The following is a 115343-nucleotide window of genomic DNA, read 5'->3' as shown; positions in this document are numbered from 1 at the left end:
ACGATCCGGCCGGCTCGCGTGGCCCGTGGCCGAAGGGGTGCGCGGCCGGGGGCGCTCGCCCTGCGGTCCGAACATCACCAGGTACTCGACCGGGCCGCCGGCTCCGGCGTTCGCCACCCCGTGCGGGGTGCGTGTGTCGAACTCGGTCACGTCGCCGGCGACCAGGACCAGGTCGTGGTCGCCGAGCGCGAGCCACAGTCGCCCGTACAGGACGCACAGCCACTCGTAGCCGTCGTGGGAGACCTGCCGGGGCCGCGCGGGCGGGTCCTCCAGGGCGGGCAGGACGTGCTTGTGGGCGTGCAGGCCGCCGACATAACGGGTCAACGGCAGTACCGCTTTGTCGTCCCCGAAGCTCAGCGTTACCGCGGCTCGCGGGGCGGGCGCCGTGCCGGCCAACTCGTCCAAGGAAACCCCGTACTCCTTCGACAGCTGTAGCAGCACCTCCAGGGTAGGGTGGCGCCGGCCGGTCTCCATCCGCGACAGCGTGCTCGGCGAGATGCCGGTCGCGCCGGCGACACCGGCGAGCGTCGCGCCGTGCCGCTCGCGCGCGGCACGCAGCCGCGGGCCCATCGCGGCCAGTGTGCCGTCCACGTCGTCGACTGCCACGTCTCGCGCCTTCCTGCCCTGGGCTCCTCCACCCTGCTGTCCTGCAAGTTTGCCAGCATGGCAAGGTGGATCGCGTCGGGCAGCGGCCGCGGCGCATGATCGACGGGTAGCCGCGTCAGCCCGCGAACCGAGGAGAAGCCCATGCAGCCCGAGCCGACCACCGGACTCCGCCACCGCACCGTCGAGGTCCCGGCCGGGCGCCTGCACCTGGTCGAGCAGGGCACCGGGCCCCTGGTCCTGCTCGTGCACGGATTCCCCGAGTCCTGGTACTCCTGGCGCCGCCAGCTCCCGGCTCTCGCCGCGGCCGGCTACCGGGCGGTGGCGATCGACGTGCGCGGCTACGGCCGTTCCTCCAAGCCCGCGGCGACCGAGGCCTACCGGATGCTCGACCTGGTGGAGGACAACGTGGCGGTCGTGCGCGCCCTCGGCGAGGAGCGCGCGGTGGTCGTCGGCCATGACTGGGGGTCCAACATCGCCGCCGTCTCCGCGCTGCTCCACCCGGAGATCTTCCGCGCCGTCGGACTGCTGAGCGTTCCCTATGCGCCGCCCGGCGGCCCCCGTCCCACCGACATCTTCGGCCGGATCGGCGGCCCGGAGCAGGAGTTCTACGTCTCCTACTTCCAGAAGCCGGGCCGCGCCGAGGCGGAGATCGAGCCCGACGTCCGCGGCTGGCTCGCGGGCTTCTTCGCCGCCCTGTCCGGCGACACCCTGCCCGCCCCCGACCAGGCCGACCCGCATTTCGTCGCCCATGGCGGCCAACTGCGCGACCGATTCCCCGCCGGTCCGCTCCCGGTCTGGCTGAGCGAGGACGACCTCGACGTCTACGCGGCGGAGTTCGAGCGCACCGGCCTGACCGGCGCGCTCAACCGCTACCGCAACATGGACCGCGACTGGGAAGACCTCGCATCGCACCGCGGAGTGCCCATCAAGCAGCCCTCCCTGTTCATCGGCGGTGCCCTGGACGCCTCCACCACCTGGATGTCCGACGCCATCGAGGCCTACCCCACCACGCTCCCCGGCCTGTCGGCCTCCCACATCCTGGAGGCATGTGGCCACTGGATCCAGCAGGAACGCCCCGACGAGGTCAACGGCCTGCTGATCGACTGGCTCGCCATGCTCGCGGACTGATGCAGGGGCGCCGGACCGGTTGCCGCAATGCGCCGGCGGCCGCCGAATGGCCATGTCCTCCGGCCCGGCCGGCCACGGAGAGCGATCGGCGATGCGAGCCGCTCCGGTCCCTATCCCGCGCCGAACGCGAGGGCCGTGACCGTCGTGCCGTCGCAGACATAGGTACGAGATCCCGCGGTCGTCGACGTCCAGGGTGCGGGGGAGGGGGCGCCACCCTGGTACGGGCGGCTCCAGATCCGGCCGCCGTCGGCCCGCGCGTAGGCGTAGAGCCCTGGGTGCGCGCCGCCCGCGACGCCGAGCAGCACAAGGTCCGCCCGCGCGTCGAGAACCATGGCCAGCCCCTTGCCCAGATCCGCGGTGACCCAGCGGCGCTCGCCCGTGCGCAGGTCGTACTCCGTGAGCGGGCCGTGCCCTGCGCTGATGTCGATGCCCGGCGGCGCCGCGGTGGTGAAGAGGGTGTCGTCGAACGGCGTCAGCCGCTGTCCGGTCGTCGGGTGCCCACGCCACAGCACCGTGCCGGAGTTCGCGTCGAGAACCGCGAACGGGCCCTTGTTCAGGCTCTGTTGGAGCAGGACCTTCTTGCCGTCGGGACTGAGCTGCGTCGACGCCGCGAGGGTCTCGCCCTGAACGGCGTCGGCGGAGGCGAGGCCGCTCGGCACCCGCCACAGCGGGCGGCCGTCGGACAGGCGCAAGGCGGTCAGTTCGGCGGTGTCGCGACGCAGCGCCACCGCGACGCGGTCGCCCGGGGTGCTGCCGATGCCGAAGACGTCCGCGGGAAAGCGCCACAGGTCCTTGCCGGATCGCGCGTCAAGGGCCTGTACCGTGCAGCCCCCACCGCTGGTGCGGGTCACGCACAGGAGCACCCCGCCGCGCGGGTACACCGTGGTGCGCGGGGCGGGGCGGTGCCACCGCTGCCGGCCTGTCTCGTCCACGGCGTACAGGTCACCGGTCAGGACCGACGTGACGTACGCCCATCCCGCCTCACCCGCCGCCACGGCCAGGTCCGTACTCTCGGGGCTGCTGTCGCCCGGCGGGGCGAACCGCCAGTGCTGCCTGTCGCCGGACAGCGCGTCGCGGGCGTGCACGGCTCCGTCCAACTCGATTGCGTACACGGTGTGTTCGTCCGTCGCCGTGGGTGCGGAGCCGTAAGGGGGCTTCTTCCAGAGGACCTTGCCCGAGTCCGGGTCGAGGACGGCCGCTCCGGCCCCGCTCTCCGCGCAGGCAAGGAGACGCCCACTCACGGTCGTCGACACATGGGCGAATCCCTCGGGGAGTGGGGACTGCCACAGGACGCGAGGCGGCTTCGGCCGAGCCCCGGACCCGGCACCGCCGGCGAGGTACCAGGCGCCGACGGCCGCGGCGGCGAGCCCGCCACCCGCGGCCGCGAGCACGCGCCGCCGACCCCACCACCGAGGGGCCCGCGCACGTTCGAGCTCCTCCCGGACCGTGGCCTCGCGCCGCCGCCGGTCCCGCTCCACGCGCTCCGGCAGCCAGCCGGTGCTCGGAAGAGCCGGGGCGCCGAACAGGGCGCCAAGTTCGGGCACTTGGGGCCGCTGCCACGGCTCCTTGACCAGGCACGCGGCGATCGCATCGCGCAGGCCTTCCGGTACGTCCGCCAGATCGGGCTCCTCGTGCACCGTCCGGTACAGGAGGATGTGCAGGCCGGTCGCGCCGAACGCGCCGCGGCCACTGGCGGCGAAGGCGAGGGTGGCGCCGAGCGAGAACACGTCCCCGGCAGCGGTGCTGGTGCGTCCGTTGATCTGTTCCGGCGGCATGTATCCGGCAGTGCCGACGATTTGTCCGGTGCCGGTGAGGCCCGCACCCTCCACGGCGCGGGCGATGCCGAAGTCGATGACCCGGGGCCCGTCGTCCGCCAGAAGGATGTTGGACGGCTTCAGGTCACGGTGTACGACGCCTGCCGCGTGGATCGCCGCGAGCGCGTCGGCGAGCCCCGCTGCCAGCGTGCGCACGGTCGGTTCGGGCATCGCCCCGTGCGCGGCGACGGCGTCGCTGAGCGATGGCGCGGGCAGGTACGCGGTGGCGAGCCAGGGCTGTGCCGCGTCGGGGTCCGCGGCGAGGACGGGCGCGGTGAAGGCACCGCTGACTTTGAGCGCGGCCTCCGTCTCGGCCCGGAAGCGCTCGCGGAAGTGCCGGTCCTGCGCATAGGCGTCCCGTACGACCTTCACCGCCACCGGGCGCCCCGCTCTGGTCGCGGCGAGATAGACCCGGCCCATGCCGCCGGAGCCGAGCAGCCGGATCACCCGGTACGGGCCCACGGTGGCCGGGAGGGGCGCCTCCGGTGGCATCGCCGGGGACGCGGCCGAGACGGGCACAGTCACCCGGCGTCCGTCCGGTACGCACGGACGCGGCCACCACCGCTGAGGAACACGGTGCTGCCCGCCACCGCCACGCTCCACATGCCGAACCCCTTGGACGTGCCGCCGATGCCGGACGGCGAGGGGGCGGTGGACGGCGCGGGCACGCCGGACGAGCCCGCATTCTCCCGCAGGGCCCACAGTTGCTTGCCGTCCGAGGTGCGCAGTACGAGGCAGCCGCCGGTCCCGCTGGAGGTGGAGCCGTCGCCGTTGACCCTGATGGTGCTGAACAGTACGGCGGTCACCTGTTCCGAGGCGGCGATGGTGCGGCCGAGGAAGCTGAAGGGAGACAGCTGGACGGGGCTCTCGATGTGCCACTTGACGTCGCCGGTGCGCAGGTCGACTGCGTACACGCCGCTCGTGGTGTTGGTGAGAACGAGGCTCCCCACCACGACCGGCGGGGTTCCGGCAGTGACCGGAACCGCCCAGCGGCGATGCCCGTTCGCCGTGTCGTACGCGGTCATGCCGCCCTTGAGGTTGAGCGTGATCAGCACGTCGTCGGCCACCGTGAGCGCCGACGCGGCGCCCGAGCCGGCGTTCTGCATGTAGTCCGGCAGGCTGCCGTCAGGGTCGGCGGGCACCTCGACGGACCAGCGTGAAGCGCCGCGCGCCGCGTCGAGTGCGTGCACCGTGAGGCCCTTGGGCGTGTCCTCCGTGTAGTAGAAGCCGCCTCGGTCGGCGGCGTAGCGGGTCGTGCCCACGGCGGCGCCGGCGCCGAACGGCTTCTGCCAGCGGATGCCGCCCGCGGCAAGCCCGATGGCGACGACGGCCTGGCCGACCTGGTAGCCGGGGGTGGCCCCTGGGGTCGGGTGAAGCAGGTCTCCGCTCACGGTGTTGCCCAGGCAGTAGACGGTGTCGTCGGAGGAAGCCAGCAGCGAGGCAGGGGTGACGGACGGGGGCAGGACCGTGCTCTTGGACCGTGTCCGGGCAGTACCGGGGTCCACGGTTGCCACCTCGTACCGCAGGACGGTCGAATCGAAGCCGAGTCGCGACACGAGCACCGCGCTGTCGGTGAGACCGACGACGGTTTCCTTGAGCGTGAAGGGGTCACTGCTGCCCGGCGCCAACTGGTCGTTCAACCCGATGCCATGGTTCCAGCGGACGGTACCGGTGGTGGCGTCGAACGCCGCTGTATAGGCCGAGTCACGCAGGACCGCGACCGAGCCGAAGGCCCGCAGGTCGGGCAGGACGGAGTTGGCGGGTCCCGGCTTCGTCCACAACGGCGCGGGCGGGTCGGTGAGTTCGACGGTACGGATCGTCTTCCCGAGCGGCTTCCCGCTGTCCGCGGTGCTCCGGCCGTCCTTCCCGTCGCTGCTTCTGAAGGCGATCGCCGCTCCGCCCGCGCCGAGTGCGACCAAGGCTCCGAGCCCGCCGATCAACACCCGGCGTCGGCTCAGCCGCGGCCCGCGACCGACCCCACCGGGCACCATGGCGGGCGGTGGCGGCGCCACGGCCATCAGCTCGGCGTCGCGGGCACGCACCGCCAAGTCCTCGCGCAGCGCCGGGATCAACAGGTCCGCCGGGTCGGTGGGGGCGAGAGCGGCGAGCACCTCGTCCAGCGCGGGCCGCCGGGACGGGGTCTTGTCCAGGCAGCGCTGCAACAGCGGATGCAGCGAGTAGGGCACACCGGACAGATCGGGCTCGGCCGTCATCACCCGGTGCAGCGCCCCCTCGTCGGCCGTCCCGAACGGCCCTTCCCCACAAGCCGCGTAGACGAGCAGCCCGGCGAGCGCGAAGACGTCGCCCGCCGGGCCGACATCGTGCGACGACGTGATCTGCTCGGGCGCCATGAAGGCGGGCGAGCCGATCACCGTGCCGGTACCCGTCATACGGGTCTCGTCCAGCGCCTTGCTGATCCCGAAATCGATGACGCGCGGCCCGTCACCGGCGAGCAGTACGTTCTGCGGCTTGAGATCGCGATGCACGAGGCCCACACCGTGAACGGCCCCCAAAGCCTCGGCGAGCCCCGTCCCGAGCGCCCGCAGGGCCGGCTCCTGGAAGGAGCCGCAGACGCGCACCGCCTGGTCGAGCGTCGGCCCGGCAATGTAGGTACTGGCCACCCACGGCCGGTGCCCCTCGGTGTCCGCATCCACGATGGACACCGTGTACACGCCGCTGACCCTGCGGGCGGCCGCCACCTCCCGGCGGAAGCGGCTGCGGAACGCCGGATCGTCGGCGTACTCCTCCCGCACCTGCTTGACCGCCACCAGACGCCCGGACGCGGCCCGGCACAGGGACACCACGCCCATCCCGCCACCGCCGAGCGGGCGCATCACCACGTACGGGCCGATGGTCGCGGGCAGCACGACGGTCTCGGCGGAGGCGGCGGACACGTCTGCGGGGTGCGCCTGCCGAACCGGCCCCGGATCCCGTCCTCCCACGCTTCCCATGCCTGACATCCCTCCCGTGCGTCTCGCGCTCTGTCTCGGATACCACGATGCCCACAGGCGAGAAGAGGGACGCCCCCTTCCGCGAATCGGTTCCGCGCCGGGCACGGTCAACTCCCGCACCGCCAGGGTCAATTCGCAAGTCCGACGCATACCGGGCCGACCGGCATCGGCCGCCCGCGGCCAACGCCGCCAACGGTGCCTGCCGGGTCCCGGATACACTGCTGCGCCCCACCCCGACCGGAGGTCAATCCCAGTGTTCCCCGCACGGGTACCAGCCGCTGCCTCGTTGACCCTGATGATCGTCGCCCTGTCCGGATGCTCCTCCTGGGGCTGCACCGACACGAGGGCGAAGCGTGGCGAGGCCGGTACCAGGGTGCAGATCGAGAACTCGTCCGGGCGGCGGATCGGCGTCACCACCGAGGTCGTCGACTGGCGCCTCGAACCCCACCCGCAGGTGCCTTCCGAAGGCGACAAGGTCCATTTCCACTACCGTTTCGACGGCGCCGACCCGGCATCGGGCCCCGCGGTGGATGCCTGCGCCGTCGACAAGGAACGCGTGGCACTGGGCTGTCGGACGGTCTATTCGTCCGGGGCGTGGTCCGGGCCGAACGGAGCCCTCACGGGCGACGACTGGCTCACCGTCGAGCACCCTGAGCAGGTTGCCGACGTGCTACTGCTCCCCAACGACCAGTCCTACGACCGACGTACCTGCCAGCAGGACATCAAGGACGGCGGCGGAACGCATCCGCCGAAACCGGCAGGCAGAGGGGACCACTTGTAGGCAGGCCAGGGCGGTTGCGCGCGGCACGGTCTGCCGGGTGCTGCGGTGATCACCTCGGCAGGGCTCGCTGTCGGCCGGCCGATCGGATGCCGCAGCCGGTGAACAGTTCGTCGCGGCCCATGGTGAACTAACGGATCGTCAAATTACCTATGCGCAGGCCCGCTTGGCGACCCACCCCGCCATCGCCCGTACGCCGATGCCGATCGCGCGCTCGTCCGGGCCGAAGTCGGGGTAGTGCGGGTAGGCACTGGTGATGGGCGCGCCAGGGGTGTGGACGCCGAGGAACGTGAACGTACCGGGCATGCGGTCCAGGTAGAGGGCGAAGTCCTCGCCGCTGAACGGAGGGAACGCGGCGTGGAGCACGGCAACCGCATCGCGGCCCCGCGTGCGGCGGAGGTGGCGGGCCAGCGCGTCGGCGTCACCTTCGGGACAGACCATGGCGGGGAACGGCTCGGTGGGAAAGTGCACCGGGGCCCCCGGGAAAGAAGCGACCAGGCGGCGGATGTCCTGGCGTACGGCTGTGTACCGCTCCTGCGGCCAGGAGCGGTAGGACACGCTCACCTCGGCTTCCTGCGCCCTGGCCCGGACGGTCACGAACCGGGCCAGTGGCCCATCGGGTACCTGGGCGTCGGAGATCATCCGCTCCAGGTCAGCCGGTGTCTGCGGCGGTGTCACCGTGGCGAGCGCACTGATCGCGGCAGCCAGTCGCCGTGCGGCATCGGGCGCATCCGGCCCCGCGAGGGTCACCTCCGCCGTGTCCAGACCCGGCAGACCGAACCCGGGGGTGACGGCGAACTGGCCGACCGGGAACGGCCCGCAGTGCAGCGCGTGGATCTCCTCCACGCCGGTGAGCTCCAGCACTCCAGTGTCGATCAGTGCGCGAGCCCCGGTCAGGGTCTCCTCCGCGGGCTGGAAGAGGAACACCACCGTCCCGCTCAGTTGCTCCCGCAGCCGTGCCAGAACTTGCGCGACGCCGATGGCCACCATGGTGTGCACGTCGTGCCCGCAGACGTGGGCCGACGCCGGACCGCCCCCGACGATGTCCTTCGGCGGCACCGCGTCCATGTCCGCCCGGTACGCGACGGTCCGGCCGGGAGACGAACCCCGCAGCACCCCCACAACGCCGTGGCCTCCCACCTGGGTGGTGACCGCAAGCCCGGCCGCGCGCAGCTGTCCGGCCACCACACCGGCGGTGTGCTCCTCCTGCCCCGGCATCTCGGGGCGTCGATGGACGTCCCGCCGCAGCTCGATCAGCTTCCGCTCCAGTCGCGCCGCCTCGACGTCCACCGCACCTTGATCCACCGGCCCCTTCCGTCCATGGGCGGCGGCTCGCCCGGCGGCACCCCACACCATCGCCGCCCCGGCCGTCGCCGATATGGCCAGCACCGTACGGCGCGCCAGAGCTTGGTCCTCGGGACGCTTCACGGTTCCCCCTTCGTGGTCGGTTCGACAGTCCTCCGGAGCGTCGGGCAGTGGAGCCGATCCCTGTCGAACGCTGTCGCCGCCGATGAGCGGTGGACAGGTGTGGACGTGTGTGGACGTGTTACGTCACGATCGCCGTTTGCGGCCGCCTTTGCCCATACGGCGCACCACCGCTTCGGGGGTGGGGATATCCCCATCGCGGGTGCCGGGCCGTCCCGGCGTCGACCGGAGCCGGCGTCCGGCGGAGGGCGGCCGAGCGTGTCTCGCGCCAGGCACGCGGATGAGACGCCCAGGCTGGGGGATCGCGGGCCAGGACGTTGAACACCCGCAGATGGAGAGGCAGTTGTGTCTGGACCAGTGAACGACGAGGGCGGGGTGGGTACCGCCATGGATGTCAGTGCCCCTGTATAGAGTCCTGGCGATGGGGTCGGAACGGGGCCTCCAGCACAGGAGAATGGCAAGTCTCCCTGGTCTGCGCGGGGGTGGTTACGGCCCAACCGGCGTCCAGGCGTCAGCTGAGTGCCACAGTGCAGCCCGCCAGCCCGGTCCCATCACACCAACGGACAGGCCGACGCGCGATCCAGTCCCCATCTGCGCAAGCTCCATCAAGAGCCTCGGCGGGGCGGTCGACGGCGGCGCTGTGTCAGTGCCTGGTCGCATACTGACGGCCATGCAGACAACGGCACACACACTCAAGCAGGCCTGGCACCAGGTGGTCGTGGGCTCCGACGTGCTCGACGACGCGCTGTTCCCGCTCATCGGCACCTCGCCCGACGAGTACGAACAGCGCGTCGGCGATCCGGACGGGGCCCTCTTCCTGGTCCTGGACGACGACGGCATGGTACGCGGCCACATCGGGCCTTACCGGGAGGTCTTCGCCACCCGGGACTTGGACCTGGTGTTGTACTTCGTCGCAGAGGAGGCCGTCCAAAGGCTCGCCGAGCACACCACCACGTCCCCGGGCCATGGTGAGGAGACGGAACTCGTCGCCCGGCAGGCCGAGTTGCTGGACCGTATCGACCCTGCCTGGGGCGGCAGGTTCCGCAGCGGCGGCGTGGACGCCGAGCAGTCCGGGGCGCCCTTGCAGCCGTGCGGGCGCGACCCGCTGGAGGGCCTCGCCTGGATCGCCGGCGGCTGGCGCGAGCAGGACCCCTACACTCACCTCGCCTTCTTCCGTGGCGACAACATCAGTGCCGAACAGATCGCCCTGCTCTACGGGGCCGACCCCGCACAGATCGCCGCCGGAACCCGCCTTGCGGACCTGGGTGGCGCGGACGGCGGGACCCGCGATTTCTGGGACATCGGCTGGGAGACCTGCTGCTTCGGCCATGCCGGCGGCTGGGCGTACCTGATGTACCACGAGGTCCCCGACTACGGGCCCGGTCCCGAGGCGCTCGCCCGGCTCGGCGTCACCGAGACGGTGGAGCTGAGTGCGACCTCCGCGAAGGCCATCTACACCTTCGACTACATGCGCGACGGCCGCCGCGTCGACGACGACTGGGGCATCCTGGAACTGATCTGGTACAAGCGTGGCCGCGCCCCCTACTTCCGAGGCGGTCAGCTCGACTTCCTCAACCGGGCCGTACGCCGCGCCGAATTGGACCACCCCGAACTCACCAGCGAGTTCGAGCTGTACTTCCACGCGCTGGAGGACGCTCTCGGCATCCAATTGCCCCGGCAGGAGATCGAGCAGGGAGGGGTTCGGGCAGCGCAGTGGGCTCAGCAGTCGTAGCGGTGGACCGAGGGCCAGCCGGGGCAGCTGCGACAGAGGAAGACGTAGACGCCGCCGCAGTCACCCATGGCCATACCGTGGCTGTCCTCCTCCTCGTGCTCGCCGTGGGCGCGTACTTCCCAGCCGGACCCGGGCCTGGTGCGCTCTTCCACTGGAAGCCATCGGCCGCACGACTCACTCGCCGAGATCGTCAGAAGGTGCTCCATCGGGATGCCACAGGCGCAGTCCGGCCAGTCCGGTTCCTGCATCCAGCCCGGGTAGCCACCTACCTTGCTCTGCTGAGTGGTGAAAGCGTCGAAGTAGGAGATGCCGACAGTCTCCTCCAACTCGGCGCTCCACTCGCCCACACGTTCCAGGAGCTCGGCAGGCAGGTCCCAGTTCGGGTACTCCACGGTCCCGGTCGGGTGCACTACGCAGGGCTGCGGCACATAGTCGTCGTCGAACTCGTACGGCGGCGTTGCCTGTTCGAGCAGCGGCTCGGCCAGCACCTCGACCGTTGAGCGCCATCGCAGCACCGGCACCGGTGACCACTGGTCGTGCTCGGAGTGGACCAGCGGGCACCAGAGAACCTGGAGCACGTCGGTGCCGGGTGGGAACGCGAGGGCGGGGACATCGCGCCGGAACAGCTGCAATACGGGCGCCATGGCGACGGGGACGGGTCCGACGACCGCGCAGTCACGTGCGGGGTTGTAGTGGTCGGTCGCAGCGCAGGTGGGCCAGGTCTCGTCGGCGGGCCACAGCAGCGGTCCGCCGAGCGAGCTGTCCTCCCGCCCGGGATTGCCGATGCGCGGGTACAGCAGCGTGACGGCCCGCGCATATGGCACGAGCGACGGAAAGTGCTCCGCGATGTCCACCGGAGCCGACGGAACGGTAAGACTCATGATCCCCTCCAAACCGACGCATCGTAACGCGCAGGTGAAAGTGTTCGCGCTGGTCGGCAAGACCAGCCCGACACAGGATCACCGAGCCTTGGCCGGCCGCATGACGTCAGCCTGGCCCGCGAGTCAGGTGTGCGAGGTGTCCGCCGTCATCGGTGCGTCGCAACAAACGGGCCAACGGCACTCGGTCCCAGCTCAGTTGGCGTGGGCCGCTCGCTGGTGCTGGATCAGGTCGGCCACGGCGGCGGGATGGCGCAGATAAGGCGAGTGACTGGTGTCCCACGTTTCCGTCCGAGAGCAACGCCTGGCGAAACGGTCCGGAAGGGGGGACGCGATGGTCCGGTCCTGCTGCCCGCGGAGGTAGATCGACGGGGTGTCCCGCCAACTCACGTGACTTGGCGTGGCGTTGAAGATGGTCGGAGGCTCCGGGCGCAGCAGCTCCATCGCACGCGTGGCCGCCGGTTCGTCGATGTCGCCGAAGAGTTTCGCCCGGGCATCGGCCGGGTCCAGGCAGAGCCGCCCGTCCGCATCCGGCAGTGCGATCAATCCCTCGCCGGGCTCGCCAGGTGTCTCCCCGAGAATCTTGGCGGGGGATTCATCGACGTCGAGAATCCAGCTGTTGAGAAAGACCAGTGCGGCAGCACCACGCACCGTTCCCGCAGTGACGCCTCCGAAGGAATGTCCCACCACCACCGGAGGCTGTGACGAGCCGCAGACGACGGCCTCGACCTTCGCGGTGCTCTCGGCGAGCGACAGCTCGTAGAGGTCGGGCACCTCCACGGACAGCTCCCGGGCGCGCAGCAGATCGGCTAGTTCGGCGTAGTGAGCGGGCTGGTGCCAGGCTCCGTGAAGGATGATCACATCAGTCATTTGCGCACATTAGCGCCCTTCGCCCGGCCGATGCCAGGTTCTGGGCCAGGCCGGAGAACGTACCGCTCGCATACGGGGCACGTGCGCCTCCTCGCCGGGCGCCGACGGTACAACGGCGTTGCGCGAAGGCCGAGTTGGCTTGCTTTACGCGCGGCCGTCACGGGTGCGGGAGGGGCCGGGTCTCCCTGTGGATGACCGCTTACCGCCGGATCGACGCGGGCGCGCGGGCGCGCGGGCGCGTGAGCCGCGGTACCTGGTGTCTGCGGGGCCAGTGGCGGCGGCATCCCGATGCGCTGTCAGGCTGTTACTGACTTTTCCCTGTGGTTACCGAGAGGCGACGTACGGTGATCGTCCTGCAGATGCGACGCCTCGCGAATCGGCCGACAATGTTCTGGTGAGTGGCTCTCATTCGGCTCAGGGCGCAGTCGTCGAACCGGCGCCCAGGACCCCGAACCAGACACTGGCCCTCGCGGCGATGCTGTTCGCGGTTTCGATGACGTTCATCGACCAGACGATCGTCTCCATCGCGGCTCCTGACATCGTCAACGAGCTGGGCCTGTCCTCGTCGGGGATGCAATGGGTGGTAAACGCCTACCTGCTGTCGCTGGCGGCGTTCTTCGCTCTGGGCGGTCGGCTGGCGGACCTCTTCGGGCCACGCCGGATCGTCATCATCGGCACGCTGGTGTTCGTCATCTCGTCCGTGCTCTGCGGCTGCGTCCCCAAGGGGGACTTCGCCCAGACCTGGCTGATCGTCTTCCGCGCGACACAGGGGCTGGGCGCAGCACTGTTGTTTCCAGCGGCGCTGGCCGTGGTGGTCGCAGTGTTCCCGGTGGAGAGGCGTGGTCGGGCACTGGCGCTCTTCTTCGGTCTGTCCGGTGCGCTGACGGCCATCGGCCCGCTGCTGGGCGGCTGGCTCACCGGCTGGACCTGGCGGGCGATCTTCTGGGTGAACGTGCCCGTCGCCATCGTGGCCCTCGTCCTGACCGCACTGGCCCGCATCCCTGATCGGCGACGCGACGAAACGCTGGACGGCATCGGCGCCGTTCTCATCGCGGCCGGCATGGGGCTGAGCGTGCTCGGCTTCCAGCAGGCCGCATCCTGGGGCTGGGACAGCGCGGCGACGTGGGGCTGCATCGTCGGCGGCCTGCTGATACTGGGCCTGTTCTGGCGTTTCGAAAGGGGCAAGCGGTCTCCGCTGGTCAACCTGGCGGTGTTCCGCGACAAGGCGTTCACCGTGGACGCCCTGGTGCTGTTCTTCGCCATGCTGGCCTTCGTCCCGGTCTTCTTCTTCGCCTCGGTCTACGCCCAGGTCTCGCTCAGCGCCTCGCCCAACCAAGCGGCGCTGTACCTGCTGTACTTCTTCGCGGGCTTCGCGATCGCCTCCCAGTGGGGCGGCCGCATGCTGGACAAGCAAGGGGCCCGGCCGGCCATGAAGATCGGCACCATTCTGGGCGCCGTCGGCTTCGCCCTGTGGGCGGGCAAGCTCACCCACCTGTCGATGCACGACCAGTGGCCCTACGTCGCCCTCGCCGGTGCGGGCATCGGCTTCATCCTCGCGCCCGCCTCCACCGACGCGGTCAACCGGGCCATCGGAGCCTCCTACGGCGAGGTCACCGGCATCACGCAGACCGTACGCAACTACGCCGCGAGTGTGGGCCTCGCCGTCTTCGGCACGCTTCTCACCCACCGGACGACCGAGAACGTCGTCTCGACGCTCACGTCCCGTGGCCAGCCGTCGAACACGGCGCACCAAGTCGCCAAGGAAATCGCCGAGGCGGTGACGGGCAACGGTGACGCCCGTGCCCCGACCGGCACCGGGCAGGCGGCCACCGCCACGCGTGATGCCATGTCGAGCGTGCGGATGGACTTCGCCCAGGCCAACCAGTGGGTCTTCTACGGCATGGCCATCGCGCTCGGCATCGCGTTCCTCGTCTCCCTCCGCCACCCCGGAGGCAGGGGAGCCCCGGATGCCGTGGAGCGCCCCACGGACGAGCTCGACCGCTCCGCTGCTCCGCGGGGCGAGCACCAGCCGGCTACCGGCCCGGGCGCGTGAGCCTGCTGCCCCACCCCCTCAAGGCCGCCGCTCGGCGACCGGGGTGACACGGGAGTCAGGCCGACGCCTCCCGGCGCGGTGCAGGCGAGCCGTCCCGTCGTGTCGCCCCAACTGTCCAAGGGGGAAAGCGGGTTAGTGAACGGACTTGAGTCCGGCTGGTCCGGCCGCGATCGCACGGCCGTTGGCCGAGAAGTGCTGGTAGTCGGGCGGGGACCAGCGTCCGCCCCATTGCCAGCCGACCTCGCGCATGGCCGTACTGATCGCATCACCTTGGTGGATCATGCCTTGGTCGTGTCTGTTCCGGTCGAGGAAGACGGCACCGGCCGATGGGTACACGACCTCGTTCACATCCACGTAGGGGTTCTCCAGCGTGTTGATGTCCACGGCGTCGCCGTAGGAGTGCTGGGAGACCTCGCCGGGATCTCCGGTGACGGAGCGGCAGTTGAAGGCGGACGTGTTGTCGGCGGCCATCGCTGCCACGTCGTCGCCGTCGAACTCCGCCATCACCCTCATCTGCCGGATCGGGAAGTGCGCTTGGAAGGCTCGCCCGAAGACCTGGAGGAGCGGGGCCACCGCCCGCTGCCCGACGACGAGTTCGCCCGGGTGGACCTTGCCGTCGAAACCCCAGTGGTTCATCCGGATCAACCGGAGTCCGGACGGCGGGACCGGGCAGCCCGTGTGCCAGCTGCGGCCGAGCTTGGCGGTCGGGACGGCCGTTACGCTCGCGTCCAGCGCGGGCGCGGCCACCGGTGGCGGTACGGCGGCCGAGGCGCTCAGACAGCACGTGAGGACGGCGCCGGCCACAGCGAGGACGAAGGGAGTACGGGGCGGGAAACCGGCCTTGGGCTTGCAGGGCAGGGTGGTCGTAGGCGGCGGAATATCGGCTGTACGAGGTGCTGGCTTGGTCACCGGACAGGAATAGCGTGCCCCAGGCTCGCGGATGCTGTTGACGGCGTCCGGCCACCCGGAATTCGCCCAATGCGCTCAACCGGCGCAATCGACGGGCACTGACCGGCCGAAGACCGTGCGCGCTCGCTCAGCCGCCGCCGAAACCGTCAGGACCACGCCGCTCGGTCGGCAGTCGCCTGCCCTCGGCCGCTCGCGTCGTCCTCTCGGCAGCGCCGCAACGGGGCGCCGGGCGGCCTTCCGTCGGGTGGTGATGAACGGAGCGGGTCATGGCCCACGTCGGCCGGTCGGCTCCGCCCCGACGGCGGCCCCGGCCCGCTGAACGGCCTGTGGGGCAGCCCCTCAACAGCCGTGCCGGGGCTGTCCCGCCGACGTGGCGGGAGAGCCCCGGGTGACTCAGGGGTTCCGTCAGGCGTTGTCGGTCGTCTTGCGGCGGCGCACGACGTACACGGCGCCGGCACCCAGCGCGACCGCGGCACCACCCGCGAGGGCGAGCTGCGGCATCGCAGAGGAGGAGCCGGTCTTGGCGAGCGAGCCGCTGGCGTCGCTTGTGGTCCCGTTGGAGCCGCCGGTGCTGCCGTTGGCTCCCGCGGGTGCCGGGGACTTGGTGTTCTGCGTCGACGGGGTGGAGATCGGCTTGGCCGGATCGGTGGAGGGCTTGCTGCCCACCGCCGTGATCTGGAAGGGATACATGCCGGCGTCCGGGACCCCGCCGCAGGACCCGTCGTTGTTCTTGTAGTCGGCGTTGACGAACACGACGCCCGTACCGTCGACCGGAGCCGAGGCGTCGAGGGTGAGGCGCAGCTTGACGTCCGCGTGCGCACCCGTCCGGAGCGCCTTGACCGCGCCGGCGTGGTGCTGGGAGTCGATGTCGTGCCAGCCCGTGCCGTTGGACCACTGGAGGTGCAGCAGCTGGTCGACGCTCTTGGTGCCGCTCTTGTCCGTGGCGTGCGGGTAGGCGGTGGGGACGACCTGGTCGAGGGTCCGGCCCGTGCTGTTGTTCAGGCGGAGGGTGAAGTCGACCGTCGTTCCCGCGCCGATCTTGGAGGGAAGTCCGACGGCTGCGGCGGTCAGCGTGCCCGTGGGAACGCAGTCCCCCTTTCCTGCCTCCTTCTTGGCGTCGGCGAGAGCCGCCTCCGCGGCCGTCTTCTTGGCGAGGGCGTCCTTGATCGTGTTCTGCGCCTTGTTGATCTTCTTGGAGATCTCCACCTCGACGTCGGCCCGCGCCTTGCCCGCGTCGGCCAGCTTGTTGTCGGCGGTGGTCTTCGCGTCCGCGGCGGTCTGGGCGGCGGCCTCGGCGTCGGTGAGGGCCTGCTGCGCGGCGGCCTTGTCCTCGTCGCTCACGGCAGCGGCGAGCTTCGCCTTGGCGTCGGTCACGGCCTGGTCGGCGGCGGACTTCTTGCCCGCCGCTGCGCCTGCCGCCTTCTCCGCGGCGGCGAACGCCACGTTGAGCGGATGCTTCGGGTCCTCTACATCGCGCAGCGACTGGACGAGCGCCTTCTCGGTGACGACCGCGTCGTCGTAGGTCTTCTGAGCGTCCTTGACGGCCTGTTCGAGCTCGGCGATGGAGGGCTTGTTCTGGGTCTGGGCGGCCGGGTTGGTGTCGGCGAACGCCGGTGAGACGGACAGCATCGCGGCAGGAGTGGTAACGGCGGCCACGACCGCTGTAGCGAGAATTCGACGGATCTGCACGAACAGCCCTCTTCTGGGTCTGAAAGAAAGTGGGAGTCGCTCGGCGGCATTGCTCCACGCAGGTGCGACAGTTCGTGAATCGTAAGTGGCAATGAGCAACAGGAATAGGAGATATGGCTACCTCGGGACTGGCTCTGAGGGGTAGAATTCGGGCAATTGAGGAAAGTTGCCCCCACTGTCTGTGAAATACCTGTGAGTGATGTCACGGGCATGTGTGGGATGTGCTGGTTCCTGTGCCGACTCGGCCCGGGCGGCGGTCGTGATTGGTTCGGTACGTGGCGGTTCCAGCCGGGGACGGCTCTGAGAGAGGAACCAGGCCTTCCATTTCTCGCAGAAGTACGCAGCTTGTCGCCGGAGCGGTGGGAGGCGAGAGCGCCCGCAAGGGCCAACCGGCGTGACCGCGAAAATCGCTGTCCGATCCCCGGAGCACGGTGATAGACATCCGGCGTGGAAATGAATTATGAGTTCTCCGACCTGCTGCGCCTGATCGATGAGCGGTCTACCGCCTTCCGTGCCGTGGTGGCCGCGGCGCCCGGTCTTGACGCACAGGTGCCGAGCTGCCCCGGGTGGACACTGTCCGATCTGGTGAAGCACCTGGGTGGGGGAGACCGTTTCTGGGCCGCCATCGTCGGCGCGGGGTCTGCCGATGCTCCCCCGGCCGAGGCCGTCGCCGCGCGCGCCGCGCTGGAAGTGCCGCAGGAGCGTGCGGCCCTGCTGGCCTGGCTGGAGGAGTCGACGCGGCTTCTGCTGGGCGCCTTGCGGGCGGCGGGACCGGAGAGCGGTTGCTGGACGTGGTGGCCCGCCTCGCAGTCACCGCCGACCTCCGGCGCGGTCGCCCGGCACCGGGTCCAGGAGACCGCCGTGCACACCTGCGACGCCCAGCTCGCCGGGGGAGCCCCGCAGCCGCTGCCGGTCGAGCCGGCACTCGACGGCGTGGAGGAGTTCCTCTTCACCGTCTGCGGAACGCCGAGTGCATGGGCGCACAAGCCCACGGCGTTCGACTTCCACGCCGCCGAGGGTCGCTCCTGGCGCCTCACCGTCGACGGCGACGGCGCACGCACCACCCGCATCCCCGCGCCCACCGCCGCGCGTGCAGAGGAATCGGACGCGGCCGGCGCCTCCGTCCACGGCACGGCCAGTGAACTGGTCCTCTACCTGTACGACCGGATCCAGGCCGACTCCTTGCGCGTTGACGGAGACGCAGGTCTGCTCGACCTGCTCCGCGCTTGGGAGCCAGAGAAGAAGTAGGACGCAACGGGACGCCGGGAGTTGGCGTGTTGCCGGGTGGGTCTTCGCAATTCGGTGAGTGACTGTCCCTGGAGGATGTCTGCTCCTGTGGTGTCGTCGTTCGGACGGGCCGGTGCAGTGGTGCCGTCGTCGGGGCAGGCGCCCGGGCTTCCTTGCCGGTCTTCCTTGATGGCGGCAGGTCGATAGCCATGGGATTGCCCGGGGCATGTGCTGCCAGTGGCTCGAACCGGACCACCGCCACTACCTGCTTGAGGCGGGTCGGGGGTCTTGGCATCTAGGTTCAGCCTCGACGCCCGCTTGGAATGACGGGGCGGTCGGCCGGCTCCGTCCAGAGGGCTGGGCCGGTTGGTGTGGCAACTGAGCGAACCGAGAGGACTGGTGTGCAGTGATGGGCCAAGTCGGTCACAGATGGAGCCGTTCCGTGTCAGCGCTGTTCCGCGGCAGGATGGCGGCGCTGGCAGGGGTAGTCGCGTTGCTCGCGGCGGTGTTCACCGGTGTGGGCGCCGGCACGGCCGGGGCCGTGGACAGTAGCGCGCGGATTGCCGCGGTGGGGGGATGGACCTGCCCCGGGGTGGCTGTCCCGCCCGGTTACGTCATCACCATGTTCAACAGCAGCGGATGCAACGGCGCGGGTGCCTGGCTGCAGCAGCCCGTTCGTGACGGGATATGGACCTGCTCGGGGTCGCCGATCGTGTCGGGCTACGTCATCACCAACTACGACCGCAACGGCTGCAGCGGGGTGGGCGGCTGGTACCACCAACTGGTGCGCAACGGCATCTGGACCTGCCCGTACTCGCCCATCCCGGCGGGCTACCGCAGTACCACGTACGACGCACGTGGATGCAGCGGTCTCGGCGCGTGGCTGACCATCCGCGCCTGACACCGGCCATGACGCAGTGCTCGACCTGACGTAGCGTCCGGTCCAGTGCGGCGGCACGCGCGGCAACGCAGCGCGGGCGCCCCCTTCAGGGTGGCGCCCGCGCTGTCGTCGCTCCGGCTGTTTTCGGACCAACTTCCTTGTCACGTCCAGTACATGGGGTGTTGGCTTGTGCATCCCCAGGGCGACGGCGTACTGACAAGGCGCCCGTTGTCCTCGTGCTCCACGACACCGCGTACCGCGGTGGGGGAGGGCGAGCCGGTACCCAGGTAGGCACCCGGGTGTGTGTCGGGTGTCAGGCCAGCAGCTTGGTCTTGGCGCGCTGGAATTCCTCCGGAGTGATGTGGCCCTTGTCCTTGAGCTCAGCGAGCTTGCTCAGGTCGTCCACCGAGTTGCTTCCGGACCCCGCCGTTTTCTGGATGTACTGACGGACGGCTTCCTCGTGCTCCTTGGCGTGCTTCGCATCCCTCGCGCTCATGCTCTTCCCGCGCGCGATGAGATACACCAGGACGCCGAGGTAGGGCAGTACGAGCACCAGCACGAGCCACCCAGCCTTCGCCCAGCCGCCGAGGCCATGGTCCCGGAAGATGTCCGTGACCACCTTGAACAGCAGGAAGAACCACATGACCCACAGGAAGAGCCACAGCATCGTCCAGAACAGGTTGAGCAGGGGATAGTCGTCCATGCGTCACTCCGATCATGGATGTCCTGTCTCATTCATACCGGTAGACCCGGACGGCCGCATTCCAGCGGGGCAGCGGCACGGCAGCGGGACGGTCCCACGTCGGCGGGTGCGTGCCTGTGTTGCGCGGGGCAAAGACCGGAGACAGCGGCGGGCCTGTGCGGCTGTGGGTCCCGTCGCAGGGCCTGACCGTCGCCTGTGTCCGTCCCGCCCGGGCCGACAGCACGAGGCGGCAAGGCCGCGCACGCAGACGTTCCCTTGCCCGCGGGCGCACGGCGGCGCACCCGCCTCGCGGGACGTCCTCCACGGGTGGTGGGCGTGATCCGGAACGCCGACGAGACTCGGACGGCGCGTCAGCCCTGTTGACCCGCCGCAGGGCCCGTCGTTGTTTGTGCGGGCGGGCCACTCCGATCCGGCTGGACCTCCTGGGCTGCCGGGAACCCCGCCGGGCGCAGCCGCCGGTTCGGGCGTCCCCTGGCGCGAGTTGGGGCGGCATCCGCCGACTACCGGTGGCACTGCCCGGGGCGTGACGGCTCCGCCGGAGGGGTGCGGACGAAGGCGAACCCCTTCCCCTTCGCGTCACAAAATTCTGTCCGGTCTCTGTCCAACAGACTTACCTCTTGGTAACTTGCAGTCCGGTTACCTCCAGTAACCCCACGTATCTTCCGCCCCTGTGATCCACCCAGCGAGCCGAGGGAGTCCGTCATGCACGCAGCCGCGCTACGGCACATGGCAACCGCAGTCGTCACGGCCCTGACCGTCACCGCCGCGTCGGCGGCAACCGCGGTGGCTGCACCGGCTGCCCAGTCCGCTCCGACTGCCCCATCCGGCGCAACCTCGGCAAGAGCCGCGGCGAACGATTCGTTCTACGTCTACGACGGCAGCGAGCCACTGTCGTCGTTCGCCCCCGGCACGGTCCTGAAGACGCGAATCCTGCAGTACCACGTCCTCGGCATCCCGACACCGGTCAAAGCGATCCAGCTGCTCTACCGCACCACCGACGCCCAGGGCCGCCCCTCGGCCGGTGTGACCTCGGTCGTGCGCAGTCCCGGCGGCGACGGCAGCAAGGCGGTGTCGTACCAGTCGGCGTACGACTCCCTCAACCCCGCGGACAGCCCGTCCAGGGCGATCGCGGGTGACGTCAGCCTCGGCGGTGTCATCCCCAACGCCGAATCTCTCGTACTGGTGCCGTTCCTGCTGCAGGGCTACGACGTCGTGGTACCGGACACCGAGGGGCAGACCGCCGACTTCGCGGCCGGTCCGGAGTACGGCACGACGACCCTCGACTCGCTCCGGGCCGTCGGCAGGTCCCCGGCGACCGGCATGAACGCCGCCACCCGGTTCGGCCTGATCGGTTATTCGGGCGGCGCCATCGCCACCCAATGGGCAGCCACCCTCGCGCCGAGCTACGCGCCGGAAATCAACCGCAACCTGGTGGGCTTCACCGAGGGAGGGCTGCTGGTGGACCCGGCGCACAACCTCAAGTACGTGGACGGCAGCCTTGTATGGGCCGGGGTCATCCCCATGGCTCTCATCGGCGCCTCCCGCTCGTACGGCATCGACCTCAAGCCCTATATGAGCAGTTACGGCCTGGACGTCTACAAGAAGCTCGAGACTGGTTCGATCGCCAATGCCCTGGCTCAGTATCCCGGTCTGACGTGGAAGAAGCTGGCGAAGCCGGAGTACGCGGACCCGAACTCCGTGCCCGAGTTCATCCAGGCGGTCAACAAGCTCAACCTCGGCTCGGCCCCGACCCCGACCGTCCCCGGGTTCATCGCGCAGGGCAACGCCGGTGTGCTGGAGGGCACCTTCAGCAATCTTCCCGGCATCGGAACGGGCGACGGAGTCATGGTCGCCGGCGACGTGCGCTCCCTGGCCCGCCAGTACTGCGGCACCGGCAACAAATCGATCAAGTTCCAGCAGTACGACCTGCTGAGCCACGTCGGTGCCGCCGTACCCTGGGCCCCCGCCGCGGTGGGCTGGCTCAACGACCGTTTCGCCGGCAAGACTCCGCCCTCCGACTGCGGCCGCATCCCCGCAGGCAACTCACTCGCCCCGGAGCGGCCGACCTCGTCCTCCTGACGCGTCGCGAGCGGCGGGTCCGGCCGCGGGCCCGCCACTGAGCGGCCGGACGTCCGCCGTCCGACCAGGGCGGGTCGCTCGCAGGTGTACGGTGCTCAGCCCCTCGCGTCATCAGGGGCGCGCGAGCCGGGCGGCGAGATACGGCGCGGTGGCGCTGCGGCGGGCCTTCGCCACCTTGGCGGGCGGGCCCGCCGCGACCACCCGGCCGCCCGCATCGCCGCCGCCCGGTCCCAGGTCGATGACCCAGTCGGCGGTGGCGATCGTGTCCAGGTCGTGCTCGACGAGGACGACCGTGTTGCCGGCATCGACGAGGCGGTGCAACTGCCGCAGCAGCAACGCGATGTCCGAGGGATGGAGTCCCGCCGTCGGCTCGTCGAGCAGGTAGAGCGCATGCCCGCGCCGGGCTCGCTGCAGTTCGGTGGCCAGTTTGATGCGCTGTGCCTCACCACCGCTGAGCTCCGTCGCGGGCTGGCCCAGCCGTAGGTACCCGAGCCCCACCTCGCGCAATGTCTCCAGACTGCGGGCAGCGGGCGGCACGGCGGACAGGAACTCGGCGGCGGAGTCGACGGTCAGGGCCAGCACGTCCGCGATGTTCTTGCCGCGATAGGTGACTTCCAGCGTTTCGGCGTTGTACCGGGCGCCTCGGCAGGTCGGGCACGGCGCGTAGGTACCGGGCAGGAACAGCAGTTCCACCGCGACGAATCCTTCACCCTGACAGGTGTCGCACCGCCCTTCGGGCACGTTGAAGGAGAACCGCCCCGCCGAGTAGCCGCGCGTCCTGGCCTCGTCCGTCGCCGCGAACACCTTGCGCACCGCGTCGAACATCCCCGTGTACGTGGCCAGGTTGGACCGGGGAGTTCGGCCGATGGGCCGTTGGTCGACCCGGACCAGCCGGTCGAACGACTCGACCCCCGAAGCGTCCTGGACGTCGACCTCCAGCTGCGCCTCGTCGGGCTCCTCGGGCACCAGCCCCAGGTGGCCGCGGACGACCTCGGCGAGCACCTGCGTCACCAGCGTCGACTTCCCGGAACCGGACACGCCCGTCACCGCCGTCAGCACGCGCAGCGGTACGTCGACGCACACGTCGTGCAGATTGTGTCTGGAGACGCCGCGCAGGCGCAGCCAGCCGTGCGGTGTGCGCGGGCGGTGATCGAGCGGCTGGGCGCGCCCGAACAGGTACTGGCTCGTGGCCGACTCCCCGACCTGCTCAAGCCCGGCGACCGGGCCGCTGTACAGCACGCGTCCACCGCCCTCACCCGCGCCGGGGCCGATGTCGACCACCCAGTCCGCCCGCCGTACGACGTCCATGTCGTGCTCCACGACGAACAGCGAATTGCCCGCAGCCTTCAGGCGGTCCAGCACGTCGAGGAGCGGTTCCGCGTCAGCCGGGTGCAGGCCGGCGGAGGGTTCGTCGAGGACGTAGACGACGCCGAATAGCCCCGAACGCAGCTGGGTGGCGATCCGCAGCCGCTGCGCCTCGCCGGGCGACAGGGTCGTCGAGCGGCGCCCGAGGCTGAGATATCCGAGCCCCAGGTCGAGCAGTACGTCGACCCGGGCGACCAGGTCGCCGCAGATCCGGACCGCGACCTCGGTCGTCTCCCCGGACCGGGCGGTCGACGTGGTGGCGTCGGCCTCGGGCCGCCGTGCGACGGGCCGCAGCAGCGCCACGACCTCGGTGAGCGGCATCGCGTTGACCTCGGCGATGGAACGCCCGGCGAACGTCACGGCCAGCGCCTCGGCCCGCAGTCCGCTGCCGTGGCACTCGGGGCAGGGCACACTCCTGACGAACCGGAGCGCCCGTTCGCGCATCTTCTCGCTCTTGGAGTCGGCGAGGACGTGCATGACGTGCTTGCGGGCGCTCCAGAACTTTCCCTGGTAGCCGTAGTCGATGCGGTCCTCCTCCGGCTCGATGTACACGGAGGGCTGCTCGTCCGTGTACAGCAGCCAGTCCCGGTCCTTCTTCCGGAGCCTGCGCCACGGCCGGTCGACGTCGATCCCCAGACCGCTCACGACACTGCGCAGATTGGCGCCCTGCCAGGCGCCCGGCCAGGCGGCGATCGCCCCCTCGCGGATGCTCAGCGACGGGTCCGGGACGAGCAGGTCCTCGGCGACGTCGTGCACGAGGCCCAGTCCGTGGCATTCCGGGCAGGCGCCGGCCGCGGTGTTGGGGGAGAACGACTCGGCTTCCAGCCGTGCGGCCCTGGGCGGATAGGTACCGGCGCGGGAGTACAGCATGCGCAGCAGATTGGAGAGCGTGGTGAGGGTGCCGACCGTCGAGCGCGAGCTGGGCGACCCGCGTCGCTGCTGCAGGGCCACCGCCGGCGGCAGGCCGGTGATCTCCTGCACGTGCGGTGCGCCGACCTGTTGCAGCAGCCTCCGGGCGTACGGTGCTACGGACTCGAAGTAGCGACGCTGGGCCTCCGCGTAGAGCGTGCCGAACGCGAGCGAGGACTTGCCCGAACCGGAGACGCCGGTGAAGGCGACCATCGCGTCCCGCGGAACGTCGACATCGATGTTCCGCAGGTTGTTCTCACTGGCGCCCCGGACATGCACGAAGGGGTCGCTCGCGTGCTCGTTCACCGTTCCTGACTACCTGATCGCGCCGGGAACCGCGCGGCAGGCGTCGCCGCAGGAACCCGCTCGCGCGAGCATCCGGAGGGTCCGGTGCCTGAGGCGCCCGGTTCGGGCAGCCGATCGCGGCGCATCGCCCCGTACCGCCGACCGCGACAGCAGTTCCGCCAGGTGGCCCCGCGGCAGACCTCAGCCGGCGGAGAAGTACGACGGTGTGCGGACGCGCATGGTGGTGGCGAGCTCTCGGAGGAAGGCGTCGCTCACCGGGGGAGTGTTCGCCTGGATGACTGCGACGGCGTCACCGACCCGCGTGAAGTACTTGACGTAGTCGTAGTTCGACCATCGCCACACTCCGGGTGCCACCGGGGTGCAGGCCGGTGACGGCACGGGGGAGACGCTGGTGAGCGCGGCGCAGTGGGAGGGCGGGGTGAAACCCGGCTGCACGGGGCCGACGATCACCTGGATCTCCTGATGGAGCTCGTCCATGGTGTCCGCGCCCTTCCTCAGACCGTCGGGTGTGAGCCGGTAGTAGAAGGTGGGCTGGCTTTCGGCGGTGGCCCCGGTGGTGCCGACACCGTTCAGGTAGTAGCCCGCGGGCAGGTCCGGCCCCAGGAGGGAGACGCCGGCGGCGGCCAGCTCGCTGTTCTGGCTGCTCTGAGCGGACTGCGTGGCGGCGAACGAGCCGAGCGGCGTCAGCAGGACCAGGACGAGGACCACGGCGGCTCGCGGCCACAGAGGTCTGCGCGACTGAGTGAACCAGGCCGCGAGTGCGAACGCGGCCACGTACAAAGCGGGTTCGACGTACCAGGACGCTCCGGAGAACCACCCGGCCCCGCGGAAGCTCCAGACCACGTAGCAGCCGATGCCGACACCGAGCAGGGCAGTGAGCCACGCCGGCCGGACGTCGACGACGCGCAGAGCTGCCCATGAGAAGAGGAAACTGAGGAATACCACGGCGTATGACCACAGCACCGCGAGGCCGAGGCAGCCAAATCCCTCCGCGTTCCGGCAGGTGCTGGAGTCGAGGAGCAGCCACGTCGTCAGTGCGGAGGCTGCCACCGAGACGAGTCCTACGCCCGCAGCCCGTGCCGCACGTGCCCCATGTCGCGAGCGTTCCACTGGTGCCGGTTCGCCCAGCGCACTGTCCATCATTCGGCCCCCCCGAGTCGCACCAGAGCATATAGAACGGCTTCTGATCAAGGGAGTTGGCCCCGCCCGATGAAACTGATGGTTCGTCAGTACGACGTGGTGCAGGCGTGAGCGAAGTCGACGGACGCGCTGAAGCACCGCTCGACTTCGTCGTCCGTCAGTCCCGCCCAGCCGTGGTCGGCGCCGGGAACGGACCGGAAGTCGGCGTGGACGCCCAACTGGCCTAGGGTGGCGGCGAGTTGTGCGCCTTGGGCGGGCGGAATGAGCGCGTCCTCGGTTCCGTGCAGGATGAGGAACGGCGGAGCCGAGGCGTGCGCATGGGCGACCGGGCTCGCGGCACGGGCCAGTTCCGGCGCATCGCTGATCGCCGCGCCGATCAGCAGCGCCTCGCGGGTGGCCGGGTCGGAGGCGTCGTAGGTGCCGGGCGGGCACTGGCCGGGAAGTGTGGTCAGATCGGTGGGCCCGTACCAGGCGACGCAGCCGCTCAGTGAAGTGGTCAGGGCGAGCAGCGCGGCGAGATGCGCGCCCGCCGATTCGCCCCACGACAGGGTGCGGCGCGTGTCGAGGTCGAGCTCGCCGGCTCGCGCGTGCAGCCATCCCAGAGCAGCGGTCGCGTCGTCGAGTTGAGCAGGGTGAATGGCCTCGCCGCTGAGCCGGTAGTCGACGGAGGCGACCGCGAATCCGGCCTGTGCGAGACGGGCGAAGGGGGAGGGGCTCCAGTGACGCAGGCGCGGACCCATGTCCGCACGTGTGCCTGCGCGCCAGCCCCCGCCATGAAGGTAGAGGACCACGGGCAGGGGGCGGCGGTGTGTCTCATCAGGCAGCCACAGGTCGAGTTCGAGCGGCCGGATGCCCGCCCGATAGGCATACGGGACACCGCGCAGCAGACGTACGCCAGGGGCCGGATGCGCCGCGGCCGGGAGCGGGAGCCGCTCGGGGGCGGGCGGGGCCAGGAATGCGGCGAGGTCGGGTGTCGGCGGCATGAGTGCCCTTTCCGGGGTGGGGCGCGGCCTCTCGGCGGCCGGCCGGGTGGGACCTGCCGGGCGATCAGCTCCCGGTGCGCCACTGGTGCTCGGGCAGGAAGCGCACGTCGTATTTCTGCGGCACGGTCGCGAACTTCTGCGGTGCGGGCACGTAGGGCTCGGGCGGCAGGCCGAGTTCCTCGGTGGGGACGCCGAGGTTCTCGAAGAACCGCTCGAAGGTGCCGCCGGGCCCGGCGGCCACGCCGACGACCCGGCTGTGGTGGCGCTCGATGCGGTAGGCGTGCGGGCAGTTCTTCGGTACGAATCCGAAGTCGCCTGCGCTGAGCAGTCGTTCGTGCTGCTCGCCCTCCAGGTCCTCGACGAACAGCCGCACCGCGCCGTCGCTGATGTAGAAGACCTCGTACGTGTCGGAGTGGACGTGGGCCGGGATCACATCGCCCTTGGGTCCCTCGACGGTGAAGAAGTTGAAGGCGTTCTCCGTCTGCTCGCCGCCCGCGTAGACGGTGACCAGGTCGGTGAAGAGGTGGGCACGGTCGCCCATGCCCTTCTCGATGAAGTACGGCTTTCCGGGCTCGGCCGGAATGTGCGACCGCGGACGGCTGGGACGGGCGAACTCCATGGTCATGGGGAACCTCCGGGAACGACGGAACAACGAATCGGCGGAACGACGGAACGACGGAACAACGGGACGGGAAACGACGAGGCGATGCATGTCAGGTTACCTGACATGCATCGCGAAGGTCACCCCTCAGGCTCGTTATGCTCGAAGCCCCGTCCCGTGAGGAGCCATGACTACCCCCGCACGCAACCTGCCCCAGCTGCTTGCCGAGGCCAAACGCTGGTTCGACGACGCGTTGTTGGCCAGCATGCGGGCGGCCGGTGAGCAACCGGTCACCGTCGGGCAGGCGGCCGTCTTCGCCGCCCTCGACGAGGAGGGCACGACCGTGTCGGCTCTCGCCCGCAGCATGGGCGTCACCCGGCAGACCGCCCACCAGGCCGTGCACGCCCTCATCGGCATGGGGCTCCTGGAGCAGTCGCCCGATCCCGCCTCCGCCCGCAGCCGCCTGATCCGCCCCACCGCCGAGGGCGCCCGTGTGCACCGGCGGGCTCAGAACACCCTCCGCGTCATCGAAGGCGTCCTGGCGGAACGCATCGGCTCCGATGCCGTCGCCGCTCTGCGCGAGGCGTTGACCGTTCCTCCGGGGGAGCCTCCGCTGGTGGACGCACCCTGAGCGGCGGCCGCCCGAGCCGGCGGGCGGCGGGGGTGCCAGAACGGACGGGGCGATCCGACTTGCCCGCAACCTCTTGTCTGCTCGGGCTCGCCTTGACGGCCGGGCGGGGTCCGGGGAGGGCAGGGCGCGCCACGGGGCGGTGCTGATCGGTACAGGGGGCGGAGGTGGCTCCGTCGTGCAAGCCTGGAGAAGGAGCTGCCGACAGGCCTGCTCAGTGGGCCTGAGCGACTCCCCCTGACCGTGGAGGCACCTATGGCCGACAACGTGAATCAGCCGCAGGCCGCGCGGACCCGCGACGCCGGACCGCCGCACGAGTTGCAGTCCGGGTGGATCTTCTTCGCGGCGGTCATGATGATCATCGGCGGAGCCATGGCCATCCTTGAGGGGATCGCCGCCATCGCCAAGGACGACCTGTTCGTCAGGACGTCGAACTACGTCTTCACCTTCAACCTGACCAGCTGGGGTTGGATCCATCTCATCGTGGGGATCGTGGTTCTTCTCGCTGGATGCGCACTGTTCTCCGGGGCGGTGTGGGCCCGGGCGGTTGGCATCTTCGTCGTCGGCGTGAGCTTGATCGCGCACTTCCTGTGGCTGCCGTACTACCCGTTCTGGTCGGTCATCCTGATCGCCATCGACACCTTCGTCATCTACGCCCTGTGCACCCCGGCGCACTTCGGGAGGACCACAACCCGCGACTGACCCCTGGGCGTGCTCGGGGAGGGAGAGGCCAGGGGGCGGCTCAGCGGCGGCGCCGCAAGCCTCGAACACCGCGCGGAAGCCGCCGCGTTCGTCACCGCGCGCGGGCCGCTTCCTGTTCGTGGAACGGCCGTTGGCGGTACAGAACCGAACGGCCCGGTCTCTAATGAGCAGGAGGGCGCGGACGAATCGGCGAAAGGCATGTTGTCCATGGGCGACAGGGGGGCCGTCGAGGAGGTTCTCGGCGATCGCTACGCGTGGCCGCGGCCGTTGCCCGGCGCTGAGCGGGCGGACCGCTGATCACGGCGGCCCGAAGCAGCGGTTCGATCGCGTCGTGGAAGCGGCCCTTGTCGGTCAGCGAGGTTCCCAGGCCGAGTGGCGATTCGCCCTCAACTCGGTTCTGCGGCACGACGGTCCTCCCCACCCATCGGAACCGTCCGATGACCCTGCCACATCCCGTAAGCGCTGTCAGCCCGGTGATCCGCTACCTCTGCTGCCGGTCTCAGGGCCGCGAGGACGGTCCCTGGTATTCCCTGCTTCAGGTGGCCCGGGGCGCTTTTGGGCCGTCGACGAGCCGAGGGGGAGCCGGACAAGGATCCGGCTCCCCTCGGGTGCGGGCCAGGCCCCGTTCTACGTCATCAGGCAGCCGGCTGCGGCGCGATGCGGCGCTTCATGGCGCGGACGGCGGGGCGTTCCACGAAGCGGTGCACGAGCCATGCGGCGAGCAGCATGAACGCGGTGATGCCGGTGACGAGGAGCCATGGCGATACATGGCTGTGGAGGCTACGGATGATCTCCCAGCCGAGCTCCTCGTGGAGTAGGTAGAGGGGGTACGTGAGGGCGCCTGCGGTGGTCAGCCAGCGGTAGTTGAAGAGGGGGGTCCGCTTGATCGCGACGGCGAGGACGACCGCGTAGAAGACACTGATCACCGCCAGGCAGATGGTCCAGGACAGCCGGTGGTGGACCGAGGTCTCGGCGGACTTCATCATGTTCCGCAGCTGGCCCTGGGCGAGGATCCACGACGCCCCGAGCAGGATCCACAGTGCGAGGGTGGGGCGGAAGCGGTGCATGAGGAACATGAGAATGCCGCCGACGAAGAAGGGGGCGGCGTCGGGCATGGCGAAGATCTCAAGAAGGGGAATGCCCGCGTGCGGGGCCAGGACGGTCATCAGGAGCCAGAGACCGCAGAAGTAGAGCACTCTGCGGTAGGTGAGACCGAGAGCCGCAACCAGGGCGAAGAGCAGGTAGAAGCGCAGCTCCGCCCAGAGAGTCCAGTAGACGGGATCGATGTCGCCGACGCCGATCGGCTCCTGGAGCATGGTCAGGTTGGAGAGGATCTTGGAGAGGGTGTCGGGCACGGCGTCCAGCCGTCCGGTCAGGAGCAGTACGCCGGAGGTGAGCAGGACGGCGAACCAGTAGGCCGGGTAGAGCCGCAGCAGTCGGGAGACGGCGAACTGCTGAAGCGAACGCCCCCAGCAGGACATGCAGATGACGAAGCCGCTGATCAGGAAGAAGAGCTGCACGCCGAGCCAGCCGTAGGCGGCGGCGTAGTGGGCGTCCGGGAACAGCTTCCTGGTCGAGGCACCCCAGGGCGACGCGTCCCAGTTGTCGAAGCCTATGAAGTGGAAACAGACAACCATCAGCGCGGCCAGCAGCCGCAACCCGTCCAGGGTGTAGAGCCTGGTCTTCGGCCTGCCGCCCAGAGGGGCGGCCTCCACCGGGGGAGCGGCTGAAGGGGCGGTCAGCAGGGATGTCATCGCTTGGATTCCTTGGAGGCAGGCGAGATGCGGAGGGTGGCGTCCGGGGAGAGATGGGCCAGTACGGGTCGGTTCTGTGCGTCGGAGGCCAGGACTTGGGTGCCTGCTACAGGGTGGGGGACGGTTGTCCAGCGGGCCTTGCCTCCCGGGCGCCAGGTGGCCGTGCTGGTGGTGCCGTTGTTGTTACGGGCGGCGAGCAGGATCTCATCCCCGTGCGCGAGCACGGCGAGCGGGCCGTACCCTCGGGCCGAGAGGCCGGGGTGTTCGATGCGCCAGGTGCCCTCGCCGCCGGGAAGCCGGCCGAGCAGCGGGCGGCTCGTCCTGGCCTCGCGGAAGGCCACCGTCAGCGTTCCGTCGGGGCCGGCGGTTGCCGTCGGGGGGTCGGCAGGTGCGGGCAGACCCGTCGGGGACAAGGCGAAGGCGCCGCCGGGCTCGTCCTGCGTCCAGTGGTGGACGGTGTCGTGGCCGGAAGCCAGGACGTGCACGCGGCCCAGGGCGTCGGTGACCGCGGTGAGGCCCTCCTGCACCTCTGCTCCGCCCAGATCGCGCCAGGCACTCCAGCGTCCGTCGGACTGCTGGCGGCGCATCGCGATGCCCTTGGACCAGGTACGTACGAAGACCACGGCCTGCCCGTCGCCGTCCCGGGCGACGACGGGAGCGCCGACTCTGCGCCCGTGGTCCGGGTCGCGCTCGGGGTTGCCGAGGCCGCTCCAGGCGCCGAACGGGCCGTTCGCAGTGCGCTGTTCGGTGGTGACGATCTCGCGGGTGTTCTGGCTGGGCGAGGGCCCGAGAGAGGCGATCCGCTGGGCGAACAGCTGCCAGCGCCCGTCCCGAGTGAGGTTCGCGGACAGGCCGGGCAGCAGACGGTCGGCACCGAACAGGACGGGCTCCGGCCAGGTGCCGCCGCCCTTGGCGTTCTCACGCCACAGGGCGGGTCGGCCGCCGAGCACGGCGAACGCGGTGAGCCGGCCTTCCCCGTCCAGGTGCAGGGCGGGAGCGGCGGGCCGGCGGACCGAGGTGCGCTGGAGCCAGCCGGTGCCGTAGGAGCGGTCCTTGCCGACGTCGTAGTCGCCGCATCCGGCTGCGAAGGCGCAACCGTCGGGTGAGCCGCCGTACACGTTGAGGACGTCGGCCTTGGCCCGGACCAGCTCCTCGGGGAGGTTTTGGGGCCAGCGTTCGTTGTAGTAGCCGCGGTAGGAGACCACGCTGTACGGGCGGCCCTGCCCGGGCCCCTGGTAGCGGTCGAGGGCAGCCAGGGTGAACAGGGCGGTGGCCGTGTGATCGGGGTGGTCGGAGTAGCCGGGCTGGTCGTGGTGGGCGCGGTGTGCGGCGTCGTGCACCTGCATGTCCGGGTCCGGGTCCATGGTCCTGACCAGCGTGGGACGGTAACGGTCGAGCAGATGGGCCAGCGCGGCGATCACGCTGTCGCGGGTGACCTTGTGGCTGTCGCGGACCGGTGAGCCGGTGCTGACCAGCGTGCTGGTCACGATCGAGGGATCGGCCCACAGCTCGGGCAGCCCTTGGCTGGGGCCGCTGCCGTACGAGGTGTGCTGACGTATGCCGAGGAACACCAGCTGTAGACCGGGGTGTCCGTCGAGGGTGTCGAGCTCCACCTGGGTGCCGTCGGGCAGGGTGAGGGCCTCGGTCTTCCACGGCCTCTTCGCCTTGCCGGTGGCCATGTACGCGTAGGCCTGCCGCAGACCCTGCCGACGGGCTCCGGCATAGGCGGCGACGTCCGGCTTGGGCGCATTCCTGCTGCCGGGGACCTTGTTGACCCCGCCGGTCTCACCGCAGTTCAGGTAGACGCTGATCAGCTGGTCATTGGCGGCGATGGACTGGGCCAGCTCCGGGTTCATGAAGTACAGGTCGTCGTCGGGGTGGGCGACGATCTGCATGACCCGGGCTCCGCTGTGCCCGTCCTGGTCGGCCGACACGTCGGCGCGGGCCGGGGCCGAGGACGTGTCCGAGCCGGAGCCCGGGGAGCAGGCGGCGGCACCGAGGGCGAGGAGTCCGCCGACGACGGTGCGTCGGCGGGGGTTGCCGGTGCGGGAAGGGGACACGGTCGGGTCCTGGGCGGTGAGGTGGTCGTCTCCGGCGGATGCGGCACGGGTCACAGGGGTCGCTCGAACCGGCTCGGGATGGGGAAGTAGGAGCCCAGGAAGGTCCGGATCAACCGGTCGCTGCGCGCGAAGTCGGCCTCGTCGGAGGTGGTGTCGTTGATGCAGAACACCTGCTTGTCCCGCTTGAGGAGCAACCGGTCGAGGTGGTTGGGCGTGTGCGGGTGAGCGACGTCGACGTACACGTATCGCAGGTCGCCGGGGACCGCCCGGCGGGTGTGGAAGGCGTGGTAGTGGTGCAGGGAGGAGGGTATGGCGATGTCGTCGCTGCTGCGGAAGCGGTGGGAGGCCGTTGTGGTGTGCTGCTCGGCGAACTCCGCCTCGATCTCCTCCAGCACACTCCGGGTCAGGGCGTGCGGAGTGTGCCGCATCTTCTCCACGGGAGTGGTCCCGAAGCGCTCCAGGATGAGGGCGCGGTTGTTCTTGCCGGCGGCGGCGACGGGCACGTCCGCGGCCGAGGGGGGACCCAGCGGCACCAGCGCAGGGGAGGGGAAGAACCGGGTGAGCCCGTTGGCGAGGAAGAAGTCCTTGGGGGAGAGCTCGGAGCCGAGGAAGACGTCGTCGTTGAAGTAGAGGAAGTGCTCCGACAGCCCGTCGATGTGGTGCAACTGGCTCTCGATGGCGTGCGAGTTGAAGGTCGGGAGCATGCTGGTGTCACGGAAGATGTCTCGGTGGGACACCACCTGAATGCCGGGGACGGAAGTGTTCAGCCAGGCGGGGGTCTGGTCGTCGGTGACGAGGTAGATGGTGCGGATCCACGGTGCGTACATGTCCAGGGACCGCAGGGAGTAGCGCAGCTCGTCGTGGTCGGCGTACCGAGCGGCGTTGGCGGCCTCGGCGTGGTAACTGCTGCCCGAGAAGCGTGACCGGCGTTCGAGCCAAGCCGGGTCGGAACCGTCGACCCAGGTGAAGACGGCGTCGACGGGGAAGGTGATGTCGCGCGGCAGGACGGTGGTGAACTCCTCGCGGGTGCGGACCGTCATCACGCCGGCGTCGCGAGTGCCGTACGGAGCCGTGAAGGTCTCGGCCGGAACCTCCACGGAGGTGCCGGCGCCGGGTACGGATTCCGCGATGGAGTTGCGGCGCGGCGCGACCAGTCGTTCGCCGTCCTCGGCCCAGAACTCGAGGTCGCAACCGTGCTCGGGGCCGAGCACCACGTGCTTGCCCGGGTCGGTGTGGTAGGCGAACAGCCGGAGCACGTCGGCGCGGGCGTACCGCTGCCAGCTCGCGGGCCGGAACCCGGCGTGCGCCCTTCCGCCACCGTCCGGAGCGGTCAGGTACGCGGGATGGGAGGCGCAGTGCCGGCTGAGCGTCTCGAGGGCGGCGGCGCGGTCGGCGCGGGCCAGGGCGACGGTGGTGGCCGAGCGGTCCTGGCGGCGGATGCAGAAGTAGTCGATGCCGGCCGCGGACAGCGTCTCGGTGACGGTGGCCAGGTTGGCTCGCCGCGCGGTCTCGGGTGAGACCCGGGGCTGGGGCAGCGCGAGGCGTGAGCGTCCGGCGATCGTGACCACCACGGCACCGGATGCGCTGATCAGCGCACGATGGGTGGCGCTGAAGGTGGTGGCTCGCAGGTGTGTGGCCTGCAGGCCGGCCGAGGCGGCGGTGAGTCGCTGCTTCACCCTGCGTCGTTGGTCGGGGGAGAAGCGGCGGGCTATGGCACGCCGTCCCGTGGCGGGAAGCGCCTTGCGGTAGAGGGAGACAAGACCCGAGCTCTCGGCGTTGTGTGCGGCGCCCCCACCCTTGTCGTTCCCCCCGGGCTCGGCGCCGGCGAGGTGTTCCCCCGGTGCCGTCTCTGCCCGAGCCTGCAGCGCCGTCGGCGCCCCCTGGGCCTGTGTCATGCTTTTCGCTCCATTTGCTTGCTGCCGGTCCCAAGAAGCAGGACGGCGCCCCCGGACCTGCCTCTGGTCAAGAGAAGGTCTCGTTAATCCCAGGTGAATATAAGATGATGCTCAAGTAACGGTAATGTATTTATGCGTTGGTCAAGGCCCATCACGCAGCGAATCGGTGCAAATGTCCGAAATGGGCTGTGGGGTTGAGCCTGATCGATGGCCTCCGCACTGCGTCCGTAAACCGGCCGAACCCTTGGCCTGGTTGGAGAATCCCGGTCTCCCCGCGGCGACGCGGTGCGGTGGGAATCACAGAACACGGAGCAGGAAACGTTGAACGGAGCGACATGGGTGAACCCCTCCTGACCCATGCGGTGAAGGCCGCCAAATGGGCCCGGGGAGCCACGGGTCGAGCACGCCTGCGCGCCGAACGGCTCAACACGGTGCCCGCGTTGGGCACCCGGGGGCGTCCGCTGGCGCAGCTGCGTCCCGTGCATCTGTCCGTTCTGGGCGGCCGCACGCTCAACCTCGCCCTCCTCTGCCCTTCGTTGGCGGACGGCGCGGCTGAGGCCGAACTCCTCGTGGAGTCCCACGGGCGCACCGCACGTCTCCCCCTGGAGCTGGAACCTCAGGCGGACGGAAGGGTCTTGCTCACGCTGACGACTCCGCTGTGTCACGCCCGCCTGGACGCTCCGCAGGCCAAGGGCCTTCGGCTGCGCGACGGGATCTGGCGGCTCACCGTGGTGACCACCGACCGCGGGGGCCGTCAACGCCGGGCAGCGGTCGCCTCCTTCAGCGCACCCGTCGGCGACGGCCCGACCCTGCACACCCCGCCGGACCCCGTCACCGGCGTGCGCTACCGGGTGGCCCGCACCGTCGACGGCCACGCCGTGATCAAGGTCACCGCGCCCCAGCGGCAGGCCGAGCTGACCGCGCTCGACCTCAAGTGGGACCGCATCACCGTGCGCGGCCGACTGCTCGCCGCCCAGCCGCCCCATGACGCGTACGCGGCGGAAGCGGTGCGCCGCACCGTCGGCGGCGCCCCCCTGCCCATACGAACCCACTGGCAGGGAACCGAGTTCACCTTCGACCTGCCGCTCGCCGAGATGAGCCGCAGCGGCCACGGCCAGCGGATGTGGGACGTACGGCTCCGATCCGGCGGCACCCGGATCAGGATCGCCCGTCGGCTGACCGACGTGCGTCACCCCAAGCGCGTCTTCCGCACGCCGTTCCGTGCCGTTGCCCTGGAGGACGGCAGTGTGCTGCGCGTGCACGCCCATCTCTCCGCAGCCGGCACCCTCGCCGTCAGCTGTGCCCCCTTCGTCACCGCCAAGGACTCCACTCGATGAAAATCACGTTCCTGCTCACGTGGGGCGACGAAATGGGCGGCACCGAGATGGCCGCCTACACCCAGGCCACTCACCTGATGCCCCGCCACCAGGTCGAGGTCGTCAGCGTCTTCAAGACGCGTCCCGAGCCGTTCTTCGAGATCGGCCGCAGCGTTCCGCGCCGCTACCTGGTCGACCGCACCGGCCCGTTCGAGCAGCCGGTCCGCGCCAGCGACCTGAGCGAGCAGGAGTGCCGCACGCTTGCGTCGCTGCCCAGCGAGATCATCAAGCCGTCCTGGGAAGCGACCTTCGACCGGCTGTCCGACATCGAGATGAGCGCCGCGCTCGGCGCCCTCGACACGGACGTGCTCATCACCACCACCCCAGCCCTGATGGCGGCGGCCGCCGAGCTCGCGCCCGCCCGCGTCATCACCGTCCACCAGGAGCACCGCGCCTCCCAGTTGCGTGGTTCCACCGGCGAACCGCTCCTGGTGTACGCGCCCCGCATCGACGCCCTGGTTTCCCTCACCGAGCGGACCAACGACTGGTTCGCCGACTCGCTGGGAGCGGCCGCCCCCGAACTCGTCGCCATTCCCAACGCGGTCCCCAGCGGGTTCCGCCCCCGCTCCGACCTCGGCGGCCGGACCATCGTGCTCGCCGCGCGCATGACCCCGGAGAAACAGCTCGACCACGCCATCGAGGCCTTCGCCACGCTGGCCGAGGACCACCCCGACTGGACCATGCGGATCTTCGGCGACGGCCCGCAGGAGGTCAACCTCCGCCGTCTCATCGACGGCCTGGCCCTCCACGACCGGGTCCAGCTCCTCGGACGCTCCGCCCAGATGGAACAGGAGTGGGCCAAGGCAGCGCTCGCGTTGCTGCCGTCACGCAACGAGGCATTCCCGCTGGTGCTTCTGGAGGTCTTCGCGGCCGGTGTGCCGGTCGTCGCCTACGACATCGTCACCGGCCCCGCCGAGATCATCCGCCACGGCGTCGACGGACTGCTCGTGCCCGCCGCCGACAAGGACTCCCTCGCCGCGGCCATGGCCAAGCTGATGGAGGACGACGACACCCGCCACGCGTACGGTGCCGCCGCCCGCGCCGGTGTCCACGAACGGTTCGGGTCCACAGAGATCGCCGGCCGCTGGGAGGCCCTGTTCACCCGCCTCCTGGCGCGGCGCGACGACCCCCGGCGGCTGGCCCAGCGGGCCGACCGCACTGCCCGACGGATCGCTGCCGGCGGCACCCGCAGCTTCAACATCAGCGCCCCTGTCACCACGCTCGCGCAGTCCGCGGACGAGCAAAAGGCACGCGAGGTGCTGCTCCAGGCCCAGGACCGCAGCGGCACCCTGGTTCGTACCGCGGGGCGTCTCGCGGAAGTACGCGACGACGTACTGGCCCCCCGCATGGCCGAGTGGAACCTCGAACTGGCCACCGACGCGCTCACCGCGCACGGCGTGCCCTACACGCTGCTGCGCGACGGCGGCACCTCGTACCGGATCGCCGTCGAGGTCGAACGCCGGGCCCAGACGCTGGACGCCCTGGCGACCGAACTGCACGGCAAGCCCGTCTACGCCGAACTCATCGCACCCAACGGCGCCGCCCCCGGCGCCTGGCTCGCCGAGCGGCTGGGCAACGCCGGCGACGTCGCCGGCGTCCGCCTCTTCAAGCCGGTCACCACGACCGGCCGCACGCTGCGCTACGGGCCTGCCTTCGGCTGCACCATCGAGTTCTGGGCGGTCAGTGACGAGGACGAGGAGTTTCCCGGCTGGCGCAAGGCGCCCCGGGGGTCCACCCTCGTGGGCCCGCGCCTGCCCAGCCTGGAGGCGACCGCGAGCCTGCGCGTGGGCGAGCGCGAGCACCCCACCGCCGCAGCCTTCACGGGCCGGCTCATGAACGACCTCGACTTCCCCGTCGACGTCGTCTACACCTGGGTCGACGACACGGACCCCGCCTGGCAGCGACGTCGCGACGAAGCCCGGCGGGCCGCCGGTATCGCCACGTCGGGCGGTGCCGACAGTGGGGACGTCCGCTTCCGCAACCGTGACGAACTCCGCTACTCCCTGCGCTCCTTGGCCATGTATGCGCCCTGGGTACGCACCATCCATCTCGTCACCGACGACCAGGCGCCCGACTGGCTTGAGCTTGCGGACCCCCGTATCAAGCTGGTCAGCCACCGGGAGATCTTCGCCGACCCCGGCTGGCTCCCGACGTTCAACTCCCATGCCATCGAAAGCCAGTTGCACCGCATCGACGGTCTCGCCGAGCACTTCCTCTACCTGAACGACGACGTGTTCATCGGCCGACCGGTGACTCCGCAGGCCTTCTTCGACAGCAACGGGACGGCGCACCACTTCCGTTCGCCCACCGCCGTGCCGCCGAGCGAGCTCTCCGACGACGACGAGGGTTACTTCGCGGCAGCGAAGAACAACAGGACCGTCCTGCAGCGCGAGTTCGGCCGCATCGCCACCCACAGCTTCCTGCATGCTCCGCACCCGCTGCGGCGCAGCGTCCTCGAAGAGATCAGCGAGAAGTTCGGCGAAGAAGTCGCGGCAACCACCGCCAACCCCTTCCGCGCCGCGACGGACCTGTCCGTCACCTCCTCGCTGCACCACCACTACGGCTACCTCACCGGCCGGTCCACGCCGTCGTCGATCTCCTGCACCTACGTCAACGTAGGCAACGCCCAGCACCACACCGTCCTGAGCCGTCTCTTGGCCACCCGGGGCCGCACGGTGTTCTGTATCGGGGAATCCGCGGAAGCGGAGGTGTCCGTGACGGAACAGGACCGCACACTGCGCGCCTTCCTGGAGGCCTACTACCCGGTGCCCTCACCGTTCGAGTGCGCCTAGCCACGCGATTTGCAGCAGCGTCCGTACCCCCGCGGGTGGAACCTTCGGGGGGACGGACGCTGCTGGGCGCAGATAAGCCCGTCAACAGCGAACCCGGACGGTTCCACCGGGTATCCGATGGCAACGAACTGCCGGAAAAGTCTGGAGCAGTGGGAATTGATGCAGTCAGAGGCGAGGGTGGTTCGTGACGCCACAGTGCTCCTGGAGTTCGCTCGCACCGGTCAGCTTGGCTTTCTTGCTCTGGGTGCCTCAGCCCAAGAGGTTGAAGACGGCATGGGGAAGCCGAGTGGCGTTGCGGACAGCGCAGCACGCATGGCCGCTTACTCAGACGTTCAACTAGGGCAATCTCCGAGCGGAATCGTGGGGCTCATTTCCGTTGAGCCAGACCCCTTCACGGGCCTGCTGGTGTTGCCGCCGCCCTTGGGCTCCGGGATGCAGACGCCAGCCCCTGGTCTCGAAGTGTTCCGCGCGTATCTCGGAAGGCAAGGGCTCGGCCTGGAAAGTAGGGAGCTCTATACGCCGGGCGAATTCTGGTGGGTGGTGCAGGGATCTGAGGTTTCCATGGCGTTCGATGAACAGGGAGAGTTGCAGACAATTGCTAGCTCGGACCGAGACCTGTTGGCCTGGTAGCCGAGTCAACGCTTTCGTAGCAGATGCCATTTCAGGATGGCGGGGCCCTCCGTAGCAGATCAAGGGTCGTAGCGTAGCTTTTTGCGCAGCGAGCAAGAAAAAGCGATGGGGGAGGGGTTTCTCCGATATGGGGGAATCCGCTGTCCGGGCAGAGCATCGCCAACTCTCTGCGCACACCTGAGTGTCTCCACCCGCGTATGGATGGAAAAGGGAAGTTGTTGACGAGGCGCGTCGTCAGAGTCCGCCCAAGCTCGACCGGAACGTTCCGCGGGAACGTATGACCCGTAACGGGTCACTTTGCAGCGCGAAGCAACGCACTCGGGACCACGAGACCACTAACTCGCGCGCTCAACCCAAATAGGGAGTTCAACCAGCCCGTTCATGACCGCAGTGTCGTGGAAACGCAGCTCCGACGCCTCCACGGTCAGGCCGAAACTCGTCGTTCCCGAGAGAAACGTGCGCAGGGCCTGTGCCGCGATCAGGCGTGTGACGGGAATGCCCAGGCACGAGTGCCGCCCATGACCGAACGTCAGATGGTCGAAATCCCGACCGCGAGTGGGGTCGAACCTGTGAGCATCGGAAAGTACTGATGTGTCCCTGTTGCAAACATCCACCCCGATGACGAGCAGAGTACCTGCGGGAACCGCGTACCCGCCTATGACGGAAGGCTCCTTCGTCATCCGATAGATCCCCCGCGCGATCGGGCTCGCGTACCGCTGCACCTCATGGATGAGGCCGGGCAGCAACGTTTCGTCATCGCGTACCAGGCTCTGAGTCCTCGGGTCCTGCGCCAGGCAGAGGATTCCGTTCGTAATCAGTGCAGCCAACACTTCGACGCCCGACAGCGCGAGCAGTCGCGTGTTTGCCGCGACCTGTCGATCCTCCAGAGAAGGCAGCTCTGCCATCAGGTCCGACACGAGGTCGTCGGCGGGGTCGGCACGCCTGTCGTGCACCCAGTCGACGAGCGTGGCGTCGAGTTCGCGCACCGGGTATCCCTGGTAGACCGCGGTCCTCAGAGCCGAGACGAGGTTCTCGTCGAGTCCGAGCAGTCGCGACATGACACTGTCGGCGATGGGCACGCCGATCGACGCGACCGCGTCGATCCTGCCCAGGGCGAGAGCGTCCTCGATCGTGTGTTGGACATCCTGAATCAGCTGGTCCGACACATCGCGCACGCGTGTGTCGATGACCCTCCGAAGGGCACGCCGCACACGACGATGCTCTTCCCCGTCGGTTTGGGTGACCGCGAAGACCATGTCGGACATCGCATCCGCATCCGTCTCGGTCGGCTCGTCGAAAACGCTGGCCATGAGTTCGCCCGCACTGCCATAGGTGTCGACGTCGGACAGGATGCGGGTGGCTTCGCGGTGATCGTGGACGAGCAGCCCCACCCCCGCCGTTCCCATGCGCATGGGAACGATGGTGCCCACTGGTTGCGCCGATCCTTGCGAAGCGGCGGTCCGCTCATCGAGTGACTTGCGGAAGGGGATGCTGCCTTCAGACACACCAGACTCCTTGCCTTACGGCAATACCCACACAGTGATCGCCGGAACGAAAGACGAAGTCGTGCAATTCAAGAGCGTGCAGACTGGCCGCCTCCACGGGGGTGATGGTGTGCCCCCAACGGATTTCGTCGAGAACGGCTGCCGCCGGTTCCGAGCGGTCGATGTCGACGCGGCGGCGCTCCCCGTAGCGCGTGTCCTCGACGGCCAGGAACGTCGGACCGCGCCGCACGACGAGGGCTTCTCCCTGCTGCGCCGACCACGCAAAGGTGCCGTCCGACTGCCGTGGCGGGTCGAGGTGGCGAAGGCACCCGACTTCCAGGGCACCACAGTCGCCGCTCCACGAAACCCGCAAGCCGACGCCGCGCGCGTCGCGGAGCAGCGCGATCAAGGAGACGAGTTCGCGATCGCCCATCTCCGCCATGGCGATGTGACCGACCAGGCGAACCCCGGCGTATCCCGACCGGGTCAGGGTGACGAGGTTCTCCCTGCTCCGCACCGACTGGAGATTCACCGGAGCGAAGAGCCGTCGTCGGTTCGACCGCCGCTCTGCCGTCTGTTTCGTCACCATCGAAGTCCCGTCGCGAGCGCCAAGTAGGTGGCATCCTCATGAAAAACGATGCCGAGCTCCGTCCAATGCCCGACTAGCTCTTCGAGCTGACCTTCCCGCACTGACATCCCGAGCGAGCCCATCGTGGAAGCGAGCGCGGGAAGCGTTTTGCCCTTGGCCAGTGCACGGTAGGCCTCGGCCTCGAGACCCGGTTGAAGCACCACCTCACGGGAGGGCCAGGTGGACCGGTCGTCGACGACGACGAGCGAGTCGTCCGGCGCGGGCAGGGCGACCAGCCGAGAATTCGACGCGCCCGCCTTCCAGTTCGCGACCGCTTCGCGCAACAACCCGCACGTCTCGGGCGATATGCCGGCGGGCTCGGACTCGAAGACGTAGACGAAGTCGTCAAGGGCGTCCACCACCCCCTCGTAGGCGCTGACCAGGTTGCGCGAGGGGCCGAGCACCTGGAGACCGAGTTCAGGATCGTCGAAGTAGGGGCTGAAGCGTTCCAGTTTGATCGGGAACACCCCGGCGGGCGGCGTCAGATGATGGAGGGACGGGAGCGAGTCGATCAGCGCCGTGTAGTCGAGATCGCTCTCCCCGGGGAAACCCACGAGAACGTTCCACGACGGATAGATCCTGCAGGTGGCACAGTCGCGCAGGAAGCGCACGTTCTGCCACCCGGTCACCCCCTTGCGCATGATGCGCAGGATGGGCGTGCAGAGGCTCTCGACCCCCGGTTGCAGTTGCGTGAAACCGGCGCGCGCAAGGGACTCGAGCTGACCGAAGTTGAGGTTCGACTTCACCTCGGCGAACAACCGGACGTCCCACTCGGCGGGCAGCGCCATGTCCGTGGTCAGCCGAACGACATGGTCGGGCGCCAGAATGTTGTCGGAGAACACCAGGTCGAGCACGTTGTGCCGACGGACGGCCCGGCTTGCCTCCGCTTGCACGCGCTCGGCCGGCTTTGCGCGATGAGCCATGGCCGACCCGTTCAAGCCGCAGAACGTGCAATGGTGCTTCGCGCCCCACCAGCATCCGCGGCTGGCCTCCAGCGGAATCTTGACATCGATGAGTCGAGCGGCCGGCGACTTCCGCAAATCGCGGAAATAGTGATCGTAGACGGGCTCCGGCACCGCGTTCATGGAGACAGGCGTCGGCCCGATGGGGTTGCTCACCGAGGCTCCGTCGGTGCCGGATCGCCAGCACAGGCCGGGCACGGCCCGCAGCCGTTCCTCGTGCCCGTGCTCGTCACTGCCACGACAACCTGCGATGTGGGCGATGAGCGGCGCGATCGAGCGCTCCGCCTCGCCCCGGATCACGTAGTCGAACTCCGCGCGGGCGCGGTGGACGGCCGTACCTTGTACGCCGTCGCAGTTCGCCCCGCCCAGCAACGTGACGATGCTCGGGGACAGCTCCTTGACGCGGTGCGCGAGCGCGAACGAGGCAATGTTCTGATCGAACGTCGTCGTCAACCCCAGGACATCGACCCCTGACGCCACCAGGTCTCGGGCCAGCTCGTCGATGAAGGCAGGGGCCGCGCGGAACATCGCGCAATAGGCGTCGGCGTTGTCACTGTCGCGCACGAGCTCGTAAAAACTCGTGTGCCGTGGGTCGACGCCCGGGCGGAAGCAACTGGAGAAGACCCATTCGCCGACCCCGAACACCTCGGCATCGACGATCAGTTCGTAGTGGTCCCGCTCAAGGCCCACATCCCGGACCAGGAAGTCGAGCCAGCGGATGTTGCCGTAGACGACGTCGAGCTTCTCCACCTCGCCGTGTTGCTCGAACAGCGGGGCGATCGTACTCAACGCCAGTGAGGGCATGTCCACCACCGCCCAGGGCATGCAGACCAACGCAACCGAAAGGGCATCCTCATGCACGACCGGCGGGACCGGATCCAGCACCGGTCGCGGGTGCCCGATCTGTAGCAGTTCCACTTCGCCTCCTCATCGTCTGCCTGGTTCAGGACGCCTCTGGATCGGCGGGCTTCTCGATCTCGGTGGTCACCCGCGCACCTCGGAAGAGCACTGGGAGCCACAGGAGGCATGCCAGCAGGGGGACCGCGGCGTAGGTCGCCATGCCGACACTGGAGCCCAATCCGTCCATGAGGGTGCCGACGACGAGATAGCCGGTACCGATGAGCACCGACTCCACGAACGAGATCATCGACAGCAGGCTCGCCCGGTGGCGCGACGGCACCGCCTCGTTGAGCACGTTGTCCACGAGCACCGCGGTGATCTCGGGAATGCCGACCAGGACCAGGAACGCGGTAATGGTGACCCAGACGAGGCCGAGGCCGCTGAGGCCGAGCGCCGCGGCGAGCGTCAGGAGGGACACCGGGACGATCACCCGGTACCCGATGCTCCGGTTCGCGCGGTCCGACAGCAGGGGAACGACTCCGCCGACGAAGAATCCCGCCGAGATGACCACACTCACCAAAGCGGTGCCCGCTCCCTGATCGGAGAGGGTCTTCTGCGTGAAGATGATGTACGGCGTCAACGTCGCGTGCATCAACCCGGACACCACGACCAGCGTCACGAGCGCGGGCGTGGCGACCCGGAGCATCGCCCGCCACGCAGTGGCGTCGACGGGTCCCTTCTCGGCTTGGTCCTGCTCGTCCACCGCGTCCGCGCCGCGGATCTCGGGCACCCGTGACATCAGCACCACCACGGCCAGGACGAGGCAGGACGCCGAACCGAGATAGACAATTCCCCAGGAAAACCTTTGCAGTTGACCGCCCAGGACGATGGCGACTCCCGAGGTGACCGTCCCGAGCATGGTGAACCGGGACTTGATCTTGACGTACCCGGCCGTCGCACCACGTCGTACGAGCAGGTCGTACAGCAGGGCGGTGTCCGAACCGGACACACAGGCCATGCCCACACCCTGGCCCATGAACAGCGTAAGGAACACCCAGTAGTTGGAGGACGTCACCTGACCGAGCAGGCATCCAGCGATCAGCACCTGGCCGATCACGATGCTGGCACGCCTGCCGATGCGGTCGGCGATGACTCCCGTCGGCAGCTCCGCAAGCCCACTGACCAGGTAGATCAGTGTCTGAAGGATGGCCACCTGCCCGGCGGAGAAGCCTCGTTGCTGCAGAAAAAGTACGAACACGCCCCGCTGGAAGAGCGAGTTGGCGAGCACGGCGTATACGTAGAAGGGGCGCGCGACGCTTCGTGCCGCATCGTCGATTGCGGCCGACCCGTCAAGGGCCTCCGTGGTGGTCATGTTGCGGGATCCCCCTGGTGGCTCCGGTAGTCATGGGTGTTGGGCCTCCGCCGTCGACCGGAACCTACAACCCGTGCTGCGCGCAGGACTTGGGGCCGCCGTTCCGGGAACCGTCGCCGGCGCCGCGGCCATTCTCGGTGGAATTGCCACGTGTGGGAACCGGCGGCGTGCGTCTCCTGGAGGCCCGCCACGGCCGGCGGACTCTGCTCCGGCGGGCCGTGCCCGATCCGAAACGACTCCACTCCGACTGCTGTCACCGGCTCGGCCTCGTTCACTTACCAGCTCACGGGCATCTTCTTGACGCCGTACCCGAGCCCGTCGTCCATGAACGGGAGGTCGCCGAGGTCGACGGCCAGGGTCAGTGTCGGAATGCGCCGGAACAAGGCGGCGAACACGACCTGCAGCTCCAGCCGGGCCAGCGGTTGGCCGGTGCACTTGTGCACACCGAACCCGAAGGCGAGCTGCTGGCTGGCATCGCGGCGCAGATCCAGCACTCCGGCAGCGGGGAACACGCTTTCGTCACGGTTGCCGATCTCCTCCGGGAGGATCAGACCCTCGCCGGCGCGGATCACCTGCCCGGCGATCTCGATGTCCTCCACGACCACGCGGCGGCGGCCGGGCTGGACGGTGGTCAGGTACCGCAGCAACTCGTCGACGGCTGTGGCGACTTGGGGGTCGTCGGAATCCTTCAGCACAGTGATCTGGTCGGGATGCTGCAGCAGGGCCAGTGTGCCCAGCGCGATCATGCTGGCCGTGGTCTCGTGCCCGGAGATCAGCAGGAAAAGGACCAGCATCACCAGCTGATGCCGGTTCAGCTGGCCGGTGGCCAGCCGTTCGGTGGCCAGTTGGGACAGCAGGTCGTCCTCGGGGGCGGCGAGCTTGCGGCCGATCTGCTTGGCCAGGTAGTGGTACAGCTCGCGCTCGGACTTGCTCACGACGTCGTCCGGGGCGTCGACGCTGGTCATCGTCCTGATGGCGTGGTGGAAGAAGTCGTGGTCCTCGTAGGGGACGCCCAGTACGTGGCAGATGGTGATGGACGGAATCGGCAGGGCGAAATCCGACACGAAATCCGCCGGCTTGGGGCCGGCCAGGAGGGCGTCGATGTGGTCGTCGACGATTTGCTGGACCGTGGGCCGTAGTTGCTCGACCTTGCGGGGGGTGAACGGCCGGGCGATCATCCGGCGCAGCCGGAGGTGCTCGGGGCCTTCCATGGCGGTCAGGAACTGGCCCTCTTCATGGTGTTCCTGCAGGAACTGACTGTGGAACGGGTAGCCCGGCTGCATCCAGTCCGCGCTGACCCGGCGGTCCGACAGGAGCGCGCACTGCTCCGCATGCCTCGTCACCAGCCAGGGAGTACTGCCGTCCCACAGCCGAACTCGGACCAGCGGCGCGCGTTCCTGCAGCTCGGCGAGCTGCGGTGCCGGGTCCAGCGGACAACCGGGCGCCCTGGGCATCGGAAAGTACGGGACTGCCGTGGGTTCCTGATGAGGAACGTTGGCCTGCGCAGACGTCACAATCGTAGCTCCGTCCCGAATGTCACATGATGGAAGGCGCGTAGAAATAGAGGCCGATGGCACTCAGCCCTTCAGGCTGATGCAGGAACCATGGGCCGGGTGTTCGCCGGGAGACGATCCCTCCATGCGGAGAAATCTCATGACCGCCGACGCGGAGATACTGCCCAACAACTCGAATGATTGCGCTCGTTGAGGGGAGTGACCGCCGAGCCGACTTCCGCGATCTGCGTATTCCGGGGCCTTGATCTTTTCTGTTACGTGGCGGGAACCTATTCATGTTCAGCCCTCGTCCGCCGGGGGTGAGCAGCATCAGACGGCGAGCTCTCCGCCTGGTGCTGCTCCGGACCCGAAGCAGCCTACCCAGACTCGATCAAGCCCGACAAGAGGCCGGAAAGGCCCGGCGTCCGTTGGTCGGCGGCCGTCGGGCAAGTGCGCGATGCGGGAGATTGTGTACGCGAGACGCTGCCGGAACGGCTCGGGCCGTCGGCAGTTCCCGCCCCATGAAATGGCTCGGCCGGAGCGGTGAAGTGCTGGGCCTTCTTGATTCGTCCGGCTCGATTCCTCCCGATCAACCAAACCCGCTGTCATCGTGTCCGTCACGGAGAGAGAGGCTCTCACCAATGAATCGGCCCTCCGTGCGCGACCGGATTTGGATCATCGAAACGTGCCGGGGCCCCGACCCGCGGAATGGGGAGATTAGGTGTGGGAAGCGCTCTCGTGATCTTGCGTTGTGGCAGACCGAAGAGCTTCCATCGTCGCAGGCCGCAGGGCACTTTCTTATTCCTGGCAAGATCACTTCCACGTATCGGCCGATGGATCCGGGATCGGATGTGACGGCGGAAAACGTGTGCACTCCCCATTGACGAGACGCCAAAGACTGTATGAGATAAGGATGTTGGAGCCAGTCAAGGCGAAGAGGGGTCAAAAATGGCACAGGAACTGCAGGAGCGTTCACTGACCGTGACGGACGAGGCGGAGCCGGACATGGTGCTCTTCTCCGACGAGGAAGGTCTTGATCTTGCCGATGACGTCGAATTGATCACGCTGTCATCGGCCACTTTGGGTGCCATCGTCGCGCGGCGCTGCTGATCGCATCTGATGCCGACTCAGAAGCGACTGGCCCTCTCGTTTGCCGGGGAGGGCCAGGTGTCGGTCCGATCGTCCACGCGGCAGGCTCGCGTGACGCTGGGCCGCCCCTTGATCAATTCCGATGTCAATTCTCCTTTCTTCGTTCCTCTCGGGCTGCTCTGTATCGCCTCTCCGCTGATGGCTCACGGTCACCCCGCCGTCGTCGTCGACCTGGAGTACGAGCACCGGATCGGCGCCTTCGAGCCCGGTGACGCGGACTGGCTCGACCAGACGTGCGCTCGCTTCCTGGCCGCCGATCCCGACATTCTCGGCCTCACCTGCCTCGCGGACACCCTCCCGGCATGCCTTCTCATCGGGCGTGAGGTCAAGCGGCTCCGACCCGATGTCACGGTGGTTCTCGGCGGACCCGGAACGTTCGGTGTCTTCCCGGACGCTCTCCCGCGCTTCGCCGACTGTGTCGACTTCGTGTGCCGCGGCGAGGGAGAGCTCGCGATCACCGCCCTCGCGGATGCCGTTGCCGACGGGGCCGATCCCGCCGGAGTGCTCGGCTTCTGGTCGTGCAGGAACAGCCAGGCCGTCTCCAGTGGGCCTCAGCCGACCACGAATCTGAACCTCGTGCCGATGCCCGCGTACGGCGCCGTCCCGATGGGCGACTACATCCGCCTGTCGACCCCGCACATCTTCGACGTGCACATCGGCTCCGGGTGCACCTATTCGTGCAAGTTCTGCATGACGTCGACGTTCTGGGACCGTGACTTCCGGATCAAGGACCCCGCGGTCATCCTCGAAGAGCTGCGCTTCCTGCACCGCACGTACGGGGTGACCCAGTTCAACTTCCTGCACGACAACTTCGCCAACAAGCGCACGTACCTGGACGAGTTCGTGTCCTATTTCGCCGAGCACAACGACATGTTCGAGTGGGGCTGCGCGGTCCGACCGGACAACGTCAACCCGTCCCTTCTGCGGCGCATGGCCGACGCCGGATGCTTCAACATCTTCTGCGGCACGGACGCCGGGTCGGAGAAGATCCTCAAGGCCATGCTGAAGATGCCCTCGACGAAGCGGACCTACGAGTTCTTTCGGTCCGCCCAGGAAGTCGGCATCCAGTTCGAGACGAACACGATCGTGGGATACCCGGACGAGAGCGCCGAGGACCTTGAAAAGGCGTTGGAGGTCGTCTTCGACGCGATCGCCTATGGTGCCGTCAACAGCGACCTCAGTGTGCTTCAGCCGCTTCCCGGCGCCGAGATCACGGACGAGTACCGGGCTAAACTCCAGCCGCTCGAAGGCGGACTCGACGTCATGGGCACCTTCCTCCCGTCGGACGTCCGCGCGCTCATCAAGGACGATCTGGCGACCTTCACCGGATTCACCTTCATTCGCAGCGGGAACCGGGATTACGAGTACTACCAGGACGTATTGCGCCTTTCGCGATACTTCACGCGCCGCTATTACCACCTGCTGCGATTCCTCAAGCAAGGGGCGGGACACACGTACGTCGCATTCATCGACGCACTGCTCGAACGGGCTGCCATGCCCATCGAGGAAGCGCTCGTCGAGATTCTGGCGCAGTTGGAGGGTGAGCACGCGCAAGCCGCCAGGGCGCTGTTCGCATACGACTCGATGCTCGCGGAATTCCGGGGGGACGAGGTCGAGGAGGAGCTCGTCAACGTCTACCGGCGGCCCGCCACCGTGGAGGAGAAGCCGCATTTCCTGATCGAGGCATTCGACGTCGACGTCGTCGCGATGATCTCCGACCCGCGTGAAATCACCTGGAAACCGGAGCTGAACCGTCCGACGGTCGTGGTCGTCTATCGCGCGAATGAGGCAGAGGTGTCGACCCTCCGCCTGACGCCGGCTCAGGCCAAGGTGTTCAAGGCCCTCATGCCGCGCGGGCGGGACGAACGCGAAGCCCTCCTCGACAACATCGCCCCTGGCCGGCTGCGCGAGGTCGCCACGGCGGTGGCCGGGCTGTGTGCTCGGATCGACGCCTCACCGGATGCCCCCGGACGGACGCCTCCGGTGGCCGACAGCCCCCTCGTGACCACGTGAACGTGACGCGCCCCGTCACTGTCGAGGTGGACGACGATCCGATTCGATGGCACGGGCCCACGGGAGGCGACTACCTGAGCCGCTGGTTCGCCGCGGCGAGCCAGCGAAGCCGACTCGATCTCATGTGGGTCGAGGACGACGGGCTGAGCCAGCACTACCGCGTCCAGCAGGGCGCGTCCTTCTCCGACGGGAGCCCGGTACGAGCGCGCGATCACGCCCGGGCGATCCGGACCGCGCTCACGGTTCCGTCGCTCCAGCGGTTCCTGCGAGACATCCGCGCGGTCCGCACCTCGAAGGACGCGCTCGTCATCGAGCTCCGCCGCCAGGCGCCGCACCTGCCCAGCCTGCTCCGGAGTGTCGACCTCGCTCCCATCTCGTCGTGCGGGCAGCTGTCCTCCGGTATGTACGAGCGTGCCGTGCGCACTTCCGATGACGAGTACTGGCTCAAACCCGTCAAGGCCGGCACGCCACCTGTGCGGGTGCTGGTCCGCCGCGATCCGCACGACGCCCCGGAGCGGTTCCGGCGGGGCGAGGTCGATGTGACGTGCGCGACGGCTTTTCCGCTCGACCGCGTCCCTGACTTCGCGGACAGCCAGGCGTTCCACACGGCACCGACCGCGATCGAGATGTGCCTGGAGATCAACCCCGACAGCCCCTCGGCAGCGGGTGACGCGGAGTTCCGTCGCCGGCTCCTCGGCGCGCTCCGATACGACCGCCTTGTCGCACGGTGCTGGAACGGTGCGGAGTCGGCAGCGCCCGACCACCACGTCGAGGCACCGCCCAGCAACCTCGGCTCCGGCGTACGGCTGCGCCTGGGCTACTGGGACTACTACCCCAATCGGGACGTGGCCGAAGAAGTCGCGGCCCAGCTGACCGAGAACCTCGGTGTCCGGATCGAGCTGGCTCCCGCCGACTTCGTCTCGGGCTCGGCACAGTCCTGCGACGTGCTCCTCGCCTTGCGGGGCCCGCTCTTCGAGGATCCGATCAGTGCTCTGGACCTGCTCGACCCGGCGCGCCGTGACCCCGTCCTCGCGCCGCTGCTGCACCGGTTGTCCGAAGTCCCGGACGACGAAGCGGCGTACGACGAGCTGCGTCGGGCGGTCTGCGAGCAGTGCCCGGTCCTGCCACTCCTGCGTCTGCGAGGCCACTGGCTGCAGCGCGAGGAACTGGCAGGTCGGCCCTGGCCGCCGATGGGCGCCGTGCGCTTCCCCCGGTTCAGCTGGAACGCCGGTGCTTCCTGATCTTCGCGCAACGGTGATCTCGCTACGAAGGAGGGCCAGGGATGGCTGACGGAGTCGACCGCTACGTTCTGTCGCCCGCGGCGACCTGGTCCCGCGACGGCGACGAGCTGCGCGTCTTTTCCGACGAGGTACTGCTGGTCCGACGCTGCCCCGAAGCGATGTTCCAATGGCTCACAGCGGTCGCCGACGAACCAGCCGGTCTCCCGGCGCCGAGCGGAAGCCGAGTGGACGCCATCGTGCGTGCGCTCCGTCAACTTCGCCTCGTAGTAGCCCCGTTCGACCGGTCGTGGCACTCCTCCGCCTGGCGGAACCAGGTCGAGTACTTCGCGGCCTTGGGCCTGGATGCCGGGGCGGCACAGGACCGGCTGCGCGCGGCGCACGTGACCGTTCTCGGCGTCGGCGGGATCGGCGGCGCGGTGCTCGCCGAGATCGTGGGTGCGGGCGTGGGCGGGCTCACGCTCGTGGACGGCGACCGGGTCGCGCTGGAGAACCTGAACCGCCAATACCTCTACCGGCGTTGTGACGTCGGACGGGCCAAGGTCGAGGTGGCCGGCGAATGGGTGCGTGAGCGTCTCCCCGAAGCGGAGCCGATCACTGTCATGGAAACCGTCACGAGCAGCGAGGCGCTGGTGCCGCACCTGCGCGAAGGCGGATTCCTCGTCGTCGCCGCCGACCGTCCTGCATCGCTGCCCGAACTGTGCGCTCAAGCCTGTCTTGAGCGCGGAGCGTCGATGATCACGGGAGGCTGCGGTCTTCGGGTCGGGTCGAGCGGCCCGCTCATCCGGCCCGCCGACGTCACCGCCTTCCTCGCGTCGCGCCAAGAGGCAAAGGCCACGGCCGGAGCCGCGGCCACACCGATGGCGGCCTCGTTCGGACCGGTCAATACGCTGGTGGGCGCGACGATGGGCCGCGATCTCATCTTCGGCATTCTCGGTGTGAGCGTTCCAACGACATCGCATCGCGTCGAGCTGCTGGGCACGGCTTTGACCTGAGAGCGGCACCATGGCAGCCGCCTGGCGCGGCGGCTCGGGGCGGCCGTACCGAGCCCATGGAGCATCGGCTTGCCGACGAAGACGGAAGACGAACCCGACCAGCGCCACACATGGTGCCGCGCCGGCCTTCATCGCTGCTGCCGCACGGCGCTCCTGGGCGGAGTCGGTGGGGTGGGTGCGGGCGGCGGCGGGGGCCTCGGGTTTCGCTGTTCGCTTCGCTCGTGTTCCTTCGATTTGTGGTGTGTTTCGGGCCCGTGGCCCATGTCATCCAAGGGTATGGATCGTAGCAATCCGTGATATTCGGGCACATTTGTCGTGAGGCGGCCCACAGGACCTTGGTCACATACGAGTGGGCCTAGTGGCCGTCGATGAGCCCCGTCCTTGGTTCCTCTGCCGCCCGCGCCCTGTGCGGACCGGGTCTGGCGCGGACAGCTCGCGGGGCAATGGCGCGGCTTCGCTGCGAGGCCCGTTAGTAAGTGGGGGGCGTTGCCAGGCCGTGGGGGTGTCGGTAGAACTGGATGTGTCGCCAGGCGGCACGGGTGCTTCACCCGCCGCGGACGAACCCCTCTGCTCGTGTGAGTGGGTCATGCATGCCCCGGTATGCCGCGACCGTCCTTGTTCCCTTCGGAAGGCCTCTTCGTGTCCAACGCAGTCATCCGCCGCATCGCCACCTCCAAGAAGACCCTCGCGGGTGCCGTCGTGGCCGTTGGTGCCGCCGGTTCCCTGTTCGCCACGGTTCCCGCTCAGGCGGCCCCGGCGAACGCCAAGGCGATCGCCCAGCAGATGATCAAGGACCCGGCGCAGTTCGAGGCCTTCAGCAAGATCGTCACTCAGGAGAGTGGCTGGAACCACACTGCCACGAACTCCTCCTCCGGTGCCTACGGTCTGGTCCAGGCCCTGCCGGCGTCGAAGATGGCGTCCGCCGGTTCGGACTGGAAGACCAACCCGGCCACCCAGATCAAGTGGGGTCTGGACTACATGAACTCCCGCTACGGCAGCCCGGTCGGCGCCTGGAACTTCTGGCAGGCCCACCACTGGTACTGAGCCACCAGCTGACACACCACAACAGCTCAATCCGCAATGCCCGCCGCTCATGCGGCGGGCATTGCTGCGTTTACAGCCCCCTCGCCCCGGCAGCCGGACGGTCATCGGCTGAGCCGGGCTTCACCGCAGGTACAAATCGCCGTCCTCTCGAAGGCCGGGTTGGTCTTGGCGTCGAAGGGGTAGTCCCGGCAGATGCGGGAACCGTCGGGGGCGTTGTCGTCGGCGTCGGCCAGTCGGCCGGCCCACGCCCCATCGCCCCTGCGGCCAACAGCAGCCAACACTCCCACTAGGGAGGCTCGTTATCCGTCTGCCCGTCTGCCCGTCTGCCCGTCTGCCCGTCTGCCCGTCTGCCCGTCTGCCCGTCTCATCGGTCTGCTCACGTCCGTGGGTCGGCCCGCAGACGGGCGTCCCCCGGCTCCCCAGGAAGGCTCTCCATGACTGGTCCCGCACCCGGACCCGGCCTGCGGACCCTCCGGTCCGGCCAGTCGCGCGGAGCGCTGGTCGCGGGCTCGGTGGGCAACTTCATCGAGTGGTACGAATTCGGCGTCTACGGCTACTTCGCGACGATCATCGCCGCGCGCTTCTTCACTCCTGAGGGTGGCAGTGCGGTGGAGGCGCTGGTGAAGACGTATGCGTCCTTCGCGCTCGCGTTCTTCTTCCGGCCGGTGGGGGCGGCCGTGTTCGGCCGGCTCGGTGACAGGATCGGCCGGCGTCCGGTACTGATCGTGGTGATCGCGCTGATGACGGGCGCCACGACGGCGATCGGCGCGCTGCCGACGTACGCCACCGTCGGCGCCCTCGCACCCTGGCTGCTCACCCTTCTGAGAGTGCTCCAGGGATTGTCCGCGGGCGGTGAGTTCGGGGGTGCGGTCTCGTTGATGACCGAGTTCGCACCACCCGGGCGGCGCGGACTCTACGGGTCGTGGCAGTCGTTCACCGTGGCGCTGGGACTGCTGGGCGGCGCGGGCGCGGCGGCACTCCTCGCCACGCTGCTCAGTGCGGAGCAACTGGGGGACTGGGGCTGGCGGTTGCCGTTCCTGCTGACGCTGCCGATGGGGCTGGGGGCGCTTTGGCTGCGGCTGCGACTGGCGGAGACACCGGTCTTCGAGGCAGAGCGGGAACAGGTGCGCCAAGGGGAGCCCGAGCGGCCCGCCGCGGGCGAGGTGGTGCGGGCAGTGGCCCTCGGTGCCGGGCGTGTCATGGGCTGGTCCGCGGCCGGATACACCCTTCTTGTGGTGCTTCCCTCCTACCTGCAGAGCGCGCTGAACACGAGCTTCCGGCAGGCGTTGCTGGCCACGGTCCTGGCGAACCTCGGCTTCGCGGCCACGATCGTCCCGGCGGGGCTGCTCAGCGACCGGATCGGAAGGCGGCCCGTGATGCTGGCCGGCGCGGGGCTGGTGGTCGTCCTGGCGCTTCCGCTGCTCAACCTCCTTCAGGAGAGCGGCACTTCGAACGCGACCAAGGGCGTGGCGGTGTGCGTCGCGGGTGGCGTGGTCGGGCTGATGGCGGGCCCGGGCCCGGCGATGCTCGCCGAGATGTTCCCCACCAGCGTGCGCTACACCGGCCTCGGACTCGCCTACGCCCTGTCCAATGCCGTGTTCTCGGGGTGCGCTGGTCTCATCATCACGGAAGCGGTCAAGCGCACCGGGAACATCGACATCCCCGGGTACTACGCGGCGACGACCTGTGCGGTGAGCGTCCTCGCGCTCGCCAAGGTCCCGCACCGGAAGGGGAGTTGAACAATGCGGGTGATCGGCCTGATGTCCGGTACGTCGTACGACGCGATCGACGCGGCGGCGGCCGGCCTGAGCCTCGTTGGCGACAGCCTCGTCCTGACGCCGCTGGGGCTGGTGAGCGAGGACTACGACGACGGGCTGCGGAAGGCGCTGGCGGCTGCCCTGCCGCCGGCTGCCACCACTCTGGCCGAGGTGTGCCGGCTCGACACCCGCATCGGGCAGGCGTTCGCGGCTGCTGCGGTCCGTGCCAATGGCGAACTGTGCGATGGCCGGGCCGAGTTGGTCGCTTCGCACGGCCAGACCTGCTACCACTGGGTCGCCGAGGGGCAGGTGCACGGCACGCTGCAACTGGGGCAGCCCGCGTGGATCGCGGAGGCGACCGGGCTGCCCGTGGTCGCCGACTTCCGGCCGCGCGACATCGCCGCCGGGGGCCAGGGCGCACCCCTGGTGAGCCTGGTCGACCTGCTGTGGCTGCGCGGTCGGCCAGGCCGACCGGTCGCGCTCAACCTGGGCGGCATCGCCAACCTCACCGCCCCGGACGGCACCGCCTTCGACACCGGGCCCGGGTGCGCGCTGATCGATACGGCGGCCCGGGAATTCAGCGGCGGACGGCTCTCGTACGACACGGACGGGGCACTGGCCGCACGCGGCACCGTCCAGGAAGCGCTGCTGCGGCGTCTGCTCGCCGAGCCCTACTACGCGCTGCCCGCGCCCAAGACCACCGGCAAGGAACTGTTCCACTCCGGATATCTGCACCACGCGCTCGCCGGCCTTGACCGCCTGGCCGCCGAGGACGTGGTCGCCACGCTGACGGCGCTCACGGCCCGGACGGTCGCGAACGCCGTAGCCGGAGTCGATGCGTCCGAGGTGATCGTCTCGGGCGGCGGCACCCGCAACCCCGTCCTGATGGCGATGCTCACCGCACGGCTCCCGCACCTGGCGCTGCGCCACTCCGACGAGCTGGGCCTGCCGTCCGGTGCGAAGGAGGCGTACGCCTTCGCGGTGCTCGGCTTCCTCACCGCACACGGCCTCCCCGCCACCCACGCGCGGAGCACCGGGGCCCGCCACCCGAGCATCCTCGGCTCGATCACCCCGGGCCGGGAGGGTCTGCGACTGCCACCACCCGCACAGCGGCCACCGACCCGGCTGGTGCTGGAAACACCCCGGCGCGGCAGGTAAAGACGCCTGGCGCAGTCACCGGCCCGCCCCACTCACGCACCGGCTGCGCCGGGCGACGTTCCCGTGGTGGCGGCGTGGGGGAGGCGGAGGGTGAAGTGGCCGCCCGGGCCCGCGGCAGCGGTGAGTCGGCCGCCGTGGTTCGCCGCGATGTCCCGGGCGATGGCCAGGCCGAGACCGGTGCCGCCCGCGTCGCGGCTGCGCGAGGCATCGAGCCGGGTGAACCGGGTGAAGACTCGTTCCCGGTCCTTCTCCGGGACTCCGGGACCGTCGTCACGGACCTCCAGAACGACGCCCCGCGCCCCGTCGGTGACGGTCACGGTGATCGTCGTACGGGCGTGCCGCTGGGCGTTGTCGAGGAGGTTGTCCAGGACGCGGGCCAGCTGGCCGCGGTTGCCGTACACCAGGGCTGGATCCGAGGCGTCGACCGTGACTGGAACCCGGCCCCGCGGGCGCCGGGCCGTAGTGGTCCTTACCAGGTCGCAGAGGTCGAGGTCGGTCCGCTCGGGGGACTGGCCGGCGTCGAGGCGGGCGAGCAACAGCAGGTCGTCCGCGAGCTGTTGGACCCGGATGACGTCGTCGAGGAGCTCGGGACCGTGGAGCAGTTGCGGATGGGCGATGGCGACCTCGACGTGCGCGCGCAGGGCGGCGATGGGATTGCGCAGTTCGTGCGAGGCGTCGGCCACGAAACGGCGCTGGCGGTCCATGGACTCTTCCAGCCGGTCCAGGGTGGCGTTCATGGTCTGCGAGAGGCGGGCCACCTCGTCGCGTGAGGCCGGTACGGGCACGCGGCGTCCGAGGTCGCGTTCGGTGATCTCCGCGACCTCGGCGCGGATCGCTTCGACGGGGCGCAGGGCGCGGCCGGTGGAACGCCAGGTGACGGCGGCGACCAGGAGCAGGAGCAGCGGGATGCCGGGGATCATGGAGGTGACGATCAGCCGCTGGGTGTAGCGGGCCGTCTCCAGGCTGGTGCCCGCGTACACGGTCGCCCCGGAGCCGTTCGCCGTCGTCGCGCGGACCGCGACGAGCCGGTACGGGTGGGAGTCCGGGTCGGGGCGAAGAACCAGGTCCAGACTGCGGGCGGCCGAGCTGTGGCCCGGAGCGGGTTCGAAGGAGGCGACCGGCGCTCGGCCCGCCAGGTTCTCGCTCGCGGCCAGAATCCGGCCGTCGTCGGCGACGACCTGGAGCAGGCTGTCCTCGCCGTCGGGGACGGCGAGGCGATCGACGAGTTTGCCGGAGCCGCTCACGCGGGCGACGGCGTCGGCGCGTGCCAGTGCCGTGCGCTCGGCGGAGTTCACGAGGCCCTGGTGGATCACACCGAGCAGCCCGGCACAGGCGGCCAGGAGGGCTACGGCGACGACGGCGACCGCGCCCAGCGTGGTCGCCACCCGAACGGATCCGAACGGGAGCGGGAAGACCCGGCGGCGCGAGGCCCTGGGCCGCTCCGGCTGCTCGTGCCGAGCGTGCTCCTCAGTTCGGTGCTGCGGTACCGGCTGCTTCTGCCGCTCGGTGTGGAACGGATCCGTGCTCCCGCTGTGTCGTACGGGGCGGCCTGCCGATTCCGGTCGGTTCTGGTCGGCTCGGTTCTGGTCGGCGGAGCCGTCCGGGGGGCTCACGCCTTCGCCCGGGGCGCCGGGTTGAGGCGGTAGCCGATGCCGCGGGCCGTGTGGAGCAGTGACGGCGGGTTGTCGGCGGCTGCCTGCCGGAAGGGGCGGTCGAGCTTGCGGCGGAGCGCGCTGATGTGCACCTCCACCACGTTCGGGTCGCTGTCGGCGGGCAGGTCCCAGACCTCCTCCAGGAGCGCCCCTTTGGACACCGTGACCCCGGGCCGCCGCGCGAGCACGGCGAGGAGGTCGAACTCCTTGGCGGTGAGGGGGATTTCGGTCCCCGCCCGCGTACACCGCTTGTTCTCCGGTTCCAGTACGAGGTCTCCCGCCTCGACGACGGACGGCCGTCCGGCGCTCCGCCGCCGCAACAGGGCGCGGAGCCTGGCTTGGAGAACCAGATAGGAGAACGGCTTCGTCAGGTAGTCGTCGGCTCCGGTGTCGAGTCCCTCGGCCTCGTCGTACTCGCTGTCCTTCGCGGTCAGCATCAAGATCGGCGTCCAGAGGCCGGCTGCCCGAACCGTCCGGCACACCCGGTGACCGTCGAGGCCGGGCAGCATCACGTCCAGGATGATCACGTCGTACGCGTCGGTGAGGGCGAGCCGCAGACCCTCGTTCCCATCGTGGGCGATGTCGACGCTCAGCCCCTCGGCCTCGAAGCCGCGGCGGAGCACGGAGGTGAGGGAGACTTCGTCCTCGACGATCAAAATACGACTCATTGCCCGGATTCTACCTATTGATGGCTGCTGCCGAGGGGGCTGATTTTGACGGGACGGATCAGCGGGGGACGTGCGGCGACCAGTCGTAGAAGTCCTTGCCGAAGTTGCCCGAGCGCTCGCGGAGCTCCTGCTCGGAGATGCGGCCGCCGTTGCCGCGCTCGCCGGACCTGTCGGCGGCGGAGCCCGTGCCGGAGCCGTTTCCGCCGCTCTCGGTCTCCGCGGAGCCACTCTTGTGCTCTTCGTGCCGGGCGATCGCGCCCGTCTTCGCATTCACGTCGATCTCGTGCCGGACCGTGCCGTCGCTGATGCGGATCTGCCAGACCGGATCGGCTTCGGTGCCCTGGATCGACAGCCGGGAGACGAATCCGCCGCCCGCCTTCTCGACGGCAGTGTGGACGGCGGTCTCGCGTTCCACCTTCGCGGTGGCCAGCTTGGCGAGCGGGATCTCCAGGTACTTGCGGGCGCGCTCGGGCATCTGATCGGCGCGGTTGCCCAGGAGGGCGCCGGTCTTCGCGTCGACCTTGAGGTTGTGGACGCGGGGGTCGGCGGTCATCACGTCGACCTTCCAGACCTGGTTGCCGTGCTCGTTCTCAAGCCATATCCCGGTCATGCGGCTTCCGGAGACCGCCTTCTCGGCGGTGGCCAGGGCCTGTGTACGGGAGGTCTTGGGGCCGCCGCGCTCGGGCGAGGCAGCTGAGGCGGCCGGAGCTGGAACCTGGGTCGGTGCGGCAGCGGGCGTCTCGGCCGCAGCCGGGGCCGCGCTCTTGGCGGCGCGGGCCCTGTCCACGCCGGCGTCGGTGTCCGAACCTCCACAGGCAGTGAGCGAGAGGGCCAGGGCCCCGGCCGTGAGGGCGACGGCCGCCAGGCGACGGTGGCGCCGCACGGGGTCTGTGGTGTGGGGCGTAGCGGTGGCGTTGATGTTCATGGGTGCTCCCGAGCGATGTGTCTCGCCGGATGGCGATGACTCCACTCTCGGGGAGTGTCCTGAAGCGTCCCTGAAGCCTCCTGAACCCGGCTTCAGGATCGCTCCGGGCCTCCGCCCCGGCCGGCGTCCAGGCCCGCGGTCCGCCCCACAGGCGGTGGCGCCGCGCCGATCCAGCGGACGGAGCGACGCAGCGAGACGCCACAGGGAATGCGACGACCGTCAGACGACCCCGCCACACCATGGCTCGGGTGCATCCGGCGCGGCTGCAGAAGCGGCCCTTACGACAAGTTGGCCCGCCTGATCCGGCGTCGGCGCTTCGCGGCGCGCTCACCCGCGGCCTTCGCCTCTGCCTCCGAAGCGCCCTGGGCGACCGCTTTCTCGTACGCTTTCACGCGCGACTCTTCCATCTTCGCCTCGGTCCGGTCGCGCATCCACTTGAAGACACCCATGGAATTCCCTTCTACGTCCAACTGCGTCGAGCAGTAACAACCCGCATTACACGCACCGTTGAAACGACCCAGTACCCCTATGGGTGCGAGCCCAGACCCCGACCGGTGCGACCCGTCCGGCAAGCCAGGACTACCGGCCCGACCGGCAAGCCTGCGGGGCGCCGTCGCTCCCTACGGTTGACGGCGGCCCCGGCCGGGCCCTGGAGCCCGCGGTGCGCTGGACCCGCCCGGGTGGATGCCAAGTTGAGTGAACACCGGGTGGAGCACGCGGCGGACGCTGAAGTAGACCTGTCTTCTCGGCCTGGACAGGCCGGCCCGCGGGACGCCCAAGCGACTGAAGTGCGGGCGCCACCCTTCATCGAAAAGGATGAGCCCCTTGACGGTGCTGTTCCAGCTGCGGGTGTCGCCGGGGGGATAGTCGGGCAGCTCGGGTGGCAACCATTCGCGGCCCGTCTCCGCCCGTACGTGTTCCACTTCCTGACGCAGGGCCGCCGATACCCGGTCACGGAACGTGTTGTACGCCTGGGGCTCCATGGGAATGAGCAGGACCAGGCGTTGAGGCGGGGTCAAGTACCGGAACGCTTGCGTCAGTTCCCACAGGACAGCCTGGCCGCCTCCCGCTGCGATGACGACGAGGCGGGCGCGGATCATGAGATCGAGAATCGTCTGCTGCCAGTTGTCGTCCGCCATGAAGAACCGGTCCGCCCCGGCGGGTGGCAGAACCTGCCCGGGCTGTCCTGCCGCTACCACGCGGCCGGCCGGTCGGAGTGCGGCGATCAACTGCTCCTCCTCCGTTTTCCCGGAGAGGACGACGTCCCCGACGGTCGACGCTATGCCTTGTGTGATCGACGACTCCAGTTGAGCCCGATCGACATCGTCGTCGAACGATCTGAGGTAGAGGACGAACTCGCCCAGCTCGGCGGTGGCGGAGGGGTCGATCACCTTGGTGCTGTGCCGTCTGCCGTCGCGTTGGAGAAGGCGTCCGGCATAGATGACGAATCCGCCGACCGCCATGACCGCGGTCACCACGAACGTGGCCCACCACGGGTGAGTACCTATGTGGTACCTGGTCATTGCCTGGAATCGCCCGAAGCCGATGACTTCGGTGATGATCCCAACGGTGACGAGCAGCCCGCCCGTCAGTCTGAGTAGAACTCCCCGCACACGCGACTGCACGGGAAGGGTCAGTGGCCGCGGGCTCCTGTTGGTCCCGTCGGCGCGTTGGCCGTCCTCCGCCGGTGAGCGATCACGGCTTTCGTGCGTCACCCTTTCCCCCGTCCACCCGTTGCCGGAGGCTCAAGTTCCGCCCTGATGGCGGGATTTGTCGGTCAAGGAGCATCCTGGGCAACCCTGTGCTGCACTCGGGAAAGGGCAACCACTGTCAGCCACTGACCCGTGCGGCGCCTTCGGGCCACACCACGTGCACGGGGACGCCGGCGCGGCGGGCCTCCTGGACCGTGTCGGCAGTGCCGCCGCCCTGCCCTGAGGGAGGGGTGCCGTCCCACACCGCCACCAGGATGTCCGCACGTTCGATCAACTCTGTGTTGGCCGCCTCGTAGGCCTGCCGCTCAGCGCCGTCGAACGGCATGACCACCACCTCCGACGCGGCGTCGACCAGCCGATCGAATGCCGCAGCGTGATCCGCCGTCACATGCGCCGCGCGGTAGTCCCGCGACGGCAGCACTGCCACCAGGGTGCCCCCCGTGTCGAGTACTGCCTCGGCGAACAGGGTGTCGGCGCCGGACGCGAGACAGGAGACGCCGACCAGTTCGCCGCCTTTCCCGTGCTGCTCCGCCAAGAAGCGACGCAGCGCCATCTCGACGCGCTTGGCGGTGGCCGCCGTGAGATCCATATGTCCAGTCACCGCAACGGTCGGCATGCGCCGCCCCTCCGAGAGCCTCGCTGAAGCGGCCGATCCTAACGCGATGAGGGCGCGGAGCGCGGCCCCGAGAAGCGGAACGCCCAGGTGCTGCTTCGCGGCGTCACCGTACAAGCGCGACGAAGGCCAGAAGATAGGCCGCGGAGAAGATCGCGGGCACCCATTGCTCAACGTGCGTCAGAGGCAGATACCGGCGCCAGTCCCTTCCTTCGCCGAGCATCGCCCATTCCGCGCGAGAGTAGGCGAACGTCGGCAGACGCTCCTCGAACATGGCGATGACCTTGTACTTTGCGGCATTGAGCTGCCGATACGAACGCACCATGAGCCACCATGCGGCGCACTGGGCGACCAGGATCGCCAGACCGGCCGCAAGCACCCAGAGCGAGACGGTCGACAGCCCTCTGCCCACCGCGATGGTCGCGACCACCGCGCTGTTCACCGAGAGGAAGAAGGTATTGGCCAGATTGCGCCGGGCGCTGACCCGGTCGGCCATCTCGACGCACAACTTGTACTGCTCGAGTATCACCTGTTGGTACTTCTCGGTGGCCGCCGAGTAGTCGGACGGCCCTACGGTCGTGTTCCAGAGCGAGTCCTCAGTCCCAGTCACCCACCCATGATGGGGCAGAGGACGGTTGGCGTAAGGGTGTCCGCACGGATTCGACAGCCGAGAGGCCGTCGCTCGCGTGAGGCGTGCCAACGCCCTTGGCCCGGACGCTACTTCGCTCCACTCACGGCACTATGTCGAGCTTCTCCAAGACGCGGTCGCGGAGCAGCTCGTACTCCTGCTGGAGTCGGCGCCATTCGGTCACGGGAGGGCGGGGAATCACGATGCCTGCGGTGACGACCTCCTCCGGTCGGAACTGCTCACGGGTGAGATCGATCTCCATGCCCATGCCCAGGCGGTTCCACCAGTGGTAGTCCACACGCTCTCCGTCGACGTGGACCTCTCCCCGGATCAACTCACCTCCCAGCAGGTCATTGAGCACCATGGCGGTCACCCCGCACTGATCCCGGGCAGGGTTGTCCCCGGACCAGCGGGATCGGAACTCGGGGGTGCACGTCTCGGCACTCCAACTGCTGCGGACGGCTCGTTCGATGTCGGTGAGTAGCAAAGGTGTCATGCCTGTGATCCTGCCAGCGGGCACTGACAGCGGCGGGAGGCCGAGTGGCACGACATCGGCCTGCCGACTTCGAAAACAGGCACACGCACCTGCTCATTCCGGGGCGGCCACCGCTACCACCAGCATGTTCACGCCCCGCGCTCACCACTCACCGACGTTTTCGACGGCCCCTGCCGGTCTTCGGGCGGAAGCAGCCGGCAACGGCGCGGCCACGGGCTTGCCCCGGCGCGCGATACTGGAGTCATGCTCGTGGACACGATGCGTACACGAATCGGAGCCGCCCTCTTCTCCCGCGTGGCGGGGCCGGACGGGCCCGCCAACCGAGCCCGCATCCATGACACGCCCGGCCCGCGCTGGTTCGCGCCCGACTCGCCCGTGCGAACCGTGCATGGAGACGCCTCCATGTTCATCGGCGGCATCGCGGCCCTGCTCCTGCAGTCCCTGCATCCGCTCGCCATGGCAGCCGTCGACGCCCACTCCGGCTACAGGGGCGACCCCTGGGGCCGCCTCCAGCGCACCAGCACCTTCCTCGCCGTCACCACCTTCGGCACCGAAGACCACGCCCAGCAGGCCGTGGACCGGGTGCGGGCCGTGCACGCCCGGATTCGCGGCACGGCCCCGGACGGGCGGCCCTACCGGGCCGACGACCCGCATCTGCTCACCTGGGTGCACACCGCCGAGGCGTACTGCTTCCTCGGAGCCCACCAGCGGTTCGGTGCCCATCCGTTGACCGAGGCGGAGCGCACCCGCTACATCGCCGAAGGCGCGCGGGTCGCCCGGGCCCTCGGCGCCGACGACCCGCCCACCGACCTGCCCGCCCTGTACCGGCGGCTGGACGCCTACCGCCCCGAACTCCGCGCCACCCCGGCCGCCCGCGACGCGGCACGCTTCCTGCTGCTCACCCCGCCGCTGCCCTGGGCGGCCCGCCCGGCGTACGGCGTGCTCGCCGCCAACGCCGTGGGGCTGCTGCCGAGTTGGGCGCGCCGTGCGCTGCAGCTGCCGCGCATCCCGGTGGTGGAGGAGACGGTGGTGCGGCTGGGAGGCCATGGGGTGACCCGTACCATCCGGTGGGCCATGCGTCCGCCGACCTGATCCACCACGCCTGACCCGCCACGATCGTCACCGCCGCGGTCCTCTTGCTGCCGCCGTGGCCGTTGCGAGGGAGGGCCGGTGCTCAGCCTCCGCCCTTGACCGGCTGGCGGTCGATGCACGCCGAGTGCGAGAGCGGTTTCTCGGACCGCTGCCCGCCCTCGATCCGCACCCGCGCGCCGAGCCTGACCGCGTCGTACACCTGCTTGCCCGACGCGGGCGCGACTCCTACGGCACCGAGGATGTGGTCCGCCCCGACGCTGGGGAGGTCGGAAGGGGGCAGCTCGAACAGCAGGAGGCGTTGCTGGTGGTCTTGATCGGTGAACGTGACCGCCCAGTTCCTGGGGCCCGGCCGCCCGACGCCTATCTCGTTGGGGACGAGGTTCACTACGGGGTACTTCGCCGAGACGGTGACCGCCTGCTCGCCGATCGGGCAGTGGGGGTCCGGCGCGCCGATCCGGAAACTGCGGCCGTCGACAGTCAGCCGGTGCGTGTCGAGGTCGATCAAAACATCCTGAACAGGGCTCGGTGGAGCGGCAGTTGAGGAGGGCGGAGGCGGTGGCGCCGACGGGCCGAGGGCGCCGGAGGCGAGGGTGACGACCGCTGCGGCCGCCAGCACGGTGGTCGAGAGCAGTACGCGCCGGCCGCGACGGCGCCGTACCGCACGGATCCTGACCTGTGCTCCGGCGGTCGGGGCCGGAACCGCGCCGTGCACGGCCAACGCGTGGAGGCGGTCGCAGAGATCTGTCCCGGCCAGGGTGTGCGCCGGCGGTCGATCAGACACGGGCTTCCTCCGTCGGATGGTTTTCCTCACTCGTCAGGTAGCCGGCCAGTGCCGAACGGCCGCGCGCCAGACGGGCCTTGACCGTGCCGCTGGCCGTCCCTGTCTCCGCGGCTATCTGCTCCACGCTCAGATCGCACAGGTGGTGCAGCACGATCGCGGTCCGCTGGGTCTCCGGGAGCCGGCGCAGGGCCGCGACCAGGGCCACGTGATCGGGGCTCGGTTCGGGCACGAGCCGCGGTGCGGACTCGCCCCGAACCAGCTCCCACCAGTGCCGGGCCCGCCGCCACCGGCTCATCGCCAGGCGATGGGCCACCGTACGCAGCCACGCCTCGGGCGCCCGGTCGCCCGTCAGGACGGACGCCCGACGGTCCCAGGCCCGTACGAACGCCTCCTGGACCACGTCCTGTGCCTCCGCGTGGTCACCCGTCAGGGCGTACAGCTGGCCGACCAGACGTGGATAGGCAGCCGTGTAGAAGACGTCGAACTCGTCCTCGGTCACCTTGTCTTGCTCTCTTCTTACGGGGTCTTACGGCGTCTTACGCGGATGGGCGCGGGGTGCGCGGTGGTGCGGCGGGGCTCATGCGGTCGAGGTCTCCCCGGCGGCGCTCTGCGCCAGCCACTGCTCCCAGCTCAGGTTCCAGTCGCCGTAACCGTTGCCGGTCGCGACGATGTCCTTCTTGCCTCCGGAGACGGTGACGACGTCACCGACCCGGATCTGGTCGTAGAACTTCCGGGCGGTCCCGTCGGTGGCGAGCCCGACACAGCCGTGGGTCACGTTGTGGTGCCCCGCCTCGGTGTCCGCGCGCTCATTCTGGTGCACATACGTCCCCGACGTGGTCAGGTGGACGGCCCAGAAGTAGTCGCCGTTGTACGCGTCGCCGAGGCCCACCGTGCGGGAGTCCATGTGCACCTTGGGCGCCTTGTCCATGACGACCATCGTGCCGTTCCACGTGTCGAGGCCGGGTCGTCCGGTGGTGACGGGGATGTGCGTCGTCCTGCCGTCGGCGCGGACCGTCATCATGTGCGCGTCCACGTCGACCGAGGCGGTCAGGGAACGGCCGATGGTGAACTGGCGCACGGCATGGACGCCGACATGGAGTGTGACCTTGGTTCCGGGCTGCCAGTAGGCGGTCTTCGGGCGGAAGTCGACGCGCCGGCCGTCCCGGAGGTTCTGGTCCTTCACCCAGCTCCAGGCGCCCGTCGTGCCCGTGGACGTCTGCACCCGCAGCAGACTCTCCACGGCCTTGCGGTCGGCGGCGGGGACCGGCTTGGGGAAGGTGACCGATATCGGCATGCCCACACCGACCGTCTGACCGTCGGCCATGTTCACCTGGGCCTGGGCGAGCGCGGCGGGCTCGGGGGTGGACGCCGCCGTGGGTGCGGCCGACGCCGTGCCCGGGCCGCGGCCGTCCTTGGCGTCCACGTGCGCCGCCGCGGAAGCCCGCGCGCCGGGCTCTCCGGCCGCCGCCGAGCAGCCGACGACCGGAAGCAGGGCGAGACAAACCGTGACGGCGGCGCCGAGCCGGCCGGCGATCCGCCCGGCAGAACGGTCCTGGTGCATGAAGTCCCCCATGTGAAGTGCGATGTCGCCTCCTATACGCGTGGGACGGCAACCCGGTTGCACTCGATCCGAACTTTTCTGCGAGCACCCCACGCCCCGCCGCCGCACCTGTCGAACCGGCCGACCGGCAGCGCCAACTGCACCGTCGTACCGGGCGGTGTGCGGACCGGGTCGCCATCACCGGCGCGAACGGCATCGGGCAAATCAACCCTGCTCGCTGCGCTGCTGGGCCGAGGCAGGGTCATTGTTCAGCCGGGGAGCGTGATCCGGAAGGTGGTGTGTCCGGGGCGGCTGGTGAGGGTTGCCGTGCCGCCGTGGGCGGTGACCACGGCATGGACGATGGCGAGGCCGAGGCCGGTGCTTCCGGTGCTGCGCGAGCGGGCGTGGTCGGCTCGGATGAAGCGGCCGAAGACCTCGGGCTGGATTTCTTCGGGGATGCCGGGACCGTCGTCGGCGACGTCCACCTGGACGTTCCCCTCGCCGGTGCTGAGGGTGATGGTCACCTCGGTGCCGGGCGGGGTGTGGGTGCGGGCGTTGGCCAGGAGGTTGCCGATGGCCTGCTGGAGGCGGTGGGCGTCGCCGGTTACGGTGACCGGTTCTTCGGGGAGGTCGAGGAGCCAGTGGTGACCGGGGCCGGCGGCACGCGCGTCGTCGGTCGCGTTCAGGATCAGCAGCGTCAGGTCTACGAGCTCCTGTTCGAGGGGGCGCCCGGCATCCAGGCGGGCGAGGAGCAGCAGGTCGTCGACGAGCCGGGTCATGCGCTGTGATTCGCCGCCGATGCGCTCCAGCGCGTGGCGGACCTCGGCGGGTACGGCTCCTCGGTGACGAAGGGCGAGTTCTGCGTGGCCCCGGATGTTGGCGACGGGTGTGCGCAGTTCGTGGCTGGCGTCGGCGGCGAAGTGGCGGAGCCTTTCCTCGCTCGCGTGGCGGCGGGTGAGGGCGTCCTCGACGTGTCCCAGCATCTGGTTGAGGGCGGTGCCGAGCTGTCCGACCTCGGTGCGGGGATCGGTGTCGGGGAGCGGTCCCGGCATGGCGATCTCGCCGCTGGCGAGCGGCAGTTGGGAAACCTCTGCCGCCCGTGCGGTGACCTTCTGGAGGGGGCGCAGCGAAATGCGTACCCACAGGGCCCCCGCGATGCCGGTGGCCAGGAGGGCCGCGCTGAAGAGTACGGCCTCGACAGCTTCGAGGCGGTGCACCGTCTCCTCCACCGGGTGCAAGGGCAGGCCGGTGATCATGAGGTCCCCGTCGTCGCCGTTGACCGCCGTGACTCGGTACTTGCCCAGAGTGGAGAGATGGATGCTGTGCCCGTTTCCGTCAACGGGAACCCGCGCCAGCGCGCTGCGGTCGCCGTCCGTGAGCCGGACCGTGCGGTCGGTGGCGTCGTGGACCACGGCCGCCTGGGTGGTGGTGCCGTTCAGCAGGCGGGCGCCGAAGGTCGACTCGGACTGGCCCCGGGTGTCGGGGCGGTTGTCGGCGTCGGGCCTTGCCTCGTGTTCGAGGCTGGCGGCGAACCGGCCGCCGGAGGCCGCGAGTTGTTCGTCGAGGCGCCCCACCAGGAAGCCGCGCAGCGCGAGTGCCGTGGTGACGCCGACGGCGAGGCACGCGAGGGCGAGCAGGGCGACGAGTCCGGCGGTCAGCTGGCCGCGCAGAGTGCAGGGCAGGGGGCGCTTCACGGCGAGTCCGGCTTGAGGACGTAGCCGACCCCGCGCACCGTGTGGATCATCGGGGTGCGCCCGGCGTCGACCTTCTTGCGCAGATAGCTGATGTACAGCTCGACGACATGGGCGCGACCGCCGAAGTCGTACGCCCATACCCGGTCCAGGATCTGTGCCTTGGACAGGACCCGGCGGGGATTGCGCATCAGGAACCTGAGGAGCTCGAACTCGGTGCGGGACAGCTCGACCTCGACGCCGCCACGCCGGACCTCCCTGGCCTCCTCGTCCATCGTGAGGTCCCCGACGGTGATCCTTTCGGCGCCCGGCTCCGCGGTCATCCCGGCCCGCCGCAGCAGCCCGCGCAGGCGGGCCAGTACCTCTTCCAGGCTGTACGGCTTGGTGACGTAGTCGTCGCCGCCCGCGGTGATCCCGGCGATGCGGTCCTCCACGGCGTCGCGCGCGGTCAGGAACAGGACACACACCTGGGGTGCTTCGCGCCGCAGTGCGCGCAGGATCTGCAGTCCGTCGAGGTCGGGGAGCATCCAGTCCAGGACCACCGCGTCGGGCCGGAAGTCACGTGCGGTGGCGAGGGCGGTCGTGCCGTCCGCGGCGGTGCGCACCTGCCAGCCCTCGCCCGTCATGACGCCGGACAGGACGTCCGTGACATCGGGTTCGTCGTCGACGACGAGGATCCGCACGGGCTCCCCGTCCGGACGGTGCAGCAGCGGGGTGGTGTGTGGTTCGTCCATGGTCCCTTCAGCATCTCCCGATGCGCACCGGGGCGGGGCGGGGCGAGTCTCTGAGTTTCCTCTGAATCGGCGGCGGGCGGGCCGACGAGGGTCGTTTCAGAGGTTACTCAGAGGTTGGGCTGTGAGGCTGGCCGCCCATCGCCGGAGCGCGTCCCATCCGGAGGAGCCCTATGACCGCCACGTTCACGCCCACCACGGCCGCCGGCCGCGGGCTGCGCCACCGGCGCCCGCGCCGCAGCGCCGTCCCGTACCTGGTGCCGCTGGTGATCTGGGCCGGTGCCGTGGGGGTGCTGGCCTTGTGGTGGAGTGACACGTCCTCGGTCGTCGGCCCCTCGGGCTGGCTCACCGGCGCCGGCCGCATCACCGGTCTGCTGGCCGGCTACGCCTGCGCGGTCCTCCTGGCCCTGATGGCCCGCGTGCCGCTTGTGGACCACACCGTCGGCACCGACCGGCTCGCCCGCTGGCACGCGCTGGGCGGCCGCTGCACCGTCGGCCTCGCCCTCGCCCACACCCTGCTGATCATCTGGGGCTCTTCGCTGACCTCCCACACGAACGTGCTGAGCCAGACCGCCACCCTGGTCCTGGACTACCCCGACCTCCTCAAGGGCACGATCGGCTTTCTGCTGTTCCTGGTGACCGGAGTGCTCTCGGCCCGCGCGGCACGCCGCAGGATGAGCTACGAGACCTGGCACTACCTCCACTTCGCGACCTACCTTGCCGTGTTCCTCGCCTTCGGTCACCAACTGTCCAACGGCGCCGACTTCGTGGGCAACCGGACCGCCCAAGTGGCCTGGTACGCCTTGTTCCTCGGGGTCGCGGCCCTCATCGCCTGGTACCGGTTCGCCGTCCCCGTCCGCCGCGGACTCCGCCACCGCCTGCGGGTGGCCGCGGTACACCCCGAGGCGCCGGGCATCGTCTCCGTCCACCTCACCGGCCACCGCCTCGACGAACTCGGCGGCGCGCCAGGGCAGTTCCTGCGCTGGCGCTTCCTCGCGCGCGGGCTGTGGTGGACCGCGAACCCCTACTCCCTCTCGGCCCCCGCGCACCCCGGGCACCTGCGCATCACCGTCAAGACGGCAGGCGGGCACAGTGCGGCCCTCGCCCTCTTGAGGCCCGGTACGCGGGTGTGGGCCGAGGGCCCCTACGGGGCGTTCACCGCGGACCGTCGCACCTCTCCCAAGGTCCTGCTCCTGGCCGGCGGGGTGGGCATCACCCCGTTGCGTACGCTCTTCGAGACCCTGCCCGGCCAGGTGAGCCTCGTCTACCGCGCCCGCCGCCCGGACGACCTCGCCCTGCGCGGTGAACTTGATGCAATAGCGGCCCGGCGCCGAGCCGTCGTCCACTACGTCGTCGACGAACCCGCCGCGTATTCCTCGCCCCTCAACGCCCGCGCGCTGAGCGCGCTGGTCCCGGACCTGGCCGCGCATGACGTCTACCTGTGCGGGCCGCCCGGCATGACGCAGGCCGCGATCCGGGCCCTGCGCGAAGCCGGCGTCCCCGCCCGGCGCATCCACCACGAGTCGTTCGCCCTCTGAGGAGTACCGTCATGCGCCGAGCCGTCCTCGCCACCACCGGGATCAGCGCCCTGGTCGTCACCCTGCTCGCCCTCAAACCCCACCAGACCCCCACCCTCGCCGGGGTGACCGCAAGACCCACCACGACGGTCCACGTCCCCAGCGGCACCTCCACCGGAACGGGGACGTTCACCGGGGACCCCATCGACACCCAGTACGGGACCGTGCAGGTCGCCGCCACCCTCGCCGATGGAAAGATCACTGCCGTGAAGGTCCTCCAGGCCCCGGACCAGAACGGCCGCGACCAGCGGATCGCCGCCTACGCCCTGCCCCGTCTCACCCAGGAGGCCCTCGGCGCCCAGAGCGCCCGCATCGACGCCATCTCCGGTGCCAGCTACACCAGCCAGGGCTACATCCAGTCCCTCCAGAGCGCCCTGGACCGGGCCCATGCCTGACAACGCGACCGGACTGCGCCACGTCGAGCACGTGATGGGCACCGTCTTCTCCTTCGACATCCGCGACGAGCCCACCCCCGCCATCCGCGCGGCGCTCGCCGCGGCCGTGCGACAACTCCACCGCGTAGACGCCGTGTTCTCCACCTACCGACCCGACAGCCACATCAGCCGCCTCGACCGCGGCGAGATCCGCCTGGCGGACTGCCCGCCCGAAGTCCGCGAAGTCATGTCGCTCTGTGCCCAGGCCGCGCACGTCAGCGAAGGATGGTTCAGCGTCGTCCCCGCAGGCGCCCTGGACCCCTCCGGTCTCGTCAAAGGCTGGGCCGCCGAAGCCGCGTCCCAGCTCCTTCACGAAGCGGGCGCGCACCACACCTGCGTGAACGGCGGAGGCGACCTCCAGCTGCGGGGCCGCCCAACTGAGGTCTCAAAATGGCGTGTTGGGATCGCCCACCCACTGCGTTCCGGCCGGCTCCTCACGGTCATCAGCGCTCCCCACGACTTGGCCGTCGCCACCTCCGGGACCTTCGAACGCGGCGACCACATCTTCGACCCCCACACCGGCACGCCCGCCCGCACGTTCGCCTCCCTCACCCTCATCGGCCCCCGCCTGACCCTGACCGACACCTACGCCACCGCGGCCTTCGCCAGAGGCGGCAGCGCCCGGGAGTGGCTGGAGACACTGGACGGCTACGAAGCGCTCGCCGTCCTGCCCGACGGCCAGGAGTGGCGCACCCGGGGGTTCGACCGCTATGGGGTGTGAGGTGCGATACGGACTTGACCTCCGCCCCTGAACCCTGCGGCGTACGGCGTCCCTGGTCGGCCGGGCCTCTGATCGCACCGACCGGGTGGAGGCCGCCCCGGACGAGGAACACCCTCCTCGGCTGCACGAGGTCCGGCCGACGGGCGATGACCAGGGATTCGGCCAATCAGCGGACCGCGACAGCGCATCCGTCGGCTCGGACACCGCACCGACGCGGCGTTCTTCAAGGGGGCAGGGTGCTCCCCGAACTCCCGTCTTGGCACGCCCGATTCAGGACAGCTTCCCCGTCCAGGCCCGTGATGGGCCGGCCGCCGGGCACAGTTGATTGCCGGAGCACAGTCGAGGGCTGCCACGGGACCTCGGTCGTGATGAGGGGGAGCTCGAATGACAGCAGCGCACGACGATGCGAGCGACGGCGAGGTCGGCGCGTTCGTCGATGCCTCCGCCCGGCTGACCGGTTTCGGGGCGGAGGAGTTGACTGCCCTCGGAATGGGGGAGACGTATCGCGCGGTGGTGCTGGCGCAGGCCGGCTCCGAGCGCTGCACGCGACTGGTGGACGCGCTGTCCGGGCCGGGGACCCCCGCTGCGGTGCGCGTGGACGGGGAGCTCCTGGAGCTCGCCCGAGCGATCACCCACCTTTGGTACACGGGTAGTTGGCCCGGACGGCCGGGCGGCTCCGGCTCTTTCGTCGTCTCATCGGCGTCCTATGCGGCGGGCCTGGTCTGGCGCACGCTGGGCATGCACGCCCCTGGTACCCGCCCGGATGTGTTCGGCAGTTGGGCCGGGACGCCGGCCGGGGCGGAGTCGGTCCGATGAGCGCCCGGCCCGAGCGGTCCGCCTCCATGACGGGGCAGGAGGCGCCGTACGACGTGATCGTGGTCGGCGCGGGGATCGCCGGATCTCTCGTCGCCGGGCAGCTGGGCGAGCGCGGTCGCCGAGTGCTGGTGCTGGAGGCGGGGGTACGCGACGCCGACCCCGAGCAGGCCCACCGTGACGCCCTGGAGCGGTACTTCGCCGCGTCGGTGAAGGGCCCCGGCTCGGCCCACCTGCCGAATCCGGCCACCCCTTGGCCCGACGCCTCCGACCTGGGCGGAACCGGGGACGGCTACCTCGTCCAGCGCGGACGGCTTCCCTACGGCAGTGGATACGTACGGGCCAACGGCGGCACCGGAAACGTGTGGACCGGGCTCACCCCGCGCATGCTGCCGGAAGACTTCGCCACCCTGACGACGTTCGGGTACGGGCGTGACTGGCCCCTCTCCTACGCCGAGTTGGAACCCCACTATCGAGCGGCCGAGCGCCGGCTCGGGGTGGCCGCCGATGTCGAGGAACAGCGGCAGCGGGTCGGGCTGCCGTTCCCGGAGAACTACGTCTTTCCCATGCGAGCGATCCCTGCGAGCCGCCTGGACCGGTTACTGGCCGAGCGTCTCGACGGGAGCCGGATGGAGGACCCCGGCATGCCCGACACGGTGGAGCTGCGTGTGGTGGGCACACCGCACGCACGCAACGGCGTGCCCAACCCCGCGTACGACGGCGGTGTCGGCTATGTCCCCGCCGGCGCCCACGGCCGCCCCGACCCGGACAGCCGCTGCCTGGGCAGCGCGACCTGCATTCCACTCTGTCCCTCCCAGGCCAAGTACACCCCGCTCAAGACGCAGGCCCACTGGGCCCCTTCGGTCACCCTGGTGGACCGCGCCGTGGTCAGCCGGGTGCTCGTCGCACCGGACGGCCGGGCGACCGGCGTCGAGTACCTGACATACACCGCTCACGGCCCGGACCGCACGGGGGAGTTGACGGCCCGGACCGCGACGGCCCCCGTCGTCGTCCTTGCCGCGCACGCCGTCGAGAACGCCCGGCTGCTGCTCCTGTCCGGCCTCGCGAACCGCAGTGGGCAGGTCGGCCGCAACCTGATGGACCACCCGGTGCTGCTGACCTGGGGTCTGATGCCCGAGCCGGTCGGCCCCTACCGGGGTCCCGGCTCGACGTCCGGCTTCGAGGGCTTCCGCGCCGGACCCGCCCGCCGCACCCGGGCCCCGTTCCGCATCGAGATCGGCAACTGGGGCTGGCTGTGGGCCAAGGGCCCGGTCGACGGCGACGTCGCCGAACTGCTGCGCAGCGGAGGGCCGGACGGCCGCGGACTGTTCGGGACGGAGCTGAGAGAGGCCCTGCGCGACCGCGTCGGGCGGCAGTTCGCGTTGCAGTTCGAGATGGAGCAGAGCGCCGACCCCGCCAACCGGATCACCCTCGACCCGACCCTGCGCGACCGGCTCGGCCTGCCGCGACCGGTCGCGACGTACGACCTCTCCCACCACGTCCGGGAGGGCATAGCGGCGGCGAAGACGGTCTCCGACCAGGTCTTCGCCCGGCTCGGGGCCGAGGACCGCACCGACTTCCCCGACGACGGGAGCTGGCCCGGCCGCTACGAGCACAACGGCCGCGTGTACGGCTACCGGGGCGCCGGGCACGGCGCCGGCACCCACATCATGGGCAGCTCCCCCGACACCTCGGTGGTCGACTCCTGGCAGCGCTGCTGGGACCACCCCGGTCTGTACGCGGTGGGCTGCGGCAGCATGCCGTCCGTCGCCACCTCCAACCCGACCCTGACCATGGCCGCCCTCGCCCTGCGCAGCGCCGAACGCATCGAGGCCGACCTCGTCGAACGCCACCGCCCAGCCCTCCTCGACTCCGGAGCCGCCCGATGAGCCCGCAGCCCCTCCCTCCGGTCCCCGATCAGTATCAACTGCCGTTCCACTACGGGGCGTTGCACCAGATCGGTCTGGACTTCCTGGTCGACCCGGACCCGGTCCGCGATCTGCTGGCCAAACACCACCCGGCCCTGAGCGCCGCGGAGTTCGCGGACCGCGCCCTGGTGTCCGTCAACTACCAGCTCTACTTCGCCCAGTACCCCTTCGGCGGCGGCATCACCGAAGAGGTCGAGGTGAACATCGTCGCCTTCCCCACGGCGGCCGCGGACCGGGTGCCCGAGGTGACGTACGAGCAGTACGCCCAGGGCTTCGACCAGACCCGGCTGCTCGGCATCGCCCGCATCCACGTCCTGTGCGACAACCCGCTGGCCATCGACGCGGGCCGCGCCCTGTACGCGGAACCCAAGTATCCGGGCTGGTTCGAGGTCGAGTTGCCGTCCCTCAACGGGCAGGCGGACAAGCACAGTTGGACGGTGCACACCAAGTCGGCCGACATCACCCCCGGCGGTTCCGTCGACCGCCACGAGGACACCCTGTTCAGCTTCTCCGCCGACCTCGGCGGGCTCGCCGCCGTCCCCGCCAACAACACTCCCGTCACCGGCTACGGAACCGACTCCGAGGGCCGGGCGCTGGCCGGACCGATGAACCTCTACCAGCCCTACCACTGGTACGACCTGTCCCGGCCGGCCGCCGACCGCACCCGCCTGACCGTCCACGACCCCGCCGCCGACGTCGGCCGGGACCTGGCCCGCCTGGTCGGCGACACCGCGGCCGCCGGCGCCTGGACCTACCAGTCACCCCCGGTGGCCGCGCACAACCGGCCGTACTACCTGGCGTAGGCCCGGCCGGACACGGCGGTCCGAAGGCAGCGGGCACGCAGTGGGGCAGCCGAAGCACGGTCGCCCGAAGGCGCGGGCGAAGGCTGCCGAGCCTGGGCCGGTGAGCTTGAGCGGGATGTTCCTGCCCGGGTCACGCCCCCAGGTGCTCAACCACGGGCATGCACTCGGCGAGCAGGCCGACGACATCGTGCCACGCGCGCTGCGCGTGCTGTGGGTGGTAGCCGACGCCGGGCACCACGGGGTGGTCGACCGGCGGGTGGTGGAAGGCGTGCAGGGCTCCGCCGTAGACCGTGAGGCGCCAGTCGACGCCCGCGGCCTGCATCTCGGCGGCGAACGCGTCGCGTTGCGCGGGTGGCATGATCGGGTCTTCCGACCCGACCCCGGCCCACACCGGGCAGCGAATGCGCGCCGCCTCGCCCGGTCGGCCCGTGGTGGTCGCGTTGACCGTGCCGATCGCGCGCAGGTCGACGCCGTTGCGCCCGAGTTCCAGACCGATGGCACCCCCGGTGCCGTAGCCGATGGCGGCGATCCGGTCGGGGTCGGTCCGGGGCTCGCTGCGCAATACGTCGAGCGCCGCATGGCCGATCCCGCGCATGCGGTCGGGATCAGCGAGCAGCGGCATGCAACGGGCCAGCATCTCCTCGGGGTCGCCCAGATAGCGCCCGCCGTGCAGGTCGAAAGCCAGCGCCACATATCCCAGCTCGGCGAGGGCATCGGCCCGGCGGCGCTCGACGTCGCTGAGCCCCATGCCCTCGGGTCCGACCAGCACCGCGGGCCTGCGGTCGACACCGGCCGGGAGCGCGAGGTGCCCGGTCATCGTCAGGCCGTCGGCCGAATACTCGATGGTGCGCGTCGTCATCCTCGTCATGGCTCTGGACTGTAGTGATCGTCGAGCCCGGCCCGGCCGGTGTTCTGCCACCGGCAGAACAGCACGGCCCGGTCCGGCCGGTGTTCTGCCACCGGCAGAACAGCACGGGTTCCCTCCGAACTACGGGACGGGCCCGGCGCTCAAGCCGTCGAGTCATCCTGTTGCCCCCGTGGCGCGTATCTCGCTCGCACCCCTACAGCGGCGCGCCGACGGAGTGTCGCAGGGACGCGGCCCGCGAAGCCCTCGACCGGGTCGGCCTCGACAGTCGGCCGGACCACCGCCCCCGCGTCCTCTCCGGCGGCGAGGAGCAACGCGTTGCGGAGACGGGACAGTGCGGATGCCCTGCCCGGGACGGGCCGGCGGACCCTGGTGCACGCGTCGGCACATCCGCCGGGAAGCTACCCCCTACCGACCACCCCGGCCGCGTAAAGGACTCCCAGTATGGCGACGACCGATCCGATCAGCCGGAAGGCAACGGTGTTGGAGTCGTCGAACAGGCGCGCTCGGCGCGTTCCGACGTCCTTCGCGAACTTCGGGCCGAAGACGGCCGTCGTTGCGCCGAGCACCGCGATGACCAGCCCGACAAGTATGTGCACGTCACGCCTTTCGAGTGTGGGAAGCCCCGTGGGACGCTCGGTGACGCCGCCCCGCGGGGCGCATCACTTCCGTCGACTTCTGGTGTACAGCAGGCCGGCCACAACGGCTGCCACGGTGAAGAGTCCTATCGCGAGGTAGGGCGACCAAGAGGGGCCGTCCGGCCGGTCAGTGGCGAGGGTCCCAAAGAGTGTCACCGAGGTCTCCTAAAGCCGGATGACCGGTCACCGAATCGTGCCCCTGCACAAGGTAGTTGCAGGCAATGGCCCCCGGTCGTCATGGATCTCAGGGTGCCCCCGGGCGCGCCGTTGAATCCGGTGCCGAAGCCTCTGGTGGTGGTACCGCCCCGAGCCAGTGACCTCAGCTGCGCGGAGCACGCGCGCCGCGGGGCCACGGCCGCCTATCAAGCCGATCAACAGGCCACGCGTCAGCCGGAGACGCAGAACTCGTTTCCGGCAGGGTCTTGCAGGGTGGTCCACGCAAGGCCGGGCGCAGTGTGCTCGCCGACGATCGTCGCCCCCATCTTCACCAGCCGATCCACGTCGCCCTTGCGGTCCGGAGAGGTGAAGTCGACATGGATGCGGTTCTTGCCCACCTTCTCCTCGGGCACCCGCTGGAACCCCAGGACGAGTGGCTGGGCCGCGAGGACGACGAACTCGCCGAAGTCCTGGGCGACTTCGACTCCCAGCGCCCCCGCCCACCAGTCGGCGAGCTCCCGGGGCTCCGCGCAGTCAATCGTGATCATCTTCGCCGAAAGCTCCATGTCTCCACCGTAGAGCAGAAGGGCAGAAGGGGTGACCGAGGCATTCCGTCACCGCCCCGGCAACCCGGTGAACCTGCGCGGTGAAGGCGCCGACGGCACAGCCGGAGGGATCGGGGTCACCGTTTCCTGGTGGGCGACGGGCACCCGGCCTGCCCGCTGGTTGCCTCGGCCCAGTGCGGTGCCCGAACGGGCATCGCGCAGGGCCGTCTCGGGCTCGGTTGCCTCTAGGCGATGCTCGAACGGGGCCACGAGCGCCCCGCCACGGCGAGGGCGCCGGGTGTGGTGAGTGGCTGGGATCGGCGGACGCGGTGCGGACCTGCCGGGGGAGTCCCTTCCCGTAGGGCAGCCGAGTTCGCCTGATGCGCCGGCCCTCATGGGGTGCTGCAGCCGCCTCCGAGCCGTCCGGTTGGGCAGCCGATCCGACGTCGACGGGCATTCGCGCGGACTCCGAGCAGCAACTCGGGGCGTGTGACCTGCGATTGGACCGCCGGGTAAACGGGCAGATCCGGGCGAGCCGGGGCCTGGAACGGGCCGGTCTCCCCGACCGCTGCGGCGGTATAAATCTTGGCGGGTGTCCATTCGGGCGTCGGCTGCCCGAACGGGCCGTGAAGGGAAGGTAGTTGGGATGCGTTCACAGGAGCGGCACCACAGACTGCTGACCCTGGCACGCCAGGACGGCCGGGTGGAGGTCGCGGTGGTGGCGGCGGACTTCGGGGTGGCACCCGAGACCATCCGGCGGGACCTCAGCGAACTGGAACGCCGGGGCCTGGTGCGGCGTACACACGGCGGCGCCTATCCGGTGGAGAGCGCGGGATTCGAGACCAACCTCGCCCAGCGGGTGACCCTGCACGTCGAGGACAAGCGACGCATCGCAGCCGAGGCGGTGAAGTTGCTCGCCGGCGCGGAAACGGTGTTCGTGGACGAGGGCTACACGCCCCAGCTCCTCGCCTCCCTCCTGCCCACCGACCGCCCGTTGACCGTGATCACCGCCTCGCTGTCCACGGCGGCCGCCGTCACCGAGTCTGCGCACACCACCGTGTTGCTGCTCGGAGGACGGGTCCGCGCCCGAACCCTCGCCACCGTTGGCGCCTGGGCCTGCTCGATGCTGTCTGGCTTCGTCATCGACCTCGCGTACCTCGGATCCAACGGCATCTCGCGCGAGTTCGGACTGACCACACCCGACCCGGCCGTGGCCGACGTCAAGGCGAAGGCCCTGGGCGTCTCCCGGCGACGCGTCTTCATGGGGCACCACGGCAAGTTCGGCGCCAGCAGCTTCTGCCGGTTCGCCGAGATCTCCGACTTCGAAACGATCGTCACCGACACCGGTCTGTCCACCGCCGAGGCCCACCGCTACTCCATGCTCGGCCCGCAAGTCATCCGGGTCTGACCCGGAGCGCGACGTTCCACGTACAGCGGAGCCAGAAGGCGCCCGGGCTGTCCTCGGCATGCCCTTGGCACGAGGGAAGGAATGATCCACGTGAGGACAAGCAGGCACACCGCCCATGCCGCGACCGCGGCCCTCTGCTGCGCGCTGCTGGCCGCGTGCGCGGGCGCCGGCGGGGCGGGCGGGGGCTCCGGCACCCACTCCATCAACGTCCTGATGGTCAACAACCCACAGATGGCGGACCTCCAGAAGCTCACCGTCGACCACTTCACCAAGTCCACCGGAATCACCGTCAACTTCACGGTCCTGCCCGAGAACGACGTACGCGACAAGATCAGTCAGGACTTCGCGAGCCAGGCCGGTCAGTACGACATCGCCACCATCAGCAACTACGAGACACCCATGTACGCCAAGAACGGCTGGCTCGCCCCGCTCTCCGACCGGGCGAAGGCCGACAGCTCCTTCGACCAGGGCGACATCCTGCCTTCCATCCGGGAATCCCTGACCGCATCGGGCCAGATCTACGCCGAGCCCTTCTACGGCGAGTCCTCGTTCCTCATGTACCGCAAGGACGTCTTCGCGGCGAAGAAACTGACGATGCCCGACCACCCGACCTGGGCGCAGGTCGCCGACCTCGCGGCCAGGGCCGACGGTGCCCAGCCCGGGATGAAAGGCATCTGTCTGCGCGGGCAGCCCGGCTGGGGCGAGGTGATGGCACCGGTCACCACCGTCGTCAACACCATGGGCGGCACGTGGTTCGACAAGGACTGGCACGCCCAGGTCGACAGCCCCGAGTTCACCAAGGCCGTCACCTTCTACGTGAACCTGGTGCGTGCGCACGGTGAAGCGGGGGCGTCGCAGGCCGGGTTCACCGAGTGTCTGAACGACATGACCCAGGGCAAGGTCGCCATGTGGTACGACGCCACCTCGGCGGCCGGGGCCCTGGAGGCGAGCGGATCACCCGTGGCGGGCAAGGTGGGGTACGTACCCGCCCCGGTCGAGCGGACCAAGAGTTCGGGATGGCTCTACACCTGGGCCTGGGGCGTACAGAAGGCGAGCAAGAAGCAGGACGACGCCTGGAAGTTCATCTCCTGGGCGTCCGGCAAGGATTACGAGCAGTTGGTCGGAGAGCGGCTCGGATGGTCCCGGATCCCAGCCGGCAAACGCACCTCGACCTACGCGAACAAGAAGTACGTCGCCGCCGCCACCGCGTTCGCCGCCGCCACGAAGAACGCCCTCACCTCCGTGGACCCCCTCAACCCAGGAGTCCAGCCCAGGCCCGCACCCGGCATCCAGTTCGTCGGCATCCCGGAGTTCACCGACCTCGGCACCCAGGTCTCCCAGCAGATCAGTGCCGCGATCGCCGGAAGGGTCGGTGTCGCCGATGCCCTCAAGGCGGGCCAGGCACGCGCCGAAGCGGTCGCCGACAAGCACCGGGGGCAGTGACGTGGGCGTGCAGGCCATGGCCCGGGTGGAGCGGGGCGCACGATCCGGAGCATCACGACGACGGGCCGGCCGGCCGCGTGGGTCCTGGTCGCGCCGCGCCCCCTTGCTTCCGGCGCTCGTCTTCCTCGTCGTGGTGACCCAACTGCCGTTCGTGGGCACCCTGGTGATCTCCTTCATGCGGTGGAACGCGCTCGCCCCCGACGACCGAGGCTTCGGTGGCTTCGCCAATTACAAAGCGGCGGTGACCGATCCGGGTCTCCGCTCCTCGCTGGTCACCACGGTCGTCCTGACCGCCGCCGTGGTACTGGTGAGTCTGCTCCTCGGACTCGGGCTCGCCCTCCTCCTCGACCGGAAGTTCCCCGGTCGGGGCATCGTGCGCACGCTCCTCATCGCTCCCTTCCTCGTCGTGCCGGTCGCCTCCGCGCTGCTGTGGAAACACGCCCTCTACAACGCCTCGTACGGGTTCGTCAACGGCACCCTGACCTGGCTGTGGCAGCTGTTCGGCAGCGACAGCGCTCCTCAGCCCGACTGGCTGTCGGCCATCCCGCTCATCGCCGTCGAAGCGTCACTGATCTGGCAGTGGACCCCGTTCATGATGTTGATCCTGCTGGCCGGGCTGCAGAGCCGGTCGCCGGACATCGTCGAGGCGGCCCGAGTGGACGGGGCGAGCACCTGGCAGGTCTTCCGGCAGCTCACCTTTCCCCACTTGCGCTGTTACCTGGAGCTCGCCGCTCTGCTGGGCAGCATCTACGTCGTTCAGAACTTCGACGCGGTCTTCACCCTGACCTCCGGCGGCCTCGGCACCGCCAACCTGCCGTACACCGTCTACGAGACCTTCTACCAGGCGCACGATTACGGCCAGGCCTCGGCCGAAGGCGTCATCGTCGTCGCCTGCACCATGGTCATCGCCACCTTTGCGCTGCGCACCGTCTCGTCGCTGTTCAAGGAGGGGGCGCTGTGACCGCTCAAGAGGGACGCGCCGCGACCGGGCTCCTGTGCCGCGGCATCTGGGGATTCCTCGCCTGGTTCTGCGGCCTGTTCTTCTTCCTGCCGTTCGCCTGGATGGTGCTCACCTCGTTCCACGGGGAGGCCGACGCGGCGACGAACCCGCCCAGCGTCGGTGCCGCACTCACCCTCCAGGGCTATCGCGAGTTCTTCGGCGCGAGCACCGGCGTCAGCCCGTGGCCGCCGCTCGTCAACTCCCTCACCGCCAGCGTCACGTCGACCCTGCTCGTGCTCGCACTGGCCATACCCGCCGCCTACGCCCTGTCCATCAAACCGGTCCGCAAATGGACCGACGTCCTGTTCTTCTTCCTCTCGACGAAGATGCTCCCCGCCGTCGCGGGCCTGCTGCCCGTCTACCTGATCGCCAAGAACGCCGGAATGCTCGACAGCGTCTGGCTCCTGGTCATCCTCTACACCTCGATGAACCTCCCGATCGCGGTGTGGATGATGCGCTCCTTCCTGGCCGAGGTCCCGGTCGAGATCCTGGAAGCCGCTTCCATCGACGGGGCCGGACTGCTCACCGTCCTGGTGCGGATCGTGGCTCCCGTGGCCGCTCCCGGCATCGCCGCGACGGCTCTGATCTCCTTCATCTTCAGCTGGAACGAGCTTCTGTTCGCCCGGGTGCTGACCGGTGTCGTGGCCGGTACCGCACCCGTGTTCCTCACCGGCTTCGTCACCAGCCAGGGCCTGTTCCTGGCCAAGGTGTGCGCGGCCGCCGTCTGCGTCTCCCTGCCGGTTCTCGTCGCCGGCTTCGCCGCCCAGGACAAGCTCGTCCAGGGCCTGTCCCTCGGAGCAGTAAAGTGAAAGCAGCCGTGATCAGCTCGCCCGGCGTCGTGACGATCGAGACGGTCGACGATCCGGTGCCGGGGCCCCGGGAAGTGGTGATCCAGGTCGCCGCGTGCGGCCTGTGCGGCACCGATCTGCACATACTCCAGGGCGAGTTCGCCCCCAGCCTGCCCGTCGTTCCGGGCCATGAGTTCGCCGGAGAGGTCGTCGGCGTCGGCACCGAGGTACACGGCCTGTCGTTGGGCGACCGTGTCGCCGTCGACCCTTCCCTCTACTGCAACGAGTGCCACTACTGCCGGATCGGCCGCAACAACCTGTGCGAGCGCTATGCGGCGATCGGCGTCACCACCGGGGGAGCGGCCGCCGAGTTCGCCGTCGCCCCCGCAGCCAACTGCGTGCGTCTGCCCGACCGGATCCGGACCGAGGACGCGGCGCTCATCGAACCCCTTTCGTGTGCCGTACGCGGCTACGACGTGCTGCGCTCCGCACTGGCCAGCCACGTACTGATCTACGGGTCCGGAACCATGGGCCTCATGATGATGGAACTGGCCAAACGAACGGGTGCGGCCACCGTCGACATCGTCGACATCAACCCCGAACGCCTGGCCACAGCACGGCAGTTGGGTTGTGCGCACGCGGTGGGCTCGGCCGACGAGATCGAGCGTCCGCGCGGCTGGGACGTCGTCGTCGACGCGACCGGCAGCGAACGCGCGATCCAGGACGCCCTCGGCCGCGTCGCACGGGGTGGCACCTACCTCCAGTTCGGGGTGGCCGACTACGCGGCGCGGGCCACGATCGAGCCGTACCGCATCTACAACCAGGAGATCACCATCACCGGTTCCATGGCCGTACTGCACAGCTACGAGCGTGCGGCCGAACTGTTCGCCGCCGGGGTGCTCGACCCGGACGTCTTCATCAGCCACCGTTTCCCGCTCACGGACTACGCCGCCGCACTCGCCCAGTTCCAGGCGGGCCGCGGGCGGAAGATCCTGGTCACGCCGTGACACCCGAAGCCCTCGCGGGCGTGCTCGTCATCGGCGAGGCCCTCATGGACGTCCTCGTCCTGCCGGACGGCAGCGAAGTCGCCCGGCCCGGCGGCAGCCCCGCCAACGTCGCCCTGGGCCTGGGCCGACTGGGACGCCGCCCACAGCTCGCGACGCACATCGGTGGCGACTCCCTCGGCAAGGAGACGCACGCCCGGCTCGCGGAGAGCGGGGTCCGGTTGACGGAGGGTTCGGTGCAGGCCGGGACCACCTCCTCGGCGACCGCCCGGCTCGACCGCGCAGGGTCGGCGACGTACGAGTTCGACATCCGGTGGGCACCGGCGCGCAGCACGATCCTGCCCACCCTCGTGGGCATGCCGAGCCATCTGCACACGGGGTCCATCGCGACGGCCCTGGCACCGGGCGCGGACCTCGTGCTCGCTGCCGTGCGGGAGGCCCACGGTTCGGCGACCATCTCCTACGACCCGAACCTGCGGCCCGCCCTGCTGCGCGGCCCAGCGGCGGAACGGCCGCGCATCGAACAACTCGTCTCGCTCAGTGACGTGGTGAAGGCGAGCGAGGAGGACCTCGCCTGGCTCTACCCCGCCCGCGCCCCCGCGGACGTCGCGCGTGAGTGGGCGACCGCCGGGCCCGCGCTGGTCGTCCTCACCCTGGGCGCAGAGGGCGCGCACGCCTACTGGCGCGGAGGTGACCTTGTGGTGCCTGGCCGGCAGGTCGAGGTGGTGGACACGGTGGGTGCCGGAGACGCCTTCATGGCGGGTCTGTTGAGCGGGCTGATGATGCGAGGGCTACTCGCCGAGGGGCACGGTCCGGCTGCCGGGAAGCAGGCCCGCCAGAGGCTGCACCGGGCCATCGCCGCCCCGGACCCGACACCGGAGCTGGCCCCGGCCCTCGACCTGGCGGCCCGCGTGGCGGCGCTCACGTGCACCCGCGAGGGCGCCGACCCGCCGACCCTCGTCGAGCTGGGGGTTTGACCACGAGCGCGGAGGGCGCCGTGAAGCCCCGCGGAGCAGCGGGCCGTGAAGCCCTCGACCCGGTCGGCCTGGGCTCAGCTTGGACGGGCGCCCCGACGCCCCGACGCCCCGTCAGGCGAGGGGCGATGCCGTGGGATCGGCTGCCACCTGTCTGACGTGGTCCAGCTGAAGCCCGCACCCTTTCTTCACCTTAGATTTATGCACCAGACTGTTGCTGGAGCAGCTAAAGATTCTCCATAAGTCTGCCGCCGGAGCGCCAGCAGCGGTGTGCGGGTTTATCTGGGGTCAAGATGTGGAGGGGGTATGTCCACGACATACCCGACTCGGTGAGCGCGGCGCTTTGGTTGGGGTATAGCAGCCGACCCTCAACCACTCACACCCCCAACAACGTGACAACGCCCCGCAAGAAAGATGAGGCAGGGCGGTCACTCGTGAGAGTGACCGCCCTGCCTCATTGACAGCGGTGCCGGGTGCTCCCGGGATCAGTGACCGCTCGGGGTCTTCCCGTAGTAAGGCCGGATGGTCCTGGCCAACTTCCGCTGAATCACGCGCAGCGTGGTGATGGTCGGCTCATCGTCGAGTCCGGTGGTAGTCGGCCATTCGACTCCCGACCCCATCAGGTCGCTCGCGAAGACGATCTCCACCGCAAGCAGCACACGCGCCCACTCCACCGGAGAGATCGGATCATCCGAGGCGAGCGCGCTACGAAGCGCGAGGCACTGGTCAACCAGGTGCTGCGCATCCGTGAACCCCATTCCGACGGCCAGTTGGTCGCTGCATCGAGCCGGCCCGCACCACTCCAGGAGGGCGCGTCGCAGCAGGGCGATCTCATTATCGGCAAGCAGTTCGCCCGCCGCCACCGCATCTTCAGACGTCATTCCAGTCCTGCCCAATAGTCTTCCAGCTTAGTCGGATCCAGGCGGTAGATCGATCCCGCGTCCTCAGCGTTCGGATTGTGGACTACGAAGGTCGTCCCGTCCTTTCCGAGGTAGGCCTTCCGTCCGCGGGCCAGATCCTTGGTACGCGATGGGTTCGTCATGACGTCCTGCGCGAGCTTGACGAGATCGTCCACCGACATGCCAGGGAAGTCTCCCGCGTGCTTGCTCTGCGCGTGTCCTTGGGCGATGAGGTCAGCTTCTTCGATCCGCACGTCGTCCGTGCACCACGCGTAATTTGAATTGTGCACCAGGAACGGCGTGGCGCCCGCCAGGACATAGTACGTGTGGAGACCATCGACGGTGAGGTTGTACACCGTGTGGAACTCGGTCCACGAGCGCGTGCCAACGACCTTGCGGAGCTCACCGTCAGGGGTGCGCAGCTGGTCGCCCGCCTTGAGCGCCGCGGCAGCCAACCAACGCCCCTGGTCTGCCACCCAGAACGGGTGGCCGCCTGTGGCGGTAACCACGCCTGTAGCGTTGCCGGCCTCTCCGTCGGTGTCGATGGTGATCTGGACGAGGTTTTTCTGCCCCGTGCCGACGATCACGTCAGTGACGGTTCGCGCCTCTGTTTTTCCGGATTCCGGATCTGTGGCCAGCACCTGCTGCCCGACCCGGACGTCACCGATCGGCTTGCGTGCTCCGCCAGCCATCAGCACGGGAGTTTCCGGAGTGAAACTGTTAGCCTTTGCCTTCACCCGGCATACGGGGCTCTTCTCGAGCTTCTGAAGGGCCTCCTTGCCTTTGCCGATGATCTTCTTCGCTGCAGCTGACTCCTCCAGGAACTTCCCGATTCCTCCGGTGATGCGGGTGAGGGCCTTGGCGATCTCCGGAGACTTCTTGAGGACGGTGATCATCTTGCCTACGGGAAGAGCGCCGATCACCGCCCAGACGCAGCTTTCGATATTGCCTTCGGTCAAGCACTCCTTGATGTCTCCGAAAAGGAGGTCGACCAGGATCTGGCCGCCGTTCTCGATCAAGAAGTCCGTGATGTCCTTGTTGGCGAGTGCGCGAGCTTTCTCGTACTCCTCGGGCGACATGCCCGACTGCTGGAGCGCCCACTTCTCCTGCGCGGTCAGTTCAGGACCGCCGCCCTTGCCGTCCTGCCCGACGGCCTCCTCACGGCGCTTGCGTTCCTGTTCGCGCTGGTACTCTTCGGCCTTCTTCGCTGCTTCGTCGGCCTCCTTGGCGTAGGTTTCGGCGTTCTTGGCGGCTGTCTCCGCCGACTTGGCGTGTTCTTCGGCGGAGTCGGCGAGCTTGCCGGCGTCGGTGGCATCCTTCTCCGCCTGTGTTGCCACGCCTTGGGCGACCACAGCCTCCTGTTCGGCAAGGTCAGCAGCGCCAGCAGCCGCGGAGGCGTGCTGGTCGGCTTCGGCCGCGGCGCCGCGTGCTCGTGCTGCCTCGGCCTCGGCCTGGTTGGCTGCCTGGCGTGCGGCCGCAGCGTCCGCGTAGGCCTGGTTGGCGCTCTGGCGGGCGAGTTTGGCGTCGGCCTGGGCCTGGGCGTCGGCCTCGATGGCCCGTGCCGCCGCTGCTCTCGCCCTGGCTCCGTCTTCTGCCGCTTGAGCGGCGGACTTCATGGCTGCCGCGGTCGAGCGTGCGGCGTTGGCGGAGGACCGTGCGGCGTCCGCGGCTGCCTTGAACGCCGGGGCCACTTCGGCACTTGCGCGCTTTGCAGCGGCCGCTGCGGAGTCGGCGGCCTTGACTGCCTCGGCCGCCTTCGCTTCGGCGGAAGTGACCTGTTCCTGCCCCATCTCCAGGGCGTCCTTGGCCACCAGGGCCGCGAAGTCCGCGTCGATGTCCTTGCCGGAGAAAGACGCGGTCAGCGCGATGGCGGTGTTGGCAGGGTCTGCGATGCCGGCCGCGGTCGTGCGGGCAGCGTTCGCGGCCTGCACCGCGATACCGGACTGGAGTTTGGCCATCGCGGCCTCACGGGTGGCGCCTTCGGCTTCTGCCTTGGTGCGGTTGGCGGCCTGCAGGGCGTTGTTCGCCTCGATCGCGGCCAGACCTGCCAGGCGGGCGGACTCGTGGGCGGCCATGCCCGCGCGGGCTTCCTGCAAGGTGGCTTCAGCCGCGCTCGCGTTGGCGCGCTGTGCCGCGGCGTGGGTCTTGGCGGCTTCCGCTTCGGCCTTGTTCGCTGCAGCGTTGGCGGCCGCAGCCGCTGCTTCGGCCTTGTTCGCCGCCGCGTTGGCGCGAGCAGCATGCGCCGTTGCCTCTGCCGCTGCGGCCCGTGCCCGAGCTGCCGCTCCTGCGGCCTCGGTTGCCGCGGACCGCGCGCGTACTGCCGCGCCGCTTGCCGTGTTGGCCGCGCCCCGGGCTTCACCGGCTGCCGTCTTGGCGGTGTTGGCTTCCGCCCGCGCCGACTCCGCAGCGTTCGCTGCCATAGCGGCGTCCGCGGTACCGCGGACCTTGGCCGCGATCGCCTCGGTGGCCTGTGCCCGGGCTTCCTTAGCGTTGTGATCCTGCTCAGCCTTGTGAGCCTTTTCGCGGGCATTGCGGGCGTTGGTCTCTTCGCCTCGGGCATTCTCGTCCGCCTTGGACGCGATGCCTTCCTGCTCGGCGGCGTGCGCGCGGGCCTGTGCCGCTGTGGCGCCGGCTGCCTGGGCCTCGGCTCGGGCCGCCGAAGCCGTGCGTGCCTCGGCCTCCGCACGCGCTCGTGCGGCCGCCGCGGTGTTCCGCTCCTTCTCGGCCCGGGCGCGTGCCTGCGCCGCGAGATCGCGCTCGCGTTCGGCGATCGCGCGCTGCTCGGCCGCGATCTTCGCCTGGCGCTGAGCTTCCTCCCGAGCCTCGCGGGTCTTCTTCGCGTGCTCCCAGGCCTCCTTCTCGGCCTTCTCGGCCGCGATGCGAGCCGTCTTGGTACGGGAGGCCGCGTCGGCCGCGATCTGGGCCTGCTTGCCGGCGGCGTCGGCCAGCGAGGCCGCGACCTTGGCGTGCTCGACGGCGTTCGCTCGCCACGCCTTGGCCTGCTGCTCGTGCAACTGGGCCTGGTTCTTGGCGTTCAGGCCCTTGGCGTCGGCCTCGGTGGCCTCGATCGCCTTCTGGGCGGTCTGGCCGGCCTTGACCGCTGCCTCAGCAGCTGCCGCGATACCTGAGGCGACGTCGGACCACTGCGTGCCGTAGGTCAGGCCGGTCTCGACGAGAACGTCCGCCTGGACTTTCGCCTGCGCGGCCGCGACCTTGGCCGCCCTGGCCGCGTCGTTGGCGATGGTGACCTGGCGCGCGGCCTCGGCCTTGACTCCGTCGTAGGAGGACAGCGCCTTGCCGGCACGGTCGGCAGACAGCATCCGGTCCGCTTGGCGTGCCTGCCCGGCCGCGGAAGTCATCGCGTTGGACGCTTCCTTGAGGGCCTTGACCGCATCGCCGTGCGCGGCAATCAGCTTCGTACGCGCCTCGGCGGCGCGGGCGGCCTTCTCGGCCAGGTCGCGGAGCTTGTCCGCGGCCTCCTGTGCGTCCTTCAGGGCCTTCTCGTGAGCTGCCCGATCCGCGGCGTCCTTGTTCTCCGCGACCAGGTATCCCTTGTCGAGGAATTCGGCGATGACCTTGTCGTCGTTCGTGGCCAGGGCAGCCGCCGCGGCCTTCTTGACCTCGGGTCCGCCCGAAGCCACGAGCATTTCGACGCGCTTACGCAGTTCCGCCGCGCGCTCCTTGGCGTTCTGCTCGTTCTTCTTGTCCTGCGTGCGAGCGATGTCCGCGCCGAACGCGAGGAAATCCGCACGTGCCCTGGCGTCGCCCTTCAGGACACGCTCGACCTCGGCGTTGAACACCGGCCCACCGGTGCCCCGCATCGCCTCGATCTGCTGACGGTTCTTGACGTCGGCGCCAGCACCCTTGTCCTTGGCACGCTGGCGCGCCTCGGCTTCGCCGTGCGCGAGGAACTCCTTGACGGCGTTCGGGTCGCTGCTGTCGAGCGCCTTCCTCGCAGCCTCGCGGACTTCCTCCTCCTCGTCGAACTCGGCGTAGTCCTCGACGAGTTGCCGGTCACGCTCGGCACTCACCTTGTCCAGCTCCGAGGGCGCAGGAGCCGCCGGTGCCGTCGCCGCCTTCGGCAGCGACGCGGCCAGGCGGTCGAACGAAGCCAGAGTCTCGGTCAGCGAGGCCTGTTCGGCACGGGCCGTCGTCGCGGCCGCCGCGTCGCCGGTCGAGCCGGCGAGGATGGCCAGGGCCAGCGTCGCCGACAGAGCACCCGACGCTGCCGCGGTCACCCGACCGCGTCGTCTTCCGGCTCGTCGCCGGAATCTGTCAATCACGGGATGTATCCCCCCACGTTTTGAGATCGGAAAGACTCCCCGCGCGCACGGCGTCACCGCCGTGCGCGCGGGGAGGGTCAGGAAGTTTGAAAGAAGGGTTGGAACGGCGCGATGTGCGGGCGCCCGGGGCGGGCGGGCAGGTCAGGCCGGCCGCACCCCGGGACACGTAGTGCGCTCAGCCCTTGACGCGGTTCTCCGCGTTCCTGGCCTGCTGGAACATGTCCTGCCAGAAGCGAGCCGATCCGGCCGCCGCTGCCTGTTCCTCGGCCCAGGACGTCCCGTTGGCCTCAGCCGGGTCACCGATCGCCTTCCAGAGGCCGTTGGCGGACTCCTTGGCGGCCTTGGCGATGTTCCGCCAGTTCTCCGCCTGGGCTGCCGCGGCCTCCTGCTCGGCGATCCACGCCTTCTGCGCGGCATCCGCGTGCTCGGAGACCGCCTTCCAGGCAGCCTCCGCCTCGGCCCGTGCCTTCGCCGCGTCGACGGCGTTCCTGACCGCCGCCTCGGCCGCCTGGGCCTGTGTGATCAGCTGGGTCAGGCCGGCGCGACGCACTGTCTCGGTGTCGGTCACGTGGAGGCGGTAGGCCTCCAGGTCCAACGCCCCTGCCGTGGACCAGCCGTAGTTGTAGAACTCGGCGACGTCCGCGTCCGCGGCACCGGGGCGGACCGCCCACTGGGCTGCCACCCGCACCTGCTCGCCCAGGGCCCGCGTCGCGAGCGTGCCGACGAACTCCCGGTCGCCGGCGGCGACTTCCTGCCGGCGCTGGGCATCGGCCTCACGGGTCACGCGGTCATGCTCCCGGGCCAACGCGTAGCCGGACTTCACGAAAGCGGCCCGGTCGGCGTCCGTGCCCTTCAGGGCCTTCTGAGCCGCCGCGCGCACCGCGGGTGAGAACTCCTCGGAGTTCGTACTCACCACACGCTCGCAAAACGTCCGGTTCTGCACCCGGGAGTCCTTGAGGCGCTGCTTGGTGTAGGCGTATCCGCCGCCGGGGGCGATCCAGTCCGTGATCGCCGCGTCCCCACGTGAGTTGCGCAGCGCGTTCCACGCGGAGACGCGGAGCTCGGCGGGGAGCTTCGACACGGCGATCGAATGGACGTAGGCGCGGGCACTTTCAGCCGCCGCTGCCTTCAAGTCGGCTGCCGCGTCGGTCGGTTGTTCTGCCGCCGTCCGACTCGATATGACTGTGCGCACCGGTGAGTCGGCCCGGACGGGATCCGTGCCCGCAAGAAGACTGCCGCCACACGCCAACAGGGCGACCGTAGCGGCCTGGGCAATCCAGCGCTGCGTTCTCACTGGGGTCCTCACTTGACCGGTTTGATCTGCCACAGCTGGGCGTCACTCTGATTGCAGTACCAGGACTGCGCCTTGATGCCGTTGTCCGCCTTGGCGCCCGTGACGTCCAGGCAGCGGTCCTCGACATGCGTGGGGCGAAGTTGGAACACCTTGTTGACCTGGTCGACGAGCACGAGCCGCCAGCGCTGCTGCTTGCCTCCGGTACACGTCCACTGCTGGACCCTGGCCCCGGCCTGAGTCCCGCTGTTCTCCACCTCCAGGCACTTGCCGCTGGCCGCGGAGCGCAGCTCGAAGGAGGAGTCGGCGACGGGGACCAAGCGCCACTGCTGGGCCACAACGGCGGCGCAGGTCCACTGCTGTGCGGCCAGGCCGTTGTCCGCCTGGCCGTTGTTGATCTCAAGGCACTTGCCGCTGTGCATCACCTGGAACTGCGCAGTGGTCTCCGGCGCGGCTGCCAAGGGGGTGGCCTGGTCCGCTTGGGCCGTGGTGGTGCCTGCCGCCAGGGCGGCGACGCTCGCAACACCGGCCAGGGCGGCTCGGGTCATCCGTACCATCGTTGGTTCTCTTTCTGCTGTGCGATTGCGGGTGCCTGGCATGCGGCGGGAGCACGCTGACAGGCACCGTGTGTGGGGCGCGTCCCGGCCGGCCTGCTGCCGGTGCCGGGGCGGGAGGAGGTGTCAGGACTTGGCCGGCAGGATGGTCCAGCGCTGAGCTGGGGTGCTGTTGCAGGTCCACGACTGGGCGTTCGCGCCGTCCTTGAGGCTGCCGTCGGCGATGTCCAGGCAGTGGTCCGTGGCGTGGGTGGGACGCAGTTCGTAGGTCTCGTTGACGACATCGACCATGACCAGCCGCCAGCGCTGCTGCGGTACGTCGCTGCACCACCACTGCTGGACATTGGCGCCGTTCTGCTTACCCGCGTTCTCGACTTCCAGGCACTTGCCGCTGTGCTCGATGCGTACCTCGAAGGAGGCAGAGCCGGTCGGCTCCAACGTGAGGAGCTGGTTGGGGAGACTGCCGTCGCACTTGGACTGCACCGCGTTGGCGCCGTTGCGGAGACTGCCGTCCACGACGGTGAGGCACTGGCCGCTGTGCTCCGCACGCAGCTGCACTGCTGCACCGGCCTTGGCCGTGGTGGCCTGGTCGGCGTGGGCGATCGTCGCACCGCTGGAGAGCACGGCGGCGCTGACTCCGAGGGCCAGCGTGGCTCGCAGGGTCCGGGACATCTGGGTTTTTCCGTTCTGGAGAAGAGGGGGGTTCGGATCAGGACGGGTCAGGGCGCGAGCGGGTCGGCCAGCTTCCACGTCACGTCCTGTTCGAAGGTCTTGCCTCCGTCGAACCGGTTCTTGCCGTCCTTGGCGGCTGCGAGGACGTCACCGGCGAACTGGCGCAGCCAGCGCTTCGGCTGACTCGCCGACTCGAAGGACTTGCCGGAGCCGGACAGGCCCGGGCGGGCGCACCACGTGGCGTCTTGGGCGGAGGCGTCGCTGCCGTCGTGGGGTGCGGCCACGACGCGCAGACCCTTCAGCGTCAGGTAGGAGCCTCGGTCGCGGGCCGACTCGAAGGAGTAGCAGTCGGCCTTCTTGGCGAGGGACGGCACGACGATCCAGGTCGCGTCCTCTCGGTCGGTCTGCTTGCTCGCGCCGGCGACCGGTGCCACGAACGCTTCGTTGGCGTCCACCCGGGACTGCCGGAGGAAGAAGCCCGCCGGCTTGCCCGAGGCGGGCTGCAGCGACTGGCGCATCGCGCGGTACTGGTTCTCGCTCTTGAGGAACGCGACCACGTCTTCGTCGGTTCCGACCAGGGCCTTGTTCGCCTTGGCCACGAACCAGGGGTTCACACCGGTCTTGTTCAGGAGAGCCGTGAGCTGCTTCAGCTGCAGCCTGTTCGCCTCCGCCACCTGCCGACGGCGCTTTTCGGCGTCGGCCTTGTAGGCCTTCTCTGCTCCTGTGTGGATGAACTCCCGCCAATCGGCGGGGGCGGAGCTGAGGGCGGCCTTCTGCGCGGCTGCATAGAGCTCGGGCCCGTTGGCGGCGACGGCCTGGCGCAGCAGTTCGCGAATGAAGTTGTCGTCGCTGAGGCTCAGCATGGCGTCCGACGGCACGATGTTGAACAGCGCCGCGGCGCTCTTGCGAGCAGCGAGTTCCTGGCGTCGCTGGGCCTCCTCGCGATTCTTCTCCTGCAGTTGCCTGACCTCTTCGGCGACGTCGCGCTGATGGGCCTCGCGTGCGCCGTTGGTGATGAACTCGCGCCAGGCGGACGCATCCCCGGCCAGCGCCGCCGCTGCGGCCGTCTTGACCTCCGGACCCGCCGCTTCGTGCTTCATGACGGCGCGAACGAAGTTGTCGTCACTCAGGGCCAAGAGGTCGGGGCTGCTGGGAATGCCCACCGCGATGAGCGCCTGGGACTTGGCGAGCCGCTGCGCACGCGCGGCCGCTTCACGTTCCTGCTCGCGCTTCTTGTCGGTCTCGTACGCCTCATGGATGCCCGTGACGATGAACCGCACATGGTCTTCCGGGGCGGCGCTGAGCATGGCCTCTTCGGCTGCCATACGCACGGCCTCGTAGCGCTCGCCACCCTCTCGGGCCTTGCGCCAGAGTTCCTGGAGGAAGTCCAAGTCGCTGCGCTGGAGCACGTCCCAGGTGGCGTCCAGGCCGACGACCGCCGCAGCAGAGACGCGCTGGCTCTCGTCTGTGCCGATGGCGCTGGCCGCAGCGGCGGAGTTGCTCGGTGCCGCCAGCGCAGTGGTGGGTGCGACCACACCCACCACAGCGGCGAGCGCCGTGGTCGCGACGACGCCACGGGCCAGGATCCCGCGCACACGTGCAGGAGTGATGTCTCTGTTGTCCATGCTGGTTCGACTTGCTCTCTTCATCATGTAATGCCCCTGTAAATAAAGGGGAGATGGGGGTGAAGTCTTGAAGAGTCACCCGATAAGAGTCAAACCGGACTCATGCTATATGCTCTTGACCAATATTGCCCTTAAGTGGGTTTGCCTTTGCAATGTCATGACTCTTTCTTGGTTCTCTTTGTGCGTAAGAGGCGAGCCGTCGACATGTAAGTCCAGCTACCGGAAGCCCAGTTGAGCTGAAGTGCAGCCGCCGCTCGAGACGCCGTTCGGGTCCAGCCCGGCGAGGGCATCTGCCTGGTCCCGGTCCGGCACGCCGGCAGCGTCACCGCCTACCTGTCCTCCCGGCGGCTGAGATGTACCTCCGGCAGAACGGCGAGAGCCCCGCCGTCCACGGGCAGGCAGACCCCGTTGACGTACGAGGACGCAGGCCCCGCAAGGAAGGCGACCACCTCGGCGACCTCCTCGGGGGAGCACAGGCGGTCCAACGGGTATGCCGCTCGGACGCGTTCGCGCTCGCCCGGGTCCCGCCAGCGGTGGGCGTTGCGCGGCACTGCGACGAAGCCGGGCTCGACCACGTTGGTACGGACCCCGAGGTGCCCCCATTCGGTGGCCGCCGCCCGGGCCAGCGCCCCGAGGCCCGCCTTGGCCACGGCGTACGGGGCGAAGCCGGGCGCGGCACCGTGCGCGTGCACCGAGCCGGTCAGGACGATGGACGCGGGCACTCCGGCGGGCTTGCGCCGGACCAGTGCGGCGGCCGCTTGCCACGCCGACACGAGCCCCTCGTCGAACACCCGGTGCCAATGGCGAGGCTCCAGCTCCTCCAGTGGGGCCCGGTGTTCACTGAGCACCGCGTGTACGAGGATCGATGCAGGCTCGGATGCCGCGTCGAAAGCGGCGGCGAGCAGGGCGTCTTCGGTCGCGTCGCCCTCGAACGCGGCTGCCACGCCTACGAGTTGGCGCACGGCAGGATCTCGGTCCGCGGCGATGACGGCCGTGCCGTCGGCGATCAGGCGGGCGACGACGGCACGGCCCACCCCGCCCGCGGCGCCGATGACGAGTGCGGTGGTCATGGTGTTCACCTTTCGGTCGTACGGGGCGTGATGCCGATCCCGGGTTCCGGGCGGAGCGTGTAGGCCGCCCCCGTCAGGGGTTCGGGCGGCGTGACGGTCGTTCCGCGCCACGGCACCTCGCCGAACATGATCTCCAGGGGCGGCCCGTCGGGCGGCAGCAGTGCGCTGACGTGGGCGCTGGCCGCCGTCGCCACCGGGCCGCTCGGGTTGTGGGGTGAGACGGCGACCCCGTGGGCCGCCGCGAGAGCCGCGAGCCGCAGGACCCGCAGCGGGCCGCCCGCATGCTTCACGTCCGGCATCAACACGTCGAGCGCGCCCGACCGCAGTGCGGGCAGCACCTGTGCGGGTGTGGCCGCGAACTCCCCGCCGGCCAGCGGCGCGTCGATCGCCGCACGGACGCGGCGCAGGCCTTCGACGTCGTCGAGGCGGGCCGTGTCCTCCAGCCAGCCCAGCCGCAGGGCGCTGAACTCTGGTGCATGCAGGAGCAGTTGATCGACCGTGAGGAGGTGATGCGCGTCCAGGAGGAGAGTGTGCTCGGGGCCGATGGCGTCGCGCACGGCTCGGGCGATGTCCAGGCCGCGACTGATCCGGTCCGGACCCGGGAGCCCGTCGAACGGGGCGACCTTGACCGTCGAGTGACCCGCCGCGATCGCCCGGCGAGCGGTGTCGGCGGCGGCCTGGGGGGTGCGACGGGGCAGCGCACGGTTGATGTTGGCGTAGAGCGGGACCGTCCTGCGGAGCACCGGCCGGGCGATCCGCTCGGCCAGCCAGTCCGCGAGGGGCAGACCCGCGTCCCGTGCGGCCGCGTCCGCCTCGGCCGTGCGCAGGCCTCCCGTCACCGTTCGGCCCGCGAATGTGTCGGGCAGGGCGGCACCGCTCGCCGCCATGGCGAGCAGACGGGACGCCTCCGCCTCCGGAATGTCAGACAACTCGCCCCATCCGCAGCCATGTTGGACCAGCAGCCACGTCGTGCGCTCGGTGACGGGGACGCGGATCGGGCGCGGGAGCATACGGCCGGACGTATCGGCGGGTGCTGTGGTCACGGCCGGCCCTGCCTTTCCATGGCGCGGGCGGCATCCCCGCTCTCGTAGGCCAGCGGATCGGCGTAGTACGCCGCCAGGAGCAGCGCCCCGGAGGAGGCGGCCAGTGCGTGCGGGCCGAGCGCGGTGGGCCGGACACGGTCGGGGTCCCAGGCGTTGCCGACGAGGCGGGCCGCCTCGTCACGTACCACGTCCGCATGGGGCAGGACGCCGCCGGACAGTACGACCAGGGAGGGGTCGAAGAGGTCCACGAGGTGGGCGACGGCCGTGCCGATGTGCCGGGCCCGTTCGCGCAGCAGGCTGTCGGCCACCTCCGTCCCTGTGGCGGCGAGGGTGTCGAGGCGGGCGAGTCCCTCGCTCGCTGTCATGATCCCCGCGGCCGCTGCGGCGTCCACGACGGCGCGGTCGGACGCCACGGCCTGCAGCACCCCGCGGCGACCGCACGCGCAGGCCGGGCCGGCCACGCCGATCGGCAGGTGTCCGATCATGCCGGCGGCCGACCGTGCCCCCGTATGTATCCGGCGGCCCATCGCAAAGGCCGCGTCGATCACATTGCCCGTGAACAGGTGCACCGATGTCTCGGCACCGCGCGCGCACCCGAACCAGACCTCGGCGGTGGCCTGGGCGCGAGCACTTGAGTCCACAAGGACCGGGAGGTCCGCGCCGAGTGCCCGGGTCAGGAGCGCGCGCAGCGGCACGTCCCGCCAGCCCAGCGCCTCGTTGTCGACGACGACTCCGGCGGCTGGATCGACCCAGCCCCCGGTCGCCACTCCGACACCGAGGACGGGCACGGTGCCCGCCTCCTTGCGCAGCCCCGCCACCAAGTCGGCTGCTCCGTCCACAAGTTGACGCGCCTGCCCCGGGTCGCGCTCGTGGCTGCGCACCTCGTGGACCCGGCCCCGCAGATCCACCAGGCCCGCGGTCGTACGCTGCCGTCCCACATGCACGCCGATCGCGTACCGCGCGCGGGGCACCAGATCCACGGGTATCCGGGGGCGGCCGCCGGCGCCGGGCAACGCGGGCAGCTCCCGCAGCACACCGGCGGCGACCAGGGGCGCCACGATCCGGCTGACCGTGCCCGCCGCCAGGCCGAGGCGCTCGGTCAGACCGGCGCGGGGGAGCGGGCCACCGTCCAGTACGGCCTGCAGAGCGGCGGCGGTGTTGGCGCGGCGCAGTCCCGCGGGAGTGCGGTGGTCGTCGGTCACGTGGCTCCGTTCGTACCTCGGGGTCGGCTCTTCTCGACTCGGCTACGCCTGATGCGTGTTGACCTCTTCCAGCTCCTTGCCCGTGGTCGCGAGGAACGGTGAGACGGCGATGATGATCGCGGCCAGCACGTAGGCGCATGCGTAGATCGCGACGGTCCGCAGCCCGAACTTCTCCAGGAGGTTCGGGACGAGCACCACGTTCAGCGCGATCATCAGACGGGTGACGGCCTGGGCGATGCCGGTACCGATGCCGCGCAGGGGCGTCGGGGATGCCTCCGACGACCACACCCAGGACAGCACGCCGGGGCCGAACCAGGTGAGGAGGGAGTACAGGACGTAAAAGGTCAGCAGGAGTCCGGAGGCCTTCGGGCCCAGGAAGGCGATGCCGAGGCCGGCGACGAAGACGCCGAGGCAGGACCAGATTCCCAGGGTCCTGCGGTTGACGCGGTCGATGACCTGGGCGCCCGCGACGACCGCGACCAGGCCCGCGACGAATCCGGCCAGCGAGAACCAGAGCGAATTCTTCGCGCCGATGCCGCTGGCCTCCATGACGAGCGGGCCCGCGACGGTGGCGACGGCACCACCGAACGCCTGGAGTGCGAAGAACCCGGTGACGGCCGCGAGGCGCCACCCCGCCCCCTTGCCGAACAGTTCCCGCAGCTCCCGCTTCTTCTCGACGGGCCCGGCCGGTGCGGGCGGTTCCTCGACGCCGAGCAGCGCGAACACCTGGCGGGCCTCCTCGTGGCGCCCCTGCGCCCGCAGCCAGCGCGGTGACTCGGGCAGGAACTGACGGGCGATCAGCACGCCGAATGCCGGGATCGCGGCGAGCCCGAACAGCCAGCGCCAGGTGTCCTCGCCCGCCACGTCGCGCAGCGCGAGCGCGATGAGGACGCTGGTGATCGCGCCGCTCAGCCACATCATGTTGGGCAGCGAGCCCGCGATCCGGCCGCGCCGGGCCTTCGGCGCTATCTCCGTGAGGAACGCATGCGAGGTCGGGATGTCCATGCCGACGGCGACCCCGATGAAGAACCTGGCCAGCATCAGCTGCCAGACCTCGGTGACGAACGCGGCGGCGAGCGAGGCGACGACGAAGAAGACCAGGTTGATGACGAAGATGACCTTCCGTCCGAACCGGTCGGAGAGGTCGCCGAACACGACGAGGCCCACGGCCGCGCCGATGAACGCGATGGCTCCGAGCCAGCCCACCTGACTCGCCGTCAAGCCGAAGGCGGGTTTGAGGAAGAGCAGCGCCGAGCCCATGACGAGCAGGTCGTAGCCGTCGATGAACTCGCCGAACGCGACCAGACGCGGTGTCCAGCGCTTGGCGAACCGGGCTCTGCCGGGGCTGATGCCCGCCGGGGGAGGGGCGCTCGTACGGGATGGGGTGGTGGTCATGGAGGCGTCAGGGTCCTTCGTGGAAGCCGATGGAGGGCGGGGTGGCGAGCGTGGTCCCGAAGTAGTCCCGGCCCCCGTCGCCGGAGATCGGACTGCCGGCCCCCAGGGCGGGTGAACCGGGCAGCAGCTTGAAGGCACCCGGGTCGTACGACGTGCTGGAGGGCGCGGCTAGCAGGGGTGCCGAGGTGAGGGTGGAGGCGGCGGTGGCCGGGACGGGCACCTTGTAGAGCAGATTGTGGTCGATGCGGAACGCCGAGTCGTTCAGCGTCCACTGCGCGGAAGACGACGAACTCCCGCCCCGAAGAAGGTTGTTGGTGAAGACGACGTCCAGCTCGCCGTCCTTCGCAGCGGATTCCGTGACGATCTGGTGGTGGGCGTCGTCGGGCAGCTGGACCGTGTTGTTGTAGATCTGCCCGCGGACCAGTCCGCCGGCGCACACCTGGAACGTGCGGGCGTGGTCGTTCACCGAGAGGTTGTAGCGAATCACGAAGTCCTTGCTCTGCCCCGGCACGCCGGCGCCGTAGGGGCACAGCAGGAAGAAACCGCCGCCGTTGTCGAAGGACACGTTGTACTGGAACGTGACGTGGTTCGTGGAGTGGTCCACGTCGTATCCCTGACCGTCCGCGGTGGTGTTGCCGTGCGCGGACCGGTTGTACTCGAAGGTGACCCAGTCGCTGTTGGCCGTCCACATGCCGGCGTTGACGGACCCGGCGCGCTCGTTGAACCCGTCCAGGTCGTTGCGCTGTACGAGCACGTCGCTGCTGGTCTTGACGACCAGGCCGTCGCCGCCGATGTCGGCGAGGGTGTTGTCCTGGATGACGGTCCCGGTGTGCGGGTGCCAGTCGGCGGTGCACAGTGAGGTCCAGAAGCCGACCATGTCGGGCCTGCGGCACCAGTTCGACCAGAAGTAGATCCCGGCCCGATCCACACTGTGGATGTTGTTGTCGGCGATGCGAAGGCCCTTGAAGGCGGAAGGGATTGTGCTCCCGAGCGCCTCGACGACGATGCCGCCGGACGCTCCCGCGTACTTCCCGTTGGCGGCGGCGCCACCCGTCTTCGCGGGCAGCGTGCCGCGCACGTCGTGGATGTCGAGACGCTGGAGGGCGACTCCGGTCAGGTCCCCGGAGTCGACGGCCTGGGCCCAGACGCCGCGTCGCGCGGTGGTGTTGTCGCCGGGCGCGGTCAACTCCAGGTCCTGGACGGTCACATACGAGGCGTTCTTCAGCCAGATCGCCGCGTAGTTGCCGTTCGCGTCGATGCGCGCCGCACCGGCCGTTCCGTAACTCCCGTACGTGACAGGCGCGTTCACCGTTCCGGAGAAGTGCGCGTACAGCTGGCCCCTGCAGGTGGCGCCGCGCTTGAACAGCAGGGTGTCGCCCGGTGCGAGGGCCAGGGTGTTCGCCGCCGGCATGGAGTTGATCGGCGACGACTGGGAGCCGGTGCCGTTCGTCGTGGCGGAACAGTCGACGTAGTACGTCGTGGAGGATGCAAACGCCGTTGGAGCGAGGGCGAGTTGGGCAGCGCCGACGAGGACGGCGAGGATCAGGACGAAGGGGCGGAGCACGGTCACACCTCCAAGTTGTGTGCGGAAAGAAAATAAGTCCGCGAGGTGTGAGTCAAGGGGTTCCGCAGGGGCTGCCATGCACTTGCAACACGCGCTACACAAAGGGAGGGTGCGGTCGTCCAGCCGTACGCCCGCCGGCGACCTGGGCATGCGGCCCGGCGGTGCCGCCCAGGAGCACGCGGAAGAGCGCCGAGAGCGCGAGTCGGCGAGCGGGTCGACGAACATGGTCAGTGGGGGAGCGGCGCAGCCGTGGCTCGCGCGGTGTGACGAGCCTGCTGCCAGACTCTCAGCCGCCCGAAGATGACCAGCGCTTCGGCAACCAACCCGCCCCCGCCGCAAGCCACAGCCTCCGGCGACCCCGGCATCGACCAGCCCCAGGCCTTACGGCAGATCGCGGCGCATCAGGTCGGTGTAGGTCTCGCGGCGCACCACGGCGCGGTGCGCGCCGTCGCGGACGAAGACCACCGGAGGGCGGCGCGCGCCGTTGTAGTTGTTGCTCAGCGCATAGGTGTAAGCACCGGTGGCCGGTACGGCGATCAGGTCCCCGACGCGCGGATCCGCCAGCCGGACGCCGACGCTGAGGCTGTCGCCGGACTCGCAGTGCCGGCCCACCAGGCGGCATAGCTCGCCCCCGCCGGTCGGACGGTCGGCGACGGCCGCCTCGAAGCGCTGCTGGTACAGGGAGACTTCGAGGTTGTCGCCCATGCCGCCGTCGACGGCGACGAAGGTGTGGCCTCCGCCGCGCTTGACGGAGACGACCCGGTACAGCGAGACGCCGGACTCGGCGACCATCGAGCGGCCCGGCTCGATGAGGATGCGGGCGTCGGCGGGCAGCAGGCGTCGGGCGGTGTCGGTAACGGCGTCGAGATAGGCCTCCACCGTGGGCGGCCGGTCGGCGTAGGTGTAGCGGGAGCCCAGACCGCCGCCCAGGTCGTAGACGGCGAACTCGCCGAGCTCGGCGACCGCCTCGACGGCCCGGGCGAACGGCGCCAGGTCCAGGATCTGCGACCCGACGTGCACATGGACGCCGTCCAGCCGCAGCCGATCGCTGCCCCGCAGCCGCGCGATCGCCTCCCGGGCCTGCGCCGGCGGCAGGCCGAACTTGGAGCCGCTCTGGCCGGTGGACACGGCCTCGTGGGTGTCGGGGCGGATGCCGGGGGTGACCCGGACCAGTACTCCCTGCTCCGCCGTCGTGCCCGCCAGGATCTTCTCCAGCCGGTCGATGTCGTCGAAGTTGTCGACGACTATCGTCCCGGCGCCGGCCTCGACGGCCAGGCGCAGTTCCTCCTCGGTCTTGGCGTTGCCGTGGACGACCAGGCCGGCCGGGTCCGCTCCCGCGGCCAGGGCGAGGGTCAGCTCGCCGCCACCGGCCACGTCGATGCCCAGGCCCTCCTCCGCGAGCAGCCGGACGACCGCGGTGCAGGGGAATGCCTTGGAGGCGAAGACGGCGCGGGAGTTCGGCCAACGGGCGGCCAGGCCGTCGGCGTACCGGCGGGCGCGGGCGCGGACCGACGCTTCGTCGAGGACCAGGACGGGAGTGCCGTAGGTCTCGGCGAGTTCGTCCGCCGGTACGCCGCCGATGACCAGTGCGCCGGTGCCGTCCCGGGTGGTCCCGTCCGGGAACAGTCCCAGAAGCTCCCGGCTCTCGTGTGTCTGCGTCGTTGCCATCTGCGCTCCTTGTGCCGCTGATCCGCGTCCCGCTCTGCTGTCATCCTCCCGCTTCAGCCACCCTGGATCTTCGTTGACATCATCAATCCAGACCTCCCAGACTTGACGCTCACAACAGTCCTTCGAGTCGGGGGTGCGGCATGCGGGAGTCGGGTACGCGGGGACATCTGTCCGTCCGTCAGCTCGTCGACAACATCGGGCCGGCGCTGCTGCGCCTGGCCCAGGAGGGGACCGGCAGTGGCGGACCGCTCACCGACATCGTCATCCACGCCCCGGGCGCGCCGACACAGCTGGGGCCCGGGTGCGTGGTGCTGGGGGTCGGCGTGACCACGGAGACCGAGCTGTGCGAGCTGACCGCGGCCATGCGGCGGGCCGGCGCGCACGTGCTCGCGCTGAAGGCCCCGGTGCCGTCCTCGGCCGACGACTGGCCGACGATCATCGAGGTCAACCGGGACGCGTCCTGGATGCACGTGGCGACGACCGTCCGTGAGCAACTGCTGGAGTACGCGAGGACGCGCGTGCGCTCGGCCGGAAGCGGAGCGGAGCTGTTCGCCCTGGCGAACGCCGTCTACGAGGCCGTCGGGGCACCGGTCACCATCGAGGACCGCTTCTCCGCGCTGGTCGCCTGGTCGGAGGGGCAGGACCGGACCGACTCCGAGCGGATCGAGACCATCCTGGGGCGAGCCGTGCACCAGCGGACGCTCGCCGAGCAGCGCGAGCGCCAGGAGTTCGAGCGGCTGCACTCCAGCACCGAACCGGTGTACATGGAGGCGACCGGGGCCGATCAGCTGGCACGCGTGGCCATCGCGGTCCGGGCCGGTTCGGACGTCCTCGGCTACATCTGGGCCGCCGTTCCCGGGCCGCTCGACGAGGCGGCCACGGCCCGGCTGCGTGAACTCGCGCCCGTGGTCGCCCTGCAGCTGGTCGCCCTGCGCACGGAGACCAGCTACGCCCGCCGCCAGCGCGGCGAGCTGGCCGCCGCCGTGCTCGGCGGGGCGGCCGACCCGGTGGAGGCGAGCCGGCTGCAGTTGGGCTCCGGCCCGGTCTGCGTCCTGGCCGCGGCCCCGCGGATGGCCGGTCGCCAGGGCTCCGACGCGCTGGACGCCGCCGGGCTGCGCCGGTTCGCGGACACGCTGGAGTACTTCCTGGCGGCCGTACATCCCCGTTCGGCCGTGGTGGCGGGCACCGGAGCGGTGTACGTACTGGCCGCCTGGCCTCCGGAACATGCCACGCCCTTGGAGTCGGCCGTCGCCCTGGCCCGCGACTTCCTCGCGCGGACCCCACTGGCCGGCGACTACGTGGTCGCCGTCGGCGGCCCGGCCGAGTCGATGAGCCGGATCGTCGACGTACGGGCTCAGACGGACGCCGCGCTGCGGGCCCTGCGGCACCCGGCCGTCCGCGGACCGGCCGTGCGCACCGTGGAGGACATGGCGCTTGCGGTGCTGTTGCTGCACCTCGTGGACGTGACCGAGGCGCTCGGCCTGCCGGACGCCGGCGGTGCGCTCCACCGGCTGCGCCGGAACGAGGGCCGGGACGGTCCGCTGGCCGCGACCCTGGCCGCCTACCTCGCCGCCGCGGGAGCCACCGACACCGCGGCGGAGGCCCTGCACATCCACCCCAACACCATGCGCTACCGGCTGCGCCGTATCCGCGAGGTTTCGGGGCTGGACTTCGCCGACGCCGACGCCATGCTGCTCGCGCACCTCCAACTCCGGGTGCGCGAGCTGCGGGCGGGTGCCTGTCAGGCCTCCGGGTGATCCCGGAACGAGCGCGTGTAGCGGCACCCGTCCAGGTCGACCCAGAGCACCGCGCCGTCCGGGTCGGGCCCGGACGTCAGGCGCTCCGGCAGCCGGGGGTCGGCTCCGACGCGGAACGTCCGGTCCCCGAGCGGGACGAGTTCGGGTTCGTCGCAGGGTGCCTCCACGCCGGTCGCGGCGATCATGTGCAGCCGTCCCGCCCGCTGCACGATGTCGAAGCTGGGATACCAGGGGGTGTAGCTGCGGTATTTCCCGGTCAACGGATGCGGGGGAGCGGCCGGTTCGGACGGGCCGGGGCCCAGTGACTCGGGCCCGTAGAGCCAGTGTCCGTCCAGCGAGTGGTGGTAGGCGGACCATGCCGGGTGATCGCACACCAGCCGCCCGTCCCCCGAGTCGTACAGCCTGCCGCTCACCCCGTCCGCGGTGAGCGAGAGACGGTCGTCCCCGCTTGCCTCGACGCGGATGCGACGCGACGAAGTTCCGTGGGTCCCGACGTAGCGCTGGGCATCGGCGATCCGCTCCGGATCGAACAGCGCCGGGTCCGCCGGGGCTCCTTGGACGACGGCCAGCACATGGCGGGCGAAGCGGTCGATGATCTGGCACTCGCCGGGCGCGTTGGTCAGCACGGCGACACCGTGCCCGCCGCTGATGTCGGCGGCGAGGTACGAGCGGTATCCGACCATGCCGCCGGCGTGCGTCAGCCAGGTGTGGCCGTCGATCACTTCCACATCCACGCCGAGCGCGTAGCTGGAACTGACGGCTCCGACGGGGAGCGTGACAATCCGGCGGAAAGACTCGGGTCCGATGATCCGGGTGTCGTCCAGGACGCCTCGGCCCAGCAGCATGCGGGCGAACAGACCCAGGTCGGAAGCGGTTGCCAGCACGTTTCCGTCGGCCGCCGAGTACTCGAAGAATCCGGCCGGTGCGAGCGGGGCCGACGGCAGCGGCGGGCGGTCGTCGCGCAGGAACCGGTACCCGGCCGCGAGTTCGGCGATGTCCTCGTGAGTGATCCGCGCCGCCGAGTTACCCATGCCGAGGGGCCGCAGCAGCCGCCCGGCCATGGCGTCCGCCAGCGATCCCCCCGTCACCTGCTCGACGATCAGCCCGAGCAGGTTGTAGCCCTCGTTGGAGTAGTGGAACAGCTCACCTGGTTCGGCCCAGGTCCTGGCATCGCGCAGCGCGTAGCCGCGTGCGGCGGCATCGGGCAACGCGTCGGCGCCGGCCACCAGACCGGAGGTGTGCTGCAGGAGGTGCCGCACGGTGATCGCGCGGGAGCCGCCGTTCGGGGCGAACCAGGGGAGGTGGTCGGAGACCAGCGCGTCGAGGTCCACCTTCCCCTCGTCCGCCAGTATGCCGATCAGGAACGAGGTGAAGGTCTTGCTGATGGAACCGATCTCGAACCGCGTGCGACGCGAGACCGGCAGCCCGCGCTCCGCGTTCGCGAATCCTGCGGTGACGAACGCCGACTCGCCGGTCCCGTCGACCACGCTGATCGCGATGCCCGGCACCGGCCACCAGTTCCGCAACTGCTCCGTAAGCCCGGTGAGTACCTGTTGCACATCCATCACAGACCCGCCTTCCGCGTACCGAATCCCGCGAACCGGTCCGGGCCCAGTTCGAAGCGGGAGGAGTCGATCTCCGCATCCGGCCGGTCGCCTTTGACGAACCGTCGGCACAGCGGATAGAGGACCACGGCCAGCACCGCCACCGTGAGACTCGTGCCGAACGTCACGGCCTCGTCGACCGCCGTACTCCACACCAGATACACGATCATCGCCGCCGGCAGCACGACGACCAGGACCGCCCCGGGCCAGCCGCCCGGCACCCGAACCGGCCGGAGCATCTGCGGATACCTCCAGCGCAGAACCAGGAAGGCCACGAACTCCAGCAGGATCGAGGCCAGCATGAGCAGCACCGTGGCCCGCAGGATCGAGCTGAAGTCGACGGCGGAGAGCACGACGACGACGGTGGTGCTCGCCAGCAGCGCACCCACCGGCGTGTTGAACCGCCTGCTGTCCCGGGCCATCCACCGTGGCAGATAGCCGTCCGCGGCGAGCGCCCGTGGGACCCGGGTGCTCGTCAGCAGGATCGCCATGAACAGCCCCACCAGGGAGAGCGCCGACCCCACGGAGATCAGCACCTTCAGCGGGAGTCCGCCCAGTGCGTCGCCGACCACGACGAAGTCCCCCTGCACCCAGTCGCCGGGCGAACCCCGGTGCAGTCCGCTGCCGATGGCGGCGATGGTGGGCAGCAGATAGGCGGCGACGATCAGCGGAACCGAGACGATCAGAGCCCGGGTGTAGGTCCGGTGCGCGTCGGCGACCTCACCCAGCACCGTGCTCGGGCCGTCGAAGCCGAGGTACAGCCACACGATCACGCTGAGCGCGCCGGCCACTGACGAGTGGAGGCTCTGCCCCGGCACCATGAAGGGCGAGAGCACGTTGATCCCGTTGCCGACGGCGTGCCGGATGCCGAGGACCGTCAGTACCGCGAACGGCGCGAGGATCAGCAGCATCATCCCGACCGAGTACTCGCTCACCGCTTTGGAGCCGCGGTAGTTGAGGTACGCCATGGGGAGGACGAGGGCGACGGTGACGATCCAGTGCAGGTCCACGACGAAACCGCCGTGGAACAGGTCCACTACGACCATTCCCTTCCCGCGGGCGATGCCCGGGACCCAGGTGCCCAGGTAGTCGACCAGCAGAATCGGATAGAGGGCGAGGTTCAGCACCGACCCGATCGAGTTCCAGGCGCCGAACACGAATGCCGCACCTCTGCCGAGCGCGATCTTCGTCCAGTAGTAGTAGCCCCCGTCGACCGGTATCGCGGCACTCAACTCCGCAGCCACCAGCGCATTCGGTACGCCGAAGACCACCGGCACCAGGACGATCATCAACACGGTCATGCCCGGACCCGCGCTGGAGAGCGAGGCTTCGAGCCCGAAGGGGCCGCCGGACACCGTGAAGAAGAAGATTCCGACCAGGGCCAGCACGCCGAGCGTGCGTCTGCCCGCCTCGGGCGCCGAACGTGTGACTTCCGACGGGATCGCTTCGGACATCTGGGCCCCACTCTCCGTTCGTGCCGCCTGGTCGGCACAACGTACGAGACGTCACCGGGGCCGTCCTCGTCCTGTGCGTCAAAGCCCGGGATTGTTGATTGTTGCCGTCACCAATGCCGGACGGATCCACCCGGAACACGAACCTACGTCGGCGTGCTCACCACGATCGTGGCCGGACTGCTCGTCTTCGGTGTCGTCCTGGCCGGCCTGCTCCTCGGCGGAGTCCTGCGCGGCACAATGGACTGGCAGGAACTGCTCACCCAGGTGCTGCTCGGAGGAGTGCTGCTCTGCCTCGACGTGCAGGGGTTGCTCTCCCTGGAGGCGTTCGACTCACGGCTGGCACGAGAGTGTTTCGGCCCCTCGGAGCGAGAGCTGCTCCAACAGCGCATCAGCCAACTGGCCACCAGCCGGGCCGCGGTTCTGCAGGCGGTCGACGCCGAGCGCCGCCGCATCGAGCGCGATCTCCGCGACGGAGTTCAACAGCGTCTGGTGGCCTTGGCTAACTGCCGACCCGCTCGCCAGGCTGTCACCGCGCGAGCGCAGCGTCCTGGAGGAACTGGTCCAGGGACACACCAACGCCGCCATCTCGCAGAAGCTGCATGTCTCCATGAGCACCGTCGAGAAGAACCTCAACGCGATCTTCGACAAGCTCGAACTCGCCCAGACCACCGGCTACAACCGCAGGATCCTGGCTGTGCTGCGCTACTTGGAGTCGTAAGGCCCTGGCACGGCGAAGCGCCCCGACCGATGGATCTCTGCTCGGAGATCCATCGGTCGGGGCGCTCCACTGCCTCATGTCGGTCGATGCCGGTGCTCGCCAGCGGTCCTCTCATCGAGAAACAGGGGGACGGTTCTCGTAGCGGGTGGCGATGCCGCGCCGCTGCTTCAACCAGTTGATGCACCGCTCGACGACGCTGCGCCGTGTGTGTGACTCCCGGTCGAACCGGCAGCAACGTCCTCTTCGGGGTGCAGGGCCTGGCGCAGGGTGCGTACCTGGTCGGTGAGGTTGTGTTCGCTGATGCGGGCCTGGGGGAAGAGGAGGTCGAAACCGTGGACGGCGCCGGGGACTTGGACGAGTTCGGTGGTGACGCCGGCGGCGGACAGGCGTGCGGCGTAGTCGCGGCCCTCGTCGCGCAGCGGGTCGATCTCGGCCACGGCGATGTAGGTGGGCGGCAGGCCGCTGAGATCGGTGGCGCGGATCGGGAAGGCGTACGGGTCGTTGTGGCCGTCCTGCGTGTAGTACCGCACGGCCAGTTCCAGCGCGCCCCGGTTGAAGACCGGGGTGTCGGTGAACTCCCGTGCCGAGGCGGTGGTGAGACTGCCGTCCAGGCTGGGGTAGGTCAGGGACTGGAAGAGCAGGTGCGGCCCCGCCTGGTCACGGGCGCGGAGCACGGTGGAGGCGGCGATGTTGCCGCCGGCGCTGCCGCCGGCCACCGCGATGCGCGTTCGGTCTCCGCCGAGTTCGGCCGGGTTGTCGGCGATCCAGGTCAGGGCGGCGTAGGCGTCGTCGGCTGCGGCCGGGTAGGGGTGTTCGGGCGCGAGGCGGTAGTCGACGGAGACGACGACGGCGTGGGCGTCGCGGGCGTAGCGCAGGGAGCGTCCCTCTTCGGCCTCGGGAGATCCGTAGGTGAAGGCGCCGCCGTGGATGTAGAGGATCATCGGCAGCTCTGCTGTGGTGTCCGGGCGGTAGACGCGCAGTCGCAGCTGTCCTGCGGGGCCGGGGATGTACAGGTCGCGCACCTTGACCTCGTCGTTGACGGGGGTGTCGGGGCGTGCGCGCAGCAGTGCGTAGCGCTGGGGGTCGGCGAGGACGGCATCCAAGCCATGGACGGGGAAGACGCCGGTGTCGGCGGTGTCGAGCAGGGTCTGGATCTCGGGATCGACAGCGGGGGCAAACATGGCTGGATGAGCACCTTCCGGGTGTTCGACCGGGCGCTGCCCGGTCTGTTGTGCGGAACTGATCTCAGTCTCTGCCGATCATGAACGGCACATAAGTGGCCCGAGAGCCACTATGTGCAACTATTGGGCCATGACTGCGCCTCACCCACGACCGCGAGGTCGAACGGGCTCATCTGCTGCGACACCACACCGCGTGGCCGTCCTGGCCCTCGCACCGGTGGTGGCCTTCGACCTGAGCATCCCCGCCCAGATGCTCGCCGCTGTCGAAACCCGCACGGGCGCCGCGGCCTACGAGGTGCGCACCCTCACCCCGGACGGCTCCCCGGTACCGACGGTGAACGGGTACGGCGTCACGCCGCAGGGCGACCTGTCCGTGCTGGAGCACGCCGACACGGTGATCGTCGCCGGCACCCGCTGCCCGGAGGTGCTGGACGCCGGCACTGTGGACGCTTCCGTCGCCGAAGCGTTGCGCCGCGCGGCCCGGCGCCGCGCCCGGATGGTGTCCCTGTGTACCGGCTCGTTCGTCCTCGCGGCCGCGGGCCTGCTGGAAAGCCGCCGGGCGGCGACGCACTGGCGCTACGCGCAGCAGTTCAGGCGGCTCTTTCCCACAGTCGACCTCGACACCGACCCGCTCTACATCGCCGATCGCGGCATCCTGACGTCCGCCGGCGGCGCGGCCGCCATTGACCTGTGCCTGCACCTGGTCCGGGAGGACCACGGCAGTTCGGTGGCGAACCAGGTCGCGCGGTACAACGTCGTCGCGCCCATGAGAGACGGAGGGCAGGCGCAGTACATCGAGCACCCGGTCCGGGAGGACGCGGGCACTTCGACGGCCGGGGCGCGGACGTTGATGACGGAGCACCTGGATCGGCGGCTGTCCCTCACAGACCTCGCGGCCCACTGTCATATGAGCGTGCGGACCTTCACCAGGCGCTTCCGGCAGGAAACCGGACTCTCCCCGGCCGAATGGCTCGCCTCGGCCCGCCTGGCACACGTACGCCATCTGCTGGAGTCGACCGAACTGCCAGTCGACGACATCGCCGCCAGGGCCGGCCTGGGCAGCGGCACCAACCTGCGGCAGCATATGCGCACCGCCCTGGACCTCACCCCGTCCGCCTACCGAAGGGCCTTCCGCTCGGCCACCACCGGCTCCGCACCGCCCCCCTCTGGGGATCAGCAGGTCCGGTCCGCAGATACGTGACGCGGTTCGGCGTGCGTTGCCCCCGGGAACAGGGCTGTTTGCGCGGGGAGTTGGTCGCGTCGCGGTGGCCGAAGAAATGGGGTGATCACCGCACCCGGCACGGCTACTGTGCCGCAGGACACCGGGGAGATGGATGCCGACGCCACCACATGAAGTGGCCAACCAACTCGTGGCAGCCGTGACTGCCAAGGATGCCAAGCGGGTCAAGGCCCTGCTCGCGCAAGGTGCCGACCCGAACGCCCAAAGTCCTGAAGGCCTCCCGCTCTTGTGTGTGGCCGTCGCGGGGTTCGACGATGAGAGCGCGGAGGCGCTGACGGAGGGCGGCGCTGACGCCGACCGAGAGCTGGCCGACGGTACGACGCCGCTGGTGCGCGCCGTGGACTCGGGGTCGCCGGCACTGGTCGATGCCCTGATCGGCGACGCCCCTCGACGGCGGCTTCCCGAGGTTGTCCAACATCGGCTCCTCAGCCTCGCGCGGCACTGGATGGAGACGGGAGCCGAAGAGGAGCTGCGCCGCAGAACAGGGGCGTCGGGCGCGGCAGTTCACCGACATGTCCGTGACGGAAGGTACTCGGACGTCGAGGAGTTCTGCCTCGGAGGGCTCACCTGCCGGGCGGGCCACAGCGCCATTCTCACCTTCCTGGAAGAATGTTTCGGGATCATGACGCCGGTGCTGGAGCTGGCCGCACGCGCAGTCCTGTACAGCATCCCGGAGAAGACCCAGGTCAACTGGTTCGCCGCCTCGACGGCCCTCGCAGGCCGTCGCTCTCCACAGGACCGGTTCGCTTTGAACGCTCTCCGAAATCATCCCGATCCCGTCCACCGCATCTTGCTCGCCGATGTCATGTGGTCCCGGAACTTCTCGGTGCAAGTCGGCCTCCTGAACCAGAGTGGGGATACCGGGCAGGACGCCGAGTGCCTCGCCGTCTGGGCCCTTGAAGAACCTGATGGACTGGTACTTTCCTGGGTTCTGGAAGTTTTTGCCGACCATGAACATCCTGACCAGGAGGCCATCGGTCTGCGGTACGCCGACCATCCCGATCCGCGGGTGCGCCGCCGAATTCCCGACTTGTTCTCCCGCGACGTCCCGCCGACCGACGCCGTCGCCGTCGCGCTGCTCGCCCTGTCACGTGACCCCGTACCCGATGTCCGGTGGGCCACCGCAGGTGAGCTGGCTGCACACTTCACACCGGCTTTCCGCGAGGCTCTGCTGGATTTGGTCAACGACTCCGACTGTGATGTCCGGGCTCAAGCGGCCATCGCGTTGGGCGCAAGCAATGACCGGACGAGTGCGGTCACCGATGCCCTGGTCTCGGTGCTGGACCATGGCGAGCAGCTCGTACGCCTGGAGATCGTCTACGCGTTGGCTCGCCGGGACGATCCACGCACCGATGATGCCTGGGAGCGCGTGGGCGAACTTCCGCCGGGATTCGGCGAGGTCGATGGCGGCGGTCAGGAGGACCATCGCCTTCTCGGGTACTGGGACTACCAGCGGCGCCACCGCTCGCCCGGCTCCCATGCCGACTGATCTTTCCGTCAGTTCTGTGGGCCGGTGGTCGGCGCCGACTCGCTGTGCGGCAGTGAGCGGCACGATGCCGTCGACGTACTCGTCACTCGCCGGAACCGGCCGGCACAGTCACGCGCTACGAGCGTATGGTGAGCAACTCAGCCAGGTGGTCGGCGAATTGGGTGAGCCAGTCCAGTCGTGGTCCGCTGCGGGCCGCACGAAAACCATGGCGGCGGCCCCAGAACGCGGCCTGGACGGCATGGAACTGGGCCCATCGCCGGACGCGTTCGCGGTCTAGATCCGCCGCCTCGGTGAAGACGTCCAGGAGGCGGTGGACAGCCTTGCGCAGGTCATCTGCTTCGAGGAGAGTCAGCGCGCGGGACTTCAGCAGTGTGCCGCCGTCGTAGGCGGGATCTCCGACGTACCCCTTGGGGTCGACCGCGAGCCACGGCTCGCGCCAGGCGCGCAGGATGTTCCGGGCGTGGAGGTCGCCGTGGACGAGAGTGTCCGGCTGCGCCCGTCCCAGTTCCCGAACGGTCGCTACGGCGGCATCCAGTACCTGGCGCGGCAATGCATGGGACAGTTCCTCGGCGTCCTCGCGCAGTTGCTTCTCCCAGGCATCGGCCTGCTCACACAGCCGAGGGAGGCCGGGTGGCGCGGGGATGGCCAGGCGTCGATTGAGCCGCCCGGCGACCCTTGCGATCTCGTCGCCGTCCTCGACCTCTGCCAGGGTCGACGGCTGAACCCGCTCCAACAGCATCGCGAACCGCCCGTCGTCGCGCTCATGCAGAAGGACGGCGCCGCAACCACTCCACGCAACGAACGCATCAGGCTCATGGACATTGCCGGGGTGCGGAAACGACACCTTCAGCACGGAGCTCTCCTCATTCCGCCGCCGTACCGGAACGATGACGCCGACGCCCCCATGCATGACGTCGCCATCGGGCACGCACCCCCAGCGCTCCAGCAACTCGCCCACGATCGCGGGTAGTTCGGCGAGCCAGGCCGCCCCGGCATCCCCCTCGCGGTCGACGGTGCTCCGCGCGAACTCCTCCGGCATTGCGATCATCCCGGCACCCTACGCGCCAGCCCCCGGCAGCCAGTACGCCCAAGCCGGTCGCTCCCGCCCGGCGACACGCACTACGAAAGTCACGATCCCCAGCTGGAGTACTGGCCTGGCCCCCTTCGGCTGTCCTCGCCTGCCGTACTGAACTTCACGCTGGCATGGTGGAGACGCCTCCACCATTGCCACCGCCGCAGCACGTCAGCAGGCCTCTCGTGGGGCGACCGGCGGTGAGAGCCTCGCTATCCTGTGCTGCTGTGACTGGCTCTGCGCAGCTTCCGCTGCTGTTCCTCGATGTCGATGGACCGCTGATCCCGTTCGGGGCGGAGTCGCAGCAGTATCCAACCTATGACGTCGGTCCCGATCTGCATGGGGACTATGCGAACCCACTCCTGACCAGGATCAATCCTCAACACGGGGCCAAGTTGGCCGCGCTTCCCTGTGAGGTGGTCTGGGCCACCACGTGGATGGATGAGGCAAACGAATGCATCTCTCCGCTGCTCGGTCTTCAGCGGCTCGCCGTGGTTGCCTGGCCGGAGCCGACAGAAATCGATGTTCAGGACGAACGCGACGGGCTGCACTGGAAGACCCGCACTCTTGTCGACTGGTCGGCAGGACGGCCGTTCGTATGGGTCGACGACGAGGTCACAGAGACAGATCGCGCCTGGATCGCCTCCCATCATCGGGGACGCGCCTTGGTCCACCGGGTTGATGCCCGCCTTGGCCTCACCGATAGCGACTACGCGATTCTCGCCGCGTGGCTGGGATGACCGTTTGGGGGGAGGAGGTGTTGGTCCAGCCGCCGAACGACTTGTTGGAGGAAATGGCGACGCCGGTCTTCCTCTTCTCGTTCGGTCAGGACCTGGAAGAGTAGTTCGGTGCCGTGATGGTCTTTCCATAACTACGCCCCGTACCCGTCGGGGAGCCCCGGTGACTCTCGGCCACAGACGTAGAGTTGCTTCCTCGACGGGTCGGAAGGGGAGCGCCGTGGAGATCACGGTCCAATGGATCCGGACGTCCTGGACGAAGGAGTCCCGGGGCGGAGAGCCCGCCGCGCGCAGGAACGCAGCCCCGGTCGGATTCGTTCTCCCGCGTGCCGCGACCTCCTCCGCGCATGTGATCCGCATGCACGAAAGCGATGGCCTCGACCCCTATGACAGCTGTGCCATAGGAGTTGGGCCACGTTCGACGTGCGCCGCATCGTGCGGTGCGCCACGTATCGTCACGCTCCCGTGGTGGAGCCGGGGCGGACGATCATCAGAACGGTGACGGTTGCCCACAGCAGGTTGAAGACGCCGGTGAGCATGGCGAGTCGGGCAGCGAGGTTGGGGCCGACGACCTGCGCGGCGGTCAGGGCGTTGTCCTGGGCGGGAAGAATCAGCAGACCCAGGACGGCGGCCGCTGCGGCGGTCAGGACGATCGAGGTGATCAGCCACCCGCTACCGAGGACGCCGAGGCTGCTGGCCGTGGCGAACCCGAAGAGGGGAACCGCCATGCCGATGCCGGCGTAGACGCGGCAGATGCGGTGCAAGGTGCGCAGGGTCGCGAGCGCTTCAGGGTCGTCCGGCGTGCTGTGAGCGCGACGCAGCGCTTGGGGGAACATGCTCGCGGCGACCGTGACTGGTCCTACGGCCAGTACCGCGGCCAAGACGTGCAGGGAGAGGAGGAGTTTCGTCATGCCCGGTCGTCCGCGGCCGACGGGACAGCACGGCGCCGGCCGATGACCTTCGAGGCAGGGAGACGTCCTGCCCTGGACGTGCCGGTGAGGGTGTCGCCGTCGACCGTGACGGCGAAGGCCAGGTTCAGGCGCAGGGGCTTGGTGATGGCCTGGTTCCAGGTGAGTCGGTCGCCGTCGAGGGTGATGTCGTCGAGCGGGACGTTCTCTCCTGCCCCGTGGGCTGCTCCGGTCAGGACACCGGCCTGCCGGGCGAGTTCGATCACGGCGTCGATCCTGCCGACCGGGGTGGAGATGGTCAGGTCCCAGAGGCCTTCTGCGGCCATGATGCGTTCCTTAGTGCGAGTGCGGTGCGGTTGAAGCGCGGGCGGAATGGGTGGTCAGAGGTGGGCGGGCACGGGCCCTTCGCGGCGCCAGACGGTGCCACGGCGCTCATGGGCGAACACTTCCTCGACGGCGTGGGCGATCCGGGGGCCCACCTCCCGCTCCAGCAGGTACAGGCCCAGGTCGAGGCCGGAGGTGACACCTGCCCCGGTGATCAGGTCGCCGTCGTCGACGATGCGGGCGTTCACCGCGTTGACGCCGGTGGCATCGAGCATGTCCAGGCCCAGATGGTGGGTGGTGGCATAACGGCCGTCGAGTAGGCCCGCCATGGCCAGGACGAGTGTGCCGCCGCACACCGCGCTGAGCGTCACCTCGGGATTGTCCCTGGCCGCCTTCAGGAGTGTGGGCAACTCGGTCGTCAGGGTGCGGCCCAGCAGTACGGGGACGGCTTCGTCCTGCCGCCGTTCCCCGGCCCGAACGTCGTGGTCGGGAACCTCGCCGGGCTCTCCCACACGGCCCGAGGCGCCCGGGACCAGGATCAGGCCCGCGCGTGCGGGGTCGAGGGCGGCCGTGGCGTGCAGTACCAGGCCTCCGGTGCCGCTGACCACGGCGCGCGGTCCCTCCGCGGAGACCAACTCCACACTCACGCCGCCGCCGGAGGCGGTGCCGCCGGCGTACAGCACTTCGTAGGGGGCGATGACGTCGAGCGGATCGAAGCCGTCGAACAGGATGATCTGGGCGTGCATGGGCGAAGCCCCTTCGCGAGCGGTCGGCATCCGGTGCCGGATCGCTTCCGACGCTAACCGGCTGTCGGCCCGCTCCCCAGTGGCATTGGTGACAGGTCCCAACGGAATACTGCCAGCACTGTGGACCACGCTCAGAGCTGCATGAATAGTGACCTTGACAGCACTCGAAGCGGGTCATGTGCCCTGGAGGGCGGGTATCTTCTCGCCATGCACACCGTTGCCCTGCTCGCCCTGGACCGGGTGATCCCCTTCGATCTGTCCACCCCGATCGAGGTCTTCTCCCGCACCCGCCTCCCGGACGGACGCCCCGGCTATCAGGTCCGCGTCTGCGCCGAACGGCCGGAGATCGATGCGGGCCTCTTCACCGTGCGCGTGCCCTGGGGACTTGAGGCGCTCAAGACCGCGGACACGATCATCGTTCCCGGCACCGCCGACCCCGGGGCCCCGCTCCCTCCGGCCGTCCGTGACGCGCTGCGCGCAGCCGCCGCGAACGGCACCCGCATCGCCTCCATCTGCTCGGGCACCTTCCCCCTGGCCGCCACCGGGCTCCTGGACGGGCTGCGTGCCACCACCCACTGGTCCGCGGCGGATCTCCTCGCCTCCGGCCACCCGGACATCGAGGTGGACCCGGACGTCCTGTACGTCGACAACGGCCAGATCCTCACCTCCGCCGGCGCCGCCGCGGGCCTCGACCTGTGCCTGCACATGATCCGCCGTGACTACGGCTCGGCCGTCGCGGCCGATGCCGCCCGGCTGTCCGTCATGCCCCTGGAACGCGAGGGCGGACAAGCACAGTTCATCGTCCACCCTCACGCGCCCGCCCCTCAGGGATCGGTACTCGCTCCGCTGCTGGCCTGGTTGCAGGACAACCTGGGCTCCGATCTCACCCTCGCCGCCATTGCCGCCCACGCCGGGATGAGTACCCGGACCCTCATTCGGCGCTTCCGCGAACAGACCGGCACCACTCCGCTGCAGTGGCTCCATCGCGCGCGCATCCGCCAGGCCCAGCATCTCCTGGAGACCACGCCGCACTCCGTCGAACGCATCGGCGCCCAGGTCGGATTCGGCTCACCCACCGCCTTCCGCGACCGGTTCAAGAGGACCACCGGCGTCAGCCCGCACACCTATCGCCGTAGCTTCAGCTGAACCGGTCCATGGCTGAACAGGTCCGTAGCCGGGCCGGTCCATAGTCGGGCGTCCATAGCCGGGCCGATCCATCGGGCCGCTCTCACCAAGGGTCCTCGACGTCCCAGTCGAGCCGCACATCGCGGCGGCGGTGGAGAGGCGGACCGCCGCGATGCGCGAGCTGTTCAGGAAACTATGCGCCAGCGTTGCTGGTCGGCCGGGAGGGCGCCGCAGGGGCGGACCTCCGCGACTTGGAGCTTACTGTCGTTGGGGGACAGGTCGGACATGCACCACCCGTCGTCCTTGCTGACCAGCTTCACGAACCCGTCCGCGCCGTCGATCGGCTGGATCGACCACTTCTGGTTGCTGGTCATCTGCCCGTTCGTGAGGCTGGCTTCACGTCCGACGGCTCCCCACATCTGGATCTGGTTGCCTTCACGCAGGTTGTCGACGACTGCCCACGGTTCGGAGGAGGAGGTGAAGGCGAACTCGTCGCGCGGCAGCGGCCGGACGTACCAGTACTGGTCCCACGTCGGGTTGTCCTTGATCTCGCGCCAGGTCGTGACGTTCCGCCCCTCCCGACTGTCAGTTGTTTTCGTCGTCAGGTACATCCCGAGCCCGGACTGGATGCGGACCAGCTTGGTCGGGTCGTACTGCGGCTTCTTCGGACCGCCACCGCCGCCCCCACCCGAACCTCCACCCTCCGGCTTCGGCTTGGGCGCCGGGGGTGCCGGGGCCGACGGCGGCGGGCTCGGCTGGGTCGACGGGGACGGCGGCGCGGAGGGCAGCGGGCTCTGGGAGCCCTGCGGCAGCGGTATCTGCTTGGCGGGCGCCTGCTCGGCGGCCTGGCTCTTGACGCCGGTGTCGTGCCGGAGCCAGATCATGACGAACACCACGAGCAGCGCCAGCAGGATCGAACCCACCGCGAGGACCCAGCGCGGGAACACCGACGGCTGTAGATAGGTGCCGCGCAGCTCCTGCGGAGCCGGGTCGCCGGACCTCAACACCGCGACGGTGAACGGGTGTTGGCGGGTGCCGCCGAACCAGCTCACGTTCACCGCGGTGAGCTCCACCTCGGCGAAACCGGCCCGGCCGGGGTC

At 69.7% G+C, this 115343-nt stretch carries 95 protein-coding genes and 1 pseudogene (1 of these 96 running past the window's edge); 38 read left to right on the top strand and 58 right to left on the bottom strand.

The genetic code is table 11. The features are described from left to right. Positions 1–606: the 5' portion of a helix-turn-helix domain-containing protein gene (locus tag IE267_RS35145; protein WP_189766009.1), read on the bottom strand. The gene continues 30 nt to the left of window position 1, outside the view; the window shows 606 of its 636 coding nt (coding positions 1–606); it begins with the start codon at positions 604–606; the stop codon falls past the left edge of the window. A 141-nt stretch (positions 607–747) separates the two neighbouring features. Here IE267_RS35145 and IE267_RS35140 point away from each other — a divergent pair, with 141 nt between their 5' ends. Then, positions 748–1734 (top strand): alpha/beta fold hydrolase, encoded by a 987-nt coding sequence (locus IE267_RS35140; protein ID WP_189766008.1) that lies wholly within the window; start codon positions 748–750, stop codon positions 1732–1734. A 110-nt stretch (positions 1735–1844) separates the two neighbouring features. Here IE267_RS35140 and IE267_RS35135 read toward each other — a convergent pair whose 3' ends face one another. Beyond that, positions 1845–4073, bottom strand: a complete 2229-nt coding sequence (locus tag IE267_RS35135; protein ID WP_189766007.1) for a serine/threonine-protein kinase — start codon at positions 4071–4073, stop codon at positions 1845–1847. Continuing rightward, positions 4070–6442 (bottom strand): serine/threonine-protein kinase, encoded by a 2373-nt coding sequence (locus IE267_RS35130; RefSeq protein ID WP_189766006.1) that lies wholly within the window; start codon positions 6440–6442, stop codon positions 4070–4072. The genes IE267_RS35135 and IE267_RS35130 overlap by 4 nt, the downstream gene beginning before the upstream one ends. Positions 6443–6794: 352 nt before the next feature. On the opposite strand from IE267_RS35130, the gene IE267_RS35125 reads away from it, so the two are divergent. Beyond that, positions 6795–7280, top strand: a complete 486-nt coding sequence (locus IE267_RS35125; RefSeq protein ID WP_189766005.1) for a hypothetical protein — start codon at positions 6795–6797, stop codon at positions 7278–7280. A 147-nt stretch (positions 7281–7427) separates the two neighbouring features. Here IE267_RS35125 and IE267_RS35120 read toward each other — a convergent pair whose 3' ends face one another. Beyond that, positions 7428–8633 (bottom strand): M20 metallopeptidase family protein, encoded by a 1206-nt coding sequence (locus IE267_RS35120; RefSeq protein WP_189766044.1) that lies wholly within the window; start codon positions 8631–8633, stop codon positions 7428–7430. A 739-nt stretch (positions 8634–9372) separates the two neighbouring features. Here IE267_RS35120 and IE267_RS35115 point away from each other — a divergent pair. Further along, positions 9373–10434, top strand: coding sequence for a hypothetical protein (locus IE267_RS35115; RefSeq protein ID WP_189766004.1), 1062 nt, complete (start codon positions 9373–9375; stop codon positions 10432–10434). Here IE267_RS35115 and IE267_RS35110 read toward each other — a convergent pair. Both IE267_RS35110 and IE267_RS35105 read right to left on the bottom strand, forming a co-directional pair. Continuing rightward, the gene (locus IE267_RS35110; RefSeq protein WP_229861607.1) at positions 10422–11315 is read right to left on the bottom strand and encodes a hypothetical protein; all 894 of its coding nucleotides are present in this window, start codon (positions 11313–11315) and stop codon (positions 10422–10424) included. The genes IE267_RS35115 and IE267_RS35110 overlap by 13 nt on opposite strands. A gap of 192 nt (positions 11316–11507) precedes the next feature. Then, the gene (locus IE267_RS35105) at positions 11508–12182 is read right to left on the bottom strand and encodes an alpha/beta hydrolase (protein ID WP_189766003.1); all 675 of its coding nucleotides are present in this window, start codon (positions 12180–12182) and stop codon (positions 11508–11510) included. 475 nt (positions 12183–12657) lie between these two features. Between IE267_RS35105 and IE267_RS35100 the strand changes: the two genes are divergently transcribed. After that, positions 12658–14235, top strand: a complete 1578-nt coding sequence (locus IE267_RS35100; RefSeq protein WP_189766042.1) for an MFS transporter — start codon at positions 12658–12660, stop codon at positions 14233–14235. Positions 14236–14367: 132 nt separating this feature from the next. Here IE267_RS35100 and IE267_RS35095 read toward each other — a convergent pair whose 3' ends face one another. Next, positions 14368–15039, bottom strand: a complete 672-nt coding sequence (locus IE267_RS35095; RefSeq protein ID WP_189766002.1) for a M15 family metallopeptidase — start codon at positions 15037–15039, stop codon at positions 14368–14370. Positions 15040–15549: 510 nt separating this feature from the next. After that, positions 15550–16800, bottom strand: a complete 1251-nt coding sequence (locus IE267_RS35090) for an LPXTG cell wall anchor domain-containing protein (protein ID WP_308428877.1) — start codon at positions 16798–16800, stop codon at positions 15550–15552. A 486-nt stretch (positions 16801–17286) separates the two neighbouring features. Between IE267_RS35090 and IE267_RS35085 the strand changes: the two genes are divergently transcribed. Together IE267_RS35085 and IE267_RS35080 are read left to right on the top strand one after the other, a co-directional pair. Next, positions 17287–18081 carry a maleylpyruvate isomerase family mycothiol-dependent enzyme gene (locus tag IE267_RS35085; RefSeq protein WP_189766041.1) on the top strand — a complete coding sequence of 265 codons (795 nt, stop codon included), beginning with the start codon at positions 17287–17289 and terminating at the stop codon, positions 18079–18081. A 421-nt stretch (positions 18082–18502) separates the two neighbouring features. After that, positions 18503–18961 carry a hypothetical protein gene (locus IE267_RS35080; protein WP_229861606.1) on the top strand — a complete coding sequence of 153 codons (459 nt, stop codon included), beginning with the start codon at positions 18503–18505 and terminating at the stop codon, positions 18959–18961. Between the two features lie 292 nt (positions 18962–19253). Here IE267_RS35080 and IE267_RS35075 read toward each other — a convergent pair whose 3' ends face one another. Further along, positions 19254–19643, bottom strand: a complete 390-nt coding sequence (locus tag IE267_RS35075; RefSeq protein WP_167151345.1) for an SHOCT domain-containing protein — start codon at positions 19641–19643, stop codon at positions 19254–19256. A 702-nt stretch (positions 19644–20345) separates the two neighbouring features. Between IE267_RS35075 and IE267_RS35070 the strand changes: the two genes are divergently transcribed. Beyond that, on the top strand, positions 20346–21722 hold the full coding sequence (locus IE267_RS35070; protein WP_189766000.1) for a lipase family protein: 1377 nt from the start codon (positions 20346–20348) through the stop codon (positions 21720–21722). A gap of 111 nt (positions 21723–21833) precedes the next feature. Here IE267_RS35070 and uvrA read toward each other — a convergent pair whose 3' ends face one another. The 4 genes from uvrA to IE267_RS35050 form a co-directional block, all read right to left on the bottom strand. Further along, entirely contained in the window at positions 21834–24302 is a 2469-nt protein-coding gene (gene uvrA, locus IE267_RS35065) for an excinuclease ABC subunit UvrA (protein WP_189765999.1), read from the bottom strand. Positions 24303–24482: 180 nt separating this feature from the next. Then, a complete protein-coding gene (locus IE267_RS35060; protein ID WP_189765998.1) occupies positions 24483–25352 on the bottom strand; it encodes a hypothetical protein in 870 nt (289 codons plus the stop codon). 176 nt (positions 25353–25528) lie between these two features. After that, positions 25529–26425 carry an alpha/beta hydrolase gene (locus tag IE267_RS35055; protein WP_189765997.1) on the bottom strand — a complete coding sequence of 299 codons (897 nt, stop codon included), beginning with the start codon at positions 26423–26425 and terminating at the stop codon, positions 25529–25531. A gap of 64 nt (positions 26426–26489) precedes the next feature. Beyond that, positions 26490–27050 (bottom strand): quercetin 2,3-dioxygenase, encoded by a 561-nt coding sequence (locus IE267_RS35050; RefSeq protein ID WP_189765996.1) that lies wholly within the window; start codon positions 27048–27050, stop codon positions 26490–26492. A 163-nt stretch (positions 27051–27213) separates the two neighbouring features. On the opposite strand from IE267_RS35050, the gene IE267_RS35045 reads away from it, so the two are divergent. Continuing rightward, positions 27214–27657: a MarR family winged helix-turn-helix transcriptional regulator gene (locus IE267_RS35045; RefSeq protein WP_189765995.1), complete on the top strand. Its 444-nt coding sequence runs from the start codon at positions 27214–27216 to the stop codon at positions 27655–27657. 252 nt (positions 27658–27909) lie between these two features. Beyond that, positions 27910–28356 (top strand): DUF7144 family membrane protein, encoded by a 447-nt coding sequence (locus IE267_RS35040; RefSeq protein WP_189765994.1) that lies wholly within the window; start codon positions 27910–27912, stop codon positions 28354–28356. A 635-nt stretch (positions 28357–28991) separates the two neighbouring features. On the opposite strand, the gene IE267_RS35035 is transcribed toward IE267_RS35040, so the two are convergent. Genes IE267_RS35035 through IE267_RS35025 form a run of 3 tightly spaced genes read right to left on the bottom strand, consistent with a single transcriptional unit; the run spans position 28992 to position 34065 of the window. After that, a complete protein-coding gene (locus tag IE267_RS35035) occupies positions 28992–30110 on the bottom strand; it encodes an acyltransferase family protein (protein WP_189765993.1) in 1119 nt (372 codons plus the stop codon). Further along, on the bottom strand, positions 30107–32170 hold the full coding sequence (locus IE267_RS35030) for a PIG-L family deacetylase (protein WP_189765992.1): 2064 nt from the start codon (positions 32168–32170) through the stop codon (positions 30107–30109). The genes IE267_RS35035 and IE267_RS35030 overlap by 4 nt, the downstream gene beginning before the upstream one ends. 50 nt (positions 32171–32220) lie before the next feature. After that, positions 32221–34065, bottom strand: a complete 1845-nt coding sequence (locus tag IE267_RS35025) for a stealth family protein (protein ID WP_189765991.1) — start codon at positions 34063–34065, stop codon at positions 32221–32223. A gap of 335 nt (positions 34066–34400) precedes the next feature. Between IE267_RS35025 and IE267_RS35020 the strand changes: the two genes are divergently transcribed. From IE267_RS35020 to IE267_RS35010, 3 genes are all read left to right on the top strand, one after another. Then, the gene (locus IE267_RS35020; RefSeq protein WP_167151324.1) at positions 34401–35402 is read left to right on the top strand and encodes a hypothetical protein; all 1002 of its coding nucleotides are present in this window, start codon (positions 34401–34403) and stop codon (positions 35400–35402) included. Beyond that, positions 35399–38233, top strand: a complete 2835-nt coding sequence (locus tag IE267_RS35015) for a stealth family protein (protein ID WP_189765990.1) — start codon at positions 35399–35401, stop codon at positions 38231–38233. The genes IE267_RS35020 and IE267_RS35015 overlap by 4 nt, the downstream gene beginning before the upstream one ends. Positions 38234–38350: 117 nt before the next feature. Continuing rightward, complete coding sequence (locus tag IE267_RS35010; RefSeq protein ID WP_189765989.1) at positions 38351–38863, top strand: hypothetical protein; 513 nt, start codon at positions 38351–38353, stop codon at positions 38861–38863. Positions 38864–39198: 335 nt separating this feature from the next. Here IE267_RS35010 and IE267_RS35005 read toward each other — a convergent pair whose 3' ends face one another. From IE267_RS35005 to IE267_RS34985, 5 genes are all read right to left on the bottom strand, one after another. After that, positions 39199–40368, bottom strand: a complete 1170-nt coding sequence (locus IE267_RS35005) for a cytochrome P450 (RefSeq protein WP_189765988.1) — start codon at positions 40366–40368, stop codon at positions 39199–39201. Continuing rightward, positions 40361–40936: a DUF5825 family protein gene (locus tag IE267_RS35000; protein WP_189765987.1), complete on the bottom strand. Its 576-nt coding sequence runs from the start codon at positions 40934–40936 to the stop codon at positions 40361–40363. Before IE267_RS35000 ends, IE267_RS35005 begins: the two co-directional genes overlap by 8 nt. Further along, positions 40930–42855, bottom strand: coding sequence for a RiPP maturation radical SAM C-methyltransferase (locus IE267_RS34995; protein ID WP_189765986.1), 1926 nt, complete (start codon positions 42853–42855; stop codon positions 40930–40932). Before IE267_RS34995 ends, IE267_RS35000 begins: the two co-directional genes overlap by 7 nt. Before the next feature lie 25 nt (positions 42856–42880). Then, the gene (locus IE267_RS34990) at positions 42881–44149 is read right to left on the bottom strand and encodes an MFS transporter (protein ID WP_189765985.1); all 1269 of its coding nucleotides are present in this window, start codon (positions 44147–44149) and stop codon (positions 42881–42883) included. Between the two features lie 275 nt (positions 44150–44424). Continuing rightward, positions 44425–45492 carry a cytochrome P450 gene (locus IE267_RS34985; protein ID WP_444545475.1) on the bottom strand — a complete coding sequence of 356 codons (1068 nt, stop codon included), beginning with the start codon at positions 45490–45492 and terminating at the stop codon, positions 44425–44427. A gap of 1098 nt (positions 45493–46590) precedes the next feature. Between IE267_RS34985 and IE267_RS34980 the strand changes: the two genes are divergently transcribed. From IE267_RS34980 to IE267_RS34950, 7 genes are all read left to right on the top strand, one after another. Continuing rightward, positions 46591–46752 carry a hypothetical protein gene (locus tag IE267_RS34980; protein ID WP_167151307.1) on the top strand — a complete coding sequence of 54 codons (162 nt, stop codon included), beginning with the start codon at positions 46591–46593 and terminating at the stop codon, positions 46750–46752. A 9-nt stretch (positions 46753–46761) separates the two neighbouring features. Then, on the top strand, positions 46762–48804 hold the full coding sequence (locus IE267_RS34975) for a B12-binding domain-containing radical SAM protein (RefSeq protein ID WP_268251626.1): 2043 nt from the start codon (positions 46762–46764) through the stop codon (positions 48802–48804). Positions 48805–48806: 2 nt separating this feature from the next. Continuing rightward, positions 48807–50045, top strand: a complete 1239-nt coding sequence (locus IE267_RS34970) for a periplasmic substrate-binding domain-containing protein (protein ID WP_229861605.1) — start codon at positions 48807–48809, stop codon at positions 50043–50045. Between the two features lie 41 nt (positions 50046–50086). Next, positions 50087–51037 carry a ThiF family adenylyltransferase gene (locus IE267_RS34965; protein WP_189765981.1) on the top strand — a complete coding sequence of 317 codons (951 nt, stop codon included), beginning with the start codon at positions 50087–50089 and terminating at the stop codon, positions 51035–51037. Between the two features lie 639 nt (positions 51038–51676). After that, a complete protein-coding gene (locus IE267_RS34960; RefSeq protein ID WP_455755458.1) occupies positions 51677–52081 on the top strand; it encodes a lytic transglycosylase domain-containing protein in 405 nt (134 codons plus the stop codon). 434 nt (positions 52082–52515) lie between these two features. After that, a complete protein-coding gene (locus tag IE267_RS34955; RefSeq protein ID WP_189765980.1) occupies positions 52516–53820 on the top strand; it encodes an MFS transporter in 1305 nt (434 codons plus the stop codon). A gap of 3 nt (positions 53821–53823) precedes the next feature. Further along, positions 53824–54996 (top strand): anhydro-N-acetylmuramic acid kinase, encoded by a 1173-nt coding sequence (locus IE267_RS34950; protein ID WP_189765979.1) that lies wholly within the window; start codon positions 53824–53826, stop codon positions 54994–54996. 32 nt (positions 54997–55028) lie between these two features. Here IE267_RS34950 and IE267_RS34945 read toward each other — a convergent pair whose 3' ends face one another. The 8 genes from IE267_RS34945 to IE267_RS34910 form a co-directional block, all read right to left on the bottom strand. After that, on the bottom strand, positions 55029–56381 hold the full coding sequence (locus IE267_RS34945) for a sensor histidine kinase (RefSeq protein WP_189765978.1): 1353 nt from the start codon (positions 56379–56381) through the stop codon (positions 55029–55031). 224 nt (positions 56382–56605) lie between these two features. Then, on the bottom strand, positions 56606–57316 hold the full coding sequence (locus IE267_RS34940; RefSeq protein ID WP_189765977.1) for a response regulator transcription factor: 711 nt from the start codon (positions 57314–57316) through the stop codon (positions 56606–56608). Between the two features lie 58 nt (positions 57317–57374). Beyond that, a complete protein-coding gene (locus tag IE267_RS34935; RefSeq protein ID WP_189765976.1) occupies positions 57375–58241 on the bottom strand; it encodes a PepSY domain-containing protein in 867 nt (288 codons plus the stop codon). Positions 58242–58519: 278 nt separating this feature from the next. After that, positions 58520–58690, bottom strand: a complete 171-nt coding sequence (locus IE267_RS34930) for a hypothetical protein (protein WP_167151286.1) — start codon at positions 58688–58690, stop codon at positions 58520–58522. 171 nt (positions 58691–58861) lie between these two features. Continuing rightward, positions 58862–59956 carry a hypothetical protein gene (locus IE267_RS34925; RefSeq protein WP_189765975.1) on the bottom strand — a complete coding sequence of 365 codons (1095 nt, stop codon included), beginning with the start codon at positions 59954–59956 and terminating at the stop codon, positions 58862–58864. A gap of 115 nt (positions 59957–60071) precedes the next feature. Then, positions 60072–60569 carry a hypothetical protein gene (locus IE267_RS34920; protein ID WP_189765974.1) on the bottom strand — a complete coding sequence of 166 codons (498 nt, stop codon included), beginning with the start codon at positions 60567–60569 and terminating at the stop codon, positions 60072–60074. 103 nt (positions 60570–60672) lie between these two features. Further along, a complete protein-coding gene (locus IE267_RS34915) occupies positions 60673–61176 on the bottom strand; it encodes a RipA family octameric membrane protein (RefSeq protein ID WP_167151280.1) in 504 nt (167 codons plus the stop codon). Positions 61177–61297: 121 nt separating this feature from the next. Next, the gene (locus IE267_RS34910) at positions 61298–61690 is read right to left on the bottom strand and encodes a YunG family protein (RefSeq protein WP_189765973.1); all 393 of its coding nucleotides are present in this window, start codon (positions 61688–61690) and stop codon (positions 61298–61300) included. Positions 61691–61948: 258 nt separating this feature from the next. On the opposite strand from IE267_RS34910, the gene IE267_RS34905 reads away from it, so the two are divergent. Then, positions 61949–62782 carry an oxygenase MpaB family protein gene (locus IE267_RS34905; RefSeq protein WP_229861604.1) on the top strand — a complete coding sequence of 278 codons (834 nt, stop codon included), beginning with the start codon at positions 61949–61951 and terminating at the stop codon, positions 62780–62782. An 82-nt stretch (positions 62783–62864) separates the two neighbouring features. On the opposite strand, the gene IE267_RS34900 is transcribed toward IE267_RS34905, so the two are convergent. From IE267_RS34900 to IE267_RS34880, 5 genes are all read right to left on the bottom strand, one after another. Next, positions 62865–63563, bottom strand: coding sequence for a hypothetical protein (locus IE267_RS34900; RefSeq protein WP_189765971.1), 699 nt, complete (start codon positions 63561–63563; stop codon positions 62865–62867). Continuing rightward, positions 63556–64062: a SigE family RNA polymerase sigma factor gene (locus IE267_RS34895; protein WP_167151255.1), complete on the bottom strand. Its 507-nt coding sequence runs from the start codon at positions 64060–64062 to the stop codon at positions 63556–63558. Before IE267_RS34895 ends, IE267_RS34900 begins: the two co-directional genes overlap by 8 nt. A 78-nt stretch (positions 64063–64140) precedes the next feature. Next, positions 64141–65124: a L,D-transpeptidase gene (locus IE267_RS34890; RefSeq protein WP_189765970.1), complete on the bottom strand. Its 984-nt coding sequence runs from the start codon at positions 65122–65124 to the stop codon at positions 64141–64143. A 248-nt stretch (positions 65125–65372) separates the two neighbouring features. Then, positions 65373–66797 (bottom strand): HAMP domain-containing sensor histidine kinase, encoded by a 1425-nt coding sequence (locus tag IE267_RS34885; protein WP_189765969.1) that lies wholly within the window; start codon positions 66795–66797, stop codon positions 65373–65375. Continuing rightward, complete coding sequence (locus IE267_RS34880) at positions 66794–67528, bottom strand: response regulator transcription factor (protein WP_167151249.1); 735 nt, start codon at positions 67526–67528, stop codon at positions 66794–66796. The genes IE267_RS34885 and IE267_RS34880 overlap by 4 nt, the downstream gene beginning before the upstream one ends. A 170-nt stretch (positions 67529–67698) precedes the next feature. Here IE267_RS34880 and IE267_RS34875 point away from each other — a divergent pair, with 170 nt between their 5' ends. The 6 genes from IE267_RS34875 to IE267_RS34850 all read left to right on the top strand — a co-directional run bounded on the left by IE267_RS34875 (position 67699) and on the right by IE267_RS34850 (position 73801). Next, positions 67699–69063, top strand: coding sequence for a ferredoxin reductase family protein (locus IE267_RS34875; RefSeq protein WP_189765968.1), 1365 nt, complete (start codon positions 67699–67701; stop codon positions 69061–69063). Positions 69064–69074: 11 nt separating this feature from the next. After that, positions 69075–69497, top strand: a complete 423-nt coding sequence (locus tag IE267_RS34870; protein WP_189765967.1) for an FMN-binding protein — start codon at positions 69075–69077, stop codon at positions 69495–69497. Continuing rightward, positions 69490–70257: an FAD:protein FMN transferase gene (locus tag IE267_RS34865; protein WP_229861603.1), complete on the top strand. Its 768-nt coding sequence runs from the start codon at positions 69490–69492 to the stop codon at positions 70255–70257. Before IE267_RS34870 ends, IE267_RS34865 begins: the two co-directional genes overlap by 8 nt. Before the next feature lie 384 nt (positions 70258–70641). After that, positions 70642–71073, top strand: a complete 432-nt coding sequence (locus tag IE267_RS34860) for a hypothetical protein (protein ID WP_189765966.1) — start codon at positions 70642–70644, stop codon at positions 71071–71073. Next, positions 71070–72959 carry a GMC family oxidoreductase gene (locus tag IE267_RS34855; RefSeq protein ID WP_229861602.1) on the top strand — a complete coding sequence of 630 codons (1890 nt, stop codon included), beginning with the start codon at positions 71070–71072 and terminating at the stop codon, positions 72957–72959. Before IE267_RS34860 ends, IE267_RS34855 begins: the two co-directional genes overlap by 4 nt. Continuing rightward, positions 72956–73801: a hypothetical protein gene (locus tag IE267_RS34850; protein ID WP_189765965.1), complete on the top strand. Its 846-nt coding sequence runs from the start codon at positions 72956–72958 to the stop codon at positions 73799–73801. The genes IE267_RS34855 and IE267_RS34850 overlap by 4 nt, the downstream gene beginning before the upstream one ends. A 130-nt stretch (positions 73802–73931) precedes the next feature. On the opposite strand, the gene IE267_RS34845 is transcribed toward IE267_RS34850, so the two are convergent. The 3 genes from IE267_RS34845 to IE267_RS34835 all read right to left on the bottom strand — a co-directional run bounded on the left by IE267_RS34845 (position 73932) and on the right by IE267_RS34835 (position 76026). Beyond that, complete coding sequence (locus IE267_RS34845; protein ID WP_189765964.1) at positions 73932–74669, bottom strand: dienelactone hydrolase family protein; 738 nt, start codon at positions 74667–74669, stop codon at positions 73932–73934. Positions 74670–75067: 398 nt separating this feature from the next. After that, positions 75068–75265, bottom strand: a complete 198-nt coding sequence (locus IE267_RS34840; RefSeq protein ID WP_189765963.1) for a 6TM ABC transporter family protein — start codon at positions 75263–75265, stop codon at positions 75068–75070. A 425-nt stretch (positions 75266–75690) separates the two neighbouring features. Beyond that, positions 75691–76026 carry a VOC family protein gene (locus IE267_RS34835; RefSeq protein ID WP_167151233.1) on the bottom strand — a complete coding sequence of 112 codons (336 nt, stop codon included), beginning with the start codon at positions 76024–76026 and terminating at the stop codon, positions 75691–75693. Between the two features lie 625 nt (positions 76027–76651). Between IE267_RS34835 and IE267_RS34830 the strand changes: the two genes are divergently transcribed. From IE267_RS34830 to IE267_RS34805, 6 genes are all read left to right on the top strand, one after another. Then, entirely contained in the window at positions 76652–77413 is a 762-nt protein-coding gene (locus tag IE267_RS34830; RefSeq protein ID WP_161249160.1) for a DeoR/GlpR family DNA-binding transcription regulator, read from the top strand. An 81-nt stretch (positions 77414–77494) separates the two neighbouring features. Next, complete coding sequence (locus tag IE267_RS34825) at positions 77495–78856, top strand: ABC transporter substrate-binding protein (protein WP_189765962.1); 1362 nt, start codon at positions 77495–77497, stop codon at positions 78854–78856. A 16-nt stretch (positions 78857–78872) separates the two neighbouring features. Next, a complete protein-coding gene (locus IE267_RS34820) occupies positions 78873–79817 on the top strand; it encodes a carbohydrate ABC transporter permease (RefSeq protein ID WP_189766037.1) in 945 nt (314 codons plus the stop codon). Further along, entirely contained in the window at positions 79814–80665 is an 852-nt protein-coding gene (locus IE267_RS34815; protein WP_373304628.1) for a carbohydrate ABC transporter permease, read from the top strand. The genes IE267_RS34820 and IE267_RS34815 overlap by 4 nt, the downstream gene beginning before the upstream one ends. Then, positions 80662–81651 (top strand): zinc-dependent alcohol dehydrogenase family protein, encoded by a 990-nt coding sequence (locus tag IE267_RS34810; RefSeq protein WP_167151229.1) that lies wholly within the window; start codon positions 80662–80664, stop codon positions 81649–81651. Before IE267_RS34815 ends, IE267_RS34810 begins: the two co-directional genes overlap by 4 nt. Beyond that, on the top strand, positions 81648–82625 hold the full coding sequence (locus IE267_RS34805) for a carbohydrate kinase family protein (RefSeq protein ID WP_268251624.1): 978 nt from the start codon (positions 81648–81650) through the stop codon (positions 82623–82625). The genes IE267_RS34810 and IE267_RS34805 overlap by 4 nt, the downstream gene beginning before the upstream one ends. A 482-nt stretch (positions 82626–83107) precedes the next feature. On the opposite strand, the gene IE267_RS34800 is transcribed toward IE267_RS34805, so the two are convergent. From IE267_RS34800 to lysA, 12 genes are all read right to left on the bottom strand, one after another. Next, on the bottom strand, positions 83108–83503 hold the full coding sequence (locus IE267_RS34800) for a hypothetical protein (protein ID WP_189765961.1): 396 nt from the start codon (positions 83501–83503) through the stop codon (positions 83108–83110). Then, positions 83500–87759, bottom strand: coding sequence for a polymorphic toxin-type HINT domain-containing protein (locus IE267_RS34795; protein ID WP_189765960.1), 4260 nt, complete (start codon positions 87757–87759; stop codon positions 83500–83502). The genes IE267_RS34800 and IE267_RS34795 overlap by 4 nt, the downstream gene beginning before the upstream one ends. Before the next feature lie 220 nt (positions 87760–87979). Beyond that, on the bottom strand, positions 87980–88885 hold the full coding sequence (locus IE267_RS34790) for an ALF repeat-containing protein (protein ID WP_229861601.1): 906 nt from the start codon (positions 88883–88885) through the stop codon (positions 87980–87982). A gap of 221 nt (positions 88886–89106) precedes the next feature. Next, positions 89107–89643 carry an RICIN domain-containing protein gene (locus tag IE267_RS34785; protein ID WP_167151222.1) on the bottom strand — a complete coding sequence of 179 codons (537 nt, stop codon included), beginning with the start codon at positions 89641–89643 and terminating at the stop codon, positions 89107–89109. Between the two features lie 132 nt (positions 89644–89775). Further along, complete coding sequence (locus tag IE267_RS34780; RefSeq protein ID WP_167151220.1) at positions 89776–90321, bottom strand: RICIN domain-containing protein; 546 nt, start codon at positions 90319–90321, stop codon at positions 89776–89778. A gap of 47 nt (positions 90322–90368) precedes the next feature. Further along, positions 90369–91946 (bottom strand): AbfB domain-containing protein, encoded by a 1578-nt coding sequence (locus IE267_RS34775; RefSeq protein ID WP_167151217.1) that lies wholly within the window; start codon positions 91944–91946, stop codon positions 90369–90371. Positions 91947–92275: 329 nt separating this feature from the next. Beyond that, positions 92276–93016, bottom strand: coding sequence for an SDR family NAD(P)-dependent oxidoreductase (locus tag IE267_RS34770; protein ID WP_189765958.1), 741 nt, complete (start codon positions 93014–93016; stop codon positions 92276–92278). A gap of 5 nt (positions 93017–93021) precedes the next feature. Beyond that, positions 93022–94059 carry an enolase C-terminal domain-like protein gene (locus tag IE267_RS34765; RefSeq protein WP_189765957.1) on the bottom strand — a complete coding sequence of 346 codons (1038 nt, stop codon included), beginning with the start codon at positions 94057–94059 and terminating at the stop codon, positions 93022–93024. After that, positions 94056–95261: an ROK family transcriptional regulator gene (locus IE267_RS34760; protein WP_189765956.1), complete on the bottom strand. Its 1206-nt coding sequence runs from the start codon at positions 95259–95261 to the stop codon at positions 94056–94058. Before IE267_RS34760 ends, IE267_RS34765 begins: the two co-directional genes overlap by 4 nt. Before the next feature lie 42 nt (positions 95262–95303). Further along, a complete protein-coding gene (locus IE267_RS34755; protein ID WP_229861600.1) occupies positions 95304–96656 on the bottom strand; it encodes an MFS transporter in 1353 nt (450 codons plus the stop codon). A 7-nt stretch (positions 96657–96663) separates the two neighbouring features. Beyond that, a complete protein-coding gene (locus IE267_RS34750) occupies positions 96664–98226 on the bottom strand; it encodes a right-handed parallel beta-helix repeat-containing protein (protein WP_189765955.1) in 1563 nt (520 codons plus the stop codon). Positions 98227–98601: 375 nt separating this feature from the next. Continuing rightward, a complete protein-coding gene (gene lysA, locus IE267_RS34745; RefSeq protein ID WP_189765954.1) occupies positions 98602–99888 on the bottom strand; it encodes a diaminopimelate decarboxylase in 1287 nt (428 codons plus the stop codon). Between the two features lie 140 nt (positions 99889–100028). On the opposite strand from lysA, the gene IE267_RS34740 reads away from it, so the two are divergent. After that, a complete protein-coding gene (locus tag IE267_RS34740; protein WP_189765953.1) occupies positions 100029–101645 on the top strand; it encodes a helix-turn-helix domain-containing protein in 1617 nt (538 codons plus the stop codon). Here IE267_RS34740 and IE267_RS34735 read toward each other — a convergent pair. The 3 genes from IE267_RS34735 to IE267_RS40540 all read right to left on the bottom strand — a co-directional run bounded on the left by IE267_RS34735 (position 101630) and on the right by IE267_RS40540 (position 105288). Next, positions 101630–103210, bottom strand: a complete 1581-nt coding sequence (locus IE267_RS34735) for a serine hydrolase domain-containing protein (protein ID WP_189765952.1) — start codon at positions 103208–103210, stop codon at positions 101630–101632. The genes IE267_RS34740 and IE267_RS34735 overlap by 16 nt on opposite strands. Continuing rightward, a complete protein-coding gene (locus tag IE267_RS34730; protein WP_189765951.1) occupies positions 103210–104703 on the bottom strand; it encodes an APC family permease in 1494 nt (497 codons plus the stop codon). The genes IE267_RS34735 and IE267_RS34730 overlap by 1 nt, the downstream gene beginning before the upstream one ends. A 330-nt stretch (positions 104704–105033) precedes the next feature. Then, positions 105034–105288 carry a hypothetical protein gene (locus IE267_RS40540; RefSeq protein ID WP_189766047.1) on the bottom strand — a complete coding sequence of 85 codons (255 nt, stop codon included), beginning with the start codon at positions 105286–105288 and terminating at the stop codon, positions 105034–105036. Here IE267_RS40540 and IE267_RS34720 point away from each other — a divergent pair. After that, positions 105212–105421, top strand: a pseudogene (locus IE267_RS34720) (response regulator transcription factor); the annotation flags it as partial. The gene IE267_RS40540 and the pseudogene IE267_RS34720 sit on opposite strands and share 77 nt — an antisense overlap. Before the next feature lie 167 nt (positions 105422–105588). Here IE267_RS34720 and IE267_RS34715 read toward each other — a convergent pair. Beyond that, the gene (locus tag IE267_RS34715) at positions 105589–106602 is read right to left on the bottom strand and encodes an alpha/beta hydrolase (protein ID WP_189765950.1); all 1014 of its coding nucleotides are present in this window, start codon (positions 106600–106602) and stop codon (positions 105589–105591) included. Positions 106603–106795: 193 nt separating this feature from the next. Here IE267_RS34715 and IE267_RS34710 point away from each other — a divergent pair, with 193 nt between their 5' ends. Continuing rightward, positions 106796–107803 carry a GlxA family transcriptional regulator gene (locus tag IE267_RS34710; RefSeq protein WP_229861599.1) on the top strand — a complete coding sequence of 336 codons (1008 nt, stop codon included), beginning with the start codon at positions 106796–106798 and terminating at the stop codon, positions 107801–107803. Between the two features lie 178 nt (positions 107804–107981). Then, entirely contained in the window at positions 107982–109331 is a 1350-nt protein-coding gene (locus tag IE267_RS34705) for an ankyrin and HEAT repeat domain-containing protein (RefSeq protein WP_189765948.1), read from the top strand. 115 nt (positions 109332–109446) lie between these two features. Here the strand turns inward: IE267_RS34705 and IE267_RS34700 are convergent, their stop codons facing one another. Next, a complete protein-coding gene (locus IE267_RS34700; RefSeq protein ID WP_189765947.1) occupies positions 109447–110379 on the bottom strand; it encodes an aminoglycoside phosphotransferase family protein in 933 nt (310 codons plus the stop codon). Positions 110380–110630: 251 nt separating this feature from the next. Between IE267_RS34700 and IE267_RS34695 the strand changes: the two genes are divergently transcribed. Beyond that, complete coding sequence (locus IE267_RS34695; protein ID WP_189765946.1) at positions 110631–111143, top strand: HAD domain-containing protein; 513 nt, start codon at positions 110631–110633, stop codon at positions 111141–111143. Between the two features lie 452 nt (positions 111144–111595). On the opposite strand, the gene IE267_RS34690 is transcribed toward IE267_RS34695, so the two are convergent. Genes IE267_RS34690 through IE267_RS34680 form a run of 3 tightly spaced genes read right to left on the bottom strand, consistent with a single transcriptional unit; the run spans position 111596 to position 113118 of the window. Beyond that, entirely contained in the window at positions 111596–112051 is a 456-nt protein-coding gene (locus IE267_RS34690; RefSeq protein WP_189765945.1) for a hypothetical protein, read from the bottom strand. Further along, a complete protein-coding gene (locus IE267_RS34685; RefSeq protein ID WP_167151188.1) occupies positions 112048–112374 on the bottom strand; it encodes a hypothetical protein in 327 nt (108 codons plus the stop codon). Before IE267_RS34685 ends, IE267_RS34690 begins: the two co-directional genes overlap by 4 nt. A 54-nt stretch (positions 112375–112428) precedes the next feature. Continuing rightward, on the bottom strand, positions 112429–113118 hold the full coding sequence (locus tag IE267_RS34680) for a DJ-1/PfpI family protein (RefSeq protein ID WP_189765944.1): 690 nt from the start codon (positions 113116–113118) through the stop codon (positions 112429–112431). Positions 113119–113325: 207 nt separating this feature from the next. On the opposite strand from IE267_RS34680, the gene IE267_RS34675 reads away from it, so the two are divergent. Beyond that, positions 113326–114264: a GlxA family transcriptional regulator gene (locus IE267_RS34675; protein WP_189765943.1), complete on the top strand. Its 939-nt coding sequence runs from the start codon at positions 113326–113328 to the stop codon at positions 114262–114264. Between the two features lie 164 nt (positions 114265–114428). Here the strand turns inward: IE267_RS34675 and IE267_RS34670 are convergent. Further along, positions 114429–115343 (bottom strand): RICIN domain-containing protein (locus IE267_RS34670; protein WP_189765942.1); only part of this gene is annotated, 915 nt, incomplete at its 5' end.

Origin of the sequence: Streptomyces xanthochromogenes (genome assembly GCF_014650455.1) — a bacterium.
Lineage (GTDB): Bacteria > Actinomycetota > Actinomycetes > Streptomycetales > Streptomycetaceae > Streptomyces > Streptomyces xanthochromogenes.
Note: the sequence above shows the minus strand (reverse complement) of the source record. Positions and strands in the feature narration are given on the sequence as shown.

Excerpts from the sequence above, each read along its gene's own strand:
- IE267_RS34700 (WP_189765947.1), bottom strand. The coding sequence starts at position 110,379 with ATGATCGCAATGCCGGAGGAGTTCGCGCGGAGCACCGTCGACCGCGAG.
- IE267_RS34935 (WP_189765976.1), bottom strand. The coding sequence starts at position 58,241 with ATGAACATCAACGCCACCGCTACGCCCCACACCACAGACCCCGTGCGG.
- IE267_RS34800 (WP_189765961.1), bottom strand. The coding sequence starts at position 83,503 with ATGACGTCTGAAGATGCGGTGGCGGCGGGCGAACTGCTTGCCGATAAT.
- IE267_RS35050 (WP_189765996.1), bottom strand. The coding sequence starts at position 27,050 with ATGACCATGGAGTTCGCCCGTCCCAGCCGTCCGCGGTCGCACATTCCG.
- IE267_RS34855 (WP_229861602.1), top strand. The coding sequence starts at position 71,070 with ATGAGCGCCCGGCCCGAGCGGTCCGCCTCCATGACGGGGCAGGAGGCG.
- IE267_RS35000 (WP_189765987.1), bottom strand. The coding sequence starts at position 40,936 with ATGGTGACGAAACAGACGGCAGAGCGGCGGTCGAACCGACGACGGCTC.
- IE267_RS34870 (WP_189765967.1), top strand. The coding sequence starts at position 69,075 with ATGCGCCGAGCCGTCCTCGCCACCACCGGGATCAGCGCCCTGGTCGTC.
- IE267_RS34920 (WP_189765974.1), bottom strand. The coding sequence starts at position 60,569 with ATGCCGACCGTTGCGGTGACTGGACATATGGATCTCACGGCGGCCACC.
- IE267_RS35115 (WP_189766004.1), top strand. The coding sequence starts at position 9,373 with ATGCAGACAACGGCACACACACTCAAGCAGGCCTGGCACCAGGTGGTC.
- IE267_RS34675 (WP_189765943.1), top strand. The coding sequence starts at position 113,326 with ATGCACACCGTTGCCCTGCTCGCCCTGGACCGGGTGATCCCCTTCGAT.
- IE267_RS34940 (WP_189765977.1), bottom strand. The coding sequence starts at position 57,316 with ATGAGTCGTATTTTGATCGTCGAGGACGAAGTCTCCCTCACCTCCGTG.
- lysA (WP_189765954.1), bottom strand. The coding sequence starts at position 99,888 with ATGGCAACGACGCAGACACACGAGAGCCGGGAGCTTCTGGGACTGTTC.
- IE267_RS34775 (WP_167151217.1), bottom strand. The coding sequence starts at position 91,946 with ATGGACAACAGAGACATCACTCCTGCACGTGTGCGCGGGATCCTGGCC.
- IE267_RS34865 (WP_229861603.1), top strand. The coding sequence starts at position 69,490 with ATGCCTGACAACGCGACCGGACTGCGCCACGTCGAGCACGTGATGGGC.
- IE267_RS35045 (WP_189765995.1), top strand. The coding sequence starts at position 27,214 with ATGACTACCCCCGCACGCAACCTGCCCCAGCTGCTTGCCGAGGCCAAA.
- IE267_RS35075 (WP_167151345.1), bottom strand. The coding sequence starts at position 19,643 with ATGGACGACTATCCCCTGCTCAACCTGTTCTGGACGATGCTGTGGCTC.
- IE267_RS34880 (WP_167151249.1), bottom strand. The coding sequence starts at position 67,528 with ATGGACGAACCACACACCACCCCGCTGCTGCACCGTCCGGACGGGGAG.
- IE267_RS34680 (WP_189765944.1), bottom strand. The coding sequence starts at position 113,118 with ATGCACGCCCAGATCATCCTGTTCGACGGCTTCGATCCGCTCGACGTC.
- IE267_RS34835 (WP_167151233.1), bottom strand. The coding sequence starts at position 76,026 with ATGGAGCTTTCGGCGAAGATGATCACGATTGACTGCGCGGAGCCCCGG.
- IE267_RS34965 (WP_189765981.1), top strand. The coding sequence starts at position 50,087 with ATGGCTGACGGAGTCGACCGCTACGTTCTGTCGCCCGCGGCGACCTGG.
- IE267_RS34830 (WP_161249160.1), top strand. The coding sequence starts at position 76,652 with ATGCGTTCACAGGAGCGGCACCACAGACTGCTGACCCTGGCACGCCAG.
- IE267_RS35025 (WP_189765991.1), bottom strand. The coding sequence starts at position 34,065 with ATGACACAGGCCCAGGGGGCGCCGACGGCGCTGCAGGCTCGGGCAGAG.
- IE267_RS34860 (WP_189765966.1), top strand. The coding sequence starts at position 70,642 with ATGACAGCAGCGCACGACGATGCGAGCGACGGCGAGGTCGGCGCGTTC.
- IE267_RS34740 (WP_189765953.1), top strand. The coding sequence starts at position 100,029 with ATGCGGGAGTCGGGTACGCGGGGACATCTGTCCGTCCGTCAGCTCGTC.
- IE267_RS35070 (WP_189766000.1), top strand. The coding sequence starts at position 20,346 with ATGCACGCAGCCGCGCTACGGCACATGGCAACCGCAGTCGTCACGGCC.
- IE267_RS35010 (WP_189765989.1), top strand. The coding sequence starts at position 38,351 with ATGGCAACGAACTGCCGGAAAAGTCTGGAGCAGTGGGAATTGATGCAG.
- IE267_RS34730 (WP_189765951.1), bottom strand. The coding sequence starts at position 104,703 with ATGTCCGAAGCGATCCCGTCGGAAGTCACACGTTCGGCGCCCGAGGCG.
- IE267_RS35125 (WP_189766005.1), top strand. The coding sequence starts at position 6,795 with ATGATCGTCGCCCTGTCCGGATGCTCCTCCTGGGGCTGCACCGACACG.
- IE267_RS34950 (WP_189765979.1), top strand. The coding sequence starts at position 53,824 with ATGCGGGTGATCGGCCTGATGTCCGGTACGTCGTACGACGCGATCGAC.
- IE267_RS34690 (WP_189765945.1), bottom strand. The coding sequence starts at position 112,051 with ATGACGAAACTCCTCCTCTCCCTGCACGTCTTGGCCGCGGTACTGGCC.
- IE267_RS34785 (WP_167151222.1), bottom strand. The coding sequence starts at position 89,643 with ATGACCCGAGCCGCCCTGGCCGGTGTTGCGAGCGTCGCCGCCCTGGCG.
- IE267_RS35035 (WP_189765993.1), bottom strand. The coding sequence starts at position 30,110 with ATGACATCCCTGCTGACCGCCCCTTCAGCCGCTCCCCCGGTGGAGGCC.
- IE267_RS35105 (WP_189766003.1), bottom strand. The coding sequence starts at position 12,182 with ATGACTGATGTGATCATCCTTCACGGAGCCTGGCACCAGCCCGCTCAC.
- IE267_RS35015 (WP_189765990.1), top strand. The coding sequence starts at position 35,399 with ATGAAAATCACGTTCCTGCTCACGTGGGGCGACGAAATGGGCGGCACC.
- IE267_RS35040 (WP_189765994.1), top strand. The coding sequence starts at position 27,910 with ATGGCCGACAACGTGAATCAGCCGCAGGCCGCGCGGACCCGCGACGCC.
- IE267_RS34990 (WP_189765985.1), bottom strand. The coding sequence starts at position 44,149 with ATGACCACCACGGAGGCCCTTGACGGGTCGGCCGCAATCGACGATGCG.
- IE267_RS34845 (WP_189765964.1), bottom strand. The coding sequence starts at position 74,669 with ATGACGAGGATGACGACGCGCACCATCGAGTATTCGGCCGACGGCCTG.
- IE267_RS34975 (WP_268251626.1), top strand. The coding sequence starts at position 46,762 with ATGCCGACTCAGAAGCGACTGGCCCTCTCGTTTGCCGGGGAGGGCCAG.
- IE267_RS34820 (WP_189766037.1), top strand. The coding sequence starts at position 78,873 with ATGGCCCGGGTGGAGCGGGGCGCACGATCCGGAGCATCACGACGACGG.
- IE267_RS34930 (WP_167151286.1), bottom strand. The coding sequence starts at position 58,690 with ATGGGTGTCTTCAAGTGGATGCGCGACCGGACCGAGGCGAAGATGGAA.
- IE267_RS35110 (WP_229861607.1), bottom strand. The coding sequence starts at position 11,315 with ATGAGTCTTACCGTTCCGTCGGCTCCGGTGGACATCGCGGAGCACTTT.
- IE267_RS34825 (WP_189765962.1), top strand. The coding sequence starts at position 77,495 with ATGATCCACGTGAGGACAAGCAGGCACACCGCCCATGCCGCGACCGCG.
- IE267_RS35140 (WP_189766008.1), top strand. The coding sequence starts at position 748 with ATGCAGCCCGAGCCGACCACCGGACTCCGCCACCGCACCGTCGAGGTC.
- IE267_RS35055 (WP_189765997.1), bottom strand. The coding sequence starts at position 26,425 with ATGCCGCCGACACCCGACCTCGCCGCATTCCTGGCCCCGCCCGCCCCC.
- IE267_RS34955 (WP_189765980.1), top strand. The coding sequence starts at position 52,516 with ATGACTGGTCCCGCACCCGGACCCGGCCTGCGGACCCTCCGGTCCGGC.
- IE267_RS35100 (WP_189766042.1), top strand. The coding sequence starts at position 12,658 with ATGCTGTTCGCGGTTTCGATGACGTTCATCGACCAGACGATCGTCTCC.
- IE267_RS35085 (WP_189766041.1), top strand. The coding sequence starts at position 17,287 with ATGAATTATGAGTTCTCCGACCTGCTGCGCCTGATCGATGAGCGGTCT.
- IE267_RS34890 (WP_189765970.1), bottom strand. The coding sequence starts at position 65,124 with ATGCACCAGGACCGTTCTGCCGGGCGGATCGCCGGCCGGCTCGGCGCC.
- IE267_RS34905 (WP_229861604.1), top strand. The coding sequence starts at position 61,949 with ATGCGTACACGAATCGGAGCCGCCCTCTTCTCCCGCGTGGCGGGGCCG.
- IE267_RS34755 (WP_229861600.1), bottom strand. The coding sequence starts at position 96,656 with ATGACCACCACCCCATCCCGTACGAGCGCCCCTCCCCCGGCGGGCATC.
- IE267_RS34875 (WP_189765968.1), top strand. The coding sequence starts at position 67,699 with ATGACCGCCACGTTCACGCCCACCACGGCCGCCGGCCGCGGGCTGCGC.
- IE267_RS34770 (WP_189765958.1), bottom strand. The coding sequence starts at position 93,016 with ATGACCACCGCACTCGTCATCGGCGCCGCGGGCGGGGTGGGCCGTGCC.
- IE267_RS34910 (WP_189765973.1), bottom strand. The coding sequence starts at position 61,690 with ATGACACCTTTGCTACTCACCGACATCGAACGAGCCGTCCGCAGCAGT.
- IE267_RS34685 (WP_167151188.1), bottom strand. The coding sequence starts at position 112,374 with ATGGCCGCAGAAGGCCTCTGGGACCTGACCATCTCCACCCCGGTCGGC.
- IE267_RS40540 (WP_189766047.1), bottom strand. The coding sequence starts at position 105,288 with ATGGCGGCGTTGGTGTGTCCCTGGACCAGTTCCTCCAGGACGCTGCGC.
- IE267_RS34780 (WP_167151220.1), bottom strand. The coding sequence starts at position 90,321 with ATGTCCCGGACCCTGCGAGCCACGCTGGCCCTCGGAGTCAGCGCCGCC.
- IE267_RS34980 (WP_167151307.1), top strand. The coding sequence starts at position 46,591 with ATGGCACAGGAACTGCAGGAGCGTTCACTGACCGTGACGGACGAGGCG.
- IE267_RS35120 (WP_189766044.1), bottom strand. The coding sequence starts at position 8,633 with ATGGTGTGGGGTGCCGCCGGGCGAGCCGCCGCCCATGGACGGAAGGGG.
- IE267_RS34850 (WP_189765965.1), top strand. The coding sequence starts at position 72,956 with ATGAGCCCGCAGCCCCTCCCTCCGGTCCCCGATCAGTATCAACTGCCG.
- IE267_RS34715 (WP_189765950.1), bottom strand. The coding sequence starts at position 106,602 with ATGTTTGCCCCCGCTGTCGATCCCGAGATCCAGACCCTGCTCGACACC.
- IE267_RS35020 (WP_167151324.1), top strand. The coding sequence starts at position 34,401 with ATGGGTGAACCCCTCCTGACCCATGCGGTGAAGGCCGCCAAATGGGCC.
- IE267_RS34735 (WP_189765952.1), bottom strand. The coding sequence starts at position 103,210 with ATGGATGTGCAACAGGTACTCACCGGGCTTACGGAGCAGTTGCGGAAC.